The following is a 115,343-nucleotide window of genomic DNA, read 5'->3' as shown; positions in this document are numbered from 1 at the left end:
CGGCGGCAAGCACGAAGCCGCCCGCCGTCGCCACGTGGGTTTTCGACATGTAGGCGTCACGCTCGACCACGTGGTGCAGATCGACCAGATAGCGCCGCGGCATGTTCAGCAGGCCGCCGAGCCAGTCGACCTGGGCGGGTCGGCCACGGCGCCACATGAAGAAGCGTTTCGCGGCGCCGAGTACGGCCAGGCCGAGGGCGGCGAAGAGCAGGATGGGGAGAAGGGTGCCAAGCATGGTGAAGCTCCCGCAAGGGTCTTGTAGGAGCTGGCTTGCCAGCGATTCGGGCTCCGCGGTTGTCGCTTGGGCCGCGTTATCGTTCATCGCCGGCAAGCCGGCTCCTACAGGGAGGCTGCTTAAAAATCTTTACAAAGCCGCAGCGCGTCATAGATCGCCGCATGGGTGTTGCGCTGGGCCACGCAGTCGCCGATGCGGAACAGCAGGTAACCCTCACCGGCCTGGCTCAGCGCGGGCTGTGGCTGGATGGCGAACAGCGCGTCGATGTCCATCTGGCCCTTGTTGCGCGAGCCTTCCTTCAGCGCGTAGTACAGGCCCTCGTCCGGGCGCACGCCGTTCTCGACCACCACCTGATCGACCACGCGCTCTTCCCTGGCGCCGGTGTACTCGTTCTCCAGCACGGCGATCTTCTTGTCGCCCTCGGCGTAGACCTTCTCCAGCATCATGTCGCCGGTCATGATCACTTCCTTGGGGTACATGCTGCGGTAGTAGGTCGGGAAACTGGTGCCGCCGATGGCCACGCCCGGCTTGATGTCGTCGGTGACGATCTCGACCTGGGCACCCTTGTCGGCGAGGAAGTCCGCCACCGACATACCGGTGAATTCACAGATGGTGTCGTACACCAGTACGGTCTTGCCCGGCGCCACCTTGCCGCTGAGGATGTCCCAGCTGCTGACCACCAGGCCTTCGGCCGCGCCCCAGTGCTCGACCTGTTCGAGGAACGGGTGGCCGCCATTGGCGAGCACGACGATATCGGCACGCAGGTCGTTGATGGTGTCCACGTCGGCCGCGGTACCCAGGCGCAGGTCTATGCCCAGGCGTGCCAGCTCCAACTGATACCAGCGGGTGATGCCAGCGATCTGGTCACGTTGCGGGGCTTTCGAGGCCAGGGTGATCTGCCCGCCAAGCTGCTCCTGTTTCTCGAACAGGGTCACGTCATGACCGCGTTCGGCGGCCACGCGGGCGGCCTCCATCCCGGCCGGGCCGCCGCCGACGACGACCACTTTGCGTTTCGGCCCGGTGGATTTCTCGATGATGTGCGGCAGGCCCATGTACTCGCGGCTGGTCGCGGCGTTCTGGATGCACAGCACGTCCAGGCCCTGGTACTGGCGGTCGATGCAGTAGTTGGCGCCGACGCACTGTTTGATCTGGTCGATCTGGCCCATCTTGATCTTGGCGATCAGGTGCGGATCGGCGATGTGCGCGCGGGTCATGCCGACCATGTCCACGTAGCCGCCTTCGAGAATGCGCGTGGCCTGGTTCGGGTCCTTGATGTTCTGCGCGTGCAGCACCGGCACGTTGACCACTTCCTTGATGCCAGCCGCCAGGTGCAGGAACGGCTCCGGCGGGTAGCTCATGTTGGGGATGACGTTGGCCAGGGTGTTGTGGGTATCGCAGCCCGAGCCGACCACGCCGAGGAAGTCGAGCATGCCGGTGTCAGTGTAGTACTTGGCGATCTGCTTCATGTCGTCATGGGACAGACCGTCCGGGTGGAACTCGTCGCCGCAGATGCGCATGCCCACGCAGAAATCGTCGCCCACTTCGGCGCGCACGGCCTTGAGCACTTCCATGCCGAACTTCATGCGGCCTTCGAAGCTGCCGCCCCATTCGTCGGTGCGTTTGTTGACCCGTGGCGACCAGAACTGGTCGATCATGTGCTGGTGCACGGCGGACAGTTCGACGCCATCCAGGCCGCCTTCCTTGGCCCGGCGTGCGGCCTGGGCGTAGTTGCCGATCACCCGCCAGATTTCCTCCGGCTCGATGGTCTTGCAGGTGGCGCGGTGCACCGGCTCGCGGATGCCGGACGGCGACATCAGGGTCGGCCAGTGGCCGCCATCCCAGCGCGAGCGACGGCCCATGTGGGTAATCTGGATCATGATCTTGGCGCCATGCTTGTGCATGGCGTCGGCCAGGTTCTGGAAGTGCGGGATGATCCGGTCGGTCGCCAGGTTCACCGATGCCCACCAGTGCTGCGGGCTGTCGATGGCCACCACCGAGGAACCACCGCAGATGGCCAGGCCGATGCCGCCCTTGGCCTTCTCCTCGTAGTACTTCACGTAGCGCTCGGTGGTCATGCCGCCGTCGGTGGCATACACCTCCGCGTGCGCGGTGGAGAGCACGCGGTTACGGATGGTCAGTTTGCCGATCTGGATCGGCTGGAACATTGCTTCGAAGGCCATGACCTTCTCCTCGATTCGGCGGCTAAGCGTTCACGGTTCTGTTTTTATGGGTGGGAGCGGGCGGGGACGCTCCCACTCTGGTGACCGTTAGAGCGGACGGGTAACGAACAGGCCATCTTCGTGGCCTTCTTCGGAGCCGCCATATTCCTGCACGGTGACGGTACGCAGGGCGCTGCCCCTGGCCGCAAGGATCTGGTCGAGGGCACCGGAAAACCAGCCGGTGAACATGTAATCGACCTTGCGGCCGACCTTGCCGTACACGTACACGAAGGCCGAGTGCTTGAGCTTCACTTCCGCGTAGCCGGCATCGATATCCAGCTTCTGGATCTCGAACAGCCCCCAGCCGCGCTGCGACAGGCGCTTCATGTAGTGCTCGAACACCGCTGCGCCTTCGATGCCGTGGCACTCGGCTTCCTTCTCGCACCAGTGCCAGGCGGACTTGTAGCCAGCCTTGTAGAGAATCTCGGCGTACTTGTCGGCGCCGAGTACCTCCTCGATACCCATGTGATTGTTGACGAAGAAATGCCGCGGTACGTAAAGCATCGGCAGGGCGTCGGTGGTCCAGACGCCGGTTTCGTCGTCGACCTGGATGGGCATTTCGGGGGCGTGGGTGGCCATATGTTGTTAACTCCAGAATTCGTTGTCTTGCATGTTTGAACGGTGCGGATGAATGCCTGTGGAGCCGTAGCGAGCACGCCGCGAGGACGCGCCGCAGCTATCGGTGGGCGCAGTAGGCTGCGCAGGTATTCATCATTCGCCCCAGACGTCGGCGAGTACCCTCACCCAGTTCTCGCCCATGACCTTGCGCACGGTGCGTTCGCTCATGCCGCGCTTGAGGAGGGTTTCGGTGAGGTTGGGGAATTCGCCTACGGTGCGGATGCCAAGCGGGTTGACGATCTTGCCGAAGTTGGTAAGGCGGCGGGCGTAGCCCTTGTCGTGGGTCAGGTACTCGAAGAAGTCCTGGCCGTGGCCCTGGGTGAAGTCGGTGCCGATGCCGATGGCGTCTTCGCCGACGATGTTCATCACGTACTCGATGGCTTCGGCGTAGTCGTCGATGGTCGAGTCGATGCCTTTGGCCAGGAAGGGCGCGAACATGGTCACGCCAACGAAGCCGCCGTGGTCGGCGATGAACTTCAGCTCGGCGTCGGACTTGTTGCGCGGGTGTTCTTTCAGGCCGGACGGCAGGCAGTGGGAGTAGGTGACGGGCTTGGTGGATTCGAGGATGACTTCCTCGCTGGTCTTGCTGCCGACGTGGGACAGGTCGCACATCACGCCGACGCGGTTCATCTCGGCGACGATCTCGCGACCGAAGCCGGACAGCCCGCCGTCACGCTCGTAACAGCCGGTGCCGACCAGATTCTGGGTGTTGTAGCACATCTGCACGATGCCCACGCCGAGCTGCTTGAAGATCTCCACGTAGCCGATCTGGTCCTCGAACGCATGGGCATTCTGGAAGCCGAAGAGGATGCCGGTCTTGCCCAGTTCCTTGGCGCGGCGGATGTCGGCGGTGCTGCGCACCTGCATCACCAGGTCGCTGTTCTCGCGGATCAGTTTCTGGCTGGAGGCGATGGCATCGATGGTTTCCTGAAAATCCTCCCAGACCGACACCGTGCAGTTGGCCATCGTCAGGCCGCCCTTGCGCATGTCTTCGAACAGTTCACGGTTCCACTTGGCGATGATCAGACCGTCGATGACGATGCTGTCGGCGTGCAATTCGGCTGGGCTCATCAGGCTGCTCCCCTTGATTGGTGGCACCAGATTCGTTGCTGGCGCTTTGTGGGGAGCATATGCCTCGACGCCCGATCGACCGGGTGCAAAAACGACTGGGGGATTGCCGAAAGCGTCAAGGCGAAGTCGTGAATGGATAAGCCTCTCTGGGCAGGCCTGTTCCAGAGCAGGGGATGACCGGCATGCAACTACAAGGCGATAGCCGCCGTTCGCCGATCCAATGTGGGAGCGCGCCATGCGCGCGAAAAATCGCGGGCATGGCCCGCTCCCACAGATACTGCACCGATGACCGCTTACGCCACTTTGCAGCCCGTAGGCTGCTTGCGCCTTTTCACGGTCGTAGGGTGGGTGGGGCCGTTTCGTGTCGATCCTGGCGCGGGCTGACGGCGAAGCGGGTGCGGTAGCGGCGGGCGAAGTAGGAGGCCGACTCGAAGCCGCAGGCCAGCGCCACCTCCAGCACGCTGAGGTCGCTCTGGCGCAACAGATGGCGTGCCTTGTCGAGCCGCAGGCCGAGGTAGAAGGTGATGGGCGTGGTGTTCAGGTGCTGACGGAACAGCCGCTCCAGTTGTCGGGTGGTGATGCCCACCGTGTCGGCCAGTTGCCCGGGAGAACGAGGCTCCTCGGTGCAGCGCTCCATCTCGGCGATCACCAGAGCCAGCTTCTTGTCGTGGATGCCATAGCGGCTGCTGACCTGCATGCGCTGGTGATCCAGCCGCGTACGGATGCGGCCGAGCACGAACTGCTCGGATACCTGAATCGACAGCGGCTCGCCATGGTCGCGGCCGATCAGCCCGAGCATCAGGTCGAGGCTGCTGGTGCCGCCTGCACTGGTGATGCGCCGGCCATCGATTTCGAACAGTTCCTGGGTCGGCTGCAACTGTGGATAACGTTCGCGAAAGGCATCCAGCGCCTCCCAGTGCAGGGTGAAGCGCTGCCGTGTTTCCAGCAGCCCGGCCTCGGCCAGCACGAAGCTGCCGGTGTCGATGCCGCCCAGCACCCGGCACTCCCGATCCGCTCGGCGCAGGCGGCTCGCCAACTGCGGGCTGAACGTCGCCAGCGGATCGAAACCGGCCACCACGAACAGGCTGGCATCCGCCAACTCGTCATCCAGAGCGTCGTCGACATTCAGCGACATGCCGTTGCTGGCCGGTACGGCCTGGCCATCGTCGCTGAGCAGGCGCCAGCTGTAGTGTGCGTGAAAGCGATTGGCAACCCGCAACGGCTCGATGGCGGACATCAGCCCCATCATCGAAAACCCAGGCAGCAGGAAGAAACAGAAGTGGTGCGACATGGCGGAGCCCCGCGTGTGGAATCCGCATCTAACGGCAGGAGCGCTCTCCGATCAAGTCGGTATGGTCTGGATTTGTGTCGATATAGTGCGAATCGCTTGCCGGGTATCTGCGTAAGGTGCATGCATCGGAATCACGCTTTTCCGGTCACGGTACTAAAAACCAGATCAAACCGTTGAGAGGAGCCTATCGATGAAAGCGCTTACCGCATTCGCAGCGTGCTGCACGCTTACCCTGTTGAGTACGCCCTTGCTGGCCGCCGACGAGGAGAGTTGCAAGACCGTTCGCCTTGGCGCCGTCGGCTGGACGGACGTCGTCGCCACCACCGCCGTGGCCAGCGAACTGCTGCAGGGCCTCGGCTATGAAACGACCCAGACCCAGGCGTCGCAGCAGATCATCTTCGCCGGCATTCAGAAGGGTCAGGTCGACGCCTTTCTCGGCTACTGGAAGCCGATCATGGACGACAACATCAAGCCCTTCCTCGATTCCGGCGCGGTGAAGGTGGCCGAGCAGCCGTCGTTGAACGACGCCGTTGCGGTGCTCGCCGTGCCCAGTTACGCCGCCGAGCAGGGCCTCAGGACCCTGGCCGATATCCCGCGCTTCAAGAGCCAGCTGGACGGCAAGATCTACGGTATCGAGGCCGGTTCCGGCGCCAATATGGCGATCCAGAAGATGATCGACCAGAACCGCTTCGGTCTCGGTGAGTTCAAGCTGGTGGAATCCAGCGAGGCCGGCATGCTCGCCGCCGTGGGCCGTGCGGTGCGCAGCGAGAAACCGGTGGTGTTCTTCGGCTGGAAGCCGCATCCGATGAACCTGCAGATGCCGATCACCTACCTGAGCGGCACCGAAGGGGTGTTCGGCCCCAACGACGGGGCTGCGACGGTTTCCACGGTGACGTCGCCGGACTACGCCCAGCGCTGCCCCAACGCCAATCGCCTGCTGACCAGCCTGCGTTTCACCAGTGAGCAGGAGGCCGAGCTGATGCAGCCGATCATGGATCGCCAGGCACCGGACAAGGTGGCGCGTGAGTGGATTGCCGCCAACCCCGAGGCCGTCGCCGGCTGGCTGGAAGGCGTCACTACCCGTGACGGCAAGCCTGCCGCCGAAGCCCTGAACGCCAACCGCTAATCCCATCCCGTGTCGTTACCGTGCTTGCGCGGTGGCGGCGTTCGCCCCGAAGAAGAGGAGATCGAACATGAACAATGAAGTCATCATCACCTGTGCGGTCACCGGCGCTGGCGATACCGTTGGCCGTCATCCGGCCATTCCGGTCACCCCGAAGCAGATCGCCGCCGCTGCCATCGAGGCCGCCAAGGCCGGTGCCACTGTCGCCCACTGTCATGTTCGTGATCCGCAGACCGGCAAGCCGAGCCGCGACGGGGCGTTGTACCGCGAGCTGGTCGAGCGCATCCGCGAGAGCGACACCGACGTGATCATCAACCTCACTGCCGGCATGGGGGGCGACCTGGAGATCGGCCGGGGCGAACAGCCGCTGGAATTTGGCACCGGTACCGATCTGGTCGGCCCGCTGACCCGCCTGGCCCATATCGAGGAGCTGCTGCCGGAGATCTGCACCCTGGATTGCGGCACCCTGAATTTCGGCGACGGCGACTTCATCTACGTCTCCACCCCGGCGCAGCTGCGCGCTGGTGCCAAGCGCATCACCGAGCTGGGCGTGAAGGCCGAGCTGGAAATCTTCGACACCGGCCACCTGTGGTTCGCCAGGCAAATGATCAAGGAAGGCCTGCTGGACGACCCGCTGATCCAGCTGTGCCTGGGGATTCCCTGGGGCGCACCGGCGGACACCACGACCATGAAGGCCATGGTCGACAACCTGCCACCGGGCCTGACCTGGGCCGGCTTCGGCATTGGCCGCATGCAGATGCCCATGCTCGCTCAGGCCATGCTGCTGGGCGGCAACGTGCGCGTCGGCCTGGAAGACAACATCTGGCTGGACAAGGGCGTGCCGGCCAGCAACGGCTCGCTGGTCGAGCGTGCGGCCGAGATCATCGAGCGTCTTGGCGGGCGGGTGCTGAGCCCGGCCGAAGGGCGCGAAAAGATGAACCTGAAAAAACGCTGAGCCTTTAGCCTGGAGCTTGGAAATGTCCTTCATTACCGATATCAAAATCTTCGCCGCCCTCGGCACCGGCGTGATCGGTGCGGGCTGGGTCGCCCGTGCCCTGGCCCATGGCCTCGACGTGCATGCCTGGGACCCGGCGCCGGGCGCCGAAGCGGCGCTGCGCACACGCATCGCCAATGCCTGGCCGGCCCTGCAGAAGCAGGGGCTGGCGCCAGGAGCAACGCTGGATCGACTGCGCTTTTTCGATGACCTCGATGCCTGTGTTGCCGATGCCGACTTCATCCAGGAGAGCGCACCCGAACGCCTCGAGCTCAAGCTCGACCTGCACGCCCGGATCAGCGCCGCCGCGCGCCCCGATGTGATCATCGGCTCCAGCACCTCCGGCCTGCTGCCCAGCGAGTTCTATGCCGGGGCGCATCACCCGGAACGCTGTGTGGTCGGCCATCCGTTCAACCCGGTGTACCTGTTGCCGCTGGTGGAGGTGGTCGGTGGCCAGCGCACCGCGCCTGAGGCCGTGCAGGCCGCCAGCGCCATCTACCGCGCGCTGGGTATGCGCCCGCTGCACGTGCGCAAGGAAGTCCCGGGTTTCATCGCCGACCGCCTGCTCGAGGCGCTGTGGCGCGAGGCGCTGCACCTGGTCAACGATGGTGTGGCCACCACCGGTGAGATCGACGACGCGATCCGCTTCGGTGCCGGGCTGCGCTGGTCGTTCATGGGCACCTTCATGACCTACACCCTGGCGGGCGGCGACGCCGGCATGCGCCACTTCATGGCCCAGTTCGGGCCGGCGCTGAAGCTGCCTTGGACCTATCTGCAAGCTCCTGAGCTGACCGAAGCGCTGATCGACGATGTGGTCACCGGTACCGGCGTGCAGCAGGGCCAGCGCAGCATCGCCGAGCTGGAGCGCTACCGCGACGACTGCCTGCTGGCGGTACTCGATGCCGTGCGCCAGACCAAGGCGCGCCATGGTTTCACCTTCGAGGAATGAGCATGCTGCCCGTTACTTACCGAACCGCGGTGCAGGCCGACTGGGTCGACTACAACGGCCACCTGCGCGATGCCTACTACCTGCTGATCTGCAGCTTCGCCACCGATGGGCTGATGGAGCTCCTCGGTCTCGACGAGGCAGGCAGGGCGCGTACCGCGCATACGCTCTACACGCTGGAGTGCCACCTCAATTTTCTCGCCGAGGTGAAACTTGGTGTGGGCGTTCAGGTGCGCAGCCAACTGCTCGGCCATGACCGCAAGCGCCTGCACATCCATCACCTGATCGAGCGCTGCGACGACGGGCAGACAGTGGCCGAAAGCGAACAGATGCTGATGAACATCGACACCGCCAGCGGCCGCTCGGCGCCCTTCGATGAACAGGTCGCCAGGCGCGTCGCCGAACTGGCCGATTCGCAGCGAGACATGCCGCGCTCCGCGTATGTCGGCCGGGTGATCGGGTTGCCGGTTGGATAGCGCTGCCGGCCCGGGCCTCAGCGGGGCCCTTGAAGCCAAACCGCGCGCCGTAGGGTGGGCTTCAGCCCACCACCGACAACGCCCGCGGCCCGAAACTCCGAGCCGCATGCTCTGAATAGCCAGCCAACATCGGCGTTGAATGGCTTTGGTGGGCTAAAGCGCCACCCTACGGTTGATGCCCCTGGGGGTAGGGTGGGCTTCAGCCCACCATCGACAACGTCCACAGCCCGAAGCTCCGAGCCGCATGCTCTGAATAGCCAGCCACCATCGGCGTTGAATGGCTTTGGTGGGCTAAAGCGCCACCCTACGGTTGATGCCCCTGTGGAGTAGGGTGGGCTTCAGCCCACCACCGACAACGCCCACCGCCCGAAGCTCCGAGCCGCATGCTGAATAGCCAGCCACCATCGGTATTGATGGCTTTGGTGGGCTAAAGCGCCACCCTACGGTTGATGCCCCTGGGGAGTAGGGTGGGCTTCAGCCCACCAGAGGAGTCCATTGCCAATCGAACCGTTCTGGCCAATCAACCGCGCATCACCCGCCAGGCCGGTGTGTTTTCGTTGGGGTTGTAGGTCAGGTCGCTCTTGTCGGTTTTCTCCACGCCGATGGCTTTCAACCAGGTTTCCAGGTCGCCGGTACTGATCTTGCCGTCACGTTTGTCGTTCTTGGCCAGGTTGTCGAGCTGGTCGAAGAAGCCCTGATTGTCGAGCAGGAAGCGCGCCGCCTCCTTCTCGGCGTCGCTGCCATCGCCGTTGGCGATCTTCTCCAGGTCTTTCTTGCTGACGATGGCGTCCTTGCCGTTCCAGTCGTCCCAGCGATCACGGATGGTGTCGATGATGCCCTTGTGCTCGTCGAAGAAGGCTCGGTCGTACTGGTCCTCATGGGCGCCGACCATCTTCAGCCAGGTATTGAGATCGTTGGTGCTTACCTTGCCATCCTGGCCGCCCTTGCCCCACTGGGTATCGAGCTGGTCGAAGAACTCGCTGTTGTCGAGCAGGAAGCGTGCGGCCGCCTTCTCTTCGTCGCTGCCGTCGCCGTTGGCGATCTTTTCCAGGTCCTTCTTGCTGACGATGGCGTCCTTGCCGTTCCAGTCGTCCCAGCGCTCGCGGATGGTGTGCATGACTTCGCGATTGTCCTGATAGAAGTCCTTGTCGAACTTGGCCAGGTGCATGTCGTCATCCAGACGGTTGATGGATGAGCCACCTTCCTGGGGCGTTTCCTTGAAGTGCTCCCATTCATCCTTCTGGTAGTCGTAGATGCTCTGCCCTGCCGGGGCGTCGCGGCCTTCGTACTCGTAGAAGCTGTAGCGCGCGTACTCGAGCTTGTCGCCCCAGTCTTCCTGGGTCAGGCCGAGTTCGGCGAGATCCTTGAACCACTGGCCTTCCTTGTCGGTGGCTTTCTGTTTTTTCTCGTGGTCGACGAAGATGCCGATAATGCCGGCGATCAGCCCGAGGCCCGCGGTGATCAGAAACAGCGGGCCGGTCGCTCCAGCCAGCGCGCCGATGCTGGCGAACAGGCCGGCGGTGCCGATCACGCCGGCCGTTGTGCCCGCCACGCCGCTGATGATCTGCAGGGCACCAGCCGCCTTGCCCATATCGCTGTTGTTGGCGATGGCGTCCTTGATCGCGTAGCCGCCCATGACGATATCCGCAACGCTGAGAATGTCCGGTGCCACGCCCAACACCTTGGTCAGCGTGCCGCCAATCTTTGCCGCCAGGCCGGGCTTGATGGACGGCACGTCTACCGCGCCGTTGGGGCTCAGGGCGTCGCGAACGGTCGCGTTGTCGACGACGCTCTGCGCCGGAGGATTGTTGCGGATGGCATCGTTGATCGGTTCGATGGCGTCATCGAGCACGTCCGCTGCGGGTGGTGGGCGGTTGTCCTGCTCGTACATCTGTTCGATGGCCTGACGATCCAGCTCCACGTCTGCACCGGGTGCCGCCGAGGCACGCTCACTCATCACCCGCTCGAAGGATTCGACACTGGGTGGAGCGATATTGCGCTCTTCGAAGAACTCCACCGCATCTTCGTAGACCGAATAGCCTGAGGATGTCGTGGAGGGCGGCAGCGGACGACTGGCTGCGTTTTCCAGGTGATCGGCGAACTCGAGAATCGAAGCATCGTCGGGCACCTGCCCCAGACCCGCCGCGGCCTGTCTTTCGGCGATGCTCTGATTGATGGTGTCCTCGGTTATCACGAGGTTCTGCTCGTTGGCGAGCTGATTGAGGCTGTTGTAGCGCGAGTAGTCTGCGGGTGGATTGCCGCCGGCACGCTGGACGACGTCGTCCAGCAGGGCGCGAATGCCGTCGTCGTCCAGGGGGCCGATGCCTGCGGCTTCAGCCGAAAGCCTGACCTGATCGAGTACGTTGCCGCCGCCACCACCATTCAGCGAGCCGAGCTCGATGACGCTGTTGGCGCGGCTCTCTACCGCGTCGGGGATACCGGAGATGCCGCGTTCGCGCAGGAAGCCTTCGATCGTCTTGCCGATCGTGCCATTTTCCTTGCCCCAGATTTCCGGCAGCGTTTTGCTCAGGCCCAGCAGTTCGGCGGTATTGGTCTTGGTGAACTTGTCGAAGATCTTGGTCTTTTCGAACTGCGCACCGCCACTGAGGAAGGTGATGAAATCCTTGGCGATGGCCAGGCGTTCCAATGGCTCGTCGGACAGTTGACCGTTCTTGGCCGAAAGCATGTAAATCGCGCCGCCCAGCGAGCCGAACGCGGAGATGGTACCAAGTACGCCGTACTGGTTGAGCGTGCCTATGGCCCTGGTGAAGTCATCCTTGCTGACTTCCGCCGGGATGTATTTGGTTTGTAGCTGCTGGTCGAAATCAGCCTGGCTGATGGTGCCGTTGTTGAGCTGATTGCTGAGCTCGACGAAGTCGGCCATCTTGGTCTTGTCGTTGAGCAGTTCGTTGTAGAACTTCTCGATGCTGTCCTGGACGCGGCGAGGGATGTCGGCGGACTTGAGCACGGTCTTTATCAGCGCCCCCATGTCCTTGTAGGCCATCTCCTTGTATTCGTCGGGGATCGCTCCAGGGTCGCCGACCAGGGTATCGATCTCGACCAGGATACTGTTCTGCTTGAGCTCCGACTCGGCCTTGCGGGCGCGCTCCGGGTCGAGCAGTTCGAGGCTCGAAGCGAGGCGGGCGACTTCCGATTGGCCCTCGCTGTCGAGCCCCTGTTTCTTCATGTCCGCGAGGTATTCGACGAAGTCCAGACTGGTCAGGGTTTCGTAGATCTCGTCGGCCAGCTTGGTCTTGTCCTCGCCGCTGATTTTCTCGATGGCACTGTCCAGCTCGGCCTGGAATTCCTTGCCGATCTTGTCCTTCTCGCCGTCGCCGCTGGTGAACATTTCGCTGAGCAGCTTATCCACCGAGTTGCCGTTGAGGATGTCCTGCATATCCTCTTCGCTCAGCGTCTCGCCATCGGTGTCGAACTTCCGCCAGGTGGTGTCGCCACCGCGTGGGTCTTCGATGTAGGGGGTGATGCGGTGCCCGCTTTCCATGGCTGCCTTGGCCTCGATGGCCTTGACCAGCTTGTAGACGTCGCTGTCCTTGTCGACCTTGCCGTCGTCGATGAGCTTCTTGTACTTGTCGAGCAGGTTCTTGGTGGCCAGCTCGACCACCGTCATCTCTTCCTTGTCGTCCTTGTTGGCCTTCTCGCCGCTGCTCTGGCCGAGCAGATCCAGTGCATCGAGGTCGGGCAGGTCGTACTTGTCACGAAGGTCCTGGATCGAGTCGCCGCCTTTGACGTGGTCACTCCACATCCCGGCGACCCGGTCGTACATTTCCTTGTTTTCGTGTTCGGATACGACGTACTTCTTGCCGTCCTTGGTCTCGAACTGGATGACCCCGTTGCCGAACTCGTCCGGGCTACCCCAGACGGCAATGTCGTGCTCGGCCACATAGGTGTCGGCACCGGCGACTTCACGGCCATCGGCCACGCGCTGCTCGAGGGTATAGCGTGACAGGCCGATCTGCTGCACCGAAGCGAACAGCTCTGGGGTCAGTGCTTTGGAGACGCTGACGGTTTCGCCGTTGGTGGTGATGTAGGTGATCACCTCGGTGTCTTCGAGATTGCCCTGCCACTTGAACTGGGTGTAGTCGCCCGCCTTCTGCACCTCGGTATTGCGGTCGGCGATAGCGTGGTCGTCGCCCATCGCCGCGACCACCTGGGCCTTCTGCTCGGGGGACTGGTTGAGGGCATGCAGGTTGAGCAGGAACTTGTACAGCTCGGGGTTGACCGAGCGGTCCACCACCACGCCCTGACCATCCAACTGGTAACGGATCTTTCCATCCTTGGGCGCTTCGACCTGGGTCTTGTCCACTGGCGGCCACGTCTCGTTGTCGGTAGCGACGCGGTCTTCCTTGGGCTTGGGATTACCTTCGGCCTTCAGGCTCAGACGCATGACGTTGTCGAAACGCAGGCCGTCACCGCCTGCCTGATCGTTGGGGCCTTTGCTCAGTGGTTTCACGCTCACGGTGGTTTCCTCGCGAAAGTGGAAGCGCGTGGCCGGGCTGCTTCGCAGAGAAAACCGCGTGTGTGCCGATGGCCGGGACTGCCTCGATTGTTTCGCTTACGGGCGTGAAATGCTGTGAAACATTCCGTTCATAAACCGAACGGGCAGGGAGAGGCCCCGCGGAGCATTGGTAGGTTAAAGGCGAAAGCCGCCGTTCGTAGTCGGGCACCAATTGGTGGGCTGAAGCCCACCCTACTGTTAGATGCGCGGCTGTAGGGTGGGCTTTAGCCCACCAAATCGAAGGTCCGCTTTCGCCTTCTTGCAGCCCTTGTTTTTACTGCGCCTTGACGTCGCGCAGGTAGGGCGCAGGCGCGGCGCCCAGGTTGTTGAGCATGCGGCCGCTGTACCAGTCGATGAAATTGACCACGCCGAACTCGTAGGTCTTCGAGTAGGGGCCGGGCTGGTAGGCGGTGGAGTTGATGCCGCGCTGGTTCTCTTCGGCCAGGCGGCGATCCTGGTCGTTGGTGGCATCCCATACCTGGCGCAGGCGGGCTACGTCGTAGTCGACGCCTTCGACGGCATCCTTGTGCACCAGCCATTTGGTGGTGACCATGGTCTCCTGGGCACTGATCGGCCACACGGTGAAGACGATCATGTGATCGCCCATGCAGTGGTTCCACGAGTGCGGCAGGTGGAGGATGCGCATCGAGCCCAGGTCGGGGTTCTGGATGCGGCCCATCAGCTTCTGGCTGCCCTGCTTGCCGTCCATGGTCATGGACACGGTGCCTTTGAGCAGGGGCATGCGCACGATGCGGTTACGCAGGCCGAAACCCGCGTGCAGGTAAGGGATCTTCTCGGCTTCCCACTTGGCCGCGGACTCGGCAACGTGATCCTTGAAGGCCTGGCTGGCACGCGGGTCGTTGGTGTCGTCCCATTCCAGCAGGGTGTTGAGCAGCTCCGGGTGCGAACCGTTGCAGTGGTAGCACTCGCGGTTGTTTTCCAGCACCAGTTTCCAGTTGGCCTTCTCGTACAGGTTGGTCTGCACCGCCACCTTGGCGTTCTCCATGTCGTACGGTTCCATGTAGTGCGACAGGGTGGCGAGGAATTCGTCGATGGCCGGTGGGTTCTCGGCCAGGGAGATGAAGATGTAGCCGCCAGCGGTCTTGCAGCTCACCGGCTTGAGGTTGTAGTCCTTGAGGTCGAAGTCGGCGCCCATTTCGGTGCCGGCGAACAGCAGGCGGCCATCCAGCTCGTAGGTCCACTGATGGTAGGGGCAGACCAGCTTGGCCACCTTGCCCTTGTCGCTGGTGCACAGGCGCGAGCCGCGATGCCTGCAGACGTTGTGGAAAGCATGCACGCTGCCCTCGGCACCGCGGATGACGATGATCGGGTTGTTGCCGATCTGCAGCGTCAGGTAATTACCCTTGGTGGGGATCTCGCAGGTCATGCCGGCGATCAGCCATTCCTTGTGGAAGATCTCCTGCATGTCGAGCTGGAACATGCGTTCGTCGTTATAGAACGGCTGTGGCAGGGAAAAGGTGCGCTCGCGGTTCTGCAGCATGTCGGCGGCTGCGGCGCGTGCCGGTTCCAGCGGGTCGCCAAGGCTCAGTGTGGAGGTGACGGTCATCGGAGAACTCCTCGTGGCGAGCGCGCTGCGCTGGCCGTGAAAGTGGCTATTGCGGTGGTACGCAAGGTGGCGCATCGCACCCCTGGGCGCCTGCCGATTGGCGCTTTTCAGAGGGGGCTGCGGCTGGCGCTCTTATCCTGTTCGGCTGGGGGCGAGTGTGGAGCCGGGCGCGGCGTGAACCTTATCCATGGGCGACATGCCCGAATCATTTCCCGACTCGGTAGGCCAGTGTCTACGGGGCAGGTCGCCGTTAGCATGCCGATGTCGCTGGCAGGTAAATGAACGACAGGTGCGTTGCGCACAATCGCGGCAGAGACAGGGCCGGTGAGCGGCCTGCGTGCGCGAGAGAAACGACCATGTCGAACGAATTCCTCTATCCCGTCACTACCCAGACCTGGAGCAATGGCCGCCACGTGGTGCGCTGCGTCAAGGTCATCCAGGAAACATGGGATGTGCGCACCTTCTGCTTCATGGCCGACCAGCCGGTGCTGTTCTTCTTCAAGCCGGGTCAGTTCGTCACCCTGGAGCTGGAGATCGAAGGCCGGCCGGTGATGCGCTCCTACACCATCTCCAGCTCACCCTCGGTGCCCTACAGCTTCTCCATCACCATCAAGCGGGTACCGGGCGGCAAGGTGTCCAACTGGTTGCACGACAACCTGTCCGAAGGCCAGGAGCTGGCGGTGCATGGTCCGGTCGGGCTGTTCAATGCCATCGATTTTCCGGCGGACAAGGTGCTGTTTCTCAGTGGCGGGGTGGGCATCACCCCGGTGATGTCGATGGCCCGCTGGTTCTACGACACCAATGCCAACGTCGACATGGTCTTCGTGCACAGCGCGCGCTCGCCCAAGGACATCATCTACCACCGTGAGCTGGAGCACATGGCGGCGCGGATCAACAACTTCAATCTGCACGTGATCTGCGAGAAGCATGGTCTGGGCGAAGCCTGGTCGGGCTATCGCGGCTACCTCAACGAGCCCATGTTGCAGCTGATGGCGCCGGACTATCTGCAGCGGGAGATCTTCTGCTGCGGGCCTACGCCCTACATGGCGGCGGTCAAGCGGCTGCTCGAGGCCAAGGGCTTCGATATGAGCCGCTACCACGAGGAGGCCTTCGGCCCGGTACCGGCAGACGTGCGCGAGGAGGTCAAGGAACTGGCCGAGCAGGCTGCCGATGCGCCGGACGTGCCGGCTGCCGATCTCAATCAGGTGGCATTCACCAGCACCGGCAAGAGCATTCAGGTCGGCCCTGGCGAGACGGTGCACGCGGCGGCGGCGAAGCTCGGGCTGCATATCCCCAAGGCATGCGGGATGGGGATTTGCGGAACCTGCAAGGTACTGAAGACGGCCGGCGATGTGGATATGGAGCACAACGGCGGGATCACCGACGAGGACGTGGCCGAGGGATACATCCTGTCCTGCTGCAGCGTGCCACGTAACGACGTGAGCATCGATTACTGACCGCTCCAGTCATTGGTCATAAAGTAGACAGCTTTGCCTGGGCCACGCAGCGCCTGGGCTGCAGGCGGTGTCGAACAGCTTATCCACAGCCGGGCACACAGTAATTGTGCGCAAGCTTGCTGGTTGATCGCTGCCCTGCTTCTGCAGATCACCTGGCGGTGTCAACTGCCAGGCCTCACCTGGCGTGGCGACGCGGGAGGCGATCGAAAATGCGCCAATTACCGACAGGCTTCGCAGGCGTTGACGCCTGGCCATCGCTGGACAGGTTATCCACAAGTGTATGCACAACTATTATGAATAACTTGCAGCCCTGCTCAGGTTGGCGGCGGCCTTGGTGGATACGTCAACCTCATGAAATCGTTCGTTTTTTGATCGCTGGCCTGCAAGCAGCGTGGATACTGGCCTGTAGGCGAGTGGCGACAGGTTATTCACAGCTTGATCCACGGACTTTGGGGGAAAGCGGGTCGCTGGATCAGTCATCTGTACACAGCCCCGCTCTTTATCGGGCGTCATCGGCAGCGCCGTCGCCCTGGCTCGGGCCCCTGTTCAGAAAATGATCATTGCGCTGAGGGCGCCGTATTCGGTGGCGTGCAGCCCGGTCTGAACACCTTATGCACAGGTAAGCGCACAGCTTCTGTGTGTAGATAACTTTCCAACCTGTTGAAATCGAACGTTTTTCAACCGAATCGCTGCAGCCCTCTGGTAGCGGGGTGTGTAGCGGTTTACCTACAGTTTATCCCCGTCATCATCCACGGATTGTGGGGACGGCTGTCCACAATGTGCCGGCAACGCTGCAAAAGTGCTGTGGATGAATCGATCGTCAAGTGGGCTGATCAAAAAAAGATCAGCTCTCTGTAGGCGCCGTGGTATGCGAGCTGCAGCTACATATGCACAGCTTGTGAAAGGGTTGCTGCACAGTGAATGTGCGTAACCCGCAGGGCAACTCATTGAAATAGAACGTTTTTTGTACGAATCGCCAGAGGCGCCGAGCTGCCTGGCGTGTAGCCTGTTGCCGACAGCTTATCCACACCATCGTCCACGTGATCTGGGGATGGTGTCGATGTTTATCCCCAGTTGCCTGAAATGGCTGCTTTCAGCAGACGTTACGCCGCCGAGTATGCTGTCGCCCGCAAACTACAGCGCAGCCGTGCTGATTCCCGCGCAGCGACAGGCCGTGGCTTTTATCCACAGAGTGCCTGAGATGTGTTGGAGGCTTTGCGAGGAGGGTGGGTGGATGAGGCGAGCGCCTCGATCCACCTTGCGTATCAAGCCGACGCTCAGCCGGCCATCACTTCGCGGATATCCGCGGCCAGTTGACGGACGCGGGCTTGTTCGGTGTCCCAGGAACACATGAAGCGTGCGCCACCGGCACCGATGAAGGTGTAGAAGCGCCAGCCGCGGGCGGTCAGGGCGGCGAGGGCCGGTTCGGACATCTGCAGGAACACGCCGTTGGCCTGCACCGGGAACATCAGGCTCACGCCGGGCACGTCTTCCACCAGACTGGCGAGCAGTTGTGCACAGTGGTTGGCGTGCTTGGCATAACGCAGCCAGGCATCGTTCTGCAGGATGCCGACCCAGGGTGCTGACAGGTAGCGCATCTTCGAGGCGAGTTGCCCGGCCTGTTTGCAGCGGTAGTCGAAGTCTTCGGCCAGCTCGCGGTTGAAGAACAGGATCGCTTCGCCGACTGCCATGCCGTTCTTGGTGCCGCCGAAGCAGAGCACGTCGACACCGGCTTTCCAGGTCAGGTCCGCCGGGCTGCAGCCGAGGAAGGCGCAAGCATTGGAGAAGCGCGCGCCGTCCATGTGCAGGTGCAGGCCGAGTTCCTCGCAGGTCTGGCTGATCGCGCGGATTTCTTCGGGGCTGTAAACGGTGCCGACTTCGGTGGCCTGGGTGAGGGTCACCACGCGGGGTTTGGGGTAGTGGATGTCCTTGCGCTTTAGCGCGATCTCGCGGATCGACGCGGGCGTCAGTTTGCCCTGCTCGGTATGGGCGGTAAGCAGCTTGGAGCCGTTGGAGAAGAATTCCGGCGCGCCGCACTCGTCGGTCTCGACGTGGGCGGTCTCCGAGCAGATCACGCTGTGGTAGCTCTGGCACAGCGCGGAGAGCGCCAGGGAGTTGGCGGCGGTGCCGTTGAAGGCGAAGAACACGTCGCAGTCGGTTTCGAACAGGCTGCGGAAGTGGTCGGCGGCGCGGGCCGTCCATTCGTCGTCGCCATAGGCGCGCTGGTGGCCCTGATTGGCTTCTGCCATGGCTTCCCAGGCCTCGGGGCAGATGCCCGAGTAGTTGTCGCTGGCGAATTGCTGGGAGTTGTCGGGCATTGGAAAATCCTTGTCTGCTTCGCCCCAACCGGGCGTATGCCGCTACTTTAGCCCGCCTTGGCCAGCCTTAGAACTCGCTGGCGCGACATATTGTTCAGGGCTCGTCGAGGGCAATCATTCTGAACTCACGGCAGTCTGTGGGCTCACAAAGCAGAGAGTCGTAATCAAGGACTCGCCGATTCCAAGCTACAGGAGCCCACCATGAGCTACCGTCATCTGATCGCACTTTTCGCACCGCTCGCCTTCGCCTTGCCGGCCGTGGCAGCCGAACCCTGGTCCCCCGAAGCCAAGTCGACCTTCGTGCAGGAGTGCGTGAAAGGCGCCCAGTCCGGCCACTCGCAAGAGAAGCTGACGGCGTTCTGCGACTGCGCTGCGACCAAGGTCAGCGAGGAGTTCAGTGAGGCCGAAATGGCCGAAATGAGCAAGCAGGTGCCGCCGGATGCCGCGCTGCAGCAGCGCTTGGTCACGGCCTCGAGCAGCTGCAACACCAAACTGCAGTAAGCCTCGAACCGGCGGCGCAGGGTTTAGCCCTGCGCCGCCTTCTGATTTGCGTCGAGGCAGCCAGAGCCTCTACCGTGCAGCCTCATATCCCAGCGTGACGCGTGCACATGCCTCCAGCATCACTTGCTCAGCCAATGCCTTTCGGCCGTGACGCGGCCCTCGATCTGATCAAATGGCTGGCGCTGCTGACCATGCTGATCGATCACCTTCGCCATGTCTGGCCCTCCCTGTATTTCCTCTACGTACCTGGTCGTCTGGCCTTTCCATTGTTCTGTCTGGCCATTGCTGCCAACGTTGCGCGACCGAGAGTGGGTGATTCCGGCGCCGTATCGCTGAGTTATCTCGGCTGGTTGCTGCTGTTCTCGCTGCTATCGGAGTGGCCCTACCGGCTGCTGGTGCCCTCGGCGGAATCGCTCAACGTGCTGCCGACCCTGGTGCTCGGCCTGCTGATCGCCAATGCGGTGCAGCGCCCGCAGCCCCAGGCCTGCTGGCTGGGTGGGGCGGCGCTGTTGATCGCCGTGTTCGGCCATGAGTGGCTGATGTTCGGCGCTTTCGGCGCGGTATTGCCGGCGGCGTTCCTGCTGGCGCTGCGCAAGCCTTATGGCGCCTGGCTGCTGCCGATGGTCTGCTGCCTGGCGGCCAACTACTGGGCGCCTTTCTATCGCGACGCCGCCCGGGGCGACCCGTTCGCCTGGAGCGTGCTCGCCATCTGCCTGTTCGCCCCGCTGGTCGGTCTGCTGCTGTTGCGCATCCGTCCGCCATTCCCGGTACCACCGGTACGACGCTGGGCCTATCTGTTCTATCCCGGGCACTTTCTCGCGCTGGTCGCACTGCGCTTCATCTGAGTGTGCGGCATGTGCAATTGCGACACTCGGTCATGTCGCAAACGCAATCTCCCGTGGCGTGCATAGGCATCTGGTTCTCGAGGGCGAGTCATACCATCGCTGCAACAAGACTCATATCGAGCAACCGAGCCAGATGCGGCGCCTTCAGGCGCCTCGGGGAGATACGTGATGTTCAGCAAGCAAGATCAGATCCAGGGCTACGATGACGCACTGCTCAGCGCGATGAATGCCGAGGAGCGTCGTCAGGAACATCACATCGAACTGATCGCCTCGGAAAACTACACCAGCAAGCGGGTGATGGAGGCGCAGGGCAGCGGGCTGACCAACAAGTACGCCGAAGGCTATCCGGGCAAGCGCTACTACGGCGGTTGCGAGCACGTGGACAAGGTCGAGGCGCTGGCCATCGAGCGCGCCAAGCAGCTGTTCGGCGCCGATTACGCCAACGTGCAGCCGCACTCCGGTTCTTCCGCCAACTCTGCTGTGTACCTGGCGCTGTTGCAGCCCGGCGACACCATTCTCGGCATGAGCCTGGCCCATGGCGGCCACCTGACCCACGGGGCCAAGGTCAGCTCGTCCGGCAAGCTGTACAACGCCGTGCAGTACGGTATCGATACCGACACCGGGCTGATCGACTACGACGAAGTCGAGCGCCTGGCCATCGAGCACAAGCCGAAGATGGTGGTTGCCGGCTTCTCCGCTTACTCCAAGACCCTGGATTTCCCGCGTTTTCGTGCCATCGCCGACAAGGTCGGCGCCTACCTGTTCGTCGACATGGCCCACGTTGCCGGTCTCGTTGCGGCTGGTCTGTATCCGAACCCGATTCCCCTTGCGGACGTGGTCACCACCACCACCCACAAGACCCTGCGCGGGCCCCGTGGCGGCCTGATCCTCGCCAAGGCCAACGAAGAGATCGAGAAGAAACTCAACGCTGCGGTATTCCCCGGTGCCCAGGGCGGCCCGTTGATGCATGTGATCGCCGGCAAGGCGGTGTGCTTCAAGGAGGCGCTGGAGCCTGGCTTCAAGGATTACCAGGCGCAGGTCATCAAGAACGCCCAGGCCATGGCCGAGGTGTTCATCGAGCGCGGTTTCGATGTGGTGTCCGGTGGTACCGACAACCACCTGTTCCTGCTCTCGCTGATCAAGCAGGGCATCACCGGCAAGGATGCCGACGCAGCCCTCGGGCGCGCTGGCATCACGGTGAACAAGAACGCCGTGCCCAACGATCCGCAGTCACCGTTCGTGACCTCCGGCCTGCGTATCGGTACGCCAGCGGTCACCACCCGTGGTTTCAAGGAAGCCCAGTGCCGTGAACTGGCAGGCTGGATCGCCGACATCCTCGAGCATCTCGGCGATGCCGATGTCGAGGCTCAGGTAGCCGGCCTGGCTGCCGGGCTGTGTGCCGACTACCCGGTGTATCGCTAATTCGTAGGGTGGGAGGCGCTGTTTCCTTCCACCGCGCATCGGTGGATCGGTAAAGCGTGATCCACCCTACGGGCCGCCAGCCAGACGGCAACACCCAGAATTCAGGAGTCTCCCATGCAGCGCTATTCCGGCTTCGGCCTGTTCAAGCATTCCTTCAGTCACCACGAAAACTGGCAACGCATGTGGCGCAATCCGACTCCCAAACCGGTGTATGACGTGATCATCGTCGGCGGTGGCGGGCATGGCCTGGCCACAGCCTACTACCTGGCCAAGGAGTTCGGCGTGAAGAACGTCGCCGTGGTCGAGAAGGGCTGGCTGGGCGGTGGCAACACCGCACGTAACACCACCATCGTGCGTTCCAACTATTTGTGGGACGAGTCCGCGCACCTCTACGAGCACGCGATGAAGTTGTGGGAAGGTCTATCGCAAGACCTGAACTACAACGTCATGTTTTCCCAGCGCGGTGTGTTCAATCTCGGCCACACCTTGCAGGACATGCGTGACATCGAGCGCCGCGTCAGCGCCAACCGCCTCAATGGGATCGATGGCGAGGTGGTCGATGCCAAGCAGGTGGCGGAGATGATTCCCTACCTCGATTGCTCGAAGAACACCCGTTACCCGGTCCTCGGTGCCTCGTTGCAGCGCCGCGGTGGCGTCGCCCGTCACGACGCCGTGGCCTGGGGTTTCGCCCGCGCCGCCGACGCCCTGGGCGTCGACCTGATCCAGCAGACCGAAGTCATTGGCTTTCGCAAGCAGGACGGCGCGGTGATCGGCGTGGAAACCAGCAAGGGCTTCATCGGCGCCAAGCGCGTCGGCGTGGTCGCCGCCGGTAACTCCGGTCACCTGGCCAAGCTCGCCGGCTTCCGCCTGCCGCTGGAATCGCACCCGCTGCAGGCGCTGGTCTCCGAGCCGATCAAACCCATCATCGACACGGTGATCATGTCCAACGCCGTGCACGGTTACATCAGCCAGTCGGACAAGGGCGACTTGGTCATCGGCGCCGGGATTGACGGCTACAACGGCTACGGCCAGCGCGGTTCCTATCCGACCATCGAACACACCCTGCAGGCCATCGTCGAGATGTTCCCGGTGCTCTCGCGGGTGCGCATGAACCGTCAGTGGGGCGGCATCGTCGACACCACGCCGGACGCCTGCCCGATCATCGCCAAGACCCCGGTGAAGAACCTGTTCTTCAACTGCGGCTGGGGCACCGGTGGCTTCAAGGCCACGCCAGGCTCGGGCAACGTGTTCGCGGCCAGCCTGGCCAAGGGCGAGATGCATCCGCTGGCCAAGGCCTTCTCCATCGAGCGCTTCCACAACGGTGCGCTGATCGACGAGCACGGCGCAGCCGGTGTGGCGCACTGATTTTGGCGCCCTCTCTCGCTGAGAGAGGGACGATGGTTTTCTGGAGGTACCGAACATGCTGCACATCTTCTGCCCTCACTGTGGCGAACTGCGTTCCGAAGAAGAATTCCACGCTGGCGGCCAGGCGCACATTCCCCGCCCGCTGGATCCGAATGCCTGCACCGATGCGCAGTGGGGCGAGTACCTGTTCTTCCGCGACAACCCGCGTGGCATCCACCACGAGCTGTGGATTCACGCAGCAGGCTGCCGTCAGTACTTCAACGTCACCCGCCACACGGTGAGCTACGAGATTCTCGAAACCTACAAGATTGGCGAGCGCCCCAGCGTCACTGAGGCTTCGCTCGCCGAGAAGAAGGCCGTCGACCAAGGAGTAACGGCATGAGCCAGGTCAATCGTCTTTCCCAGGGTGGCCGCATCGATCGCAGCCAGCCGCTGACCTTCAGCTTCAACGGCCAGACCTATCAGGGTTATGCCGGCGACACCCTGGCCGCCGCGTTGCTGGCCAACGGCGTCGACGTGATCGGCCGCAGCTTCAAGTACTCGCGCCCGCGCGGCATCGTTGCCGCCGGCGCCGAAGAGCCCAATGCCGTGCTGCAGATCGGTTCCGCCGAAGCGGCGCAGATCCCCAACGTGCGGGCAACTCAGCAGGCGCTGTACGCGAACCTGACGGCCACCAGCACCAATGGCTGGCCGAGCGTCAACACCGACCTGATGGGGATTCTCGGCAAGGTCGGCGGCGGCATGATGCCGCCCGGTTTCTACTACAAGACCTTCATGTACCCGCAGAACCTCTGGCTGACGTACGAGAAGTACATCCGCAAGGCTGCAGGCCTCGGCCGCGCGCCAAAAGAGAACGACCCGGATATCTACGACTACCTGAACCAGCACTGCGACGTGCTGGTGGTCGGTGCCGGCCCTGCCGGGCTGGCTGCAGCCCTGGCCGCCGGCCGCAGTGGCGCCCGGGTCATTCTCGCCGATGAACAGGAAGAGCTCGGTGGCAGCCTGCTCTCTACCCGCGAGATGCTCGACGACAAGCCGGCTGCCGAGTGGGCCGCCAAGGCCATCGCCGAGCTGCAGGCCATGCCGGAAGTGACCCTGTTGGCGCGTGCCACGGTCAACGGTTACCACGACCACAACTTCCTCACCATTCACCAGCGCCTCACCGACCACCTCGGCGAAGTCGCGCCAATCGGCCAACCGCGCCAGCGCCTGCACCGTGTGCGTGCTGGCCGCGTGGTGCTGGCCACCGGCGCCCACGAGCGCCCGCTGGTGTATGCCAACAACGACGTGCCCGGCAACATGCTGGCCGATGCCGTGTCGACCTACGTGCGCCGTTATGGCGTGGCGCCCGGGCAGAAGCTGGTGCTGTCGACCAACAACGATTACGCCTACCGCGTGGTGCTGGACTGGCTCGACGCCGGTCGCCAGGTGGTGGCCGTGGCGGACGCGCGCAGCAACCCGCGCGGCAGCTGGGTCGAGGAAGCGCGCCGACGTGGCGTGCGCGTGCTCACCGGCAGCGCTGTGGTCGAGGCGCGTGGCAGCAAGCGTGTCACCGGTGCGCGCATCTGCGCCATCGACGCTGCCAGGCACAAGGTCACCAGCCCGGGCGAGACCCTCGACTGCGACCTGATCGTCAGCTCCGGCGGCTACAGCCCGGTGGTGCACCTGGCGTCGCACCTTGGCGGTCGTCCGGTCTGGCGTGAAGACATCCTCGCTTTCGTGCCGGGTGACGGTTTCCAGAAACGTCATTGCGCCGGTGCCGTGAACGGTGTGTTCGGCATGGGCGACAGCCTCGCCGATGGTTTCGAAGCCGGTGCCAAGGCGGCCGCCGAGGTGGGCTTCCAGCCGGTGAGCGGCACGCTGCCGAAGGCCGAGAAGCGCATCGAGGAAGCGTCGATTGCGCTGTTCCAGGTGCCGCACGACAAGAACACCGCGCGTGCACCGAAGCAGTTCGTCGATCAGCAGAACGACGTCACCGCCGCCGGTATCGAGCTGGCCACGCGGGAGGGCTTCGAGTCGGTCGAGCACGTCAAACGCTACACCGCGCTGGGCTTCGGTACCGACCAGGGCAAGCTGGGCAACATCAACGGCCTGGCCATCGCCGCCCGTTCGCTGGGCATCAGCGTCAGTGAGATGGGCACCACCATGTTCCGCCCGAACTACACCCCGGTGACCTTCGGCGCCATCGCCGGCCGTCATTGTGGCGATCTGTTCGAGCCCAAGCGCTACACCGCCATGCAGAAATGGCACCTGGAAAACGGCGCCGAGTTCGAGGACGTCGGCCAGTGGAAGCGCCCCTGGTACTTCCCGAAAAAAGGTGAAGACCTGCACGCCGCCGTGGCCCGCGAGTGCCTGGCCGTGCGTAACGCGGTGGGCATTCTCGACGCCTCGACCCTGGGCAAGATCGACATTCAGGGCCCGGATGCGCGCGAGTTCCTCAACCGCGTGTACACCAACGCCTGGACCAAGCTGGACGTGGGCAAGGCCCGCTACGGCCTGATGTGCAAGGAAGACGGCATGGTCTTCGACGACGGCGTGACGGCCTGCCTGGCCGACAACCATTTCGTCATGACCACCACCACTGGCGGCGCTGCCCGCGTGATGGAATGGCTGGAGATCTATCATCAGACCGAATGGCCGGAGCTGAAGGTGTACTTCACCTCGGTCACTGACCACTGGGCGACCATGACCCTGTCCGGCCCCAGCAGCCGCAAGCTGCTGGCCGAAGTCACCGATATCGACCTGGACAAGGACGCCTTCCCGTTCATGACCTGGAAGGAAGGCAACGTCGGCGGCGTGCCGGCGCGCGTATTCCGGATCTCCTTCACCGGTGAGCTGAGCTACGAAGTCAACGTCCAGGCCAACTATGCCCTGGGGGTGTGGGAGAAGATCATCGCCGCCGGCCAGAAGCACGGCCTGACTCCATACGGCACCGAGACCATGCACGTGCTGCGTGCCGAGAAGGGCTTCATCATCGTCGGCCAGGATACCGATGGCTCGGTCACCCCGGACGACCTGAACATGGGCTGGTGCGTCGGGCGTACCAAGCCGTTCTCCTGGATCGGCTGGCGCGGCATGAATCGCGAAGACACCCTCAAGGAAGACCGCAAGCAACTGGTCGGCCTCAAGCCGGTGGATCCGAACAAGGTGCTGCCAGAAGGCGCGCAACTGGTGTTCGACCCCAAGCAGCAGATTCCGATGACCATGGTTGGCCACGTCACCTCCAGCTACATGAGCGCCGCGATGGGCCATTCCTTCGCCATGGCCCTGGTCAGGGGCGGCCTCAAGCGCATCGGCGAGCGGGTCTTCGCGCCGCTGGTCGATGGCAGCGTGATCGAGGCCGAAATCGTCAGCTCCGTGTTCTATGACCCGAAAGGGGATCGCCAGAATGTCTAACGCCAATCTTTATCAGCAACGCCCTGCCGACATCGCCGGGCAGTCGTCCCTGCACCATGCCGGGTTGCACGAATTGGCCGGCAAGGGCCGCCAGGGCGCTGGCGTCAGCCTGCGCGAGAAGAGCCTGCTCGGCCATCTGGTCCTGCGTGGCGACGCCGACGATGCCAATTTTGCCGGTGGTGTACACAAGGCCCTCGGCCTGGAGCTGCCGGGCGCACTGACCCTGGTAGCCAACGGCGATACCTCGCTGCAGTGGCTGGGCCCGGATGAATGGCTGCTGATCGTGCCTGGCGGCAGCGAGTTCGAGGTCGAGCGCACGCTGCGCGAGACCCTGGATGGTCAGCATATTTCGGTGGTCAACGTCAGCGGTGGGCAAACCCTGCTGGAGCTGCGTGGGCCCAAGGTGCGCGAGCTGCTGATGAAGTCCAGCAGCTACGACGTTCACCCGAAAAACTTTCCGGTGGGCAAGGCGGTCGGCACGGTGTTCGCCAAGTCCCAACTGGTGATTCGCCGCACTGGCGAGGAGACCTGGGAACTGCTGATCCGCCGCAGCTTCTCCGACTACTTCTGGCTGTGGCTGCAGGATGCCAGCGCCGAGTACGGGCTGGCCGTGGAGGCCTGAGGTCTCTTTGCTGTAACCCACTGTGGGAGCGGGCCATGCCCGCGAAAAATCGCGGGCATGGCCCGCTCCCACAGAATAAATGCTGACCGTCGCTCCTGCTTTAGCTTCACCACTCCCAAAGGCCGCGCACTAGCGCAGCCAATGACGCTCCCCGTCGTGCACTGCCGGCCGGCGCATGGGAGCGATCACCACAAGGAATCGCTTTCATGAGCCGCACCCCCGACACCTGGATTCTCACCGCTCACTGCCCGAGCCTGCTGGGCACCGTGGATGTGGTGACCCGCTACCTGTTCGAGCAGGGCTGCTATGTCACCGAGCACCACAGCTTCGATGACCGGCTGGCCAGCCGCTTCTTCATCCGCGTCGAATTCCGCGTCCAGGCCGATTTCGACGAGGCGGCGTTTCTCGCCGGCCTCGATGAGCGCACCGCGCCCTTCGAGATGCGCACCGAGCTGACGCCGCCAGGCTATCGCGCCAAGGTGGTGATCATGGTCTCCAAGGCCGATCATTGCCTCAACGATCTGCTCTACCGTCAGCGCACCGGCCAGTTGCCGATGGACATCACCGCGATCGTCTCCAACCACCCGGACCTCAAGCCCCTGGCCGATTGGCACGGCATCCCGTATCACCACTTCGCCCTCGACCCCAACGACAAGCCGGCGCAGGAACGCAGGGTGCTGCAGGTGGTCGAGGACACCGGCGCCGAACTGGTGGTGCTCGCTCGCTACATGCAGGTGCTGTCCGCCGAGCTGTGCCGCAGGCTCGACGGCCGGGCGATCAACATCCACCACTCGCTGCTGCCCGGCTTCAAGGGCGCGAAACCCTATCACCAGGCCTATCAGAAGGGGGTGAAGCTGGTCGGCGCCACGGCTCACTTCATCAACAATGACCTCGACGAAGGGCCGATCATCACCCAGGGGGTGGAAAGCGTCGATCATGCGCACTACCCCGAGGATCTGGTGGCAAAAGGCCGGGATATCGAGTGCCTGACGCTGGCCCGGGCCGTGGGCTACTTCCTCGAGCGGCGCGTGTTCCTCAACGCCAACCGCACCGTCGTGCTCTGACTGGCGCGGGTGCCGCGCACAGAACGCTCGCTGTCGGTTTTGTCCCCATGGCAGCGCCAAGCGCTCGCTAGTCTGCCTAGACCGTTTGCGCCACCAGTCGGCGCGACCACTCGGTAGCCGTCCTGCCCTTACCGGCGGGTGCCGAGACAGACGCTTCAATACTCCATTGCAGGGCCTGCGTGCCTTGTATCCACAACAAGAAGGAGATTCATATGTCTGGTAATCGCGGTGTCGTCTATCTCGGCACGGGCAAGGTCGAAGTTCAGAAGATCGATTATCCGAAGATGCAGGATCCGCGTGGTCGCAAGATCGAGCACGGGGTCATCCTCAAGGTGGTTTCCACCAATATCTGCGGCTCCGACCAGCACATGGTGCGCGGTCGCACCACCGCCCAGGTCGGCCTGGTACTGGGCCACGAGATCACTGGTGAGGTGATCGAAAAGGGCAGCGATGTCGAGAACCTGAAGATCGGTGATCTGGTGTCCGTGCCCTTCAACGTCGCCTGTGGCCGCTGCCGCTCCTGCAAGGAACAGCACACCGGCGTGTGCCTGACCGTCAACCCGGCGCGTGCCGGTGGCGCCTATGGCTACGTCGACATGGGCGACTGGACCGGTGGCCAGGCCGAATACGTGCTGGTGCCCTACGCCGACTTCAACCTGTTGAAACTGCCTGATCGCGACAAGGCGATGGAGAAAATCCGCGACCTGACCTGCCTGTCCGACATTCTGCCCACCGGTTATCACGGCGCGGTCACCGCAGGCGTGGGGCCGGGCAGCACCGTGTATATCGCCGGTGCCGGCCCGGTCGGCCTTGCCGCAGCGGCTTCGGCACGGCTGCTTGGCGCCGCGGTGGTGATCGTCGGCGACGTCAACCCGGTGCGCCTGGCCCACGCCAAGGCCCAGGGCTTCGAGATCGCCGACCTGTCCAAGGACACGCCGCTGCACGAACAGATCGCCGACCTGCTCGGTGAGCCGGAAGTGGATTGCGCCGTCGACGCGGTGGGCTTCGAGGCCCGTGGCCACGGCCATGCCGGTGCCCAGCACGAAGCACCGGCCACGGTACTCAACTCGTTGATGGGCGTGGTTCGGGTGGCCGGCAAGATCGGTATTCCCGGCCTCTACGTCACCGAGGACCCGGGCGCGGTGGATGCGGCGGCGAAGATCGGCAGCCTGAGCATCCGCTTCGGCCTCGGCTGGGCCAAGTCGCACAGCTTCCACACCGGGCAGACCCCAGTGATGAAGTACAACCGTGCTCTGATGCAGGCCATCATGTGGGACCGCATCAACATCGCCGAAGTGGTTGGCGTGCAGGTCATCAGCCTGGAAGACGCCCCCCGTGGCTACGGCGAGTTCGATGCTGGCGTGCCGAAGAAATTCGTCATCGACCCGCACAAGACCTTCAGCGCGGCGTGATCGATGCCGGCGGGGCTCGCTGAGCCTCGCCGCTTCCACTGCCCAGCAATCAGCGTATTTCCCGCCTCAGTTGCGCGATCAGCGCATCCTTCTCTTCCCACAGGCCACTGACCCAGTTCTGCACGTACAGGCGGAATTCGTCGTCGTTCTGGTAGTCGCCCTGCCACAGCGCAGGCTCGAGCGGCCGTGTGCGGATATCCATGATGACCTGGGGTACCTGGCCGCTGATCAGCTTCCAGAAACCGGGCGGTGTGCCTTCCGGGTAGACGATGGTGACGTCGAGGATGGCGTCCAGTTGTTCGCCCAACGCCGCCAGCACGAAGGCCACACCGCCCGCCTTGGGCTTGAGCAGATGGCGGTAGGGCGAGCCCTGCTGCGCCTGTTTGGCCGGGGTGAAGCGCGTACCTTCCAGGTAGTTGACGACCGTGACCGGCAGATCGCGAAATTTCTCGCAGGCACGACGGGTGATGTCCAGATCCTGCCCTTTGAGGTGCGGGTGCTTCTCCAGCTTGGCCTTCGAATAGCGCTTCATGAATGGATAGTCCAGCGCCCAGAACGCCAAGCCGAGAAAGGGCACCCAGATCAGCTGCTGCTTGAGGAAGAACTTGAAGTAGGGCGTCTTGCGGTTGAACGCCTGCACCAGTGCCGGGATGTCGACCCAGGATTGGTGATTGCTGATGATCAGGTAGGAGGTGTCCTGCCGCAGCTCACCGCCGCCGCGAATATCCCAGTGGGTCGGAGTGAGCGCTGCGAAGATGCGTTTGCAGTTCTCCGCCCAGAACTCGGCGACCCACATGACCTGGCGTGAGCAGGCAGCCTTCAGTGGCTTGCCCGGCAGCAAGAACTTGCCGAGGGCGATGAGCAGCATCGGCCCGATCAGAATCAGGGTGTTGAACAGCAGCAGGACGATAACGGTGAGGCCGGTGAGCAGGCGGCGCATGGCAGCTCCTTGGGGGGCGCGAGGTGTTCATCATAGGCAGACAGGATGCTGGCGCCAAATCGGTACGGTGAGCAAGGCGTTACTCGCTGTGCATAGTGCCGATCAGTCACGGGCATCTATCCAGTGGGAGCGGGCCATGCCCGCGAAATCACGGGCATGGACTAGGCGTCCCCGCGTGTTCCCACCGATCATGCGCTGATGTCCGCTTCTGCTAATGGCTCGCTCAGAACAACCTGGCCAGCAGGGCGGTGACCGCCGTTTCCACGCGCAGAATACGCTCGCCGAGCTGCACGGGCTGCAGGCCGGCCTCGGCCAGTTTGTCCACCTCGTAGGGGATCCAGCCGCCCTCGGGGCCGATGGCCAGGGTAACCGGCTGCTCGACGGCGCGGGGGCACGCCGGATAGAGGCCGGGGTGGCCGACCAGACCGAGGGTGCCAGCTGCCAGTTGCGGCAGGCGATCCTCGACGAAGGGCTTGAAGCGCTTCTCGACGATCACCTCGGGCAGCACCGTATCGCGGGCCTGTTCCAGGCCGAGAATCAACTGCTCGCGAATCGCCGCTGGCTCGAGAAAGGGCGTCTGCCAGAAGCTCTTTTCCACCCGGTAGCTGTTGAGCAGGATCAGCCGTGGCACGCCCATGGCGGCCACGCTTTGCAACACGCGCTTGAGCATCTTCGGTCGCGGCAGGGCGAGCAGCAGGGTCAGCGGCAGCTTGGCTGGTGGTGGCTGGTCGAAGCTGACCTGCAGCTCGGCGCTATTGGCGTCCAGCTGCAGCAACTGGCCGCCGCCCATCTCACCGCCGAGGCGGCCGACCCGCAGGGTGTCGCCGCTTTCGGCGCGGTGCACTTCATGCAGGTGGGTCAGGCGTCGTCCATCGAGGCGCACGCGGTCGGCGGCGATGAAGTCGCCGTCCTCGAGGAGCAGCAGGTTCATGCTTGCGTGCTGGGCGGCTGATCGGCCGGGGCTTCCTCGTCCTCGTCGGGCTCGCCGCGACGCGTACGAATCAGGCTGCCGGCAATGATGCCCAGCTCGAACAGCAGCCACATCGGCACGGCCAGCAGGGTCTGCGAGAAGATGTCCGGTGGCGTCAGGATCATGCCGACCACGAAGCAGCCGATGATCACGTAGGGACGAATCTTGCGCAGGTACTCGACATCGACCACGCCGATCCAGATCAGCAGCACCACGGCCACGGGTATCTCGAAGGCCACGCCAAAGGCGAAGAACAGCGTCATCACGAAGTCGAGGTAGCTGGCGATGTCGGTCATCATCGACACACCTTCGGGCGTCACGCTGGCGAAGAAGTGGAAGATGATCGGAAAGACCAGGAAGTAGGCGAAGGCCATGCCGCTGTAGAACAGAATGATGCTGGAGACCAGCAGCGGGATGGCGATGCGCTTCTCGTGCTTGTACAGGCCCGGCGCGATGAAGCCCCAGACCTGATGCAGGATCACCGGCATGGCCAGGAACACCGCGACGATCATGGTCAGTTTGAACGGGGTGAGGAACGGCGAGGCCACATCGGTGGCGATCATCGTCGCGCCTTCCGGCAGGTACTGGCGCAGCGGGGCGGAAACCAGGGTGTAGATCTTCTGTGCGAAGTAGAACAGGCCTGCGAAGATCAGGAAGATCGCCGCGACGCAGCGCAGCAGGCGCGTACGCAACTCGGCGAGATGGGAAACCAGCGGCATTTCCTGGTCGTTGTCGGAGAGTCGACTCATGGTTGCGGCGTCTTGTCCTGGCTGGCGACGGGCGCCGGGGCTGGCGGTGTGACAGAAGCTGGAGCAGGCTCAGCCGGAGCTACCGGAGCTACCGGAGCTACCGGAGCTGACTCGGCGACGGGCGCCGATTGCTGCGCGGGCGGTGGCACTGCCGCTTGGGGGGCTGGCGGCAGGATATCGTTCTTGACCGCCTGCATTTCCCGCTCGAGCTCGAGGATATGTTCGTTATGCAACTGGCGACGGATTTCGTCAGCGCCGATTTCGCGCTCGACCTCCGACTTGATCGCATTGAAGCTGCGTTTTATGCGGCCGATCCACAAGCCTGCGGTGCGCGCAGCGCCGGGCAGGCGTTCGGGGCCGAGCACCAGCAGGGCAATCAGCCCGACCAGCAGCAGCTCGCTGAAACTGATACCGAACATGCTCTGGCCTCAGTCCTTGCGCAGCGGTTCTTCGACCTTGCTGGCCTGGCCTTCCACGGTATGCGGCTGGTTCAGCGGCGCTTGCTGCTGATAAGGCTGCTGCGGCTGCTGAGCCTGAGGTTCGGCCGGCTTGCCCTCGTCTTCGTTCATCGCCTTGCGGAAACCCTTGATGGTCTCACCGACGTCGGAGCCGAGGTTCTTGAGTTTCTTGGTGCCGAACACCAGCACGACGACGATAAGGATGACTACCCAGTGTTTCCAATCGAAAATGCCCATGCTGCATTGTCCTCGTCAGAGTCTTTATTGAGTGTCGCTGTCGCTGTCGCTGTCGCTGTCGCTTCGTGCGGCTTTTTCCGCATGCCCGGACAGGCCGAAACGGCGATCCAGTTCATCCAGCACCGCCTGCGGGTGCTGATCCAGTGCGGCCAGCATGACCATGCTGTGGAACCACAGGTCGGCGGTTTCGTAGATCAGGTCGCTGCAGTCACCGCTGGTGGCAGCGTCCTTGGCGGCAAGAATGGTTTCCACCGACTCTTCGCCGACCTTCTCCAGAATCTTGTTCAGGCCCTTGTGGTACAGGCTGGCCACGTAAGAGCTGTCTGGCGCCGCGCCCTTGCGCGATTCCAGCACTTCGGCCAAGCGCTTGAGGGTATCAGTCATGGCGGTGTTCCGGTGCATATATGGTGTGCGGATCTTTCAAGACGGCATCGACGGTCTTCCACGCGCCATTCTCGAATACCCGATAGAAGCAACTTTCGCGCCCGGTATGGCAGGCGATGCCGCCGAGCTGCTCGACCATCAGCACGATCACGTCGGCATCACAGTCCAGGCGCAGTTCATGAAGCTTCTGCACGTGACCGGACTCCTCGCCCTTGCGCCACAGCTTGCCACGCGAGCGTGACCAGTAGATGGCGCGCTGCTCGCTGGCGGTCAGGGCCAGTGCCTCGCGGTTCATCCAGGCCATCATGAGGATGCGCCCGGTCAGGTGATCCTGGGCGATGGCCGGCACCAGGCCGTCGTCGTTCCAGTTGATTTCATCTAGCCAGTCGTTCATTGCTTTTCCGTCTTCATATCTGGAGCCAAGTGTGCCAGCCAGGGCGCTGGCTGGCTATCGGCGCAGGATCAGGTACAGACCGCTTGCGGTCATCAGCCAGGCCGGCCAGGCAAGGCTCGGCTCGCTCAGGTTGGCGACGCCCAGGGCCAGTACCACGCCGCCGCCGATCAGCGCTGCACCGATCAGGCGCAGGGTCCAGCTGTCGCGTTCACGCCATGGTGGTGGCGGATCGTTGGCGTGGGGCTGGGCCATGCGTTCGAGCAGGCTGCGGGTCATGTTGGCCAGGTGCGGCACCTGCTCGACCTGGCTCTGCAGGTTGTGCAAGAGGTTGCGCGGGCTGACGCGCTGGCGCATCCAGCGCTCGAGGAACGGCTGGGCGGTCGTCCACAGATCCAGGTCCGGGTACAACTGGCGGCCCAGGCCTTCGATGTTGAGCAGGGTCTTCTGCAGCAGCACCAGTTGCGGCTGGATCTCCATGTTGAAGCGCCGCGCGGTCTGGAACAGGCGCATCAGCAGCAGGCCGAAGGAGATGTCCTTGAGCGGGCGCTCGAAGATCGGTTCGCACACGGTGCGGATCGCCGCTTCGAAATCGTTGACCTGAGTCTCCTGGGGCACCCAGCCGGAATCGATGTGCAGCTGCGCTACCTTGCGGTAGTCGCGCTTGAAGAAGGCCACCAGATTGCGCGCCAGGTAGTCCTGATCCTCGGATGTGAGGCTCCCGATGATGCCGCAGTCGATGGCGATGTACTGCGGGTTCCATGGCGTTCGCGTGCTGACGAAGATGTTGCCCGGGTGCATGTCGGCATGGAAGAAACTGTGGGTGAACACCTGGGTGAAGAAGATCTCCACGCCGCGTTCGGCCAGCAGTTTCATGTCGGTGCGCTGGTCGGCCAGGGTTGCCAGATCGGTGACCTGAATGCCGTAGATGCGCTCCATGACCAGCACCTTGGGGCGGCACCAGTCCCAGTAGACCTGAGGCACGTAGAGCAGGTCCGAGCCCTCGAAGTTGCGCCGCAGCTGGCTGGCGTTGGCCGCCTCGCGCAGCAGGTCGAGTTCGTCGTAGATGGTCTTTTCGTAGTCGCTGACCACGTCCACCGGGTGCAGGCGGCGGGCTTCGGCGGAGGCGCGTTCGGCCAGCTTGGCGAGCAGGAACAGCCAGGCCATGTCGGCGCGGATGATCGGCTTGAGGCCGGGGCGCACCACCTTGACCACCACTTCCTCGCCACTTTTCAGCCGTGCCGCGTGCACCTGGGCGACGGAGGCCGACGCCAGGGGCTCGGTGTCGAAGCGGGCGAACGCCTGGCTGACCGGCACGCCCAGTTGCTCCTCGATCAGGGCAATGGACTTGGTCGGGTCGAACGGCGGCACGCGATCCTGCAGGTGGGTCAGCTCATCGGCGATATCCGGCGGCAGCAGGTCACGGCGAGTGGACAGCAACTGGCCGAACTTGATGAAGATCGGCCCCAGTTCCTCGAGGGCCAGGCGCAGGCTCTCGCCACGGCTCAGCGACGCCTTGCCGCGCGGCACCCAGCGCCAGGGCAGCAGGAAGCGCGGTGCACGCAGCCAGAAGGGCAGCGGCAGAGCGAACAGCAGGTCATCCAGGCGGTAGCGGATGACCACGTAGAGAATGCGCAACAGACGACGAACGGCAAGCAGCTTCATGCGATGGGCTTATGGCGTTGGGCGAGGCGCTCGATGCGCGCGTCGAGACGGTCGAGGGAAAGTTTCAGGTCATCCAGTTCGGCGAAGCGCGCCTCGGCCTCGCGGCGGCCGACCAGCGTGCGCGATTCTTCGCTGAGGTAATCGGCCAGGCTCAGTTGCAGGCTGTGCAGATTGTCTCGCGTCCAGCCCGTGCGGCTGCGCAGGTGACCGGCCAGCAATGGCGTGGCGATCGGGCCGAGCCAGCGCGACAGCTCGTATTCCCAGTCCAGCTCGAGATCCTGCAGCACGCCGGCCAGCTCCATCAGCACGCCGCTGTCGCCATCGAGGTCGACCTCCGGCGCGTGCAGCACGGCCTGCTTGTCCCTGGCCAGCGCCAGGCGCAGCAGAGCGCTGGCCGGCGCGCGCAGGGTGCAGTCGATCTGCCCCGCCCACTGGCTGGCCAGGCGCAGGCCTTCGCCATCGGCGAGGATGAACAGTTGGAATGCCGGTGCGCGCGATTCGACCGCAATCACCCGGCCATTGAGCCGGGCCAGGCGTGGCAGGGCGGTGCTGTCCAGCGCCAGTACGCGGTTGAGACCGCGCTCGACGCCGGCGAGCAGGGCCAGGGTCAGCATCAGGGCTTGATACCGCGGTGTAGGGCGACGATGCCGCCGGTCATGTTGTGGTAGGTCACGCGGTCGAAACCGGCATCGAGCATCATCGCCTTGAGGGTGTCCTGATCCGGGTGCATGCGGATCGACTCGGCCAGGTAGCGATAGCTCTCGGCGTCGTTGGTCACCAGCTTGCCCACCAGCGGCATGAAGTTGAACGAGTAGGTGTCGTAGACCTTGGACAACAGGCTGCTCTTGGGCTTGGAGAACTCCAGCACCAGCAGGCGACCGCCGGGCTTGAGCACGCGCAGCATGGAGGCGATGGCGGCGTCCTTGTGGGTGACGTTGCGCAGGCCGAAGGCGATGGTCACGCAGTCGAAATGGTTGTCCGGGAAGGGCAGCTTTTCGGCGTCGGCCTGGACGAATGCGATGTTGCCCGACACGCCGCGGTCGAGCAGGCGGTCACGGCCGACCTTGAGCATCGAGGCGTTGATATCGGCCAGCACCACTTCGCCGGTCTCGCCGACGATGCGCGAGAACTGGCGGGCCAGGTCACCGGTGCCGCCAGCGATGTCCAGTACGCGGTTGCCGCTGCGCACGCCGGACAGCTCGATGGTGAAGCGCTTCCACAGACGGTGCATGCCGCCGGAAAGCAGGTCGTTCATCAGGTCGTACTTGGCAGCCACCGAATGGAACACTTCGGCGACCTTCTCCGCTTTTCTGCTTTCCGGAACATCCTGGAAGCCGAAGTGGGTGGTGGGTTCGCTGCCGTCGTTCTTGCGCGGATCGTTCATGTCGCCCTTTCCTGAAATCCGAGGCTCTATAAAGCCGAGTGGGGGCATTCTAAACCTAAAACCCCGGGCCAGGCTGCAAGCGCGGTAGTGGGTCACAGGTGCTTCTTGTATATTCCCCCGCCAGCGATTTCAGTCAGGAGAGCCTTGATGGCCAAAATTACCGTCGACCGTCCCCACAATCTGGGGATAGAGGCCGCCCGGGGCAAGGCCGAAAAGCTCGCCGAGCGCCTGGCGCGCGAATACGACGTGCGTTACCAGTGGAACGGCGACACCCTCGAATTCAAGCGCAGTGGCGCCGACGGACGGATCGAGGTCAGCGAGGACCGCGTTAACCTGCACCTCAATCTCGGCCTCCTGCTTTCGGTGATGAGCGGCAAGATCAAGAGCGAAATCGAAGAAGTGCTGGATCGGGAGTTGCAAGCCTGACCCCGACAGGGCCTCTGTGCTTTCGTGGGTTCATGCGTCACCGGTTCACCGTGGGGCTATCGGGCAGGCTGTGTGAAAACTACGGCGCTCGCCATGCTGGGTTACAAACCCGCTGGAATTGCAGCCCAGTCAAAATGCTCATTTACAACGCCTAAACTGCGCTTGCGACTCACTACGTTCGCCCTGCGGGCCAGTCTTCGGCTGTTACTGCGCTGCGCTACGTTTCGCCGGCGGGGGCGCCCAGCCCTTGCCTGCCCTTCGCTCGCTACGTTTTCACACGGCCTGCGGGATGGTCCTTCTCATAGCCGAGCCTGATCCAGGCCATGGCTGAGGCTCGCACCATACAGGTGCTCCCGGGCCTGTACGGCTGGCACAGCCAGAGCCTCCAGCCAGAGGCGTTGCTGGCTGCCCGGCTGCCGGACTCTGTCCTGAGCCAATGTCTCCAGGCGCTTCAGTTGTTCCCGCTCCGCATCCAATTCCAGTCGTTTGACTTGCTGCCGCAGCGCGGCGAGCGCCGTATCTTGTTGCGCTGGTGTGCGCCACGCCTGGCGCAGGCTTCTGAGCGGTTTGACGACATCGTGCTGCCATTGCGTTGAAACTCGCCGCAATTGCCCTTCGAGAGCGTCGTCATATGGCGTGCCGCGGCGATCCAGCCACAGCCCGCAGAGCAGCAGGCAGACATCCGCACCGGCGGCCTGCAGTTCCAGGCACGCGGCTTCGACGCCTGGGCGCGCGTAGAGGGTGGTGGCGAAGCTCCATAGGTCAGCGGTCATGCGTGCTCCGAGTATGCGGCGGGGGACTCTGATAGAATCCGCCGCCATTATGATCCGACTCCTGAACCTTACCTTACAGCGTGGCCCGCAGCGTCTGCTAGAAGACGCCGAGCTGACCCTGCACGCCGGCCACAAAGCCGGTCTGATCGGTGCCAATGGCGCCGGCAAATCCAGCCTGTTCGCCCTGCTGCGGGGCGAGTTGACCCCGGACGCCGGCGATTGCCTGTTGCCTGGCGACTGGCGCATCGCCCACATGCGCCAGGAGGTCGACAACCTCGAGCGCCTGGCTGTGGACTACGTGCTCGACGGCGACCACAACCTGCGCCGCGTGCAGGCTGAGCTGGCGACTGCTGAACAGCGCCAGGATGGCAGCGCCATCGCTCGCCTGCACAGTGAGCTGGACAGCGCCGACGGCTATACCGCCGACGCTCGCGCACGCAAGCTGCTGGCCGGTCTGGGCTTCGACAACGCGCAGATGGATCGCCGGGTCGGCGACTTCTCCGGTGGCTGGCGGATGCGCCTGAACCTGGCCCAGGCGCTGATGTGCCCATCCGATCTGCTGCTGCTCGACGAACCGACCAACCACCTGGATCTGGATGCCATTCTCTGGCTCGAAGGCTGGTTGCAGAGCTATCCCGGCACCTTGCTGCTGATCTCCCATGACCGGGATTTTCTCGATGCCGTGGTAGACCACGTCGCCCATGTCGATCAGCGCAAGCTGACCCTCTATCGCGGAGGCTACAGTGCCTTCGAGCGCACCCGCGCAGAGCGTCTGGCTCAACAGCAGCAAGCGTACGAGAAACAGCAAGCGCAGCGCGCGCACATGGAAAAGTACATCGCCCGCTTCAAGGCCCAGGCGACCAAGGCCCGCCAGGCGCAGAGCCGCATCAAGGCACTTGAGCGCATGGAGGAGCTGAGCGCCGCCCACGTCGACTCGCCCTTCGATTTCGTGTTTCGCGAGGCCGACAAGATTTCCACGCCGCTGCTCAGCCTCAGCGAAGGTCGCCTCGGTTATGGCGACAAGACCATTCTGCAACAGGTCAAGCTGAGCCTGGTGCCGGGTGCCCGCATTGGGCTGCTCGGCCCCAACGGTGCGGGCAAATCGACGCTGATCAAGAACCTCTCCGCTGAGCTGCAGCCGTTGAGTGGCAGCCTGCAGCGTGGCGAGAATCTGGTGATCGGCTACTTCGCCCAGCATCAGCTCGATGCGCTGGACGACAAGGCCAGCCCCTTGCTGCACCTGCAGCGCATCGCGCCGACCGAGCGCGAGCAGACGCTGCGCGATTTCCTGGGGGGCTTCGACTTCCGCGGGCCGCGCTGCGATGAGCCGGTGCTGAATTTCTCGGGTGGCGAAAAGGCCCGTCTGGCCCTGGCGCTGATCGCCTGGGGCAAACCCAACCTGCTGCTGCTCGATGAACCGACCAACCACCTGGATCTGGAGATGCGCCTGGCACTGACCATGGCGCTGCAGGAGTTCGCCGGTGCAGTGGTGGTGGTGTCTCACGATCGGCACCTGCTCAAGAGCACCACCGACGAGTTCCTGCTGGTCGCCGACGGCCGCGTGGCGCCGTTCGACGGTGATCTGGAAGATTACGCGCGTTGGCTGGTGGATTATCGTCAGCGGCAGGCCGCTCCGGCGGTCGCCACTTCGGCCGGCAGCGGCAACGACAAGCGGGGGCAGCGCCAGGCCGCGGCTGCCCTGCGTCAGCAGTTGGCACCGCACAAGAAAGCGGCGGACAAGCTCGAAGCCGAACTTGGCCAGGTGCAGGGCAAGCTTGCGGAACTGGAGGAGCGGCTGGGCGATAGCGGGATTTACGAGGCCGCCCGCAAGGACGAGTTGCGCCAGGCGCTGGCCGACCAGGCCGGGCTCAAGAGCCGTGAAGCCGAGCTGGAAGAGCAGTGGCTGGAAGCGCTGGAGACCCTGGAAACCCTGCAACAGGAACTGGAGGCAATAGGTTGAATTTCGACGTTATCGATCTGGCCTGGTTGACGGCCTGGAGTCAGCCGCTGATGCGCACCGGTCAGGTCATCCTGATTCTGGCGCTGGCCTGGCTGGCGCAGCGCATCCTTACCCGTGGCATCACCCGCCTGGGCCACCGCTATCCGCAACTGCCAGCGGAGTTGCTGGTGCCGTTGCGCGGCCTGACCCGCTGGCTGATCCTGGGCAGCGCCTTCATGCTGGTACTCGAGCGACTGGGAGTCTCGGCGCAGGTGTTGTGGGGCGCGCTGACCGGTTTCGTCGCGGTTGCCGCTATCGCTTTCTTCGCCATTTGGAGCGTATTGTCGAACCTGTTCTGCGCGCTGCTGATCTTCGCCCTCGGGCCGTTCCGTATCGGCGACTGCGTCGAGGTGCTGGAAAGCGCCGACAAGCCGGGCGTTCGGGGCCGGGTACTGGATATCAACCTGTTCTACACCACCCTGGAAGACCTGACCGGTGACGCGCCGGGCACCTGGGTGCAGATTCCCAACAGCCTGTTCTTCCAGAAAGCCGTCAGGCGCTGGCGCAACGGCGATGTACCGGCACCGCGCAAGATCGAACCCTGATCGTTACTAATACGAGGTCGTCATTATGGCTCTGGAAACCTGGCTCGCTTTTCTCGTTGCCTGCTGGCTGATCAGCCTGTCGCCGGGTGCTGGTGCCATCGCATCGATGTCCGCGGGGCTGCAGTACGGTTTCTGGCGCGGCTACTGGAACGCCCTGGGCCTGCAGCTTGGCCTGGCGCTGCAGATCGCCATCGTCGCAGCTGGCGTTGGGGCGATCCTGGCGACTTCGGCGCTGGCCTTCACCCTGATCAAATGGTTTGGCGTGGTGTACCTGTTGTACCTCGGCTGGTGCCAGTGGCGCGCACTGCCGGCTGATATGAACGTCAGCGGCGAACGCCCCATCGGTCGACCACTGAGCCTGGTGCTGCGCGGCTTTCTGGTTAATTTCGGCAACCCCAAGGCGATCATCTTCATGCTCGCCGTGCTGCCGCAGTTCATCAACCCCCATGCGCCGCTGACCGAGCAGTACCTGATCATTGGCGTGACCATGGTGACTGTCGACCTGATCGTCATGGCGGGTTATACCGGCCTGGCCGTGCGTGTTCTGCGCCTGCTGCGCACGCCGCGTCAGCAGCGCATCATGAACCGCAGCTTTGGTGCGCTGTTTGTGGGCGCCGCGGCGTTGCTGGCCACTGTGCGTCGCGCACCGGTCTGAGCATGCGTGTATGGATCGACGCCGACGCCTGCCCACGGCTGGCCCGCGATCAGGTGGTCAAGTTCGCCCTCAAGCGTAACTTCGAGGTCGTCATGGTCGCCGGACAAGCGCAGCCCAAACCGGCTTTCGCCTGTGTGCGTTTGATCGTCGTGCCGAGCGGGCCCGATGCGGCCGATGATTATCTGGTGGAGCACGCCGTACCCGGCGAGTTGGTGATCTGCAGCGATGTGCCGCTGGCCGATCGGCTGGTGAAGAAAGGCGTCTTGGCGCTGGATCCGCGGGGCAAGGAGTTCGACGAGCGCAATATGGGCGAGCGTCTGGCGGTGCGTAACCTGTTCACCGACCTGCGTGAGCAGGGGCAGGTCGGTGGTGGTCAGGCCGCCTATGGCGACAGAGATCGGCAGGCTTTCGCCAACGCGCTGGATCGTCTGCTGACGCGTCTTTCGCGCGGTTGAAGGGTTCCCTACTTGCTGACGAGCTAGCGAGCTAGAGCTCTGCAAGGGCTAGGCGCCCGCACAAGAACAGGCGAGGAAGCGGAGTGTGCTCTTGTACATGAGCATGACTCGCTTCGCTCGCCCCTTCGGGGCCGCACTGAAGTGCGTTAGCCGCAAGCGCCTTTTTGAGCCTGTTTCTAACGCCGCAGAGCCGCCGCGCAGCTGGTCGTCACTCGTGTGTCAGTTCAAGCACCCGATCCACCAGTTTGTTGATCCCCGACGCGGCCTGAGAGATCGAGTTGGCCAGCATGTAGGCCGGCGTGGTCACCAGCTTGCGCTGGGTATCCTCGACGATATCTTCGACGTTGCACTCGACATGCTCGGCGCCCATCTTGCTCAGGGCCGCTGCGGTATCGGCATCATGGCCGATGGTGCAGGTCACGCCAGCGCCGAAGATGCGCGCCGCCATTGCCGGAGCGATGCAGATCAGGCCGACGGGTTTGGATGCGCTGACGAACGACTGCGCAGCGGTCAGTACGTCGGCCTGCACGGTGCAGTCGGCGCCGGCGCTGGCGAAGTCGGAAAGATTCTTGGCGGCACCGAAGCCGCCCGGCAGGATCAGCGCATCGAAGTCGTCGGCGCGCAGTTCGCGTACGTCCTTGATGTTGCCGCGGGCGATACGTGCGGACTCCACCAGCACGTTACGCGCTGGCTGCATTTCTTCGCCGCTGAGGTGGTTGAGTACGTGTGCCTGATCGATGTCCGGCGCGAAGCACTGCACTTCGGCGCCGCGTTGGTCGAGGCGCAGCAGGGTGATCACGCTTTCGTGGATCTCCGAGCCGTCATAGACGCCACAACCGGAAAGAATCACTGCGACTTTCTTGTTCATCGACCAACTCCTGATGAGGTACGAGCCGAGCCCGGATCTTGCGTCCGGCGGTCTCGCTTGGGGTAACGTGTCTTCTGTTATGACTGGTCAGTCAGCCAATTGTTACAGGCTTTTGAACGCTTGTGAGGCCGACGTCAAGTACGGTGCATCAACCGCGGCGCTGTCTACGACGGTACAGCCAGATGCCCAGGCCGATGATCAGCAGACCCGCGAAGACGTACAACTGAACCTGATGCAGCTCACCAAGCAGGCCTTCGAGTGCACGGCCGAGTTTGTAGGCGAGGGTGCCGAGCACGATGGCCCAGATCGCTGCGCCGATGGCATCGAGAATTACGTAACGGCGACGCGGGTAGCCGGACAGGCCAATGGCCAGCGGCATCACCGTGCGCATGCCGTAAAAGAAGCGAAAGCCCAGCACCCAGAGGTCCGGGTGGCGACGCAGATACACCAGTGCCTTGTCGCTGAGCGCCTGCCACTGGGGGCGATTGTCGAGAATGCGGCGGCCGTGGCGACGCCCGAGGTGGAACCACAGCTGGTCACTGGCGTAGGTGCCGAGAAAGGCGAAGAACATCACCAGCTCGATGTCGAGGATGCCGCGCAACGCCAGGTAGGCAGCCAGCAACAACGACATTTCGCCCTCGAGAAAGGTACCCAGCGCCAGTGCCGGGTAACCGAAGTGCTGCAGCAGATTTTCCAGCATTAAAGGTGACCGTAGAGGAGAGGATTCAAGGCTACGCGGTTCGACACCGTAAAACAGCAATTGTCGAGAGACTGTGAAATGGCACCGTTGCGCTTGTACGTCGATTCCCGGGGCTTTTGCAGTATCCGATGTGCCTTATCGGCTGCGACGCGCCGTCGCAGTATTCGTTATTGCCGTCATCATTTGGTCATAATGGCAGCTTATAACTGTCACACTTCGCCTGCTCGAGCGGGCCCAGGAGTCTGCCGTGAGCTTTACCCCCGCCAACCGCCTGTTCCCAGCCACCCGCCTGCGTCGCAATCGTCGCGACGATTTTTCCCGGCGTCTGGTGCGTGAGAACGTGCTGACCACCAACGACCTGATTCTGCCGGTATTCGTACTGGACGGCGAGAATCTGCGCGAGGAGGTGGCCTCCATGCCGGGCGTCGAGCGGCTGTCCATCGATCTCCTGCTGCAGGAAGCGGAGAAATGGGTGGCATTGGGGATTCCGGCTGTAGCCCTGTTCCCGGTCACGCCGGCGGAAAAGAAAACCCTCGATGGCTGCGAAGCCTGGAACCCGGATGGCATCGCCCAGCGCGCCACCCGTGCGTTGCGTGCGCGCTTCCCCGAGCTCGGGGTGATCACCGATGTGGCCCTCGATCCGTTCACCACCCATGGTCAGGACGGTATTCTCGACGAACAAGGCTACGTGCAGAACGACATCACCGTCGATGCGCTGGTCAAGCAGGCGCTGTCCCACGCCGATGCCGGTGCTCAGGTGGTGGCGCCTTCGGACATGATGGACGGACGCATCCAGGCGATCCGCGAAGCGCTGGAGCTGGCCGATCACGTCAACGTACGGATCATGGCCTACTCTGCCAAATACGCCAGCGCCTACTACGGCCCGTTCCGCGATGCGGTAGGTTCTTCGCTGAACCTGGGCAAGGCCAACAAGGCTTCCTACCAGATGGACCCGGCCAACAGTGACGAGGCGCTGCACGAAGTCGCCGCCGACCTGGCCGAAGGCGCCGACATGGTGATGGTCAAGCCGGGCATGCCCTATCTGGACATCGTTTCTCGGGTCAAAAGCGAATTCAAGGTGCCGACCTTTGTCTATCAGGTCAGTGGCGAATATGCGATGCACATGGCTGCCATCCAGAACGGCTGGCTCAGCGAGGCGGTCATTCTCGAATCGCTGACCGCCTGCAAACGAGCGGGTGCCGATGGCATCCTCACTTATTTCGCCGTGCGTGCGGCCGAACTCATACGACAGGGGCAATAGCCTCTCCAGGGTAATTCAATGAGCAACGAAGGACTCAGTGAGAACGAACAGCTCGATGTACCGGCAATCAGCCTGCCGGTGATCGACGAAGCGCCGGTGGAAGCGATAGTGGAAACGCCCGTAGTCGAAACCACGGCGGTCGCCGTGCCAGTGCCCAGCCTGGATGACAGCAGCCTGTACATCCATCGTGAGCTGTCGCAGCTGCAGTTCAACATCCGCGTGCTGGAACAGGCGCTGGACGAGTCCTACCCGCTGCTCGAACGCCTGAAGTTCCTGCTGATCTTCTCCAGCAACCTCGACGAGTTCTTCGAAATCCGTGTTGCCGGGCTGAAGAAGCAGATCAATTTTGCCCGTGAACAGGCCGGTGCCGATGGCTTGCAGCCTCATCAGGCGCTGTCGCGTATTGCCGAACTGGTCCACGAGCAGGTCGGCCGTCAGTACGCCATCCTCAACGATGTGCTGTTTCCGGCGCTGGCCAAGCACGGCATCAACTTCATCCGCCGCCGCTACTGGACGACCAAGCACAAGGCGTGGGTACGCCGCTATTTCCGCGACGAGATCGCGCCGATCATCACGCCGATCGGTCTCGACCCGACTCACCCGTTCCCACTGCTGGTCAACAAGAGCCTGAACTTCATCGTCGAGCTGGAAGGTGTCGATGCGTTCGGTCGCGACTCCGGTCTGGCGGTCATCCCGGCGCCACGCCTGCTGCCACGCATCATCAAGGTGCCGGAAGATGTCGGCGGCCCAGGCGCCAACTACGTGTTCCTGTCGTCGATGATCCACGCCCACGCCGACGACCTGTTCCCCGGCATGAAGGTCAAGGGTTGCTACCAGTTCCGCCTGACCCGTAACGCCGACCTGTCGGTGGATACCGAGGATGTGGAAGACCTGGCGCGTGCCCTGCGCGGCGAGCTGTTCAGCCGCCGCTACGGTGATGCGGTGCGCCTGGAGGTGGTCGACAGCTGCCCGAAACACCTCACCGACCAGTTGCTCAAGCAGTTCGGCCTGTCGGAGCACGAGCTTTACCAGGTCAACGGCCCGGTCAACCTGACCCGTCTGTTCAGCATCACCGGTCTGGAAAGCCATCAGGATCTGCAGTACGCGCCGTTCACTCCGGTGATCCCCAAGCTGCTGCAGAACAGCGAGAACATCTTCAGCGTGGTCAGCAAGCAGGACATCCTCCTGCTGCATCCCTTCGAGTCCTTCACCCCGGTGGTGGACCTGTTGCGCCAGGCGGCCAAGGATCCCCACGTACTGGCGATCAAGCAGACCTTGTACCGTTCCGGGGCCAACTCGGAAATCGTCGATGCGCTGGTGGAAGCCGCGCGCAACGGCAAGGAAGTCACCGCGGTCATCGAGCTGCGCGCGCGCTTCGACGAGGAGTCCAACCTGGCGTTGGCCAGCCGCCTGCAGGCTGCCGGCGCGGTGGTGATCTACGGTGTGGTGGGCTTCAAGACCCACGCCAAGATGATGCTCATCCTGCGTCGTGAGAACGGCGAGATCGTCCGTTACGCACACCTGGGTACCGGCAACTACCACGCCGGCAACGCCCGCCTGTACACCGACTACAGCCTGCTCACCGCCGACGTGGCGCTGGGCGAGGACGTATCGAAGATGTTCAGCCAGCTGATCGGCATGGGCAAGACCCTGCGCATGAAGAAGCTCCTGCATGCGCCCTTCACCCTGAAGAAGACCCTGCTCGACATGATCACCAGGGAAACTCAGCTGGCCAGCGAGGGCAAGCCGGCGCACATCATCGCCAAGTTCAACTCGCTGACCGATGCGAAGATCATTCGCGCGCTGTACAAGGCCAGCCAGACCGGCGTGCGAATCGACCTGGTGGTGCGTGGCATGTGCTGCCTGCGTCCGGGCGTGCCCGGGGTGTCGCACAACATTCACGTGCGCTCGATCATCGGTCGCTTCCTGGAACACACCCGGGTGTTCTATTTCCTCAATGGCGGCGAAGAGAAGATCTACCTCTCCAGCGCCGACTGGATGGAACGCAACCTCGACAAGCGTGTGGAGACCTGTTTCCCCGTCGAAGGGAAGAAGCTCATCACCCGGGTCAAGAAGGAGCTGGAAGCCTATCTCACCGACAACACCCATGCCTGGGTGCTGCAGCCTGACGGCCGCTACCTGCGCCTGTCGCCAACCGGCAACCAGAACTCGCGCAGCGCACAGGCCAGCCTGCTGGAAAAACTCAGCGCACCGCTGATTACCGCGCGTTGATTGAGTGAATAAAAAGCAACGGGCCCATTGGGCCCGTTTCTCGTTGTGGATAACTCAACCCCACGGCTTGCGTGATCACCGCAGATCAAGCTTGGTCGTCCCTGCAGGCCCCAGTGTCGTAGGGCGGGTTAGCGGCGCCATGGCCGCGTGCTCCAGGCGCCGCCATCTCGGCGCGTCGCGTAACCCACCAAGCGGTGTCAGATATCGCGCGAGGGAGGGTTACTCGATCGCCGTCGCTCAAAACCACGCCTCGTTCATTGCCAGGCAGGTGTCGTCACGTTGCTCCAGCAGGTCCAGGTCGTGATGGCAGCCCGGCACCTCGCGTAGCAGGAAGTAGCGGGCTGCCTGCAGTTTGCCGCTATAGAAGTCGGCGTCGGCCGCATTGCCAGCGAGGCGCCCCTGCTCGGCGTGAACGGCCTGCTCCAGCCAGCGCCAGCCGATCACCAGATGGCCGAACACCTTCAGGTACAGCGCCGAGTCCGCCAGGGTGCCGTTCACGCGGCCCTGCTGGAGGTCGCCGAGCAGGCCGAGAGTTACCTGGGACAAGCGTGCCAGCAGCTTTTCCAGCGGCTGACGCAGGGCGTCCAGTTCGATGAAGGGCTCGGCACGCTGACAGGTTGCGATGATCTGCTGGCTCAATGCCTTGAGTGCCGCGCCGCCGTGCTGGCCAACCTTGCGCCCCAGCAGGTCCAGGGACTGGATGCCGTGGGTGCCTTCATGGATCGGATTGAGGCGGTTGTCGCGGTAGTACTGTTCCACCGGATGATCCCGGGTATAGCCGTGGCCGCCGAGGATCTGGATTGCCAGGGCGTTGGCCTGCAGGCAATGCTCGGACGGCCAGGACTTGGCCACCGGAGTCAGCAGGTCGAGCAGTTGCCCGGCTTGCTCACGTTGTGCCGCGTCCTCCAGTGTCTGGCTATCGTCGAACAGGCGAGCGCAGTACAGCGCGAGATCGAAAGCGCCTTCCACGTAGGCCTTCTGGGTCAGCAGCATGCGGCGCACATCGGCGTGCTCGATGATCGCCACCTGAGCGCTAGCCGGGCTCTTGCCGTCGGGCAAGCGGCCCTGGGTGCGTTGGCGTGCGTATTCCAGCGAGTACAGATAGCCGGCGTAACCGAGCATCACCGCGCCCATGCCCACGCCAATGCGGGCTTCGTTCATCATCTGGAACATGTAGGACAGGCCGGCATGGGGTTTGCCCACCAGATAGCCGACACAATTGCCCTGATCGCCGAAGTTCAGCGCCGTGGAGGTGGTGCCTCGCCAGCCCATCTTGTGGAACAGCCCTGCCAGGACCACGTCGTTGCGCGGGCTCAGGCTGCCGTCTTCGCCGATCAGGAACTTCGGCACGATGAACAGCGAAATGCCCTTCACGCCTGCCGGTGCGTCGGGCAGGCGGGCCAGCACCAGATGGATGATGTTCTCGCTCAGGCCATGATCGCCCCCGGAGATGAAGATCTTGTTGCCCTTGAGCCGGTAGCTGCCATCGGCCACCGGTTCAGCGCGCGTGCGGATATCGGCGAGGGATGAGCCTGCGTGGGGTTCGGTCAGGGCCATGGTGCCAAAGAAGCGGCCTTCGATCATCGGCTGCAGGAAGCGGCGCTTCTGCAGCTCGTCGCCGAAGGCTTCGATCAGGTTGGCGGCAGCCATGGTCAGCAGCGGGTAGGACGCCGTGGCGATGTTGGCCGCCTGGAAATGCGCGAAACAGGCCTGGGACAGCAGGTTCGGCAACTGCATGCCGCCTGCCTCGAAGTCTCTGGTCGCGTTGAGGAAGCCGGCGTCGACAAAGGCCTGCAACGCTGGCTTGACCTCGTCGATCAACTGCGCAGCGCCGTCGACATACTGCGGCTCGTGCTCGTCGCCCTTGCGGTTGTGCGTGGCGAACAACTCCTCGGCGATGCTGCGCGCGGTGTCCAGCGCGGCCTCGAAGGTTTCCCGGCTGTGCTCGCTGAATCGCGGGCGGCTGGTGAGCGCCTCGGCATTCAGTACTTCGTAGAGTTCGAACGCCAGGTTGCGGGCGCTGAGCAAGGTCTCGGGCATGATGGCTCTCCGGTTGAATGCAGCCAGTCTAGGGGGCTGCACGTGACCCGCCAGCATCATCGACCGCCGTGATGGCGCAGAACAAGCCGGACACTGTCGGGCCAATCCATTGCAGGCGCTGCAGCGCACGCGCAGGACGGCTACAATTCGCCTCCTGCTCAGGAGCCGACGATGAATTACCGCCACGCCTTCCATGCCGGCAACCACGCCGATGTGCTGAAACACTTGGTGCTCTGCCGCCTGTTCGCCCTGTTGGCGCGCAAGGAGGCCCCTTACGCGTATCTGGACAGTCATGCCGGTGTTGGCCTGTACGACCTGACCGGCGACCAGGCCAGCCGCACCGGTGAGTGGCGCGAGGGGGTAGGCCGGCTGTGGGACGCCACGGATATACCGGAGCCGTTGCTCGATTACCTGGAAGTGATCCGCGCGATGAATCCCGATGGCGTGCTGCGCCATTACCCGGGCTCGCCCGAGCTGGCGCGCCTGCAGACCCGCGAGCAGGATCGCCTGCACCTCAACGAGAAACACCCGGAGGACGGGCAGTTGCTCAAGGAAAACATGGCCGGTGATCGGCGTGTGGCCGTGCACCTGGGGGAGGGCTGGCACCTGCCGCGCGCCCTGTTGCCAACGCGTGAGAAGCGGGCGGTCATGCTGATCGATCCGCCGTTCGAGAAGGCCGACGAGCTGGAACGCTGCGTCACCTCCCTCAACGAGGCCATCGGGCGCATGCGCCAGACCATCGTGGCGATCTGGTACCCGATCAAGGATGAGCGTCAGCTCAAGCGCTTCTACCGCGACATGGAAAAGAGCGCGGCGCCGAAGCTGCTGCGGGCCGAGCTGTTCGTGCACCCCGCCGATGACGCGCAGCGCCTTAACGGCTCCGGCCTGCTGATCAGCAATCCACCATGGGGCCTGGAGGACGAGTTGCGTGAGCTGCTGCCCTGGCTGGCCGAGCGCCTGGCGCAGAGCAAGGGAAGCTGGCGCCTGGACTGGCTGATCGCTGAACAGGGCTGACAGCGCTGCTGTTCATCGATCGCCGCTTCGTTCTTGGCTGCTCGTGAGCGCATCCACGAACCGCGCCGGATCTTCCACCATCATCAGGTGCCCACCGGGCACACAGGTAAAGCTGGCTGCCTTTTCCAGCGCCCACTGTGGAACGTTCCAGCCATCCCTCGAGCGTTCACCGGCGATCAGGTGAACGGGGACCTGTCCTGCGAATATTTTCCTGACTGCATCCAGGTAATCGGCGTGGCCGGTGACTGCAACGACCGAGCGTGCAGTGGCCTGGATGGTCGATGCCGGTTGGTTGCCCAGGAAACTCGATGCGGTGGCGCGATGGCTCGCAGAGGCCGCTATCCCCGACTTGGCCAACCAGCCATCCGGGTTTTCCCTGAGCTGCGCGAGCATCGTGTCGGCCTCATGGGCCGTCATCCGGGCCACGCTGGCTGACCAGAAGGCATCGGCCAGCGAGAAGTTTCCTTCGACATTATGAATCGACGCTACGCTTGTCGGATGAGCCGTGGCGAACAGCATCGCGATCGCGCCTCCAACGGAGTGACCGACCAGATGAACGCGCTCGATATCCCTTTCCGCGAGCCACCGTGCGAGGTGTTCCACCTGCCCGGGTAGCGTGATGGCGCAGGGATCCACATGCTGCATGGCGCCGTAGCCGAGCAGATCCGGCGCATGTGCCTGCATGCCCCGTGAGTGAAATACCGGTGCCAGGTCACGCAGGCTGCCGATCAGACCATGGACGAGAAGGTAAGGGTGTTCGGACATCTAGGCACATCCATGGATGAGTAGTCTTTTATCTACCTTCGCCGTGGATCGACGTAGTAGCTCAGTTGCTGGCGCGGATTCAGGTATTCGAGGGCTTCCGGTGGAAGCTGCGAGGCGCGTACGCTGGCGGCGATGGTCAGTGACGGCTCTGCTTCCAGATTGACGATCAGGGCCTCTTCCTTGGGAATCTGGGGGTCGTAGACGATCAGCGTCGGCTTCATCGGCAGGGTCGGGTGCATGCCCAGCACCAGGGCGTAACGCTCGTCTTCCAGCTGCACCAGGCTGCCTGGCGGGTAGACGCCCATGCAACGGATGAAGGCCTTCAGTGCGACCTCGTCGAAATGTACTCGCTGTTGTGGCAAGTACATGCGCGCCAGCGCCTCATGGGGGCTGAGTGCGGTGCGCGGATCGAGCGGGTTGCACAGGTTGTCGAAGTGGTTGGCGATGCACACGATGCGGCTCAGGCGGCCTATCGACGCCTCGCGCAGTTGCTGTGGATAGCCGCTGCCGTCGCAGTATTCGTGGTGCTCGTGGATGATGCGCAGCACGTCGTCATCGAGCATCAGCTTCTCGCCCATGCGGCGCCCGAATACGGTGTGCATTTCCCGCAATTGCTGTTCGGCACGGGTCAGGGGTGGTGGTTTGAGCAACACCTTGCTGGGTATTTCCAGCTTGCCTATGTCATGCAGCAGGGCGCCCATGCCGAGCATATGGCTGGCCTCGCTATCCAGGCCCAGTTGACGGCCCAGCATCATCGACAGCACGGTGACGTTCAGCGAGTGTACGTAGGCGTCTTCGGCTGCCTTGCCGGTGATGCTGTGCAGCGCGACGCCGTCTTCGCCAAGCATGGTCTCGACCAGCTCGTTGACCAGCGCCCCGGCCTGTTTGACCGATTCTTCCGGCTGGTTGCGCAGGCTCTGGTTGAGCGTCTTGACCCGCTGGCTGGCCTGGGTGAACGCCCGGTCGACCTCGGACAGTCTCTTGCGCAGCACGCTGAGTGTCTTGACCCGCACCTGGCGGGCCTGCTCCTGCGGATCGGGCGGTGCCAGCGGCGCCTGTTCTACAACCTTGGCCGGCAATGCCAGTGGCCCACAGTCGCTGCGCGCGGGGTCGTAGCGCAGGCGCTTGAGACCCAGTGCACGCAGTTGCTTGAGCTGACTTTCGTCCTTGATCTTGAAATTACTGAAGGCGAACGAATGTTCCCACCAGCTCAGATCGAGTTGGACATAAAGCCCGACGCAAAGCTGGTCGGGCGAAATGTACTGATTGGTATCCGGCATTCCGTGCTTGATCTGATAGTGGCTGTTCGACAAGTCTAGCGGCCTGTGCGCATTCTGGCAGACAGTCGCATGTGGCTATTTCGCTATTTCAGGCTGGCAGGCACACGCCGGTTCCGCCCAGGCCGCAATAACCCTCCGGGTTTTTCGCCAGATATTGCTGGTGGTAGGCCTCTGCGTAATAAAACGTCGGCGCCAGGGTGATCTCGGTGGTGATCTCACCAAAGCCGGATTTCTCCAATTCGCTCTGGAACTGCGCCTGGCTGCGGCGTGCGGCCTCGAGCTGCTGCTCGTCGGTACAGTAGATGGTCGAGCGATACTGGCTGCCGATGTCGTTGCCCTGACGCATGCCCTGGGTTGGGTTATGCACTTCCCAGAACACCTTGAGCAGTTCTTCGTAGCTGGTCTGCTGAGGGTCGAATACCACCAGCACCACTTCGGCATGGCCGGTCAGGCCCGAGCAGGTTTCTTCATAAGTGGGGTTGGGGGTATGACCGCCAGCGTAGCCCACCGCGGTGGTCCATACACCGGGCTGCTGCCAGAAGCGCCGCTCGGCACCCCAGAAGCATCCCAGGCCGAACACGGCGGTCTGCAGGCCGGCCGGGAACGGCCCCTGCAGCGGGTTGCCATTCACGTAATGGGCCTCAGGCACCGAGATCGCGGTTTCGCGGCCGGGCAACGCCTGCTCGGCGCTGGGCAGTTCGAGTTTATGGGCGAGAATTTGCGAGCGTAAGACCATGAGCCATGTTCTCCGAGTCGTTGTTTGGGGTAGACCGCGGCAGCTGACAGACGTTAGGTGCCGTTCAGCGAGTAGGGCGCCGCGGATAGCGCTTGAGGCTTTCTACCAGATCGCGGCCCGCAATGGGACGGTCGAACAGGTAGCCCTGGCCGATATCGCAGTGCTGACGGCGCAGGAAGTTCAGCTGGGCCGGGGTTTCGATGCCCTCGGCGACCACCTTGAGCTTGAGGTTGTGGGCCATGGCGATCACCGCGGAGGTGATTTCCATGTCGTCCTGGTTCTCGGGAATATCCTTGATGAAGCTGCGGTCGATCTTGATCACATCGATCGGGAATTTCTTCAGGTAGCTGAGCGACGAGTAACCGGTGCCGAAGTCGTCCATGGCCAGGGTCAGGCCCAGTTGCTTGAGGCGGCTGAGCTGGCTGCGCGTGTCTTCGGTGGCCTCCAGCAGCAACCCTTCGGTGAGCTCAAGCTCGAGCATCTCCGGCGGCAGCTGTTCCTCTTCGAGGATGGCGGCGATCGAGCCGACCAGGTCCGGGTCACTGAACTGCTTGGGCGACAGGTTGATCGCCACCTGCAGGTTGCCCAGCCCGACTGCGGTGAGCTGTTTGCTCATGCGGCAGGCCTGCCGTACCACCCACTTGCCGATCGGGACGATCAGGCCGGTTTCTTCGGCCACGCTGATGAACTGATCCGGGCGAATCATGCCTTTTTCGGGGTGCTGCCAGCGTAGCAACGCTTCCATGCCCAGTAACTGCCCGGTCTTCAGGCAGAGCTTGGGCTGGTAGAACACCTCCAGCTCGTTCTGCGTCAGGGCACGGCGCAGGTTGTTTTCCACGAACAGCTTGTAGTTGGCTTCGGCATTGAGAACGTCGGTGAACACCTGCAACTGATGCTTGCCGTTGGCCTTGGCCTTGTGCAGCGCAAGACCCGCGTGCTTCATCAGGGTTTGCGGGTCTTCGCCATGTTCGGGTGAACAGGCCAGGCCTACCGAGCCGGTAACGTTGATCAGCTGGTTGTCGACGAACAGGGGTTTGTCGAGGGTTTCCAGCACCTGCTGGGCAATCAGCTGGCCGCGCTCGCTCTGGCAGTTGTCGAGCAGAATGGCGAACTCGTTGCTGGCGAAGCGCGCCAGGGTGCCTTCGGTGCCAAAACTGTTGCGCAGGCGCTTGGCCAGACTCACCAGCAGCTTGTCGCCGGTCTGGTGGCCGAGGGTATCGTTGATACGTTTGAAGTTGTCGATGTCGACCAGCAGCAGGCTGACCGGTGCGCTGCCGCTGCTGGTGAAGCGTCTTTCCAGGGCGCGGATGAAGGCGTAGCGGTTGCCCAGCCCTGTCAGGTTGTCGCTGTAGGCCAGGCGTTCGATGCGCTGCTGGGACTGCTTGGTTTCGGTGATGTCTTCGTAAATGCCGATGTAGTGGGTCAGGGTGCCGTCGTCGGCATGTACCTTGGAGATCGAGAACTGGCCCCAATAGGGCTCGAGGTTCTTGCGCCGGCTCTTGAACTCGCCCTGCCAGCTGTTCTGTTCGGCCAGGCCGGATGTGCTGTCGAACAGCAGGTCGCTGAGGTTCTCCAGGGCCGGCAGTTCGGCGAGTTGACGGCCCTGCACCTCGTCGGCGCTGTACTGGGTGATCGCGGTGAAGCTGGGGTTGACGTACTCCACCATGCCATCGCGATTGAGCAGGATGAAAGCGCTGGCACTCTGCTCGACGGCGCGCTGGAACAGGTACAGGGCACTGGTGGCGTTGCGCCGCTCCTGATTGCTCAGCACGTTGGCGTATTGATCCGCCAGCTCGCTCGCGAAGGTGACTTCGTCCGCTTGCCAGATGCGTGGCCCACCGGTGTGTTCCAGGCAAAGCACGGCGACCAGCTCGCCGCCAACGCGGATGCTGGCATCGAGCAGGGCGGTGATCGCCTCGGGGCGCAGGTAGTCGTCACGTAGCTCGCAGGTGCGTGGGTCGTTCTCGGCGTCATGGGCGCTCAGCGAGCGGCTTTCCTTGAGCGCACGGAGGTAGCTGGGGTAGCGACGGCCGTCGATCGACAGGGGGATTTCATAGTTGTCCTGATCGGCCAGGCACAGGGCAACGGGGTCGAGTGTGTCGCCGTTGATGTGCCAGATACCTGCTCGGGCCACGCCGTAGATCTCACAGGCGCTACGGGTGATCAGTTCGGCTGCTTCGCGTGTCGGGTCGCTGCTCTGATAGCGCTGGCTGGCCAGGCGTACGATGAGTTGTTGCTGGGCCAGGGAGCGCAATTGATGTTGCTGCAGCTCGGCCTGGCTGCGCTGGAACTGGTCCAGCGTGTCCAACCCCAGGGCGGGCGCGGGTGGCTCGGGTGTCGGCAGGCTGGAGTTATCCGCAGTAGCGTCTTCGATCACCATCAGGTAACCACGCAGCAGGTGCCGTCCGCGTTGCCTGAAGGGCTCGCCAAGCTCCATCAGCTTCAAGGGGCCGCGAGGCGTGTGCAGGGTGTAGTGCACCAGATAGTGGCTGCTTTCGGACAGCTGTAGCTGGATGGCATCGTGCAGCCGGTAGCGCGTTTCCGGCTCCATCAGGCTGGCGTAGGGCGTTTCGACCAGGGTACAGAGATCACCGGCGGGGATGCCGAACTGCTTTTCACAGGATGCATCGAGAAACAGCAGCAACCAGTTCGCCTCGTTCATCCGCTCGAAACGCATCATGCCGAGCCGAGAAGGCACGGGTAGCTGCGTCACGACCTCGGCCGCTGCACGGCTCGCGGCATCGGGATGGCTTTTCATCGAATGGCTGTATCCATCTGCTGGCGTAGGCAAACGCCCGGCATTTTCACTATAGCGCTAACAAGGGGTGTTGCCGTATCTCCCTGGCCGCCGTGAGGCGGTAATGACGCCTAGGTTGCACCATGGTTTGACGGCTGACAAGAAATCTAATGGCATTGTGACGTCTTTCTTTTAACTGGCTGATTTGGAAAGAATAATTATTTCAATTTGAGGTCTTTCCGGGCCTCGCGAGTGCCTGTGAAAGCGGCGCGCATCGTAACGGCGGGCAAAAAAAACCCCGCCTGATCGGGCGGGGTCGAGGTTACGAGCGTGGCGCTCGAAAAAAGGTTCGCTTACAGCAGCATGGTGCGGATGTCGTTCAGCACATCGCCCAGGCGCTTGGTGAAGCGTGCAGCGGCTGCGCCATTGATCACACGGTGATCGTAGGACAGCGACAGCGGCAGCATCAGCTTGGGCTGGAAGGCCTTGCCATCCCAGACCGGCTGGATGGTTGCCTTGCTGACACCGAGGATCGCCACTTCCGGCGCGTTGACGATCGGCGTGAAACCGGTGCCGCCAATGTGACCGAGGCTGGAGATGGTGAAGCAGGCGCCTTGCATGTCGTCAGCCGAAAGCTTCTTGTTGCGCGCTTTCTCTGCCAGTGCAGCGGCTTCAGCAGCCAGTTGCAGCAGGCTCTTCTGATCGACGTTCTTGATCACCGGCACCAGCAGGCCATCCGGGGTATCGACGGCGAAGCCAACGTTCACGTACTTCTTGCGGATGATCGCTTTACCACTTGGCGCCAGCGAACTGTTGAAGTCCGGCAGTTCCTTGAGCAGGTAGGCGCATGCCTTGAGCAGCAGTGGCAGAACGGTCAGCTTCACGCCGGCTTTCTCGGCGACGGCCTTCTGGGCGACGCGGAAGGCTTCCAGCTCGGTGATGTCAGCCGAATCGAACTGAGTCACGTGTGGCACGTTGAGCCAGCTGCGATGCAGGTTGGCGGCGCCGACCTGCATCAGGCGGGTCATCGGCACTTCTTCGATTTCACCGAACTTGCTGAAATCGACGGTCGGGATCGGCGGAATGCCAGCACCACCGGTTGCACCGGCAGCCGCTGCGGCAGGAGCCGACTTGGCCTTCTGCAGCTCGGCCTTGACGTAAACCTGCACGTCTTCCTTGAGGATGCGACCTTTCGGGCCGGTGCCTGGCACGGCGCTCAGCTCGACGCCGAACTCGCGGGCCAGTTGGCGTACGGCGGGGCCGGCGTGCACTTTGCTGCCATCACGGCTTGGCGTGGCTGCCGGAGCGGCTTGCGGTGCGGCCTTGGCAGGTGCCGAACCCTGAACGTTGGCCGCTTTGGCCTGTTCCGGGGCAGCCGCTGGCGCCTGAGCGGCGGCTGCAGGTTTGGCGGCGGCCTTGCCCTGGACTTTCAGAACCAGGATCAGATCACCGGTCTTGGCCTGATCGCCGACCTTGATGGAGATGCTTTCGATGACGCCAGCCTTGGGGGCAGGGATCTCCATGCTGGCCTTGGCCGACTCCAGCACGATCAGCGACTGTTCGGTTTCGACGCTGTCGCCAACCTTGACCAGTACCTCGATCACGCCAGCAGCGTCTTCGCCGATATCCGGAATACGCACTTCTTCACTGCTTTCGCCTGCCGGCTCTTCAGCTGCCGCAGGAGCGGCGGCTTTGGCTTCGGCAGGTGCAGCGGCGCTCGGCGCGGCAGCAGGGGCGCTGGCCGCCTGCTTGGGCTGTGCACCAGCGGCGCCTTTGAGGACCAGGATCAGATCGCCGGTACCCACCTCATCACCGACCTTGACCGACACGCTCTCCACCACGCCTGCAGCGGGCGATGGAATTTCCATGCTCGCCTTGTCGGACTCGAGGGTGATCAGCGACTGGTCGACGTCGATGGTATCGCCCGGCTTGACCGCTACTTCGATGATGCTGGCCTTGGCGCTGGAACCGATGTCCGGCACTTTGACTTCCTGAGGCTCGGCACTGCCGGCAGGCTCAGCCTGCGGCTCGGCGGCTGGTTGCGCTGCCGCGGCAGGCTCTGCCTGGGCAGGTGCCGGCTCTTGCTCGGCCGGCGCGGCTTCGGCATCGCCTTCCACGTCCAGTTCGAGCAGCTCGTCGCCTTCTTTCAGGTTGTCGCCCAGCTTCACTTTCAGGCTCTTGACGACGCCGGCCTTGGGGGCCGGAATCTCCATGCTGGCCTTGTCCGACTCGAGGGTCAGCAGGCTTTGGTCGGCCTCGATGCGGTCGCCAACCTTGACGAACAACTCGATGACTTCACCCTCACCACCGCCGATGTCGGGTACGCGAATCAATTCACTCACAATGCGTCTCCTCAGCAGTCCAGTGGGTTGCGTTTTTCGGGGTCGATACCGAACTTGACGATGGCTTCGGCCACTGCCTTGCGTTCGATCTGACCACGATCGGCCAGCGCTTCGAGCGCAGCCAGAACGACCCAACGGCGATCCACTTCGAAGAAGTCACGCAGTTTGCGGCGGCTGTCGCTGCGGCCGTAACCGTCGGTACCCAGTACCTTGTATTCCTTGACCGGAACCCACTGGCGAACCTGTTCGGCGAACAGCTTCATGTAGTCGGTGCTGGCAATGACCGGGCCCTGACGGCCGCTCAGGCATTGCTCGATATAGCTCTTCTTGGGTTCCTGTTCCGGGTGCAGGCGATTGCTGCGCTCCACGGCCAGGCCATCGCGACGCAGTTCGTTGAAGCTGGTAACGCTCCATACATCGGCGCCGATGTTGTAGTCGTTGCGCAGGATTTTCGCCGCTTCGCGAACTTCGTTGAGGATGGTGCCGCAGCCCAGCAGTTGCACGTGATGGGCGGCTTCCTTCTTGTCCTCTTCGAGCAGGTACATACCCTTGATGATGCCTTCTTCGACACCTTCGGGCATGGCTGGCTGCTGGTAGTTCTCGTTCATCACGGTGATGTAGTAATAAACGTTTTCCTGCAGGGTCATCATCCGGTGCGTGCCTTCGCGCATGATCACCGCCAGCTCGTAAGCGTAGGTGGGGTCATAGCTGCGCACGTTGGGGATGGTGCTGGCGAGGATGTGGCTGTGGCCGTCCTCGTGCTGCAGACCTTCGCCGTTCAGCGTGGTACGGCCGGAGGTGCCGCCCAGCAGGAAACCGCGGGTCTGGCCGTCGCCGGCAGCCCAGGCCAGGTCACCGATACGCTGGAAGCCGAACATCGAATAGAAGATGTAGACCGGCAGCATCGGCGTGTTGTAGTTGCTGTAGGCGGTACCGGCAGCGATGAAGGAGGAGAACGCACCGGCCTCGTTGAGACCTTCCTGGAGGATCTGGCCGTCCTTCTCTTCGCGGTAGTACATCACCTGGTCGCGGTCGACCGGCTCGTACAGCTGGCCGACTGGCGAGTAGATACCCAGCTGGCGGAACATGCCTTCCATACCGAAGGTACGGGCCTCGTCAGCGAGGATCGGCACGATGCGGCTGCCCAGCTCCTTGTCCTTGACCAGCGACGCGAGGATGCGACCGAAGGCCATGGTGGTGGAGATTTCGCGGTCGCCCGAGCCATCCAGAACGGCCTTGAGGGTTTCCAGCGGCGGCGTCGGGATGCTGATGTTGCCGCGGTTACGCTGCGGCAGGTGGCCACCGAGCTTCTCGCGGCACTTGCGCAGGTATTTCATTTCCGCGCTGTCTTCGGCTGGGCGGTAGAACGGCAGTTCTTCCAGCTGCGAATCGTTCAGCGGGATGTCGAAGCGATCGCGGAATTTCTTCAGCGACTCGATATCGACCTTCTTGGTGTTGTGCGCTGTGTTCTTGGCTTCGCCGGCACCGGTGCCATAACCCTTGATGGTCTTGGCCAGGATGACGGTCGGCTGACCTTTGTGGTTGACCGCCTGGTGGTAGGCCGCATAGACCTTGTACGGATCGTGGCCACCGCGGTTGAGGTTGAAGATTTCCTCGTCCGACAGTTTCTCGACACGCTTGAGCAGTTCCGGGTCGTGGCCGAAGAAATGCTTGCGCACGTAGGCGCCGTCTTTGGCCTTGTAGTTCTGGTACTCGCCGTCGATCGCCTGATCCATACGACGCTGCATGCGGCCGTCTTCGTCCTGGGCGAACAGCGGATCCCACATGCGGCCCCAGATGACCTTGTTGACGTTCCAGTTGGCGCCGCGGAACACGCCTTCGAGTTCCTGGATGATCTTGCTGTTACCGCGAACCGGGCCGTCGAGGCGCTGCAGGTTGCAGTTGATGACGAAGATCAGGTTGTCGAGGTTCTCGCGGCCGGCCAGGGAGATGGCGCCCAGGGTTTCCGGCTCGTCGGTCTCACCGTCACCGATGAAGCACCAGACCTTCTGTTTGCCGGCCGGGATGAACCCGCGGTTTTCCAGATACTTCATGAAGCGTGCCTGGTAGATCGCGGTGATCGGGCCCAGGCCCATGGATACGGTCGGGAACTGCCAGAAGTCCGGCATCAGGTGCGGGTGCGGGTACGACGACAGGCCGCCACCGTCCACTTCCTGACGGAACTTGAGCATCTGCTCTTCGCTCAGGCGGCCTTCCAGGAAGGCGCGTGCGTAGATGCCGGGAGAAGCGTGGCCCTGATAGTAGATCAGGTCGCCGCCATGCTCGTCGGTCGGCGCCTGGAAGAAGTAGTTGAAGCCGATGTCGTAGAGGGTCGCACTGGAGGCGAAGGTGGAGATGTGACCACCCAGATCCGGATCCTGCATGTTGGCGCGCATGACCATGGCCAGAGCGTTCCAGCGAACGATCGAGCGGATGCGGCGTTCCATGAACAGGTCGCCCGGCATACGCGCTTCGCGGGTTACCGGGATGGTGTTGCGATAGGGGGTGGTGATCGAATAGGGCAACTGCGTGCCGCTACGAGTGGCCAACTCACCCAGGCGCGTCATCAGATAGTGGGCACGGTCTTCGCCTTCCTTGTCGAGGACGGATTCCAGTGCGTCCAGCCATTCCTGGGTTTCGATTGGATCGAGGTCTTGCATGGCTTGCTCCAGAGCGGAAAGGCTTCCAGAATCGGAAGCCAGGATGCGTGGCCGGCTTTTTGAGCGGGCACATTAATTCTTGGATATACCGGTTGGGTAGATCCGGCTTTGTGTAGTTTTACTACATTTCGCTGGCGATTTCAGCTCTTCCGAACGATTGAGTAATACCAAAACTACAATCAAATCAGGCGTGAGCCAGACGCGGCGAGCCTTCGCAGGGGCTTCGCCGGTTTTCCAACAGGCCCGTAGCCCGCCGAAAAGGATAGACCATGAGCTTGCCCGCGCTGGTTTCTTTACCCGCCATCCTCCAGCCGCTGGCTCAGCGCGCCGAACAGTCCCTGACCCAGGCCTTCGGTCAATTGTCTGCCGAGGCGGCCGCCAGCTTCGCTGCCTGGCCGCCGTTGCGCAGGGAGCAACTGCAGCGGGTGGCGGCTGCCAGTGACTTCGTTACCCAGCAGGGGCTGCGTGATCCGCAGATGCTTCTCGACCTGGCCGATAGTGGCGAGCTGGAGCGTCGGCTGGCAGTTGGTGAGTTGCGCGGGCAGTTGGCAGAGCAACTGACCGAGTGTGCTGACGAAAACGCGCTGGCACGCAGCCTGCGGCGCTTCCGTAACCGTCAGCAGGTGCGCATCATCTGGCGAGATGTCAGCCGTCAGGCGGACCTGGTGGAAACCTGTCGCGATCTTTCCGATCTGGCCGATGCCTGCATCGACCTGGCCTATCAATGGCTCTACCCCAGGCATTGCGAGCAGTTCGGCACGCCGGTCGGGCGCCGCACTGGCGAGCCCCAGCACATGGTCATTCTCGGCATGGGCAAGCTCGGGGCTTTCGAGTTGAACCTGTCGTCGGACATCGATCTGATCTTCGGCTATCCGGAAGGTGGTGAAACCCAGTGGGTCAAGCGGCCGCTGGACAATCAGGAGTTCTTCATTCGCCTGGGCCAGAAGCTGATCAAGGCGCTGGATGCCATTACCGTCGATGGTTTCGTGTTCCGCACCGACATGCGCCTGCGCCCCTATGGCTCTTCCGGTGCGCTGGTCTTCAGCTTCAACGCGCTGGAGCAGTATTACCAGGACCAGGGGCGAGACTGGGAGCGCTACGCGATGATCAAGGCGCGGGTGGTCGGCGGTGATCAGGAGGCCGGCGCGCAGCTGCTGGAGATGCTGCGCCCGTTCGTCTATCGGCGTTATCTGGACTTTTCGGCGATCGACGCGCTGCGCACCATGAAGCAGCTGATTCAGCAGGAAGTGCGCCGCAAGGGCATGGCCGAGAACATCAAGCTCGGCTCCGGCGGCATCCGCGAGGTGGAGTTCATCGCCCAGGCCTTCCAGCTGATTCACGGCGGGCGTGATCTGAGCCTGCAGCAGCGCTCGCTGCTCAAGGTGCTCGATACCCTCAAGGGGCAAGGCTATCTGCCGTCGCAGGCGGTCGACGAACTGCTCGCCGGTTATGCCTTCCTGCGTTACACCGAACACGCCCTGCAGGCCATCGATGATCGGCAGACGCAAATGCTGCCGGACAACGATGAGGACCGTGCACGGGTAGCGTTCATGCTCGGTTTCGCAGGCTGGGAAGCCTTCCACGAACGGCTGATGCACTGGCGTGGGCGAGTCGACTGGCACTTCCGTCAGGTCATCGCCGACCCGGACGAAGATCAGGACATCGGCGAGGAACCCATGGTCGGTGCCGCCTGGCTGCCACTATGGAATGACGATCAGGATGAGGAAGCCGCCTGCCGGCAGTTGGGCGAAGCCGGCTTCGCCGACGCCCAGGGCGCCTGGCAGCGCCTGGTGGGGCTGCGCAACGGCAATCAGGTGCGCGCCATGCAGCGCATCGGCCGTGAGCGCCTGGATGCCTTCATCCCGCGACTGTTGGCTGCGACGGTCGAGCAGGAGAAGCCGGACCTGGTGCTCGAGCGCGTACTGCCGCTGATCGAAGCGGTGGCGCGGCGCTCCGCCTATCTGGTGCTGCTCACGGAAAACCCCAATGCACTGCTGCGCCTGCTTACCCTGTGCGCAGCCAGCCCGTGGATCGCCGAGCAGATCACCCGTTTTCCGCTGTTGCTCGACGAACTGCTCAACGAAGGGCGGCTGTTCAGCCCGCCCCAGGCCCCGGAACTGGCTGCCGAGCTGCAGGAGCGGCTGACGCGCATTCCCGAGGAAGACCTGGAACAGCAGATGGAAGCCCTGCGCCATTTCAAGCTGGCCCACGGCCTGCGTGTGGCTGCATCGGAAATTGCCGGTACCTTGCCGCTGATGAAGGTCAGCGATTACCTGACCTGGCTGGCCGAAGCCATTCTCGATCAGGTGCTGGCCCTGGCCTGGCGGCAGATGGTTGCCCGGCACGGTACGCCGCAGCGGCCCGACGGCAGCCTGTGTGCGCCGGACTTCATCATCGTCGGCTACGGCAAGGTCGGCGGTATCGAGCTGGGCCATGGCTCCGATCTGGATCTGGTGTTCATCCACGATGGTGACCCCCAGGCCGAGACCGATGGCGCCAAACCCATCGATGGCGCGCAGTTCTTCACCCGCCTGGGACAGCGCATCATCCATCTGCTGACCGCGCAGACCAACTCCGGCCAGCTCTACGACGTCGACATGCGCCTGCGGCCTTCCGGCGCCGCTGGCTTGCTGGTCAGTTCCTTGGGCGCCTTCCGGCGTTATCAGGAAAGCGAAGCCTGGACCTGGGAGCACCAGGCGCTGGTGCGAGCGCGGGTGCTGGTGGGCTGCCAGCGGGTGGCCGCGGCATTCGCCGAGGTGCGCATCGCCGTGCTGGCCCGTGAACGCGACCAGGCCAGGCTGCAGGCCGAGGTCAGTGAGATGCGCGCGAAGATGCGCGACAATCTCGGTACTCGGGCCACCGCCGCCGGCACTGCGCCGATGGCCTTCGACGCAGCGGCGGCGTTCGATCTCAAGCAGGACGCCGGAGGTATCGTCGATATCGAATTTATGGTGCAATACGCGGCTCTGGCGTGGTCGAAGCAGCACCCGGTACTGCTCGAATTCACCGATAACATTCGCATTCTGGAAGGCCTGGATCGGCTCGGTCTGCTCCGCGATGGCGAGGCGACCCTGCTGCAGGACGCTTACAAAGTCTACCGCTCTGCAGCCCACCGTCAGGCGTTGCAGAAACAGCCCGGGGTAGTGGGTGGCGACCAGTTTCACGAGCACCGACGCAATGTGATGCGTATCTGGCGTGAACTGGGCCTGAATTGATGGCCGCCGCTCGCCGTCGGGCTTCTCTATCGATACTGAGCTTATGAATATTCTGATCATCGGCCCTTCGTGGGTAGGCGACATGGTGATGGCGCAGACATTGTTTCAATGTCTTAAAGTTCGCCATCCCGATTGCGCCATCGACGTGCTGGCGCCGGAATGGAGTCGGCCGATACTCGAACGCATGCCCGAAGTGCGCGAAGCCCTGAGCTTCCCCCTCGGCCATGGCGTACTGGAGCTGGCTACGCGCCGGCGCATCGGCAAGTCGCTGGTCGGCCGCTACGACCAGGCAATACTCCTGCCCAACTCGCTGAAGTCGGCGCTGGTACCGTTCTTCGCGGGTATCCCCGTGCGTACCGGCTGGAAAGGCGAGATGCGCTACGGCCTGCTCAATGACGTGCGCCGCCTGGACAAGGCCCGCTACCCGCTGATGATCGAACGCTTCATGGCGCTGGCCTATGCGCCTGGTGCGGAGCTGCCGCAGCCTTATCCCCGGCCTTCGCTGAGTATCGATCCGGCTACTCGGGATGCGGCGCTGGCCAGCTTCGGCCTGACCCTGGACCGTCCGGTTCTGGCCCTGTGCCCAGGCGCCGAGTTCGGTGAGGCCAAACGCTGGCCAAGCGAGCATTACGCACGTGTCGCCGAGCACAAGATCCGTGAGGGCTGGCAGGTCTGGCTGTTCGGCTCGAAGAAGGATCACCCGGTCGGTGAAGACATCCGTTCACGGCTGATCCCGGGGCTGCGCGAGGAAGTGGTCAACCTGTCCGGCGAAACCAGCCTGGCTCAGGCCATCGACCTGCTGTCCTGCGCGGCTTCGGTGGTCTCCAACGATTCCGGGCTCATGCACGTGGCGGCGGCGCTCAATCGCCCGCTGGTGGCGGTGTACGGCTCGACTTCGCCGCAGTTCACGCCGCCACTGGCCGATCAGGTGGAGGTCATCCGCCTTGGTCTGGAGTGCAGCCCCTGTTTCGAACGCACCTGCCGCTTTGGCCATTACAATTGCCTGGTGCAGCTCGAACCACGCGTCGCCAATGAGGCGCTGGATCGGCTCGTCACTCATCCGGTCGAGGTATAGCGCCGGATGCGAGTGCTGTTGATCAAGACTTCGTCGCTGGGCGACGTGATCCATACCCTGCCGGCGCTGACCGACGCGGCCCGAGCCATTCCCGGTATCCGTTTCGACTGGGTGGTGGAAGAGGGTTTCGCCGAGATTCCAGCCTGGCACCCGGCCGTCTCCCAGGTGATTCCGGTCGCCATCCGCCGCTGGCGCAAGCATCCGCTGCAGACCCTGCGTAGCGGTGAGTGGTCGCGTTTCAAGCAGCGCTTGCGCGACACCCGCTACGATCTGGTGATCGATGCCCAGGGCCTGCTCAAGAGCGCCTGGCTGACCCGCTACGTCAAGGCACCGGTGGCCGGCCTGGACCGCAATTCCGCCCGTGAGCCGATCGCCACGCGTTTCTATGATCGCCGCTACAGTGTGCCGCGTGCCCAGCATGCGCTGGAGCGTACACGCCAATTGTTCGGCCAGGCATTGGGCTACAGCGTGCCGGCCGGTCTGGGTGATTACGGTTTGGATCGCGGCCAGCTTGCAGATCCGTCACCTCGCCCTTATCTGGTATTCCTGCACGGCACGACCTGGGCGAGCAAGCACTGGCCGGAAGCCTACTGGCGTGAGCTGGCCGAGCAGGTCAGCGAACAGGGTTGGTCGATTCGCCTGCCCTGGGGCAACGAGGTGGAAAAGGCGCGAGCCGAGCGTATCGCTGCAGGCATCGAGGGGGCAGCCGTGCTGCCGAAACTCAACCTGGCCGGCGTTGCCAAGGTGATCGCTGGTGCCCAGGCCTGCGTCGCCGTGGACACCGGGCTCGGTCACCTGGCTGCCGCGCTGGATGTGCCTTGCGTGTCGCTGTACGGGCCGACGTTGCCCGGCCGCGTGGGCGCCTACGGCCGTTCGCAGATCCATCTGTGTGCCAGTGGCCCGGATGCCGGCAAGGGCGATCGCGACAAGCCGTGTTTCGATGATTTGCTGCCGCAGCGGGTGTTCACCGAGTTGCACGCGCTGCTGCTGGATATGGGGATAGACTGATGCCACAGAGCGAAGGGCCGATGCGCCTGGCTTTCATCCTCTACAAATACTTTCCTTTTGGCGGCTTGCAGCGCGATTTCATGCGCATCGCGCTGGAGTGCCAGGCCCGCGGTCACAGCATCCGCGTGTACACGCCGATCTGGGAAGGCGAAGTGCCGGAGGGCTTCGAAGTGGTCGTCGTGCCGGTCAAGGCGCTGTTCAACCATCACCGCAACGAAAAGCTCACCGCCTGGGTCCAGGCGGATCTGCGCCAGCGCCCGGTCGATCGCGTGGTCGGTTTCAACAAGATGCCGGGGCTGGACGTGTATTACGCCGCCGACGGCTGTTTCGAAGACAAGGCGCAGACCTTGCGCAACCCGCTGTATCGCCGCTGGGGCCGCTACAAGCACTTCGCCGAGTACGAACGGGCGGTATTCGCCCCCGAGTCGCGCACCGAAATTCTGATGATCTCCGAGGTGCAGCAGCCGCTGTTCGTCAAGCATTACGCCACGCCGGCCGAACGCTTCCATCTGCTGCCGCCTGGTATCTCCCTGGATCGCCGCGCGCCGGCCAATGCTGCCGAGATCCGTGCCGAGTTCCGCCGCGAGTTCAAGCTGGCCGATGACGACCTGTTGCTGGTACAGATCGGCTCCGGCTTCAAGACCAAAGGGCTGGACCGCAGCCTCAAGGCGTTGGCCGCTCTGCCCCCGGATTTGAAAAAGCGCACCCGGCTGATCGTCATCGGCCAGGACGACCCCAAACCGTTCCTGCTGCAGATCACCGCACTGGGCATTGGCGATCAGGTGCAGATCCTCAAGGGGCGCAGCGACATCCCGCGCTTCCTGCTGGGCGCAGACCTGTTGATTCACCCGGCGTACAACGAAAATACCGGTACCGTGCTGCTGGAGGCGCTGGTAGCGGGTTTGCCGGTGCTGGTGACCGATGTCTGCGGCTACGCCCACTACATCCGTGATGCCGATGCCGGTTGCGTGGTGCCCAGCCCCTTCGAGCAGAATGTGCTGAACCGTACCCTCGCCGAGATGCTGGCGGATGCCGAAGGTCGCGCAGCCTGGCAGCGCAATGGCCTGGCATTCGCCGATAGCGCCGATCTGTACAGCATGCCTCAGCACGCTGCCGATGTGATTCTGGCGCCGCGTTCGTGAGCGAATCAGCCGATCTGGCAGCCATTGGCCATGCCGCCGCGTCGTTAGGCGCTCGCGGCCGTTTCAACGGGTTATCGTCACCTGCAGCAATCGCCGCGAGCGCGCGGCTCCTACAGGGGGGCTTATGCGCCTGATCCTTGCTGAACCGTTCAAGTCCCTATGGGCCGGCAAGGATGCCTTCGAAGAAGTAGAACGCCTGCAGGGCAAGGTCTATCGAGAGCTGGAGGCACGCCGTACGCTGCGTACCGAGGTCGACGGCAAAGGCTACTTCGTCAAGATTCACCGTGGTGTTGGCTGGGGCGAGATCCTCAAGAACCTCGCCACTGCCCGCCTGCCGGTGCTCGGCGCCGGTCAGGAATGGAAGGCCATCGAGCGCCTGACCGGGGCGGGTGTGCCGACCATGACCGCCGTGGCATATGGCGAGCGCGGCAGCAACCCGGCGCAGCAGCATTCCTTCATCGTTACCGAGGAGCTCGCGCCGACGGTCGACCTCGAGCAGTTGACCCTGGGCTGGGCGCAGCAGCCACCGCAGCCAGGGCTGAAGTGGCCGCTGATCCGTCGCGTCGCCGACATGACCGGGCGCATGCACGCTGCCGGGGTCAATCACCGCGACTGCTACATCTGCCATTTTCTGCTGCATACCGACAAGCCGTTCAGTGCCGCAGATTTCCGGCTGTCGGTGATCGACCTGCACCGTGCCCAGTTGCGTCCTGCGGTGCCGCGGCGCTGGCGCGACAAGGACCTGGCCGGGTTGTACTTTTCGGCGTTGAATATCGGCCTGACGCAACGCGATTTCCTGCGTTTTCTCAAGGGCTATTTCGCGGCTGCCGGCAGTGCCCGCCCGCTGCGCCAGATCCTGCGTGACGAAGCCGCACTGCTGGCCTGGCTGCAGCGCAAGGCCGAGCGCCTGCTTTCGCGTTATGCACGCAAGTATGAAACAGGGGGCAGCAGCCATGAGTGAGTGGCGCGTTACCGCGCTGGCGACCCCAGAGGCTGCCAGGGCCTTTGCCAGCCTGGATGCCGTGTTTGCCCTGCAGGGCGAACCGATCACCCGTGACCCACTGTCGGACGTGATCCGCGTGGAGTTCGACGGGCTGCGCTATTACGTCAAGCGCTACCATGGCGCGGGTAAGGGCGCTCGACGCTTCATCGGCAGGCCGCGGGTCAAGGCCGAGTGGCAGAACCTCAAGCATTTCGCTGCCTGGGGCATTCCCACTGCGCCGATCGCCGCCTATGGCCTGGAGCGCAAGGGCAGCGCATTCGACCGTGGCGCGCTGATCACCCAGGAACTGGTCGACACCATGGATATGTCGCGCCTTGCCGACAGCAACGACGCGCGCCTGCGTGATCGTGCCTGGGTCGAGGATGTCAGCTGCCAGTTGGCCAAGGCCACGCGTACGCTGCACGACCACCACTTCGCGCACAACGATCTGAAGTGGCGCAACCTGCTGGTCGACGAGCACCGTCGCCTATATTTCATCGACTGCCCAACCGGCGCATTCTGGTGGGGGCCGTTCCTGCGCCGGCGTATCGTCAAGGACCTGGCCTGCCTGGACAAGGTCGCCAAATACCACCTGTCGCGCACTCAGCGGCTGCGTTTCTATCTGCAGTACCGGCGCCGCGAGCGTCTCAACGACAGCGACAAGCAGCGCATCGGCCAGATCGTCCGCTATTTCGAGGGAAGAGAATGAAGGACTACATCGACAGCGAGGATCGCTCGCTGCTCGAACGTCACGAACTGGCCAGTTTCGAGGCGCTGTGGGCGCTCGAGCTGCACGCGGTAGACGAGCCCAACAAGGCGCCCCGTGGCGGCTGGAGCTCGGTGTACCGACTCGATCTTGATGGTCGTGGCTATTACCTCAAGCGCCAGAGCAACTACCTGACGCGCAGCTTGGAACGCCCACTGGGTGAGCCGACCCTGTCGCGCGAATTCCGTAGCATTCGCCGCTACAGCCGTCTGGGCATCCCGGCCATGAGTGCGTCGTTCTACGCCGAGCGGCGCATCGCAGGCGAGCGCAGGGCGATTCTGTTGACCCGTGCACTGGATGGCTGGCAGGACCTCGACAGCTGGTTGCCGGGTTGGACGGCGCTCGCTGCCGAGCAGCGCCTGGCCATCGTCAACGCCTGTGGCGTGCTGGCCCGTCAGGTGCATGAAAAAGGGCAGTTGCACGGTTGCTTCTACCCCAAGCATATCTTTCTGCAACCCTGTGGCGATGGCTTCGCTGCGCAACTGATCGATCTGGAGAAAACGCGTCCGCTGTTCTTTGGCGAGCGTGACCGAATCAAGGATCTCGAACCTCTGTTGCGGCGTACCAATCCCTGGAGTGATGAGGATACGGTCGCGTTCCTGGCTGCCTATCTGGGCAGCGAGCAGAACGTGGATCATTGGTTGCAGCGCCTGACGGCGCGTTTCAAGGACAAGGCTCAGCGCCCATGAAACTCGCTTTTCTGACCGACGCGGGCCGTAGCCCCGAACTGCCGCTGCTGATCGAAGCGCCGGCAGGCCAGACTCTCGAACTGCACAGCCTGCTGCGTGTGCTGCCCGGTCAACGCTATGTGGGCCGGGCGCAATGGCAAGGGCGTGCGGTGCTGGCCAAGTTGCTGGTCGGCGGCAAGGCCGAGCGGCATTACGCCCGCGAACTGCAGGGCGTCCAGTTGCTGGCGCAGCAGGGCCTCAGCACGCCCCCCCTGCTCGAGCATGGATCGATCTCCGGGGAGGGCGGCTGGCTGCTGTTCGAGTTCCTCGAGAGCGCTCGCAGCCTGGCTGACGACTGGCAGGCGGTGGCCGATCAGCCCTGGCTGAGTGATGCTCAGCAGCAGGTGTTGGGCGATGCCCTGGCAGTGATCGCCGAGCTGCACGGCAAGGGGCTCTGGCAGGAGGACCTGCATCTGGACAACCTGCTGCGTCAGGATGGCCGCCTGTTTTTGATCGATGGCGGCGGAATCCGCGCCGAAACGCCGGGGCAGCCGCTGTCGCGAGACAAGGTGCTGGCCAATCTCGGGCTGTTCTTCGCGCAGTTTCCCGGGGCCATCGACGGCTTCGTCGAAGAGCTGCTGGTGCATTACCTGCTGGTCAATGGCGAGCATGCCCTGCCGCTGGAGGCACTGCTCAAGGCCGTGAGCAAGGCGCGGGCAACGCGCATGCAGGCGTTCATGGCCAAGATCGAGCGTGATTGCACGGCCTTTCGAGCCTCCAGCAGCGCCTCGCGCCTGCAGGTAGTGCGGCGGGAAGACGATGCGCTGCTGGCGCCGTTGCTGGCCGACCCGGACGCGGCGATTGCCGCAGGGCAGCCGCTCAAGCTGGGCGGCTCGTCCACCGTGGCCCGGGTCGAGCAGGCTGGTCGACAGCTGGTCATCAAACGCTACAACATCAAGGGCTTCGGGCACTGGCTGAGGCGCTTCTGGCGGCCGAGCCGTGCCTGGCACAGCTGGTGCGAGGGCAATCGTCTGGATTTCCTCGGCATTGCCACGCCCAAGCCACTGGCCGTGCTCGAGCGTCGTACCCTGTGGCTGCGCCGTCAGGCTTATCTGATTACCGAACACACGCCGGGTGTGGATATAATTGCCCGTTTCGCGCCCTACCAGGCAGACGAGTTGCCGCCCGAGGCGGATCTGCAGGCGCTGGAGAGCGTGTTCGCCGCATTGTTGCGTGAGCGCATCAGCCACGGCGACTTCAAGGGCAACAACATCCTGTGGCAGGCTGGCCGCTGGGCGCTGATCGATCTGGATGCCATGCAGCACCATGACAGCGCCAGCAGTTTCAAGGCCGCCTATGCTCGGGATCGCGCGCGTCTGCTGCGCAACTGGTCGGCACAGAGCGCCCTTTACCAGGAGCTGGACCGGCGTTTGCCGACTATCACCTGAGCCCGCTCCAGGCAGGCTTGGCGAAACCAAACAATCGCGTTTGTCGACGTTCGGCAAGCGCACTAAGAGGCTTTATCCGTGGCATTGACGATTCTTGGCCTTTCCGGCGCCCTCAGCCATGACCCATCCGCGGCGTTGTATATCGACGGCAAGTTGATCGCGGCTGCCGAAGAAGAGCGCTTCGTGCGCGACAAGCACGCGAAGAATCGCATGCCCTACGAGTCGGCCAAGTTCTGCCTGGAGCAGGCGGGCATCAAGCCGTCGGACGTCGACGTGGTGGCGATTCCCTTCGCTCCGATCAGCCTGTTCGGCAAGGAACGCTGGCACTACGCCAAGCGCTACTGGTATGCGCCGGATCGTGCCCTCGACGCCATTCTCATGGGTAACCGTCGCTACAAGCGCTACCGCAAGAAGATCGTCTGGTGCCTGGAGCAGCTCGGCTTCGACGCCAAGAAGGTCAAGATCGAGCCGGTCGAGCATCACCTGGCTCATGCCGCCAGCGCCTATCACTGCTCGGGGTTCACCGAGAAGACCGCGATCCTCGGTATCGATGGCAAGGGCGAGTACGCCACCACCTTCTTCGGCTATGGCGAGAACGGCCGCATCCACAAGATCAAGGAATTCTACGATCCGGATTCCCTTGGTGGCCTGTATGGCGCGGTCACCGAATTCCTCGGCTTCGAGATGCTCGACGGTGAATTCAAGGTCATGGGCATGGCGCCCTATGGTGATGCCAGCAAGTACGATTTTTCCCGTTTGGCCAAGTTCGAGAACGGCGAGCTGGTGATCAACACCGACTACGCCAACGTCATCGGCCTGCGCCGCTACAAGGAAAAGGGCAAGGGCTTCTACTTCTCGCCCAAGCTGATCGAGTGGTTGGGGCCCAAGCGCGAAGGCGATATCGCCGACGATCCCTACATCCACTATGCCGCCAGCATGCAGGCACTGTTCGAGAAGCTGGCGCTGGAGATGATGGATTACTACCTGGGCGACATCATCCGCGAAACCGGCAAGATCGCCTTCGCCGGTGGCTGTGCGCTGAACGTCAAGCTCAACCAGAAGATCATCGCCCGCCCCGAGGTCAAGGAACTGTTCGTTCAGCCGGCTTCCGGCGACGCCGGTACCTCGGTCGGTGCCGCTGCCTACGTTTCTCACAAGCGCGGCGTGCCGGTCGAGAAGATGGAGCACGTCTACCTCGGCCCGGCCTATTCCAATGAAGACGTCATCGCGGCTTGTGCCCGGCACCCGCATGCGCCGAAATGGCAGCGGATCGACGACACGCCGCAGCGCATCGCGCAGATCATGGTCGACGGCAATCCCGTGGCCTGGTTCCAGGGCCGCATGGAGTTCGGCCCGCGCGCCCTTGGTGGTCGCTCCATCATCGGGTGCCCGAGCATCCCGGGCGTGGCCGACCGCATCAACGAACAGATCAAGTTCCGCGAGCGCTGGAGACCCTTCTGCCCGTCGATGCTCGATACCGTCGCCGAGCAGATGCTCAAGGTCGACCACCCGAGTCCGTTCATGACCTTCACCTTCGAGGTCAACGACGAATGGAAGGAGCGCGTCAGCGAAGTCGTGCACGAAGACGGCACTTCCCGTGCTCAGGTCCTCAAGCGCGAATTCAATCCGCGCTGGTACGACCTGATGCTGGAGCTGGAAAAACTCACTGGCAACGGCGTGTCCCTGAACACCTCGCTGAACCGCCGTGGCGAGCCGATGATCTGCTCGCCCACCGATGCGTTGAACATGTTCTTCGGCTCGGATCTGCAGTACCTGATCATGGAAGATATCTTGGTGGTGAAGGACGGCGTCTTGAGTGGCGATACGGTCAGCGGCGAGGAGCGGTAGGGGTGTCCGTTGCCCAGGTGCGATTGAAGGCGCTGCTGTTCAACGATACTTCTTCTGAAAATCACCACGGCTGCCAACTGGTGATGCGGCAGATTTTCACCTTGGCCGGGCAGGCAGGTATCGATATTCAGCGCTCCTGCCCGATGCACCACGATTGGCAGACGGACGCCGATCTGCAGCGTGACATTCGTGCTGCGGATCTGTGCCTGGTCAATGGTGAGGGCACCATGCACGACGATGCACCGCTGGCGATGCGCTATGGAGCGCTTGCCCGATATTGTCAGGAACATGGCGTTCCCTGCTTCCTGATCAATTCGGTCTGGCAGAACAATGACCGGCTCAATGCCCACGCTCACTGTTTTACCAAGCTGTTCGTGCGCGACACGATGAGCAAGGCCGCGCTGGCCGCTGTCGATGTGTCCGCGGAAGTCGTGCCCGACCTGACGTTGTCTTACCGGCACGCTGCGCCTAGCAGGCCCCGTAGCGGCATGCTGGTCAACGGTAGCGTTATCAATGAGCGGCTTGTCGAGGCATGGCGGATAACAAAGGTCAGGCAACACCTGCGTTATGTGAGCATTCGTACTCTTGCCCCTCTGCAACTGGGCAAGGGGTTCGACTTCTATTTGCGCAAGAACCTGCGCAAGCGCCTGAAGGCTTACCGGCGCATTGCCGCTAGTTATTTCCACTCTTACCCCGCCGATCTGCCTGCTTCTCTGATCGACAGGCTGCGCTGGCGTTATGCGGTGCTGTCGACGCGTCGGTTTCTAGGTCTTCTCGGTCGATCGGAGGGGGTGATTACCGGGCGCTTTCACCTGGTCACACTCTGCCTGGTCACCGGTACGCCCTTTTACGCCTTGCCCTCCAATACCCACAAGATCGAGGCCTTGCTGGCACAGGTCGGCCTGGTTGGGCGCCTTCAGCCTTCGTACGAACAGGCTGTCAATGCCGCCGGCCAGATCGCGTTCAGCGAGTCCGAGCAGGTGAGCATCGGGATCTTCCTGCAGCAAGCCCGTGTGCAGGCCGAGGCGATGTTCGCTGAGATGGCGCAGATCGCCAGAGTCGCTCAGCAACACTGAGATCTTTTCATGTGCAGGTGGACTATCCGCCTGCGCAGTCAGCTCATCGCCCCGATGGGCGCCATCTTGCCACCCCCATAGCCGGGTCAAATCCGCCATCCCCAGGCGTAATTTCGTCATTCATCGAAAACATTGAACCTGACGATCTCGTCAGTTTTCTCAACGACGTCAGTCCAAAAGTTTGACTAGGTATTTCGGGCGCCGTGGCTCGGGAATTCAATGCCTGGTCGAACGCTGACTATCGCGCGCACTGCAACGCAGCGCGCTTCGTTACCATGGACAGAGTCGGAATCGATGGATACTAATAAGACGAGTCAGGTATGGGTGCTGCAGATATGCCATGGCTACGATGGGCCGTTTCTTGATTGCGCCCGACAGTACGGGGTGCTTTTCGCGAACACGCCATACAAGGTTTTGACCGTTTACCTGACCGGGGAATACAGCGCCGAAGTGGAAAGAGGTTCTGCTTCCGATGAGGTGGTGTTTCTTGGTTATTCCAGCAGGGCCCTGAGAGGTCTCAAGCTCGGTGCAGTTCGTGCGATTCGTCGCATTGCCGCTGAGCGTAATTTCGCGCTGTGCATTGCTCATCGCTCGAAGCCTGCTTATGTGGCACTACTGGGCACGAAGCTTCCGGTGGTTGGAATCCATCATGCGTTCGGAGATTACGAGCGCCGTTCGCGCCAGCTCTTCGCCAATCTGTTTCGCAAGCGCTTGTATCTGTTCGGCGTCTCCGACGCGGTGCGCGATGACTTGCGCGCCTGTCTGCCAAGCTGGCCATTGCAGCGAATTCAGACGCTCTACAATCGTATCGATTTGCAGGCCGTTGAGGCGGAGCAATTGTCCCGCTCTTGCGCGCGTGAGGCCCTTGGGTTGCCTGAGGGGGCCTGGGTAATCGGCAACGTCGGGCGGCTGCATCCAGACAAGGATCAGGCGACGCTCATTCGTGCTTTCGCCGACGCGTTGCCGACCTTGCCGGGAAACAGTCTTTTGGTGATTGCTGGTAAAGGTAGGCTGGAGGCCGAGCTCAAGGCTTTGGTCGAGACGCTGGGCATCACCCAGCAGGTTCGCTTCCTGGGGCAGGTTCCACACGCCCGGCGTTACTTCACCGCTTTCGATGCATTCGCGCTGAGCTCGGATCACGAACCGTTCGGCATGGTCCTGCTCGAGGCAATGGCTGCGGGTTTGCCTGTGGTGTGTAGCGATTGTGGTGGTGGGCGTGAGGTGGTTGGCGAAAAAGGCCAATTGTTCGCCTTTGGGGACTGGCACGCGTTGTCCGATAGCCTGCAGAAAGTCGCATCGGTGAGCCAGGGTGAGCTGGATCACCTTCGCGAGGACATGCGTAAGCGGCTGCAAAGTCGATTCGTCGACTCGGCCGTAGCACCGTGTTTCTTCAGCGCGCTCTCTGCGTGGCCTGCGTGTCGGTTGTGAGCGAAACGGTACGCTCCATTCGCCCCCTGGTGAGCGTCATCGTGCCTTGCTACAACTACGGTGCCTACGTCGGCGATGCATTGCGCAGCATTTTGCAGCAGGACTACGAAGCCATAGAGTTGATCGTCGTCGACGATGGTTCTACCGACGACAGTGCCTTGCGGATCGAGGAGGCTTTGCAGGACTGGCGCCGGTACCCGAACATTCGCCGTGCCGAGTTTGTCCGTCAGCATAACCAGGGCGTCAGTGCAGCGCTCAACAAGGGGCTAGAGCTGGCTTGTGGGGAGTTCGTGGCGACCTTCGATGCCGATGATGTGATGGTGCCCGGGCGTCTCGCCCTGCAGGCCGATTATCTCATTGCGCATCCCGAAGTCGGTTGTCTCGGGGGGCGTGCCTTGCGAATCGATCAGCAGGGTCAGGCCTTGCCCAAAAAAGACAAGGCCCGCCAGGTGCGCCGTTATGACTTTGCCCAGGCCCTGGCTGCCGCCTTGGTGGTTGGCGGCAATCTGGTTATGTACCGCCGCGATGCGATGATTGCTGCGGGGGGATATGATCCGGCACTGCGCGTACAGGATTTCCAGATGACCCTGAAAACGGCTCATTCTGGTTACCTCATCGATGTGCTTCCTGCTGCGGTCACGCTGTATCGCAAGCATGGCAATGGCTTGTCGGGCAATTATCTGGCCGAATACCGTTATGGCATGCAGTTGCTGGATCTTTATCGTGAACATCCGGCCTACGAGTCGGGCAAAGCCCGTCTGCTCACCAAGATCCTTGGGCCCGCTGTCACTCATGACAAGCGATTCGCCTGGAGTCTGTTTGCCGAAATTCCCCTTCGTCAGTGGGATCGTCAACTGCTCAAGCGCTTTCGCCACCTTCTGTTCAAGCGTCAGCGTGGTTAGGTGGCTGGTGCTTACTTAACGGTTGTCAGTACGGGATGAAAGAATTCGATATGCCTGTTGCGGTCCCTTACCGCTGCGGGCCACTGCTTTTGGATGGATATTGAATCATGCTGGAGATGCCAAGGGCGGGTGCGCCGGTTGCGAGCGAGCGCAAGTACCTGATTATCGATGGAATAGGTGGTGTGCCACTGGGCCGTGAACTGTTCGATGCGTTTTTGCAGGCCGGCAGCCGAGCTGTCCACTGGGATGCGCTGAAACAGAAACCCAGACAGTGGTACGGGTTGTCTTCGGCGCTCTTCAAGGCCCGTAACAAGGCCCGGGATCGGGAGGGTTTCTCGCACTTGCCGCGTCTGTCTCTGGAACCACTGCGCAGAGTGCTGGAGCAGGAGGCACCTACTCATGTCTTGGTGGTCGGTTTCCTCTACAAGCACTATGACGTCGCTCAAGTGGCCGAAATGGTACGCAGCGCTGGTGCCCGCTTCATCCTCTACGATACCGATAGTTGCAACCTCTATTCGAAACGTCGGGAGTTCCTGTATTTCATCGAGCAAGAGCTACCCCGCTATGACCAGCTATTTTCTTTCTCTGAAACGACTACGCGTTTTTTCCGTGAAACACTGGGCCTGAATGCACTGCATTTGCCGTTTGGAGCGGTGGTGGTTCCAGAGTTGGGAAAAGACAAGGATCGCGACGTCCTGTTTGTCGGTAGTGCCGATTTGCGTCGGGTTTTCCTGCTGGAAAACATCCGTGAAAATCTGGCCATACGCGGCAATCGCTGGCGCCGTAACTACTCGCTCATGTCCTCGTCGCTGCGCGAGTGCGTCGATGATCGCCCTGTCTGGGGAGAAGAGCTTCAGACGCTGTTGCAGAGCTCACGGATAGTGCTGAATATCACTCGATCGGATTTCTATGGCGCCGAGACGGGTGTGAACCTGCGAATATTCGAGGCAGTAGCTGCGGGTTGCTTCCTGTTGACCGATTATTGCGAGGAAATCGCTTCGCTGTTCACCCCAGGGCGGGATATCGAGGTGTTTCGTTCTGGTGCGGAGTTGAGCGAAAAGGTCCGTTATTATCTGGCTCATCCGCAAGAGCGCGAGCGCATTGCGCAAAATGGTCGAGCGCGCTTTCTCGAACACCATACCTGGGCGAATCGCGTCGGACGTATTCTTGCCTGTGATTGACCCATGGCTTTATCAGGCTTGCCCTGTATTTCCTGAGATTATGTTTTCTTATGACTGATTCCGTTGCGGGCTCGCCTGAGTTGCCCGCTTGTTTCGATGTGGTAATTCTCAGCTTCGCCAAGGATGAAGCCTTGCGCCAGGTTACCGAGCATTGCCTGGACTCGCTCGTCGCGTCTGAAGACCCGGCGAAGATCCGTTTCCGGGTTTGGGTGCTCGAGTCGAATGCCGACAGCCCTGTGTATCGGCAGCCTGGAGTAACGACGCTGTATCCCAGCACGCCTTTCAATTATCACGCATACATGAATCTGGGTATCAGAGAGGGCCAGGCCCCCTTCGTTGCCATTTGCAACAACGACCTGTCCTTTCATCCCGGCTGGGCATCCGAGCTGCTTCAGGTGTTCGAAAGTGATCTCGGGGTCAGCAGCGCCAGCCCGGCTTGCTCTCTGCATCATCCGCGCAATGGTTTCGCTCTGCGTAGTGGTGTTTATCCCGGCTATGGAGTGTTGCGCGAAATATCCGGCTGGTGCCTGGTGTTTCGTCGTTCGATTCTGGATGTCATTGGCGAGCTGGATGAGCGTTTCTACTTCTGGTACGCCGACAACGACTATGCGCTGACGCTGCAGTCCCATGGGCTCAGGCACGTTCTCGTTACCTCCTCCGTTGTCGATCACCTCGATAGCCGGACCTTGAGTACGCATACCTCGGCGCGGCAGTGGCTGATGACCAAGCGTTCCAAGTACACCTTCGAAGAGAAATGGCATGGCAAGGGGCTGGGCTACCTGACCCGTAAAAAACTCAAGCTGTACCTCAAGTTCCCGCTCTACTATTTCGGATTGAAGAAAATCAAATGACCGGCCTTCCACTCGTGCGGAGCATCATTTGATCTCCATCGTCATCTGCAGCGCCCAGTCGGCGCGCTTGCAGGCAGTTGCCAGTAATATCGCAGCGACCATCGGGGTCGAGTACGAGCTTATCGCGGTGGACAACAGCGTCGAGGGCCGCGGGCTCTGCGAGGTCTACAACGAAGGTGCGTCCCGAGCCAGTCACGAGTTCATCTGCTTCGTTCACGAAGACGTCGAATTTCTGAGCGCTGGGTGGGGGCAGCTTGCCATCTCTCATTTCGCGGCTGACACCGAGTTGGCAATGATCGGCCTTGCGGGAAGTCGCTATAAGGCGAGAGTCCCATCCGGCTGGCACAGTGGGGACGAGGACGACCTGTGCATCAATGTGCGCCATGGCGTTTCACGTGAGGGTGCGACACTCGCCTTCGCGAAGCCGGATGCATATGCCGCAGCGAGTTGCGTTCCCGTGGTTGCCCTGGATGGTGTCTGGATGTTCGTCAGGCGCTCGGTCTGGGCCGCGGTTCGTTTCGACGAGCGTTTGAGGGGCTTTCATTTTTACGATGTCGACTTCAGTCTCCGCGTTGCCCAGGTTGGCAAGGTTGGCGTGGCTTTCGATATCGATCTGCTGCACTTTTCCCTTGGCAGTTTTCGTGAGGCCTGGGCGTTGCACGCGCTCGCCTATGCCGCAGATCCACCTGTGCAAATGCCGATGCACAGCGTTTCCGATATGAGCGAGGCGCAGATCCGCCGCAAGGAAGCATTGGCGGTGCGTTACTGGTTGCGTTTGCTGAGGCGGGCTCATCTGCCATTGTCGATTCGTTTGCGATGGCTGAGAGGTGTGAGGATTCGACGATATCCCTCGCTCTGGCGTGTGGCGCTAAGATTCCTGCTGCGCTAATGCCCGGCGTGAGTGATTTCGCGATAGCGAAAGAGCGAAGCCCCGAGGAGGTAATCGGCAAGCATGCTGACATCAACCGTCGATCTGAGCAGGGTGATGAGCTCTCCAGCGTTTGTAAATGCGGGCAGAGCCTGAGTCTCGAGATTCAGGCTCGGAGCACGGTAAACAGCGCAGGGAACACCGAACAGAGTGACTTCGAACAGACTGGTGGTGTTGAATCCCACCGCCAGATCATAGCGCTGAGTGGCTAGCGTCTGCGTAAGCGTTGAGCTGTCGTCGAGTGTCGCGCGTGCAGGCAGTGCTTCGATGAGTGCAGCATTGCCTGCAAGTAGCGGATGCAGACGAATGGTCAACTGGTAATTTTCTGGCAGTTCGGCCAATTCGCTGAGCAGTTTCACGCTGTCCGCGACATAGCGTTTGCCCGGCAGCAGGCAAAGGATATGCGGGCCAGCCGAGCTCGATCGCTCGATGGCAACTGGTTGTTGATGTGGCGGGTTGATATAGCCAGCAACCTGTATCTCGAAATCGGCCGCCTGGCCACGATCACGATGAAATGCATCTATTTCCGCTCGGCAGAACTCGCTCCAGACCAGCAGCGTCTGCGCGGTGACATTTTCATAGTTGATGATGTCGATGGGGCTTTCGTTACGGTAGCGATGATACAGACCATGTTGTAGCGAATAGGTCCTGATACCTCGCTGTCGGCAGGCGCTGACCAGAAAGCACTCGGGTATATTGGCGCTGTTGTAGCTTACCAGCGAGGTTATCCGTTCGGTGATTCCATATCTTTCGATGGCTTTCATGTGCTTGATGGTGTAACAGAGCGCGCTGAATATATAGAACCGCTCAACAACGGGTTGCTTGCAGGTGCGCACTATTTTCAATGCCGTATACATGGCCGACCAGTCCAGAGATTTGTAGGCATCTTCCTTGATGGCCGGTATGTAGCAGGTGCTGAGCTTCCTGTCGGATGCCAGCTCGCGACCGATACCCAGAGCCAGTCGTGTCTGGTCGTCGCGGTCGCAATGCCAGATGTAGGTATCTCCCGTCAATTCGTCGCGGCAGCTGTAGCGCGGCGTCAAACGAATCAACTTGATGGCCCTGCGAATTTTCTTCAGCGCAGGTCGATTATCGAAGAACAGATGGGCGAGTACCGCTGAGGCAGGGTTGCATATACTTTGTCCTGCATAAGTGGCGTGCTTGAGATTTTCTTTCGTTTTAGCGTAGAGGCTGTACATGATTCGACCTGTGGGGCAGCGGTGCGCTGTACTCGAAAAAACCGAAGCGAGAAGCAGAGCCTGTTCTTTCCTGCGAGATATGGATGCGTCGCAAGGAGGTGCGGTGTGGGGAAAACAGTAGTTTTTCAGAAGGGCAGTCTCGGGCGCAAACAAATCAATGCATTGCTGGCGCTTTTCGAGGGGCTGGTCGAGTTCGCGCCAGGCCGGGCCGTGGCGAAGATATATCGCGAGGATGATTCGATCTTCGTCAAACGCTACAGGCGCTCGATGAAGCCCTGGTGGAAGCGAATCCTGCGCCGGCCCTATCGTTCTCCGCTGCGAAGCGAGGCGATGCTGCTGTCGAGGCTGCAGGCACTGGCGTTCCCCGCCCCGAAGCCGCTCATGTATGCGGAGTCACGCCATCCCGGGTTTCATGAGAGCCTGCTGCTGACCGGTTTTCTGCCAGGCGTGCCTTTGGCTACCCTCAGCGGAGACCGGCTGCTGACAGGGGCGCGTCAGGCCCTTGCTCTCTTGGGGCGGTTGCATGCCCACGGCATCGTGCACGGCGACTGCAACCCATACAACTTTCTGATTGCAGAACATGCTTATGTTCTGGATTTTGAGCGGGGCGGAGATTACAGCCAGCAAGGCGCCGTGGAGGATTTCAGGAAGATAATGCTACGGTTGGACGATCTTGGGCTCGATGCGTCTGGCTTGTCCGAGGTTGCAGGCGCTTATGGTGACGCAGCCGGTACGCCGTCATTCGATGTGCAGGCATTGCTCGATGAGCTGCGTGGCATGGCCTTTGTGCGTAAGCCGACACGCTGGCGCCCGCCTCAGGAGCTGCATCTCGCTCGATCTGTCGACTGAGCCTGCAAGGCTTTTGTCGCTCGCGGTGCGGTGCTGTTCAGCTCTGGGCTGGACGAGTCGGGTAACCGGCTTCCATGTCGATTTGGTTGCAGGGTCCCTGATGGTACAATCCTGCGCTTCGCCCCAGAGCCTCCATCTCATGCCTGATCCAAGCGCTAATCCATCGTCCATCTCCAGCTTCAAGCTGTATATGCGGCTGTTGAGCTACATGAAGCGTTACTGGTTGATGTTCGGGATCAGTATGGTCGGCTACATCATTTTCGCCTCTACCCAGCCAATGCTGGCAGGCTTGCTCAAGTACTTCGTCGACGGGCTCGCCGCGCCTGAAGCCGGGGCTGTCGAGCTGCCACTGCTGGGTAGCATGCAACTGCTTTATGGCGTGCCGCTGGCGTTGCTGCTGATTACCATATGGCAGGGCATCGGCTCCTTTCTCGGCGGCTATTATCTGGCACGGGTTTCACTGGGGCTCGTTCAGGACCTGCGCATAGCGCTTTTCAACAACCTGTTGACCCTGCCCAATCGCTATTTCGACAATCACTCCACGGGTTATCTGATTTCCCGTATCACCTACAACGTCGGTTCGGTTACAGGGGCGGCCACCGACGCGCTCAAGGTGATGGTGCGTGAAGGTCTCACGGTTGTATTCCTGTTTGGCTACCTGCTGTGGATGAACTGGAAACTGACCATGGTCATGGTGGCCATTCTTCCGCTCATCGCTCTGATGGTGAAAAGCGCCAGCAAGAAGTTTCGCAGCCAGAGTCGAAAGATTCAGAGTGCCATGGGCGAGTTGACACATGTTTCGTCCGAGACGATTCAGAATTATCGCGTGGTACGCAGCTTCGGTGGTGAGCGCTATGAGCGAGAGCGCTTCCATGAGGCGAGCGAGGACAGCACCCGCAAGCAACTGCGCATGACCCGTACCAGCGCCATCTACACCCCCAGCCTGCAGCTCGTGAACTATGCAGCGATGGCGTTTCTGATGTTTCTGGTGCTGTTCCTGCGGGGCGATGCCAGCGTCGGTGACCTGGTGGCCTACATCACCGCGGCGGGGTTGCTGCCCAAGCCGATCCGTCAGCTCTCGGAAGTCAGTTCGACTATCCAGAAAGGTCTGGCTGGTGCTGAAAGCATCTTCGAGCAACTGGATGAACAGCCGGAGCCGGATCAGGGCACGGTCGAGAAAGAGCGGGTTACCGGGGCACTTGAGGTGCGGCAACTGAGCTTCACCTATCCGGGGACCGAAAAGACCGTACTGCAAGACATCAGCTTCACCGTCGAGCCAGGTCAGATGGTCGCTCTGGTCGGCCGCTCGGGGAGTGGCAAGTCGACATTGGCCAATCTGATCCCGCGTTTTTACCAGCATGGAGAGGGGCAAATTCTTCTCGACGGTACACCGGTAGAGGAATACCGCGTGGAAAATCTGAGAAAACATATCGCCCTGGTCACTCAGCAGGTCTCGCTTTTCAATGACACCGTATTGAACAACATCGCTTACGGTGACCTTCGGCACTTGCCCCGTGAGGACGTCGAGCAGGCTGCGAGTGCGGCCTATGCCAGTGAGTTCATTGAGCTGCTTCCGCAGGGGTTCGACACCAAGGTGGGTGAGAACGGTGTCATGCTTTCCGGTGGTCAGCGGCAGCGTCTGGCCATTGCCAGGGCGCTGTTGAAAAGCGCCCCCCTATTGATTCTGGACGAAGCGACTTCTGCTCTCGACACGGAGTCGGAGCGCTATATCCAGGCTGCTTTGGACAAGGTCATGGAGGGGCGTACAACGCTGGTAATTGCCCATCGGCTGTCCACTATCGAGAAAGCCGACCTGATTCTCGTGATGGATCAGGGCCGTATTGTCGAACGAGGCACCCATGAGTCACTGCTGGCGAACAACGGGTACTATTCGCGCCTGCACGCCATGGGACTTGATGACGAAGAAAAGGATGATGCTGAGGTTCCTGAACAGCCAGCGCGTTAACCCGGTGCGCCGGTTGCAGGCGGCGGGTCGTTGGGAGGCTTTCTGAGTGATGCTTTATTAGCGCACCACGATTGCTGCAAATCCTTGCCGACATGTTGAGCCTTTTTGGCCTCCATCTTTGGGATAATGCATTCTTTGTTGTTGGCTACGTACGTACGATAGGCGCCATGCGGCGCGTTGATCTCATCGTGTCGGGCTGAGTTCGCAGACAGATGTCGCGTGCTCCATCTGGAAACGGGAAATTAGGCCCGCCCTCAAATTTCACGTGGAATTCACAATGAGTTACTCACTATCGCCACTGTTTTTGATGAGTACGGTGATTTCTGCGTACAGCCAAGCGTCGATATGGCTTCGTATGGCCCTGTTCCAATCCGAGCCGAGCGGCGGCGCGAGTGTTCAACGGATAACTGATCATGGTTTCTCGCGTGCCTGGCCAAGTGGGAGCGATGCATTGCAATTTTCATGTCCTGAGGCTTTCAGGGCGCTTCACAAGAAAAATGGCAGCGCTGCTGCGCGCAGTTGCAGAACGCTCAGCTACGGCCTGAGCATGTTCTTCTGCGCGCGTGCGCGCCCGATCATGGACGATATTCGGGTTATCAAGGAGTTCTGATGGCTGATGTTATACAAGAGGCCAGTACCCGCTTGGCCGCATTGCCGGCTGACTGCAGGCTTGCCCTGGTCCCGTCGATGGGGCTTGGCGACGGGTGCATTTATCTGGTTCTGGCTGCCAATCTCGCCAGAGCCGGTTATAACGTGACGGTACTGAGCAACCACTTCGGCGCACTCAATGAATGGTTGCCACTCTTCGAGGCGCGCTGTCTGCCCGCTCCTGACGAGACGTTCGCCGTTCTGGACGATTTCGATCTGGTTATTTCCGACCTGGGCAGCATGCTTACGCGTCACGGTGAGGCTGCGAGTGAACTTGCGCGACGCTATGTCTTCGTTGGCACGCTGCGTGTGGACCCTCGTTTCATCGAGCAACCTGCAACTGAGGCGTTAGCGCGGCTGCCCGCGGAAAAGTCGCTTTTGCTAGCGCCCTTGGCTGCGGCTGCGGGCCCGCTGCGTTGCCTGCCTGATGACCATGCCAGCATGGTCGAGCAGGCCGTAGCCTTTTGCCGCTCTCGCTTGGGGCTGGCTCACGCCTGCGACGATATCGGCATGCAGGTGCCTTCGACGCTAGCGCACCGTCGCCACGCGCAGCGCGTGATGCTTCATCCGCTCTCCTATAACGCAAAGAAGAACTGGCCCGCTGAGAAATACCTGGCGTTGGCCCGGCGATTACGTGCTGCTGGCTATCAACCGCAGTTCGTTCTGTCGCCTAAAGAAAGGCACGAATATCTGCATGTATTCGAACCTGAATTCGACGTGCCTGAATTCTCCGACGCCAAAGCCCTTGCCGGTCATCTCTATGAGTCCGGTTATGTAATTGGCAATGACTCCGGGGTGGGGCATCTGGCTTCTGCTCTTGGCATCCCCGTCCTGACGTTGTACCGCAAGCGTAGCGATGGGTTTTGCTGGCGTCCGGGGTGGGGGCGAGGTCGGGTTGTGCGCCCGGCCTTTTCGTTGAGTTTTCTGCGGAATCACTGGGCTTTTTTCATGAGTGTCAATCGCGTCGCTCGCGGCTTTCGAGCATTGAGCCAGCAGGTTAAGGTGGGGCAGAAATGAGTGGCTTTGCAGCGATCACTATCGTCATTCCTGCCTATAACTATGCCTCTACCCTGGCCAGGACAGTTCGCTCCGTCATGTCTCAGCTGGGCGAAGATGATGAGCTATTGATCATCGATGATGGGTCGACGGATAACACGCCACAGGTCGTCGAGGCTTTGGAGGCGGAGTTTCCCGGACGGTTCAGGTCACTACGCAAGAGCAATGGGGGATTGGCATCTGTGCGCAATCTCGGGATCGAGCTGGCGCGTCATGACTGGTTGGTATTTCTCGATGCGGACGACGAGATGGCACCGGATAGCCTGTCGCTGATCCGTGCGCACTTGGCCCTGAATGAGCAGTCTCGCATGGTCATCGGCGGACATTGGTCGGTTGATCAGGAAGGTCGCCGTCGCCGGCATTCTCCCGAGCGTCTTCCTGATACCCCCCTGCTGCGTGTGCGGGCCTACCTGCTGGACAAGACACTGAGCATTTCCAATGGCGCCTGCGTGATGCATCGCTCGATTTTTCAGGCGGGAAATTATCCCGAGCGCTTCCGTAATGCCGAAGATATTCCGGTCTTTGCGCAAACACTGGCGACCTATCCCGTTTCGCTTTTGCCAGAGCCGCTGGCGATGATTCACAAGCACAGCGACAGTCTTCGCCACGACTTCGTGTCGAGCCTCGCGGGAGGCGTTGGGCTGGTCGATGAGGTTTTTGATCGACTGCCGGCGGCGCTGCAGGAGCTACGCGCGCCTTTCTATCAGCAGCGTTGCCTTTCCCTATTTCGTAGTGCCTACCTGGCCGGAGATTTCAGGGCAGCGAAGCAGTTCTACTGCCAGGCCGTGAGCAGTGATTGGAAGGTGCTATTCAAGCTCTCCTACTCCCGAAAGGCGCTTCGCCTCTGGATGGGGCGACCTTATGGCTAAGGTTCTGAAAGTCCTGCAACTGCAGACTCGCTATAACGCTGCGGATACCAACTCCGATCTGGGGGAGCAGATTCTGCAAGGCTTGCCAGCCGAACGTTTCGATGTGGTCAACGCTTATCTCGAGGGACGGCCGGCGGAAGATGCGCAACATTCCGGCCGACGCCAGGTGTTCTTCGAATTCACTGAAAAGGACATGAGCGGGCTGCGTCTCAAGGTACGCAGGCGCTTGCTGGCGTTCTGTCAGGAGGAGGGCTTCGATGTGGTGCTGTTGCATCGCTTCAAGACCGTCAACCTGTTCATGCACCTCAACAAGACATTGCGCATCCCGCGATGCATCGGGGTGTCACACGGTTTTGGTGAATACGATCGCTTCTATCGGCGCTGGCAGGCCAGGCGATCGATCGACGAGTGCTGGCGCTTCGTTGGCGTGTCGCCGGCTGTAGCCGATTATCTGATCGCGTTGCGCTGTGGTTTTACCAGCGCCAATACGGTGGCGATAACCAACGCCCTGGATATCGACCTGGCTGAATCTCTTCAGCTGTCGCGCGACCAGGCACGGCAAGCTTTGGAGCTACCATCCGAAGCCCTGATCATCGGTGCGATAGGTCGGTTGGTGCCCATCAAGGGACACGTGTATCTCATTCGGGCATTTTCCGCCCTGAGTGACGAGTACCCGCACGTGAACCTGGCAATCATCGGTGGCGGCCGCGAAGCTGACAACCTGGCGGCGTTGATTGCCGAGCTTGGGTTGCAAAAGCGCGTGCATCTCTGTGGTACTCGGCCAGATGCCATGCGTTATGTGAAGGCATTCGACGTTTTCGTCATGCCCTCGCTGCAGGAGGGGCTTGGTCTTGCGTTGCTGGAAGGCATGTGCGGTCGATTGCCGGTACTCGGCTCTGACATTCCTGCGATGCGGCCCTTGCTGAGCGGGGCGGGTGGGCGTTCGTTCGCGCCTGGCGATGTCTCTTCCCTGACCGAGCAACTGCGTGCCTGTCTTGCTGACAGCGAGGCTGCGCGTGCCGAGGATGGGGAGCGTGCTTATCAGTACCTGCGGCGTGAGCACGACATCGAAGATTTTCGTAACAAGTACCGTGCGCTCCTCGAGGGTGATCGGCCGGTCGAAGGAGCGTTTACATGACAGAGATTCAGGCCGCGCTGCCGCTGGTTTCAGTACTGATTTCCTCCTACAACCATGCTGACTTCATCGAGGCGAGCATCCGCAGCGTCTATGCGCAGGATTATCCCAATATAGAGTTGCTGGTGGTCGACGATGGCTCGCGCGACGACAGTGTGACGGTGATCAGGCGGCTGCAGGAAGAACTCGGGTTCGATTTCGTGGCCCAGGCGAACAAGGGGCTCTGTAGCACGCTCAATGAGATGATCGCTCGCAGCGCAGGTCGCTATATCGCTCCGCTGGGCTCGGATGACGTCATGCTCCCCGAGCGTCTGTCATTGCAGATCGCATTCATGGAGCAGCATCCAGAAACCGGCATCTGTGCCGGTGGTATCGTTCTGATCGACGGTGACGGAAAGCCGCTGCCTGACAAGAAGCAGCGTCATCGCCCCGCTCGGCGGCTCGATTTCGATGATCTGTTCATGGATCGAAAGCCTGGGCCACCTGCGCCAACCTTGCTATTTCGTCGCGACGCGCTTGAGACGGTTGGTGGTTTCGATCCATCCATTCGCATCGAGGATTACTACGTAGAGCTTCGTATCGCTCACGCCGGGTACTTCATCGACATATTGGCAGAGCCGCTCGCTCTCTATCGCGTGCATGGCAGCAATACTTACAAGAACCGCCGATTGATGATCGAGACCGAGCTCGCAATCTACAAGCGTTTCGAGGAGCATCCGGGCTATGAAGCGACTCGGTTGCGTTATCTGAACGCGATGTTTGCCAAGGTCGCGAATGAAGATAGGGCGTTGGCAGGTGAGTTGTTGGCTCAGATTCCTTGGCGCTCGCGCAATCTCAAGACGCTCAAGGGGCTCTGGCGCTACTGTTTCACACGAACTGCCTGACACCTGCACTTGGCGGCAAGTGCGGCAAGTGCGGCATGTCCGTCATCCTTCACTGCGTCGCCGACAGCCATTTTTTCAGGTCGCGAGAAAAGCGCTCGGCGCTGCGAGTGCTGACGCTCTTTGCGTAGCCTGCTACCCAGTCTTCGCGGTGTTGCTCGGTTAGCCAGCCGATATCTTCCGGGTATCTCAGGATGTGCTGCAAATTGCGGCGGCGCTTCCAGGGGGGCAATGCATTGCGCTCGAGTTTCATGTCCGACAGGTCGATCAGGCCGAAGCTCCCGTCTGGCAGCAGCAGCACATTTCCCAGGTGCAGTGAGCGAAAGTACACGCCGCACTGATGCAGTTCACCGAGAAAGCTTCCGAAGCGCATCACGTCTCGAGAGCGTGTCGCAGCATCTGATTTGCGCAGGTGATTGCGCAGCGTGTCGCCAGGCAATGGCTGATAGCGCACCGCGCTGAGGCGGCGTTCACTGATCATCAGCACCTCGAGAACCTTAGGGGCGGAGATGCCCAGGTTCAGCAGGCCGTTTGCATTGTCTGCGAACCGTTGCGCAGGCAGATCCCACAGATCGGAAGACAGCAGCCGCTTGCGCCGGTACAGTTTGAGGAAGTCGCCCTCCTTGAGTTCGGCGACCTTTATGCCCAGGCCATCCTCTTCAATGGTTCTGGCGTCCTTGAGCAGTCCGTCCAGCTGTGCGGGTTCGATACGCTTCATGCTTGCGACTGCCTATGCCGAATGGAAAGAGCGCATAGCAGCGCCAGTGGTATCCAGATCAGGAACCAGCTCTCGTTGGGACGTGAAAGATAATTGCCACCCTCGGTCAGTCCGGCACACAGTCCGTAGATCAATAGCGCCGATGCGATCTGGAAGTGCGGCTCTGCACGCAGGCGCAGGCAACGCAAAAGCGCGAATGCATACATGGCAGTCCACAAGCCAAGACCGATAAGCCCCAGTTCGAGGAGTACCGCGAGCTCGACATTGTGCGGGTCATGCAGCAGGTAGCCAACCCCGGCAATGTCGAAAACGAATTTGCTCTCATAGCCCGAGCCAAGCCAGAGGTGCTGGCCCGCCTGACGTACCGCGTCGGCCCAGAGCTCGGGTCGATATGACATGCCGCGCTGGAGAAGTATTTCCGGAAATGCCAGGTATGCGGCACTCGCCCCGATCAGCAGGGCGCCTACCAGAAGGATCGCGCGTTTTCCGCTCATCAGCAGCATCCAGACGCTGGTCAAAGCCAGGCCCATCAATGGGGTCCGCGAACCTGTGGCGAGCAGCGCGGCCAGGAGGGGAAGAGCCATGAGAATTGGCAGCCAGTCATGGCGCTCACTGCGTGATAACCAGGCGGCCACCCAGTAGGTGCATAGAAACCCCAGCACATGAGAGGTCAGCAATGGATTGCGCAGAGCCCCGCTACCGATCAGCCGCTCACCTGGGGTTGCGTGCTGCAGGAACCACACGATATTGACGAGAGCCGCCAGTGCGCCCAAGCCGGCGCCGATGCGCAATGTTTTCAAAAGCAGGACTTCGCTCTTGAGAGCGATCAGCGCGCAACCTGCGAATAACATGAACACGTAGAGAGGCCGCTTGGCCAAACTGCCGAGGTCGTCTTCGGCACGGGTCCAGCCCATGCTGATCAGCAACCATGCAGTCAGCGCCAGGAAACTCAGCAGGACTGGCTCGCTCAGAATCGGTTTGATCTGCCTGGGTGCAAGTACGAGTCCTAGCAAAGCTGGGGCTGCGAACATGACGTAGTAGATTTTTTTGTAATGGCTGCCGTCACTGACCCAGAACAGGCCAGTGAGTAAAACTAGATAGCCGAAGACGAGCCAGCGTCCAGCAATGAAATCGTGTATCCGGATGCATATGAGATGCTGCTGCGAGTTCGATACCTGCACTAGGGGTTCCAGCATGTCTACAAAAAGGGCGTTATCTTAATCCATCACCGCACAACTACCAGCGAATGCTGTGCTAGTCTTTCGCGCTTTTTTGACGGTACGCACATGCAGGTGAGTCTCTGGAGAGCCAAACAGCCCTTCTGCTCGGACATCAGCCTGCTGGCCAATGTTTCGGTCGGGCCAGTGCGTGAACCCTATGTTGCGCTATTCAATACCACTACGTCGGAGCAGGATGCCTGATGTTCAATCCCTTTCAGCGCTGGCGCGAACGCGGCTGGCGTTCGATCAGTGCCGAATGTTACAGCGAGATCTGGTCCCGTCTGGGGGGGAGTGTCGCGACCCATCCTGAGGTGGTCTCGCGGCTTTCTGCCATGGCTGGCATTCCCGTACGGTATCTGGGCTGGCCTCTGGAGGGGCAACTGCAGGCCGCTGTTCCCGTATGGGGTGGGCGCTTGGCTTTATCTCGCGATGTGCTCAAGCGCCGCGGTCAGCGTGACCTGTTCGATCTCGGCAATGCCGAAGTGATTCTGCCGATTGCCAAAGGGGCGATGGCGCCTGTGCGGCAACGCATGCGCTACCTTTCGGCTCTCCATCAGGGCAGCATCTCGACGCTCTGCAAGCAGCCCGAAGAGCTGGCTATCGCCCGGGAGCCGGAGGAATACAGCAAGAAGTTTCGTTACAACCAGCGCCGTGAATTGCGGATGCTGGAAGAGGCCGGCGGGCAGGTTTTGCCGGTTTCGCAGCTGTCTGCAGGCGAACTGGCAGCTATCTATACCGAGTTGTTCGAGAGCCGCTGGGGCTTCGCGGTGCCAGGTAAAGGGCATCTCGCCGAGGTCTTCGAAGCGTTGCGGGACTTCCTGTGGGGAAGCTATCTGCAACTCGACGGCAAGCCTGTTGCCGTTCAGGTCTTGTACAGAGTCGAATCGCCAGAATGGATCAGCATCGAATACATCAATGGTGGAGTTGACCCCGCTTCCCGTGATTTCAGTCCGGGCAGCGTGCTCAGCTTCATCAACACGCAGTCTGCGTGGGAAGAGGCTCGCTTGAAGGGAAAGGCTTTACGTTACTCGTTCGGCCGCGCCGATGTTGAATACAAGGATCGTTGGTGCAATCGCCAACCTGTTTTTCGAGTGTAAGTGTATGGAAGCACGCAAGCAGCAGTTGTTACGTCGGCATCGGCGTAACAAGCGCATTCTCATGGTCGTTGCCTTACCGGTTCTGGTCGCCCTCGACTGGTTCGGCTCATGGGGGACGGCGCCGGTCGTTCTCGTTCTGGCATGGATTGCCCACGAAGCCTGGTTTTCCGACCATCTGTTCTATTCGCCCAAAGACGACTATCGCTACGATTTTCCGGCAGACAGCCTGAGCCTGTCGGTACGCATCGGGCGCGATGGTCGTGTTGCGCCCGCTACTGCCGCATTGCCTGACAGTGCCGAAACACTGGTGCTGGCCGTTCACGTTCGCAGCAGTTGGCTGGGACGCTGGCTGGACCCGAATGTGCTGATCGGGGAAGGCGCGCATCTCGATCGACAGGACTTCGAAAGAGGCGTCAACGGGGTACGCTTCGTCAACCTGTCCGGTTGCCTTGCGGCGCTTCGTGATGGGCGACTGAGGGTGCGCGGGCGGTTCTGCAGGCTGTCCAGCGAGGCGACTCTGCATTGCTTCAGCAATCCCGACTATGCCGGTCGTCGGGTGATGGTCATCGCTCCGCATGCCGATGACGCCGAACTGGCCGCATTCGGGCTTTACAGCCGTTGTATCGAAGCCTCCATCGTGACACTGACTCAGGGCGAGATCGAGGCGAAGTTCTATCGGCGTCTGGGCCTGAGTGACACGGCGGCTGCGCGGCTAAAAGGTCGCCTGCGCAGTTGGAGCAGCCATACCGTGCCGCTGTGGGGAGGCGTGCCGCCGAGTCACTGCGTGCAGTTGGGCTACTACTGCATGCAGCTGACGAAAATGGAGGGCGAACCCAGCATGCCCTTCGTGTCATTGGAGTCGGGCGATTCGGATATCCGTAGCGTGCGACGTTTCAATCCGTTCAGGTTGCCTGGGGATACCGATGGGTTGCCTACCTGGAACAATCTGGTGGCCGATATGGCGGCGCTGCTGCAGCATTTTCGGCCCGAGGTCGTGGTCTTGCCTCACCCGCAGCTGGATCCGCATCCCGACCATGTCCAGTCCAGCAGGGCGCTGCACCAGGCAATCGAGCTCGGTGGCTGGCGCCCGGATGTACAGCTGCTTTACGCCAACCATCTCGCCGACAATGATCGCTGGCCCATGGGCCCTGCGGGCAATGGCGTAGCATTGCCGCCCTGTATCGAGCCGTTGCCTGCCGACAAGCTGTGGAGCCCGCTACTCGATGATCAGGAGCTGGTCGACAAGAGCCAGGCGCTGGCGATGCAGCACGATCTGCAAACGCCGCTACCCTTCAAGAAGCGTTTGCGTCGCTTCATTCAATGGTGTCTGGCGGCGCGGCGCTGGCCTCAGGCGGGCGAAGACGAATTCTTCCGCAAGGCGGTACGTCGGCACGAGCTTTTCTGGGTGCGACCGCTGGATCGCTGAACGTCGCTGCCAAGGCCTGACGGCGGAGTGGCCATGGCCAATGTGCTATTCTCCGCGACGATTTTGCATATCCGGAGTTTCCGCATGAAGTTATCCATGCCCCGTTTCGATCAGGCCCCCGTTCTCGTGGTGGGCGATGTCATGCTTGATCGTTATTGGCACGGCGCTACCTCGCGTATTTCGCCAGAGGCTCCGGTGCCCGTGGTCAAGGTCGAGCAGATCGAGGACCGACCAGGCGGCGCGGCCAACGTTGCGCTGAATATCGCCGCGCTCGGTGCGCCTGCTGTGCTGGTGGGTGTCACCGGTGAGGACGAGGCGGCGGAAAGCCTGCGTCAGAGCCTGGAAGCCATTGGTGTGAAAACCTACTTCCAGCGCATCGAGAGTCAGCCGACCATCGTCAAACTGCGGGTCATGAGTCGTCATCAGCAGTTGCTGCGCATGGACTTCGAAGAGCCCTTCCATACCGACGCCGATGCGCTGGCACGGCAGGTCGAGCAGTTGCTGGATGAGGTCAAGGTGCTGGTGCTGTCCGATTATGGCAAGGGCGCCCTGCAGAACCATCAGGTGCTGATTCAGGCCGCACGGGCGCGAGGCATTCCTGTGCTGGCCGACCCGAAAGGCAAGGACTTCTCCATCTATCGCGGCGCCAGCCTGATCACCCCGAACCTCAGCGAGTTCGAGCTCATCGTCGGGCGTTGCGAAGACGAAGCCGAGCTGGTCAGCCGTGGTGCTCGCCTGATGCGTGAGCTTGATCTGGGTGCTTTGCTGGTGACCCGCGGCGAGCATGGCATGACCCTGCTGCGCCCGGACCATGCGCCATTGCACCTGCCCGCCCGCGCGCGGGAAGTGTTCGATGTGACGGGGGCCGGGGATACGGTAATTTCGACACTGGCAGCCTCCATCGCGGCAGGTGAAGAGCTGCCTCAAGCCGTTGCACTGGCCAACCTGGCTGCGGGTATCGTCGTCGGCAAGCTGGGTACGGCGGCGATCAGTACTCCCGAGCTACGTCGTGCGGTACAGCGTGAGGAGGGCTCCGAACGTGGTGTGCTGAGCCTGGAGCAACTGCTGCTGGCCACTGAAGATGCTCGCGCTCATGGCGAGAAGATCGTATTCACCAATGGCTGTTTCGACATCCTGCATGCCGGTCATGTGACCTACCTTGAGCAGGCGCGTGCCCAGGGTGATCGTCTGGTCGTCGCGATCAACGACGATGCTTCGGTCAGTCGCCTGAAGGGGCCCGGCCGTCCGATCAATGCCGTGGATCGGCGCATGGCGGTGCTGGCCGGCCTGGGTGCCGTGGACTGGGTGGTGAGTTTCAGCGAGGACACGCCCGAGCGCCTGCTCAAGCAGGTTCAGCCGGATGTGCTGGTCAAGGGTGGCGACTACGGCATCGATCAGGTGGTTGGCGCCGATATCGTGCTGGCCTGCGGCGGCGAAGTGCGCGTCCTGGGGCTGGTCGAGAACAGCTCGACCACCGCCATCGTCGAGAAGATACGCAGCCGTTGAGCATCAACCCCGCCATTCGGCGGGGTTTTGCTATGCGCTCTGTAATCCTCGATAGTAGGATCCGGGCGGGGCGAGGTGCACATGCCCGCATGTCAGACCGCTGCAGCGGTATCCAGGCGAACTCTCGGTACCTGTGCCGTGCCGGCGCGGTTGGTGCCAGGGCCAGATTTGTGGGCCTTCGGCTTGACGTTCTGCAGCGCCAGCCAGTCCTTCCAGCGAATGCGTTCATCGCGCACCAGCCAGCCATCCTGGGCAGCAAAGCTCTCGGCCAGCCACAGGCCACGGGTGTTGGCAGGCACCAGTTGGCCCTGGCGCAGGGTCATCAGCTCTGCCGTCGGCCGGCCCTGTTCAAGGGGAATCAGATAGAGGTCCGGGCGGCTGTGATCCAGCCGCGCGATCAGCTTGCCGTTCTCCAGATGCTCGTCAACGTGCAGCAGGCTGGGCTGTTTGGCTTCCTTGGGCAGGTCCAGGCGCATGTCGTAGACCAGCTGCAACGAAGCCGTTGGCACGTGCACGTAAGCGCGGGGGCGTTCCAGCAAGGTCAGGTTACCGCACTGCACGGGGCGCGCTGCGCCGGACAGTGGGCTTAGCTGGAAGTGCACGCCATCGCGGTACCTGAGCGTCCCCTCGTAGGGTGCTGGTAGCCAGGTATCGCCGAAGCGTCCGTGCAGCCAGCCTTCGCTGGTTTCCAGCAGGCACTCTTCGGCCACTTCCTGAATTGCGGTCAGCAGCGGCAGGTTGAGTTCATGAGCCGGCACATAGCCTGAGATCAGCTTGAGCACGACGTCGCCACGATCGAGGCGTCGCTGACGCACCAGCAGCCAGTATTCGCGGCCTTGCCAATTCAGGGTCAGGCGCACCGAGACGCCCAGGTTGGCCAGCTCGACGGCGAAGCGCTGACTGTCGTTGAGCTCGACCGGCTTGCGGCGTTCCAGCACTTCGCTGAAGTTCAGCGGGCGGCCAAGGCTCTGATAGACGATACCGTCGGTCGAGGCTTCGACGAACAGCGGCATGGTCTTGAACGTGGCAGGGTCTTTCCGGGAAATGATACGCGGCATGTCGGCTCCTTCTTGCGTCGGGGTCGGCCGCATAAGCGGCGTCAATGGCGTGCCAAACACGCCAGTTCATCACTCTCCTGATTCTTTGTTACCGGTGTTGGTGCCCGCGATCACTTCAGCGGCCATGGCGACGTTGTGAGCCAGGTGCAGCGGGTTGATCGTGCCGACGATGGCACTGCTGACCCCAGGGTGAGCAAAGATCAGCTCGAAGCTTGCCCGCACCGGATCGACACCGCTTTCCAGGCAGACATGCCCGCTGGCCAGGGCTTTCTTGATCAGGATGCCTTTGGCGTGACTGGCAGCATAGTCCAATACCGGGCGCTCATGCTGCTCGCCCAGGTTGTAGGTCACCATCGCGCAGTCACCCCGCTCGAGGGCCAGCAGACCGCCTTCTGCCGTCTTGCCAGAGAAGCCGAAGCCTCGGATCAGCCCGGCCTGCTTGAGTTCGGCAAGGGTGTCGTAGACGGCTTCGTCGCGCAGGATCGACAGATCATCACCGTTGGAATGCACCAGGACCAGGTCGATGTAGTCCGTTTCCAGACGTTTCAGGCTGCGCTCCACCGAGCGGCGGGTATGGGCGCTGGAAAAGTCGAAATGCGACTGACCGTTGTCGAACTCCTCACCGACCTTGCTGACGATCACCCAGTCCTGGCGTTGGCCGCGCAGCAGTGGGCCGAGGCGTTGTTCGCTGATGCCGTAGGCTGGTGCGGTGTCGAGCAGGTTGATGCCCAGCTGGCGGGCGAGATTCAGCAGTTGGCGAGCCTGATGATCGTCAGGAATGGTGAAACCGTTGGGGTATTTGACGCCTTGGTCGCGGCCCAGCTTGACCGTGCCCAGGCCCAGAGGGGAAACGCTCAGGCCGGTCGATCCCAGCGGGCGGTGCAGACCTTGCAGATCACGTATCAAAACGAGGTCTCCCAGGCGGTGCGGCCGATGACCGGGCGCGGCAGCTCGGGCAACGGCGGATGAACGGCGGGGCGGATGCCATCCCGTTCCAGGTGGCTCAGCACACGATCAGCGAAGTCCGGCGCCAGGGCCAGTTTGGTCGGCCAGCCGACCAGCAGTGCACCCTGGTCACTGAGAAAGGCGTTGTCGGGGCGAACCAGGCCGCTTTGCGCGGGTTCGGCGCGCTCCACCCGCAGCGTCGCCCAGCGGGCTGTGGACAAGTCCACCCAGGGCAACAATTGAGAGAGCTCCTTGCGCGCCGCCTCGATCTGCGCCGCTTCGTCGCGCGCCACGCCATCGGCTTCGGCAAGGTCGCCGCCGAGGTACCAGACCCATTCGCCATCGGCCCCTGGATGGCTGGTAACGGTGATCCGCGGCTTGGGGCCGCCGCCCAGGCAGTGGGCGTACAGCGGCTTCAGCGTCGGCCCCTTGACCATCACCATGTGCAACGGGCGCAACTGCTGACTGGGCTGTGCGACGTTCAGGCTGGCCAGCAGCCCGGCATTGCCGCGACCTGCGCTGAGCACGATACGCTGCGCACGGATCTCCCGGCCATCGACGCGCAGGCCAACGAGTTGCCCGCCTTCGTGCAGGGGCTCGATAGCGTCGGCGGCGAGCAGGCTGTCACCGGCGAGATCGGCCAGGCGCGCAATCAGGCTGGGTACGTCCACCACCAGCTCGGCCAGGCGATAGACCTTGCCCTTGAATTTCGGGTTCTGCAGCGCGGGCGGCAACTGCTCGCCCTTGACCTGATCGACTCGGCCGCGCACCGCCTTGCTGGCGAAGAAGCTGGTGAGGTTGCCGGCCAGGGTGCCAGGCGACCACAGATAATGAGCGTCGGAGAGCAGGCGTACGCCAGACAGATCCAGCTCGCCGCTGCCGTCCAGCGCCTCGCGCCAGCGTCGCGGCATGTCTGCGATGGCTTCCGAGGCGCCGCTCAGGGCGCCGTGCAGGGCATATTTGGCGCCGCCGTGGATGATCCCCTGGGACTTGACGCTCTGACCGCCGCCCAGGCTTTCCCGCTCCAGCAGCAGCGTGGCATAGCCGTTGGCACGCAGGCGCGCATTCAGCCATAAGCCGGCGATGCCGCCGCCGACGATCAGGACGTCTGTGCTCAGAGTTAGGGACATGCGGGCGCCTCTAGGGAAAACAGGTGCGCAGTATAACCCTCGTGAGAGCGGCAAGCTTCAAGCGCCTGCCTCAATGCCCAGTGACACGGGAGAACAACTGGATCACCACCACGCCACTGACGATCAGGCCCATGCCCAGGACCGCGGGCAGGTCCGGTTTCTGGTCATAGACGAACATCGCCGCGATGCTGACCAGGACGATGCCCAGGCCGGCCCAGATGGCGTAGGCGATGCCCACCGGAATGGTGCGTACGACCAGGATCAGCATCCAGAACGCGATGCTGTAGCCGGCGATCACCAGCAGCAGCGGCAACGGTTTGTTGAAGCCATCGACGGCCTTCATGGACGTGGTTGCAACCACCTCGGCAGCGATGGCCAGAGCGAGATAGAGATAACCATTCATCGGCAGCACTCCTATTAACAGGGGACCGATTTTACGGGTTCATTCTGTTAGGTAAACTCATTACCTATCTTGATTGGAGATAGGTTGTGCGCTGGACTCTTGAGCAGCTCGAAGTATTCGTAGCCGTTGCCGACGGCAACTCCTTTTCTGCCGTGGCGCGACGTTTCGGCCGGGTGCAATCTGCGGTCAGTACCGCCGTGGCTGCGCTGGAGGATGATCTGGGGGTGCGCTTGTTCGAGCGCAGCAGCGGGCGTCAGCCGCGCCTGACCGAAGCCGGCCAGGCGTTACTCGAAGAGGCCCGCGAGTTGCTGCGTCAGTCCGAACGGCTGGAGGGGCGGGCTTTGGGGTTGTCGCAAGGCGAGGAGGTGTGTTTGCGCCTGGCTCAGGATGAGGCGCTGCCGATGCCGCCGATACTCGACAGCCTGGAGGCCTTGGCCCAGGCGTTCCCGCGGGTCGAGGTGCAGATGACCAGCGGCGGCCAGGGCGTGGTGGCGCGCCAGTTGCTCGAGCGGCGTGCCGACCTGGGCCTGCTGTTTCACCATGAAGGCATGCCCGCCGAGCTGGAGCGTCGCCGCTTGGGCATGGTGGATATGGTCATGGTCTGCGGGGCCGCTCATCCGCTTGCCCAGGGGCGCTCCGTCGACCGTCGTGAGTTGGCCCAGCACCGGCAGTTGCTGATTACCCTGCAGGACAGCCACTACCCGGGTAACGAACGAATCAGCCCGACGGCCTGGCGCACCGACAGCTTTTATGTGATGGCTGAGTTGCTGATGCGTAATCTGGGCTGGGCGTGCCTGCCTAGGCACGTGGCGCAATACCCAACTTATCAAGGGCATTTGATCGAGCTGAGCAGCGACTGGATCGCGCCGCCACTGCCGGTGGAGCTGGTGTTTCGCCGTGATGAAACCTTGGGCCCGGCCGCGCAGTGGCTGGTACGCTATCTCGGTGATCGGCTGCGCATACTGGAGCCTTGATGCGTACGCTTGTGGCCGGCGCTCTGTGCCTGCTTGTGCTGCAACGTCGGCATCCCTAAGCTTCGCCGCCATGAACCGATATCTCTATAGCCTGCTGTTTCACCTCTGCCTGCCGTTGATCGGTCTACGTCTGATCTGGCGAGCCTGGCGCGCGCCTGCTTATACCAAGCGTGTCGGCGAGCGCTTTGCTTTAGGTCTGCCGCCATTGCGTCCAGGCGGTATCTGGGTCCACGCGGTATCGGTCGGTGAAAGCATCGCGGCAGCGCCGCTGGTGCGCGAGCTGCTGGCGCGCTATCCGGATCTGCCGATCACCCTGACCTGCATGACACCGACCGGCTCCGAACGCATTCGCGCGCTGTTTCCCGACGCGCAGTTCGCCGGTCGCGTCCAGCACTGCTATCTGCCCTATGACCTGCCCTGGGCTGCGTCGCGCTTTCTCGAGCGAGTACGTCCGCGCCTGGCGGTGATCATGGAAACCGAGCTGTGGCCCAACTACATCCACCAATGTGCCCGTAGAGGTATTCCGGTGGCCCTGGCCAATGGTCGACTGTCCGAGCGCTCGGCCAGAGGCTACGGGCGCTTTGCCAAGCTCACTGCGCCGATGCTCGCTGAGCTGAACCTGCTCGCGGTGCAGAGCCAGGTCGAGGCGCAGCGCTTCGTCGCCCTCGGAGCACGGCCTGAAACGGTCGAGGTGACCGGCTCGATCAAGTTCGACCAGCAGGTGGATACCGACGTGTTGGCGCGCGCCACGGCGCTGCGTGAGCGGTGGCAGGCGCAGCGACGACCGGTATGGATCGCCGCCAGTACCCGTGAGGGGGAAGATGCGCTGGTCATCCAGGCACACCAGCAACTGCTCGCCACGCAGCCGGATGCGTTATTGATCCTGGTGCCGCGTCATCTCGAGCGTTTCGACAGCGCCGCTGCGCAGTTGCGTGAGGTCGGCCTCACCTTCGTGCGTCGCTCCTCGGGCGAGGCTGTTGACCCTGGTGTGCAGGTACTGCTCGGCGACAGCATGGGCGAACTGATGTTTCTGTATGGCTTGGCCGATGTCGCTTTCGTGGGTGGCAGCCTGGTCGAGACGGGCGGGCACAATCCGCTGGAGCCAGCGGCGCTGGGGCTTCCGGTAATCATGGGGCCACATCGCTTCAACTTCCAGGAGATCACCGCGCAGTTGCTCGAGCGTGGCGCGCTCTGCGAGGTGGCGGATGCCAAGGCGCTCGGCACTCAGGTCGCGGTGCTGTTGCACGAGCCACCACGTGCGGCGGCCATGCGCGAGGCCGGGCTGGCAGTGCTCAAGTCCAACCAGGGCGCGCTGCAGCGTTTGCTGGATGGGTTGGGAAGGCTGATCGTCTAGAGTCTGCCCGTCTGCCCTGAGTTTCGCTGCAACGCTGCGGGCGTGGGCCAATCTCTATTCATTGTGGGCCTGATCCGGTATCCCTGCAGATTGTCCATTCCCCCTGCGCTTACTCGTCGCCTTGCAGGCGTGCTTCGGCGGCCTTGGCCAGATCCGTGGGCAGGAAGTCGCGGTCCGGGTTGTAGTCCGGCTTCAGGTAACGACCCAGAGCGTCCAGATCTGCCGGGCTGAGGGTGCCGGCAGCCTGTTTCAGGCGCAGATTGTTGAGGATGTAGTCGTAGCGCGCGTCGTTGTAGTTGCGCACTGCGCTGTACAACTGGCGCTGGGCGTCCAGTACGTCGACGATGTTGCGCGTGCCTACCTGATAACCGATTTCCGTGGCTTGCAGCGCGCTCTGGTTGGAGATGATCGACTGGCGGCGAGCCTGTACGGTTTCCACGTCGGTGTTCACCGCGCGATAGAGGTTGCGGGTGTTCTGTACCACCTCACGGCGCAGCCCTTCACGTTGTTGCTCGGACTGACTGAGGCGCTGGTAGGCCTCGCGGGCCTGGGAGCTGGTGAGGCCGCCGCTGTACAACGGAATGTTCAGTTCCAGGCCAATGCTGCGTTGCGACACGTCGCTGCCATAGTTCTGCCCGGTGTAGTTGGGGTTGCTCAGGCCCAGTGCGTCGTTGTCTCCGCGCTCATAGCGGGCCACGGCATCCAGGGTCGGCGCGTGCCCGGCCTTGCGCTGACGCAGGGTTTCCTCGGCCGCATCGACGGCAAAGTTGCTGGCCTGCAGGTTGAGATTCTGCGCGGCCGCGGTGTTGACCCAGGCGGTGGCGTCGTTGGGCACGGGGGTAAGAATCGGCAGGCTGTGCTGGATGCCTTCGATGCTCCGGTATTCGCGGTTGGTCAGGGTGATCAGGGCCTGGAAGGCGTCGTCGACCTGACGCTGGGCAATGATGCGATTGGCCCTTGCCGTATCGAAACCGGCCTGGGCCTGAAGCACGTCGGTCTTGTCCGAGAGGCCAACGTCGAAGCGCTCGTTGGCCTGGTCGAGCTGGCGATTGAAGGCCGCTTCTTCGGCTTTGGTGGAGGCCAGGTTGTCCTGGGCGCGCAACACCGAGAAATAGGCCTCGGCGCTCTGCAGGATCAGGTTCTGCTCATTGGCGGAAAGCTCCAGGGCGGCCTGCTCGCTGACCGCTTCGGCCGCCTGCAGCTGGAACCAGCGGTCGGCGCGAAACAGTGGCTGGCTGAGGTTGGCCTGGTACAGCGTACCGCTGCGTGACTGGGTGGCGGAGGGCTGTTGCAGGGCGGTGCGAGTGTCCGTCGTCCGGGCGCCGGCACTGAGGTTCGGCAGCAGGCCTGCGCGGGCCTGCGGTACGCCTTCGCGGCGGGCCTGGTAGTCGGCTCGGGCGGCGGCCAGATCGGCATTGTTGGCGGCGGCCTCCTGATACACCGACATCAGGTCGGTGCGTACCGACAGCGGGGCCGGATCTGCCCAGGCCGTGGCGGTTGAGGCAGCGGTCACGGCGACGGCCAGGGAGAGTCTGCGCAGCATGTCAGCGAATCCTAGAGGGGGCAGTAGTCGGCGAGACTAAGCCCGGCCATCGGGGTGGTCAAGGCGCGCGGTGATGGGCAGGCAGGCGCCACTATCCGACCTGCGGGTCCTGCCGGCGTTGCTGCGGCGGGCAGCTGTCAGTAGACTGGCCGAGTTCTTGTCGGGGTGCCTCGAATCGGAGGCTGAGATCGGATAGTTCCGGATCCCGTTGAACCTGATCAGGTTAAGGCCTGCGTAGGGAACAAGAGGTATCCACCTCTACAGATCGTTTGAAAACGTGTGCGATGGCACGCGGATAGTTTTCAGCGACCTGCATGGTGGAAACCCCCGCACCGCGTTCGCGGTGCGCCCGCGCCCTGGCTGTTCGATCATGCCGGCGCTCTCACGAATCCTGCATGTTCAAACAGCCACGGCGTGGTGTTGCTTCATCACGTCCATCAGGTTCGCTCCGACATCAAGCCGAGGAGCCAACCGATGAGCGTCAAACAACAACAGAACCTCAGTGAGTCCGCCCAGGTCGACGAGCAGTCGATCCAGCCCTTTCCCCGTTCGCAGAAAATCTACGTCCAGGGCTCGCGCCCGGACATTCGCGTGCCGATGCGCGAAATCAGCCTGGACGTGACACCGACAGACTTCGGTGGCGAGATCAATGCCCCGGTCACCGTCTACGACACCTCCGGCCCCTACACCGACCCGAGCGTGACCATTGACGTGCGCAAGGGCCTTGCCGACGTGCGCAGCGCCTGGATCGAGGATCGTGGCGATACCGAACGCCTCGATGGCCTGTCCTCGGAGTTCGGCCAGCGCCGTCTGGCCGATGCCGAGCTGACCAAGATGCGTTTCGCTCATGTGCGCAACCCGCGCCGCGCCAAGCCCGGCAAGAATGTCAGCCAGATGCATTACGCGCGACAGGGCATCATCACGCCGGAGATGGAATACATCGCCATCCGCGAGAACATGAAGCTCGCCGAGCACCGCGCGGCCGGGCTGCTCAAGGAGCAGCATGCCGGCAACAGTTTCGGCGCCAGCATTCCCAAGGAAATCACCGCCGAGTTCGTTCGTGACGAAGTGGCCCGTGGCCGCGCCATCATTCCCGCGAACATCAACCACACCGAACTGGAGCCAATGATCATCGGCCGCAACTTCCTGGTGAAGATCAACGGCAATATCGGTAACTCGGCGCTGGGTTCGAGCATCGAGGAAGAAGTCGCCAAGCTGACCTGGGGCATTCGCTGGGGGTCGGATACGGTGATGGACCTGTCCACCGGCAAGCACATCCACGAAACCCGCGAATGGATCATCCGCAACTCGCCGGTGCCGATCGGTACCGTGCCGATCTACCAGGCGCTGGAGAAGGTGGGCGGCGTGGCCGAAGACCTGACCTGGGAGCTGTTCCGCGACACCCTGATCGAACAGGCCGAGCAGGGTGTCGACTACTTCACCATTCACGCCGGCGTGCTGCTGCGCTACGTGCCGCTGACCGCCAAGCGGGTTACCGGCATCGTCAGTCGCGGCGGTTCGATCATGGCCAAGTGGTGCCTGGCGCACCACAAGGAAAACTTCCTCTACACCCACTTCGAAGACATCTGCGAAATCATGAAGGCCTACGACGTCAGCTTCTCGCTGGGTGACGGCCTGCGCCCGGGCTCCATCGCCGATGCCAATGACGCCGCGCAATTCGGTGAGCTGGAGACCCTTGGCGAGCTGACCAAGATTGCCTGGAAGCACGATGTGCAGTGCATGATCGAAGGCCCGGGCCACGTGCCGATGCAACTGATCAAGGAGAACATGGACAAGCAGCTGGAGTGCTGCGACGAGGCACCGTTCTATACCCTGGGCCCACTGACCACCGATATCGCGCCAGGCTACGACCACATCACCAGCGGCATCGGTGCGGCGATGATCGGCTGGTTCGGCTGCGCGATGCTCTGCTACGTCACCCCCAAGGAGCATCTGGGGCTGCCCAACAAGGATGACGTGAAGACCGGCATCATCACCTACAAGATCGCCGCCCATGCGGCCGACCTGGCGAAGGGGCACCCGGGGGCGCAGATCCGCGACAACGCGCTGAGCAAGGCGCGTTTCGAATTCCGTTGGGAAGATCAGTTCAACCTCGGCCTGGACCCGGATACCGCGCGTGCCTTCCATGACGAAACGCTGCCGAAAGACTCGGCCAAGGTCGCCCACTTCTGCTCCATGTGCGGGCCGAAGTTCTGCTCGATGAAAATCACTCAGGAAGTGCGCGAGTACGCCAAGGTCAACGGTCTGTCCGACGACAGCAAGGCGGTCGAGGCCGGCTTCAAGGAGCAGGCCGAGCGCTTCAAGGAAGAGGGCTCGGTGATCTACCGGCAGGTGTGACGCTCAGCCGGGTGGACGGCAGGGCTGCCGCTCACCCGGCCTTCTCTCAGCGTGCCGCGGCGCCGGGCATGTAGGCCGGGCGCAGGATCCCCTGCAGCTGGCTGTAAGGGATCTTGATCTCGGGGTGGCCGTCGGAGTAGGGCGCCAGGCGGGCGACATCGTACTTGAGCATCACCGCGTCGGGGTTGAGGGCGATATTCGCCGTGCGCTCGAAGGGCCAAGTCTTGCGGAATTCCACATCGTCGCCGTGCCCTTGGGCGATCAGCCAGGCCTGGTGAGCGCGCTGGGCGACCTGCCAGAACGCGGCCTCTTCGCCAGGGACGATGAAGTCCTGCAGGCTCAGCACCTTGTTCAGCTCACGGTCATAGTTCAGGTAGGTACGACCCGGAACGCCATGGGCACCACCGATGAAGTGGTAGCTGGACAGTTCGATCACCACCAGGCGGTCATGCTGGCTGATGACCTTGTCCTGCAGATAGCTGACCCAGCCAGGTTTGCCGTTGGCGAGAAACTCACGTTCATGATCGGCCAGCGATTGCGGTCTGGCGCCGGTGGCGGTGCCCACCAGGCCAAGCAGAGTCGACTCGATCCGTGCATTGAGCTCGGGGTGGTCGGTTACCCGCTGCAGCTCGATGTTGACCAGCGGGCAGTCCTGGGCGGCGCAACCCGGTGCCTTGTGCTCCCAGCGCTCGTTGCTGGTGGCGAGGGCGGCTGGCGTGTCCGGCCCGGACAGGCTCTGGCAGGCGCCGAGCAGCAGGCCCAGGCTGAGGATGGCGCCGAGGCGGGCAATGGAGGATGTTTTCATGCAGGAAAGCCATTGGCGAAGGACGGGTGTTCGACTGCCTGACGGCAGTGGAGTTCGCGATTATTCGTCAATGCGAGCGGATCGGCCAGGGTTTCGATGCGTCGCTTGCGGGAGAGGCTTAACAGCCCCTAGGATGCATTCAATAAGCAGGCAAACGAGAGAAAAGCAGATGACCGAAACCTTTACCCCCGGCCCGGATGCGGTGGAAATCATCGAACGTGAAGAATGCTTCCGCGGTTTCTACCGTCTGGATCGCTTTCACTTGCGCCACCAGCAGTTTTCCGGCGAGATGGGGCCAGTGCTCCGCCGTGAACTGTTCATCCGCCACGATGCCGTGTGCGTGCTGCCCTACGATGCGGTGACCGACAGCGTAGTGCTGGTCGAGCAGTTCCGGGTCGGTGCCATGCACAAGGCCGCCAACCCCTGGCTGGTCGAACTGGTAGCCGGGCTGATCGACAAGAACGAGGAGCCCGACGAAGTCGCGCTGCGTGAAGCCGAGGAAGAGGCCGGGCTGACGCTGACCTCGCTGTGGCCGATAACGCGCTATTTCCCGTCGCCGGGCGGCTCCGACGAATTCGTGCACCTGTTCCTCGGTCGCTGCGACAGCGCCGGTGTGGGCGGCATACACGGCCTCGAGGAAGAGGGCGAGGACATTCGCGTGCAGGTCTGGCCTTTCGAGGATGCCTTGCAGGCGGTCAAGGATGGGCAGATCAACAACGCGGCGAGCATCATCGCCTTGCAATGGCTGGCGCTCAATCGCGCCGAGGTAAGGGGCCTATGGGGGTAAATCTGCTGCGTGAGCGCTACCGGGTCGATCTGATCGAACTGCAGGCTGCTTGCGAGGCCAATTACGCGCGGCTCATGCGTTTGCTGCCCGGCATGCGCGAAGCTCACGCTGCCCGCCGTGTGGCGCTCAGCCAGGGTGAACGGCAGCTTGGCGTGCTGGCGCTGGAAGTGGTGGAGTGCTGCCCGTACACCTCCACCGTCCAGGTACGTCAGGAGCACAGCCTGCCGTGGCTGCCCGTGCCGCAGTTGGAGGTGCGTGTCTATCACGATGCGCGCATGGCAGAGGTCACCGGTGCCCAGAGTGCACGGCGCTTTCGCGGCATCTATCCTTATCCCAATGCCGCCATGCACCAGCCGGACGAGAAAACCCAGCTCAACGTGTTCCTCGGCGAATGGCTGAGTCACTGCCTGGCATGTGGGCACGAAACCGAACCTTTGCTGTGAGATGGCGTCTTGCTATCAAACTGCTTCGGGTTTCTGTGAACTAGTCCCTATTAGTGGGTTTACCGGGCCCACGCCGCGCTTCCATAATTTGCACTTGCCCTCTATGGAGAAGCACCTTGTCGAGTGCGTCCGTGTCCACCCCCGCCGATTCTTCGGTACTGCTCGTGCAGCTTACCGATAGTCACCTGTTTGCCGCCGCGGACGGCAAGCTGCTGGGCATGGATACCGCCGACAGCCTGCGCCTGGTGGTCGATCTGGTGCTTCAGGAACAGTCGAACATCGACATGATCCTGGCGACTGGCGATCTGTCTCAGGACGGCAGCCCTGCCTCTTATGCGCGCTTTGTCGAGCTGAGCGCCGCGCTGAATGCCCCGGCTCGCTGGATCCCCGGCAACCACGACGAGATCCCGGCCATGAAGGCGGCCTGCGTGGGCACCGACCTGCTCGAGCCTGTCGTGGATATCGGCAACTGGCGGTTGGTCATGCTCGACTCCTCGATCCCCGGTGCTGTGCCCGGTTACCTGCAGGATCCGCAACTGGCGCTGCTCGAACGGGCGCTGAGCGAGGCCCCCGATCGCCACCATCTGATCTGCCTGCATCACCATCCGGTGGACATCGGCTGCCAATGGATGGCGCCGATAGGCTTGCGCAATCCCGAGGCGCTGTTCGCTGTGCTGGACCGTTTTCCGCAAACGCGGGCGGTCCTCTGGGGGCACGTCCATCAAACCATCGACGAGATGCGTGGCAAGGTACGCCTGCTTGCCTCGCCATCGACCTGCGTACAGTTCACACCCGGCAGCGAAGAGTTTCAGGTCGACAGCACGGCGCCCGGCTACCGCTGGCTGCGCCTGTACGATGACGGTCGTCTGGAAACCGAGGTGTCGCGGGTCAGCGGGATGGTTTTCGAGCCCGACTACAGTGTCGGCGGTTACTGAGCGATCCGCCTACGCTCCAGCGCAAGCCGCGTTGCCGCATGAAATCCGCTATGGCTGGGGGCGATCCGCCAGCCGCAGGGCTTGCCGCTGATGGGGCGGCGCTAGTAGCCTCCCGTTATGACTACCAGCATTCTTTATATCCATGGGCTCAACAGCTCGCCGGCTTCCACCAAGGCCAGCCAGTTGATCGCTGCCATGACCGCCATGGGGCTGCAGGCGCAACTGCGCGTTCCGGCCCTGCATCATCATCCACGCCAGGCCATCGCCGAGCTCGAGGCGCTGATTGCCGAGCTCGGTCGCCCCGTGCTGGTCGGCAGCTCTTTGGGCGGCTACTATGCGACCCACCTGGCCGAACGGCATGGCCTCAAGGCGCTGTTGATCAACCCTGCGGTGTGCCCGCACCGGCTGTTCGACGGCTACCTCGGCCCGCAACGTAACCATTACAGTGGCGAAACGTGGGATCTGACTGCCGATCACGTGACGGCACTGGCGGAGCTCGAAACGCCCCCGCCCACTGATCCGGCCCGTTATCAGGTATGGCTGCAGACTGCCGATGAAACCCTCGATTACCGGCACGCCCAGGCGTATTACCGGCATTGCGCCCTGCGCATCGAGGCTGGCGGCGACCATGGTTTTCAGGGCTTCGCCGAGCGCCTGCCCATGCTGTTTGCCTTCGCCGGCATCGCGCCCGTGTCCTGACCGGTCGCGCCCGAACCCCGATTAATCAGAGCATTTCAGAGACCTATGGCCCAGCAAAACGCCTACAACGCAGATGCCATCGAAGTCCTTTCCGGCCTTGATCCGGTACGCAAGCGGCCGGGGATGTACACCGACACCAGCCGCCCCAACCACCTGGCCCAGGAAGTCATCGACAACAGCGTCGACGAAGCCCTCGCGGGGCACGCCAAATCCATCCAGGTGATCCTCCACGAGGACAATTCCCTGGAGGTCAGTGACGACGGCCGCGGCATGCCGGTGGACATCCATCCGGAAGAGGGCGTGCCTGGGGTCGAGCTGATCCTCACCAAGCTGCACGCTGGTGGCAAGTTCTCCAACAAGAACTACCAGTTCTCCGGCGGTCTGCATGGCGTGGGTATCTCGGTGGTCAACGCCCTGTCGACCCGGGTCGAAGTACGGGTCAAGCGCGACGGCAACGAGTACTCCATGGCGTTCGCCGATGGTTTCAAGGCCAGCGATCTGGAAGTGATCGGTACGGTCGGCAAGCGCAACACCGGCACCAGTGTGCATTTCTGGCCGGATGGCAAGTATTTCGATTCCCACAAGTTCTCGGTCAGCCGCCTCAAACACGTGCTCAAGGCCAAGGCCGTGCTGTGCCCCGGCCTGGCGGTGAGCTTCCATGACAAGGCCAGCGGCGAGCTGGTCGAGTGGCTCTACGAAGACGGCCTGCGCTCCTACCTGGTCGATGCGGTCAGCGAATACGAACGCCTGCCCAACGAACCCTTCTGCGGCAGCCTGGCCGGCAACAAGGAGGCCGTGGACTGGGCGCTGCTGTGGCTGCCGGAAGGCGGCGATTCGGTGCAGGAAAGCTACGTCAACCTGATTCCCACTGCCCAGGGCGGTACCCACGTCAACGGACTGCGCCAGGGCCTGCTGGACGCCATGCGTGAATTCTGCGAGTTCCGCAACCTGCTGCCCCGTGGAGTCAAGCTGGCCCCGGAAGACGTCTGGGAGCGGATCGCGTTCGTCCTGTCGATGAAGATGCAGGACGCCCAGTTCTCCGGGCAGACCAAGGAGCGCCTGTCTTCCCGTGAGGCGGCCGCATTCGTCTCCGGCGTGGTCAAGGATGCTTTCAGCCTGTGGCTCAACGCCCATCCGGAGTTCGGCCAGCAGTTGGCCGAACTGGCCATCAGCAATGCCAGCCGCCGCCTCAAGGCGGGCAAGAAAGTCGAACGCAAGAAGATCACCCAAGGCCCGGCGCTGCCCGGCAAGCTGGCCGATTGCGCTGGCCAGAATCCGATGCGCTGCGAGCTGTTCCTGGTCGAGGGTGACTCCGCCGGTGGCTCCGCCAAACAGGCGCGGGACAAGGAGTTCCAGGCGATCCTGCCGCTGCGCGGGAAGATCCTCAATACCTGGGAAGTGGACGGCGGTGAAGTGCTGGCCAGCCAGGAAGTGCACAACATCGCCGTGGCCGTCGGCCTCGACCCCGGCTCCAGCGATCTGAGCCAGTTGCGTTACGGCAAGATCTGCATCCTCGCCGACGCCGACTCCGACGGCCTGCACATCGCCACGCTGCTCTGTGCGCTGTTCGTGCAGCATTTCCGCCCGTTGGTGGACGCCGGGCACGTGTACGTGGCCATGCCGCCGCTGTATCGCATCGACCTGGGCAAGGAAATCTACTACGCCCTGGATGAGCCTGAGCGTGACGGCATCCTCGACCGCCTGGTGGCCGAGAAGAAACGCGGCAAGCCGCAGGTGACCCGCTTCAAGGGTCTTGGCGAAATGAACCCGCCGCAACTGCGCGAAACCACCATGGACCCCAACACCCGGCGCCTGGTGCAACTCACCCTCGACGACTACGACGGGACTCGCGAGGTCATGGACATGCTGCTGGCGAAAAAGCGTGCTGGCGACCGCAAATCCTGGCTGGAGTCCAAGGGCAACCTGGCGGAGGTGCTGCTCTGATGCGGCGACTGCTCGGCGTCGTGCTGTTTTCGGCTCTGACGCCGGTGCTGGCGGATACCCCGCCACTCGAGGAACTCAAGCTGCTCAGCGAGCACCCGGTCGCCGGCATGGAGTCGGGCAATCTGTCCGGCCTTGCCTGGTGCGGCGATGCGTTGTGGGCCGTGTCCGATCGTGACGATGATCGCCTCTATCGTCTCGACTCGTCCGCGCGGATCTGGCAGGCCGAGGCCGAGCGTTTCGTGGCGCCGCCGGCACCCGTGATGCCGCTGCCCTGGGGCCTGCGCATGCGCGCCTGGGTGTCCGGCCTGGTGCGCGGTGGTCATCTGGATTTCGAAGGTATCGCCTGCGACGCCAAGGGCAATCGCTACCTGGTCAGCGAAAGTCATGCCGCAGTACTGCAGGTGCCGCCCGCCGCCGATGCGCAGTGGCTGGCATTGCCCGAGGGCATGGTGCGCCAGGCACGGGCCAGCGGCATGCTGCTGCACTTCAACTCGCAGTTCGAGGGCATCGCCGTCGATCCGGCTGGTGAGCGCCTGTGGCTGGCCGCCGAGAAAGAGCGGCGTGGCCTGGTGGTGGTGCATCACCGTCGTGCCACCTGGCGCTGCGAAGGGGGATGCGTGCTGCTCAGCGAGGGCGGCCAGGAGGCTTCGCCCGACGCCCTGGGCGGCGCACCGGCTCCCGTCGACTTCTCCGGCCTGGCCTTTCACGAGGAAAAACTCTTTACCCTGGAGCGACAGGCCCACCGTATCTGCCGCCGCACACCGGCGAGCGGTGACGCCGAGCGCTGCTGGTCGTTCGCCGCGGATGCGCTGACCGACGAACGTCGCTATCCGGTCAGCTACGGCGTTGCCGAGGCGCTGTCGGTGGATGCGGAAGGTGCCTGGATCGGTCTCGACAACGGTGGCCACGCCCGTGCGGACGGCGAGAGTCGGCCGGTGGTCTGGCGTTTCGCGGCGCCTGCCGGTGGCTGGGGTGCGACGCGGTGAGCGAGCAGACCGCCGGCCGTCGTGCCGGCCGGGTGATGCTGGTCCTGGCTTGGGGGGCGGGGCTGCTGCTGGCCACGCATTTCTTCGGCAAATGGGAAGAGGACAAGCGCCATCCCAACCGTCAGCCGCAGTCGGTGCATGGTAGCGACTATGTCGAGGTGCGCCTGGCCAGCAGTCCCGGTGGGCATTATCTGGTCGATGGGCAGATCAACGGTGACTCGGTGACCTTTCTGCTCGACACCGGCGCCACCCAGGTCGCGATCCCCAGCCAGGTTGCCCGCAGCCTGGGCCTGCAGTCGGGGGCACCTGTGCAGATCAGCACCGCCAATGGCCGCGCCACGGCGCATCGCACGCGTCTGGAGCGCTTGCAGCTTGGCGATATCGTGCTGCATGACGTATCCGCGCTCATCGCGCCAGGCATGGATGGCGACGAAATCCTGCTGGGCATGAGCGCCTTGAAACAACTTGAATTCAGTCAGCGCGACGGCACCTTGATGCTGCGCCAATCAACCTTGCAATGAGGCACGCATGAGCGAAACCCTCGATCTGAGCCTGGACGGTGTCGAACGCCGCTCCCTTGCCGACTTTACCGAGCAGGCTTATCTCAATTACTCGATGTACGTGATCATGGATCGCGCGCTGCCGCACATCGGCGACGGCCTCAAGCCCGTGCAGCGGCGCATCGTCTATGCCATGAGCGAACTGGGTCTGGATGCCGACTCCAAGCACAAGAAGTCGGCGCGTACCGTCGGTGACGTGCTCGGCAAGTTCCACCCGCACGGCGACTCGGCCTGCTACGAAGCCATGGTGCTGATGGCGCAGCCGTTCAGCTACCGCTACACCCTGGTCGATGGTCAGGGTAACTGGGGGGCGCCGGACGATCCCAAGTCCTTCGCCGCCATGCGTTACACCGAGGCACGCCTGTCGCGCTATTCCGAGGTGCTGCTGAGCGAGCTCGGCCAGGGCACGGTGGACTGGGTGCCGAACTTCGATGGCACCCTGAACGAGCCGGCGACGCTGCCGGCACGCCTGCCCAACCTGCTGCTCAATGGCACCACCGGCATCGCCGTGGGCATGGCCACCGATGTACCGCCGCATAACCTGCGTGAGGTCGCGGCCGCCTGCGTGCGTCTGCTCGACGAGCCCAAGGCCACGGTGGAGCAACTTTGCGAGCATGTGCTCGGCCCGGATTATCCGACCGAGGCGGAGGTCATCACCCCGCGTGCCGACCTGCTGAAGATCTACCAGACCGGCCGTGGCTCGATACGTATGCGCGCCGTGTACAGCGTCGAGGATGGTGACATCGTGGTCACCTCGCTGCCCCATCAGGTGTCTGGCGCCAAGGTGCTGGAACAGATCGCCGCGATGATGCAGGCCAAGCCCTCGAAGGCACCGCAGATCGCCGATTTGCGCGATGAGTCCGATCATGAGAACCCCTGCCGTATCGTGATCATCCCGACCAACAGCCGCGTCGATCACGAAGCGCTGATGCAGCACCTGTTCGCCAGCACCGACCTGGAGTCCAGCTACCGAGTCAACACCAACGTCATCGGTCTCGACGGCAAGCCGCAGGTCAAGGATCTGCGCACCCTGCTGGTCGAATGGCTGCAGTATCGCGTGGGCACCGTGCGCCGCCGCCTGCAGTTCCGCCTGGACAAGGTCGAGCATCGCATGCATTTGCTGGAAGGCCGTTTGATCGCCTTCCTCAACCTCGACGAAGTGATCCACATCATTCGTACCGAGGATCAGCCCAAGCCGGTGCTGATGGAGCGCTTCGGCCTCACCGAGATACAGGCCGAGTACATCCTCGAAACCCGCCTGCGCCAACTTGCCCGCCTCGAAGAAATGCAGATCCGCGGCGAGCAGGACGCGCTGAGTAAGGAACGCGACAAGCTGCTTGCCCTGCTGGGCAGCGAGACCAAGCTGAAGAAGCTGGTGCGCAAGGAAATCATCGAAGACGCCGAGAAGTACGGTGATGATCGCCGTTCGCCGATCGTCGAGCGTGCCGAGGCCAAGGCGCTGTCCGAGCACGATCTGCTGCCGAACGAAAAGATCACCGTGGTGCTCTCGGAAAAAGGCTGGGTGCGCTCGGCCAAGGGGCACGAAATCGATGCCACCGGCCTGTCCTACAAGGCTGGCGATGGCTTCAAGACCGCAGCACCGGGACGCTCCAACCAGTACGCCGTGTTCATCGACTCCACGGGACGTAGCTATTCGCTTGCCGCCCACACTCTGCCATCGGCCCGTGGCCAGGGCGAGCCGTTGACCGGTCGTCTGACGCCGCCGCCAGGGGCCAGCTTCGAATGCGTGCTGATGCCCGATGACGAGGCGCTGTACGTGATCGCGTCGGACGCCGGCTATGGTTTCGTGGTCAAGGGCGAAGATTTGCAGGCCAAGAACAAGGCCGGCAAGGCCCTGCTCAGCCTGCCCAATGGCGCGCGGGTAGTGGCGCCAAGGCCGCTGGCCAATCGCGAGGAGGACTGGTTGGCGGCCGTCACCACCGAAGGTCGTCTGCTGCTGTTCAAGGTCGCCGACCTGCCGCAACTGGGCAAGGGCAAAGGCAACAAGATCATTGGCATTCCGGGTGAGCGTGTCGCCAGCCGTGAGGAATACCTCACCGACCTGGCCGTGCTGGCCCCGGGCGCGACGCTTGTATTGCAGGCTGGCAAGCGTACCCTGTCTCTCAAGGCCGACGATCTCGAGCACTACAAGGGTGAGCGTGGCCGACGTGGCAACAAATTGCCGCGTGGATTCCAGCGCGTCGACGCCTTGCTGGTCGAGTAGCGAACTGCTGGCAAATGGCCTGCTACTGGAGTTGCAGGCCGGTTTGACGGATGATACAGCCCCTTATGGGCCTGCCTGACGGTGGGCCCTATGCCATCTTTTCGGGTCAAGGCGTTCGGTGGCAGGCGCATTGCATATGGACAGGGATTATTCGACACCTCGCCGGGGTTTGCCGGCGCGGTGATTTACCTATTTTTTGTTTTTGACCCTTTACCTGTAGCCATGGTCGCTGGCGATACTGCCAGCTGGAATACATCGATGATTTTCAAGCGGCTTCCTCTCACGCTACTCCTCGCTGGTCTGCTGACGCTGACTGGCTGTTCGCATTTCATGCCTGTCTCGCTCTATCAGCTCGACGGTGGCCCAAGCGCCGCCAAGACCGCTGACAAGGACGGGATGAGCGTATTGCTGGGCCCCATTACCGTCGCCGATTATCTGCAGCGTGAAGCGCTGCTGCAGCGTCAGGACGATGGCAGCTTGAGCACCGCAGGCGGTGCCCGTTGGGCCGGCAGCCTGGCCACCGACCTGGATCGCCAGGTGCTGCGCCAGCTGTCGAGCCGGATCAACAGTCAGCGCCTGGTGCTCGCTTCGGATAACCCGGGCTTCAAGGCCCAGGTGCAGGTACTGCTGTCCGTAACCCGCCTGGACTCCGGTCCCCGTCAGCCTGCGGTGCTCGAAGCGCAATGGCGGCTGGTCGGTCGGGAAGGGCAATTGCTCGATACCCGGCTGGTGCACCTGGAAGAGAAGCACAAGGGGGCGGTCGCCGATCAGGTGCGTGCCCAGAGCGCGGTGGTGCAGCAACTGGTCGAGCAATTGGCGAGCGCGGTGAAGAACCACGGCAATACGCCGATCGCCGCCGAGGAGCCACGCAAGAAGGCACCGACCCCGGCAGCGCGTCAGGAGCCACCGAAGATGCCGGTGGCCGAGCCGATCCGCATCGATGCGGAAGTCTTCCGCTTCTGATCCTGGCGGGTCAGGCCTTGCCTGACTCGTTCAGCTCGATCCGCTGATACCCTTCCAGCATTCCTGCCGTGCGTATCGCCTCGTCGAGGAATACGGTCACGGCGGGATGCTTGCGCTCGCCCTTGCGGTAGGCGAGGAATATCTTGCGCTGGATGGCCGGTGCGAGTCTTACGGCCGTGACGTTTTCCAGTGGGCGCACCAGGCGCAGGCCCGAAACCACCGAGATCGAATTGCCGGATGCGACCATCGCCGCGACCATTTCGAACCCGGCGCAGTGCGCGTTGATACGCGGCGCGAAGCCGGAGCGGCGGCACAGGTTGCCGATGAATTCACCAAAGGAGCTATTGGTCGAGTCCAGCGCCCATGCCTCGTCCTGCAGGTCGGCGATGGTCAGGGTGCTGCGCGATGCCAGCGCATGGCTCGCTGGCAGCAGCACGTGCAGGCGATCTTCGGTCAGTGGAATCAGCTCGTAGTGTTCCTGGCGCGATTTTGCCGCGCCGGCCAGGTCGTCGATCACGGCGACATCGATCTGCCAGGCACTCAGGGCGCTGAGGCTCTCCTGCGGCTCCAGATCCGCCACCACCACGTCCAGGCGCGGATAGGCCTGGCGCAGATTGCGTACGATGGGCGCGACCAGCGCTACCGCGATCGAAGGGAAGGCTGCCACGCGCAGCTCTCCGGCTATTTCGCTGCGCATCTGCGCCAGCTCCGAGCGGGCCTCGTCGAGAATCACCAGAATCCGCTCGACGTGCGCCACCAGTCGACTACCTGCGGGCGTCAGCACCACGCCGCGGCCACGCCGCTCGATCAATGCCACGTCGGTCTCGCGTTCCAGCTGAGTGATCTGCTGGGAAACCGCTGAGGGCGTCAGGTGCAGAAACTCGGCGGTGGCTGCCATGGTGCCGCAGCGGGCGAGCTCGCGAAGGGTGCGTAAGCGGATGAGGTCCATGGGCGGAATTCTATAGGTAAGATTTTCTAATCAATGGGGTAAGAATAAATCAGTATACATAACGAAAGTGGGGTCTTAGATTTTTCTCACCGACGGGTGCATGACCGGGCGCCTGTCTTCACCTCATAAAAGAAAAATACCGCCATGGCCGTTAGCGTATTCGATCTGTTCAAGGTGGGCATCGGCCCATCGAGCTCGCACACCGTCGGGCCGATGCGTGCCGCGGCGCTGTTCACCCACGCCCTGGAAAATCAGGGGCATATGCCCAATGTCGTGCGGGTGGTGGCCGAACTGTATGGCTCGCTGGGTGCTACCGGCAAAGGCCACGGCAGCGACAAGGCGGTATTGCTCGGCCTGAGTGGGTATGAGCCAGACACTGTCGATGTCGAGCAGGTTGCAGGCTATATCGAGGCCATTCGCAGCGAGAAGCGTATCGTTTTGCCTGGTGGTCATTCGGTCGCATTCAACGAAAAGACCGACCTGAAGATGATTCGCAAGGCGCTGCCGCTGCATGCCAACGGCTTGCGCTTCGCGGCGTTCGACGCGGCGGGGCTGCAGGTGCACGAGGCCACCTATTACTCGGTGGGCGGTGGTTTCGTGGTCAGCGAGGCGATCCTCGCCGACGGCTCCAAGCACAAGGTCATCGCCCCGGATGCCACCGCATTGCCATTGCCGTTTCGCAGCGGCGCCGATCTGCTGCGCCTGACCCGCGAGTACGGGATCGGCATTGCCGAGGTGATGCGCCGCAATGAGCGCCACTGGCGTACCGATGAGGAGATCGACAGCGGTCTGCTGGCGATCTGGCGCGTGATGCAAGCCTGTGTCGAGCGCGGCTGTCGCACCGAAGGCATCCTGCCTGGCGGTTTCAAGGTGCGCCGCCGCGCCGCCATCCTGGCCCGCAAGCTGGGTGGCTTTCAGCGCAGCTACACGGAAGATCCGCTGCGCATGCTCGACTGGGTCAACCTCTGGGCCCTGGCGGTGAACGAGGAGAATGCCGCCGGTGGCCGCGTCGTCACCGCACCCACCAATGGCGCGGCAGGCATCATCCCCGCGGTGCTGCATTACTACGCC

98 protein-coding genes and 1 riboswitch (2 of these 99 only partly in view) are annotated in these 115,343 nt (G+C 62.5%); of the genes, 60 read left to right on the top strand and 38 right to left on the bottom strand.

Annotation, left to right across the window (positions count from 1 at the left end; genetic code table 11):
• The 5 genes from dgcB to FHR27_RS19490 all read right to left on the bottom strand — a co-directional run.
• Positions 1-235, bottom strand: the start of a protein-coding gene (gene dgcB / locus FHR27_RS19510; protein ID WP_179539328.1) for a dimethylglycine demethylation protein DgcB. Its footprint begins 1,724 nt before the window's first position; 235 of the gene's 1,959 nt are visible here — the first part of the coding sequence; it begins with the start codon at positions 233-235; the stop codon falls past the left edge of the window.
• Positions 236-354: 119 nt separating this feature from the next.
• Positions 355-2,415: a dimethylglycine demethylation protein DgcA gene (dgcA, locus tag FHR27_RS19505; RefSeq protein WP_042554230.1), complete on the bottom strand. Its 2,061-nt coding sequence runs from the start codon at positions 2,413-2,415 to the stop codon at positions 355-357.
• An 87-nt stretch (positions 2,416-2,502) separates the two neighbouring features.
• A complete protein-coding gene (locus tag FHR27_RS19500) occupies positions 2,503-3,033 on the bottom strand; it encodes a DUF5943 domain-containing protein (protein WP_179539327.1) in 531 nt (176 codons plus the stop codon).
• Between the two features lie 132 nt (positions 3,034-3,165).
• Positions 3,166-4,143, bottom strand: coding sequence for a dipeptidase (locus tag FHR27_RS19495; protein ID WP_042554232.1), 978 nt, complete (start codon positions 4,141-4,143; stop codon positions 3,166-3,168).
• 331 nt (positions 4,144-4,474) lie between these two features.
• Positions 4,475-5,434, bottom strand: a complete 960-nt coding sequence (locus FHR27_RS19490) for a GlxA family transcriptional regulator (RefSeq protein WP_042554233.1) — start codon at positions 5,432-5,434, stop codon at positions 4,475-4,477.
• Positions 5,435-5,624: 190 nt separating this feature from the next.
• Here FHR27_RS19490 and choX point away from each other — a divergent pair, with 190 nt between their 5' ends.
• The 4 genes from choX to FHR27_RS19470 all read left to right on the top strand — a co-directional run bounded on the left by choX (position 5,625) and on the right by FHR27_RS19470 (position 8,973).
• Positions 5,625-6,560 carry a choline ABC transporter substrate-binding protein gene (choX, locus tag FHR27_RS19485; protein WP_042554234.1) on the top strand — a complete coding sequence of 312 codons (936 nt, stop codon included), beginning with the start codon at positions 5,625-5,627 and terminating at the stop codon, positions 6,558-6,560.
• A gap of 67 nt (positions 6,561-6,627) precedes the next feature.
• Complete coding sequence (locus FHR27_RS19480; protein WP_179539326.1) at positions 6,628-7,512, top strand: 3-keto-5-aminohexanoate cleavage protein; 885 nt, start codon at positions 6,628-6,630, stop codon at positions 7,510-7,512.
• Between the two features lie 22 nt (positions 7,513-7,534).
• Positions 7,535-8,500, top strand: a complete 966-nt coding sequence (locus FHR27_RS19475) for an L-carnitine dehydrogenase (RefSeq protein WP_179539325.1) — start codon at positions 7,535-7,537, stop codon at positions 8,498-8,500.
• Between the two features lie 2 nt (positions 8,501-8,502).
• The gene (locus tag FHR27_RS19470; protein WP_042554237.1) at positions 8,503-8,973 is read left to right on the top strand and encodes a thioesterase family protein; all 471 of its coding nucleotides are present in this window, start codon (positions 8,503-8,505) and stop codon (positions 8,971-8,973) included.
• 520 nt (positions 8,974-9,493) lie between these two features.
• Here the strand turns inward: FHR27_RS19470 and FHR27_RS19465 are convergent.
• Complete coding sequence (locus FHR27_RS19465) at positions 9,494-13,450, bottom strand: hypothetical protein (protein WP_179539324.1); 3,957 nt, start codon at positions 13,448-13,450, stop codon at positions 9,494-9,496.
• A 313-nt stretch (positions 13,451-13,763) separates the two neighbouring features.
• Entirely contained in the window at positions 13,764-15,056 is a 1,293-nt protein-coding gene (gene gbcA / locus FHR27_RS19460) for a glycine-betaine demethylase subunit GbcA (RefSeq protein ID WP_179539323.1), read from the bottom strand.
• A gap of 356 nt (positions 15,057-15,412) precedes the next feature.
• Between gbcA and gbcB the strand changes: the two genes are divergently transcribed.
• Positions 15,413-16,513 carry a glycine-betaine demethylase subunit GbcB gene (gbcB, locus tag FHR27_RS19455; RefSeq protein ID WP_042553858.1) on the top strand — a complete coding sequence of 367 codons (1,101 nt, stop codon included), beginning with the start codon at positions 15,413-15,415 and terminating at the stop codon, positions 16,511-16,513.
• Positions 16,514-17,790: 1,277 nt separating this feature from the next.
• Here the strand turns inward: gbcB and FHR27_RS19450 are convergent.
• Positions 17,791-18,831, bottom strand: coding sequence for a threonine aldolase family protein (locus FHR27_RS19450; protein WP_179539322.1), 1,041 nt, complete (start codon positions 18,829-18,831; stop codon positions 17,791-17,793).
• 201 nt (positions 18,832-19,032) lie between these two features.
• On the opposite strand from FHR27_RS19450, the gene FHR27_RS19445 reads away from it, so the two are divergent.
• The 9 genes from FHR27_RS19445 to fdhA all read left to right on the top strand — a co-directional run bounded on the left by FHR27_RS19445 (position 19,033) and on the right by fdhA (position 29,458).
• Complete coding sequence (locus FHR27_RS19445; protein ID WP_042553860.1) at positions 19,033-19,332, top strand: hypothetical protein; 300 nt, start codon at positions 19,033-19,035, stop codon at positions 19,330-19,332.
• Between the two features lie 134 nt (positions 19,333-19,466).
• Positions 19,467-20,177, top strand: coding sequence for a TraX family protein (locus tag FHR27_RS19440; protein ID WP_179539321.1), 711 nt, complete (start codon positions 19,467-19,469; stop codon positions 20,175-20,177).
• 168 nt (positions 20,178-20,345) lie between these two features.
• Positions 20,346-21,599, top strand: a complete 1,254-nt coding sequence (gene glyA, locus FHR27_RS19435) for a serine hydroxymethyltransferase (RefSeq protein WP_042553862.1) — start codon at positions 20,346-20,348, stop codon at positions 21,597-21,599.
• Positions 21,600-21,713: 114 nt separating this feature from the next.
• Positions 21,714-22,964 (top strand): sarcosine oxidase subunit beta family protein, encoded by a 1,251-nt coding sequence (locus FHR27_RS19430; protein ID WP_042553863.1) that lies wholly within the window; start codon positions 21,714-21,716, stop codon positions 22,962-22,964.
• A gap of 55 nt (positions 22,965-23,019) precedes the next feature.
• Positions 23,020-23,346, top strand: coding sequence for a sarcosine oxidase subunit delta (locus tag FHR27_RS19425; protein WP_042553864.1), 327 nt, complete (start codon positions 23,020-23,022; stop codon positions 23,344-23,346).
• On the top strand, positions 23,343-26,360 hold the full coding sequence (locus FHR27_RS19420; RefSeq protein WP_179539320.1) for a sarcosine oxidase subunit alpha: 3,018 nt from the start codon (positions 23,343-23,345) through the stop codon (positions 26,358-26,360). Before FHR27_RS19425 ends, FHR27_RS19420 begins: the two co-directional genes overlap by 4 nt.
• Entirely contained in the window at positions 26,353-26,982 is a 630-nt protein-coding gene (locus FHR27_RS19415) for a sarcosine oxidase subunit gamma (RefSeq protein WP_042553866.1), read from the top strand. Before FHR27_RS19420 ends, FHR27_RS19415 begins: the two co-directional genes overlap by 8 nt.
• Before the next feature lie 206 nt (positions 26,983-27,188).
• The gene (gene purU / locus FHR27_RS19410; RefSeq protein WP_042553867.1) at positions 27,189-28,046 is read left to right on the top strand and encodes a formyltetrahydrofolate deformylase; all 858 of its coding nucleotides are present in this window, start codon (positions 27,189-27,191) and stop codon (positions 28,044-28,046) included.
• A gap of 212 nt (positions 28,047-28,258) precedes the next feature.
• Positions 28,259-29,458, top strand: coding sequence for a formaldehyde dehydrogenase, glutathione-independent (fdhA, locus tag FHR27_RS19405; protein WP_042553868.1), 1,200 nt, complete (start codon positions 28,259-28,261; stop codon positions 29,456-29,458).
• Between the two features lie 49 nt (positions 29,459-29,507).
• Here the strand turns inward: fdhA and FHR27_RS19400 are convergent, their stop codons facing one another.
• The 10 genes from FHR27_RS19400 to ubiE form a co-directional block, all read right to left on the bottom strand.
• Positions 29,508-30,398 (bottom strand): acyltransferase, encoded by an 891-nt coding sequence (locus tag FHR27_RS19400; RefSeq protein WP_179539319.1) that lies wholly within the window; start codon positions 30,396-30,398, stop codon positions 29,508-29,510.
• Between the two features lie 223 nt (positions 30,399-30,621).
• Positions 30,622-31,329, bottom strand: coding sequence for a 16S rRNA (uracil(1498)-N(3))-methyltransferase (locus FHR27_RS19395; protein ID WP_179539318.1), 708 nt, complete (start codon positions 31,327-31,329; stop codon positions 30,622-30,624).
• On the bottom strand, positions 31,326-32,117 hold the full coding sequence (gene tatC / locus FHR27_RS19390) for a twin-arginine translocase subunit TatC (RefSeq protein WP_042553871.1): 792 nt from the start codon (positions 32,115-32,117) through the stop codon (positions 31,326-31,328). The genes FHR27_RS19395 and tatC overlap by 4 nt, the downstream gene beginning before the upstream one ends.
• Positions 32,114-32,536 carry a Sec-independent protein translocase protein TatB gene (tatB, locus tag FHR27_RS19385; protein WP_179539317.1) on the bottom strand — a complete coding sequence of 141 codons (423 nt, stop codon included), beginning with the start codon at positions 32,534-32,536 and terminating at the stop codon, positions 32,114-32,116. The genes tatC and tatB overlap by 4 nt, the downstream gene beginning before the upstream one ends.
• A 9-nt stretch (positions 32,537-32,545) precedes the next feature.
• Positions 32,546-32,812 (bottom strand): twin-arginine translocase TatA/TatE family subunit, encoded by a 267-nt coding sequence (locus FHR27_RS19380; RefSeq protein ID WP_042553873.1) that lies wholly within the window; start codon positions 32,810-32,812, stop codon positions 32,546-32,548.
• Between the two features lie 24 nt (positions 32,813-32,836).
• The gene (locus FHR27_RS19375; RefSeq protein WP_179539316.1) at positions 32,837-33,196 is read right to left on the bottom strand and encodes a phosphoribosyl-ATP diphosphatase; all 360 of its coding nucleotides are present in this window, start codon (positions 33,194-33,196) and stop codon (positions 32,837-32,839) included.
• The gene (gene hisI, locus FHR27_RS19370; RefSeq protein WP_042553875.1) at positions 33,189-33,590 is read right to left on the bottom strand and encodes a phosphoribosyl-AMP cyclohydrolase; all 402 of its coding nucleotides are present in this window, start codon (positions 33,588-33,590) and stop codon (positions 33,189-33,191) included. Before hisI ends, FHR27_RS19375 begins: the two co-directional genes overlap by 8 nt.
• A 54-nt stretch (positions 33,591-33,644) precedes the next feature.
• Positions 33,645-35,252: a ubiquinone biosynthesis regulatory protein kinase UbiB gene (gene ubiB / locus FHR27_RS19365; protein ID WP_179539315.1), complete on the bottom strand. Its 1,608-nt coding sequence runs from the start codon at positions 35,250-35,252 to the stop codon at positions 33,645-33,647.
• Complete coding sequence (locus FHR27_RS19360) at positions 35,249-35,866, bottom strand: ubiquinone biosynthesis accessory factor UbiJ (protein WP_042553877.1); 618 nt, start codon at positions 35,864-35,866, stop codon at positions 35,249-35,251. Before FHR27_RS19360 ends, ubiB begins: the two co-directional genes overlap by 4 nt.
• Positions 35,866-36,636 carry a bifunctional demethylmenaquinone methyltransferase/2-methoxy-6-polyprenyl-1,4-benzoquinol methylase UbiE gene (gene ubiE / locus FHR27_RS19355; protein ID WP_042553878.1) on the bottom strand — a complete coding sequence of 257 codons (771 nt, stop codon included), beginning with the start codon at positions 36,634-36,636 and terminating at the stop codon, positions 35,866-35,868. Before ubiE ends, FHR27_RS19360 begins: the two co-directional genes overlap by 1 nt.
• Before the next feature lie 147 nt (positions 36,637-36,783).
• Between ubiE and FHR27_RS19350 the strand changes: the two genes are divergently transcribed.
• The gene (locus FHR27_RS19350; RefSeq protein ID WP_179539314.1) at positions 36,784-37,062 is read left to right on the top strand and encodes a polyhydroxyalkanoic acid system family protein; all 279 of its coding nucleotides are present in this window, start codon (positions 36,784-36,786) and stop codon (positions 37,060-37,062) included.
• A 299-nt stretch (positions 37,063-37,361) separates the two neighbouring features.
• Here the strand turns inward: FHR27_RS19350 and FHR27_RS19345 are convergent, their stop codons facing one another.
• Entirely contained in the window at positions 37,362-37,835 is a 474-nt protein-coding gene (locus tag FHR27_RS19345; protein ID WP_179539313.1) for a TIGR02444 family protein, read from the bottom strand.
• A 49-nt stretch (positions 37,836-37,884) separates the two neighbouring features.
• On the opposite strand from FHR27_RS19345, the gene FHR27_RS19340 reads away from it, so the two are divergent.
• The 4 genes from FHR27_RS19340 to FHR27_RS19325 are packed head-to-tail and all read left to right on the top strand — an operon-like array spanning position 37,885 to position 41,489.
• Positions 37,885-39,795, top strand: a complete 1,911-nt coding sequence (locus tag FHR27_RS19340; RefSeq protein ID WP_179539312.1) for an ATP-binding cassette domain-containing protein — start codon at positions 37,885-37,887, stop codon at positions 39,793-39,795.
• A 50-nt stretch (positions 39,796-39,845) separates the two neighbouring features.
• On the top strand, positions 39,846-40,379 hold the full coding sequence (locus tag FHR27_RS19335) for a mechanosensitive ion channel family protein (RefSeq protein WP_042553944.1): 534 nt from the start codon (positions 39,846-39,848) through the stop codon (positions 40,377-40,379).
• Between the two features lie 25 nt (positions 40,380-40,404).
• A complete protein-coding gene (gene rhtB, locus FHR27_RS19330) occupies positions 40,405-41,034 on the top strand; it encodes a homoserine/homoserine lactone efflux protein (protein ID WP_042553883.1) in 630 nt (209 codons plus the stop codon).
• 2 nt (positions 41,035-41,036) lie between these two features.
• Positions 41,037-41,489 carry a YaiI/YqxD family protein gene (locus tag FHR27_RS19325; protein WP_179539311.1) on the top strand — a complete coding sequence of 151 codons (453 nt, stop codon included), beginning with the start codon at positions 41,037-41,039 and terminating at the stop codon, positions 41,487-41,489.
• 208 nt (positions 41,490-41,697) lie between these two features.
• On the opposite strand, the gene elbB is transcribed toward FHR27_RS19325, so the two are convergent.
• Both elbB and FHR27_RS19315 read right to left on the bottom strand, forming a co-directional pair.
• Complete coding sequence (gene elbB, locus FHR27_RS19320; protein WP_042553885.1) at positions 41,698-42,357, bottom strand: isoprenoid biosynthesis glyoxalase ElbB; 660 nt, start codon at positions 42,355-42,357, stop codon at positions 41,698-41,700.
• 148 nt (positions 42,358-42,505) lie between these two features.
• Entirely contained in the window at positions 42,506-43,057 is a 552-nt protein-coding gene (locus FHR27_RS19315) for a DedA family protein (RefSeq protein ID WP_179539310.1), read from the bottom strand.
• A 247-nt stretch (positions 43,058-43,304) separates the two neighbouring features.
• On the opposite strand from FHR27_RS19315, the gene hemB reads away from it, so the two are divergent.
• Together hemB and ppk1 are read left to right on the top strand one after the other, a co-directional pair.
• The gene (gene hemB / locus FHR27_RS19310; protein ID WP_042553887.1) at positions 43,305-44,318 is read left to right on the top strand and encodes a porphobilinogen synthase; all 1,014 of its coding nucleotides are present in this window, start codon (positions 43,305-43,307) and stop codon (positions 44,316-44,318) included.
• 18 nt (positions 44,319-44,336) lie between these two features.
• Complete coding sequence (ppk1, locus tag FHR27_RS19305) at positions 44,337-46,550, top strand: polyphosphate kinase 1 (RefSeq protein ID WP_179539309.1); 2,214 nt, start codon at positions 44,337-44,339, stop codon at positions 46,548-46,550.
• Between the two features lie 237 nt (positions 46,551-46,787).
• Here the strand turns inward: ppk1 and FHR27_RS19300 are convergent, their stop codons facing one another.
• Positions 46,788-48,590 (bottom strand): acyl-CoA dehydrogenase, encoded by a 1,803-nt coding sequence (locus FHR27_RS19300; protein WP_179539308.1) that lies wholly within the window; start codon positions 48,588-48,590, stop codon positions 46,788-46,790.
• 171 nt (positions 48,591-48,761) lie between these two features.
• On the opposite strand from FHR27_RS19300, the gene FHR27_RS19295 reads away from it, so the two are divergent.
• Complete coding sequence (locus tag FHR27_RS19295) at positions 48,762-49,604, top strand: 23S rRNA (adenine(2030)-N(6))-methyltransferase RlmJ (protein ID WP_042553890.1); 843 nt, start codon at positions 48,762-48,764, stop codon at positions 49,602-49,604.
• Between the two features lie 12 nt (positions 49,605-49,616).
• On the opposite strand, the gene FHR27_RS19290 is transcribed toward FHR27_RS19295, so the two are convergent.
• The 6 genes from FHR27_RS19290 to aceE all read right to left on the bottom strand — a co-directional run bounded on the left by FHR27_RS19290 (position 49,617) and on the right by aceE (position 60,124).
• A complete protein-coding gene (locus FHR27_RS19290; protein WP_179539307.1) occupies positions 49,617-50,369 on the bottom strand; it encodes an alpha/beta fold hydrolase in 753 nt (250 codons plus the stop codon).
• A 32-nt stretch (positions 50,370-50,401) separates the two neighbouring features.
• The gene (locus tag FHR27_RS19285) at positions 50,402-51,682 is read right to left on the bottom strand and encodes an HD-GYP domain-containing protein (protein ID WP_257026951.1); all 1,281 of its coding nucleotides are present in this window, start codon (positions 51,680-51,682) and stop codon (positions 50,402-50,404) included.
• A 55-nt stretch (positions 51,683-51,737) separates the two neighbouring features.
• A complete protein-coding gene (gene msrA / locus FHR27_RS19280) occupies positions 51,738-52,385 on the bottom strand; it encodes a peptide-methionine (S)-S-oxide reductase MsrA (RefSeq protein ID WP_042553892.1) in 648 nt (215 codons plus the stop codon).
• A gap of 64 nt (positions 52,386-52,449) precedes the next feature.
• Entirely contained in the window at positions 52,450-55,143 is a 2,694-nt protein-coding gene (locus tag FHR27_RS19275) for a sensor domain-containing phosphodiesterase (protein ID WP_179539306.1), read from the bottom strand.
• A gap of 332 nt (positions 55,144-55,475) precedes the next feature.
• Positions 55,476-57,464, bottom strand: a complete 1,989-nt coding sequence (aceF, locus tag FHR27_RS19270; RefSeq protein ID WP_179539305.1) for a dihydrolipoyllysine-residue acetyltransferase — start codon at positions 57,462-57,464, stop codon at positions 55,476-55,478.
• Positions 57,465-57,475: 11 nt separating this feature from the next.
• Positions 57,476-60,124: a pyruvate dehydrogenase (acetyl-transferring), homodimeric type gene (gene aceE / locus FHR27_RS19265; protein WP_042553895.1), complete on the bottom strand. Its 2,649-nt coding sequence runs from the start codon at positions 60,122-60,124 to the stop codon at positions 57,476-57,478.
• Between the two features lie 269 nt (positions 60,125-60,393).
• Between aceE and glnE the strand changes: the two genes are divergently transcribed.
• From glnE to FHR27_RS19190, 15 genes are all read left to right on the top strand, one after another.
• Positions 60,394-63,339 carry a bifunctional [glutamate--ammonia ligase]-adenylyl-L-tyrosine phosphorylase/[glutamate--ammonia-ligase] adenylyltransferase gene (gene glnE / locus FHR27_RS19260; protein WP_179539304.1) on the top strand — a complete coding sequence of 982 codons (2,946 nt, stop codon included), beginning with the start codon at positions 60,394-60,396 and terminating at the stop codon, positions 63,337-63,339.
• Between the two features lie 43 nt (positions 63,340-63,382).
• Positions 63,383-64,414: a lipopolysaccharide heptosyltransferase II gene (gene waaF / locus FHR27_RS19255; protein ID WP_042553897.1), complete on the top strand. Its 1,032-nt coding sequence runs from the start codon at positions 63,383-63,385 to the stop codon at positions 64,412-64,414.
• A gap of 6 nt (positions 64,415-64,420) precedes the next feature.
• Entirely contained in the window at positions 64,421-65,422 is a 1,002-nt protein-coding gene (gene waaC / locus FHR27_RS19250) for a lipopolysaccharide heptosyltransferase I (RefSeq protein ID WP_042553898.1), read from the top strand.
• 20 nt (positions 65,423-65,442) lie between these two features.
• Entirely contained in the window at positions 65,443-66,564 is a 1,122-nt protein-coding gene (locus tag FHR27_RS19245; RefSeq protein ID WP_042553946.1) for a glycosyltransferase family 4 protein, read from the top strand.
• A 124-nt stretch (positions 66,565-66,688) separates the two neighbouring features.
• Complete coding sequence (gene rfaP / locus FHR27_RS19240) at positions 66,689-67,525, top strand: lipopolysaccharide core heptose(I) kinase RfaP (RefSeq protein WP_179539303.1); 837 nt, start codon at positions 66,689-66,691, stop codon at positions 67,523-67,525.
• A complete protein-coding gene (locus FHR27_RS19235; protein ID WP_042553900.1) occupies positions 67,518-68,255 on the top strand; it encodes a lipopolysaccharide kinase InaA family protein in 738 nt (245 codons plus the stop codon). Before rfaP ends, FHR27_RS19235 begins: the two co-directional genes overlap by 8 nt.
• Complete coding sequence (locus tag FHR27_RS19230) at positions 68,252-69,001, top strand: lipopolysaccharide kinase InaA family protein (protein WP_042553901.1); 750 nt, start codon at positions 68,252-68,254, stop codon at positions 68,999-69,001. The genes FHR27_RS19235 and FHR27_RS19230 overlap by 4 nt, the downstream gene beginning before the upstream one ends.
• A complete protein-coding gene (locus tag FHR27_RS19225; RefSeq protein WP_179539302.1) occupies positions 68,998-70,428 on the top strand; it encodes a lipopolysaccharide kinase InaA family protein in 1,431 nt (476 codons plus the stop codon). Before FHR27_RS19230 ends, FHR27_RS19225 begins: the two co-directional genes overlap by 4 nt.
• Before the next feature lie 78 nt (positions 70,429-70,506).
• A complete protein-coding gene (locus tag FHR27_RS19220) occupies positions 70,507-72,276 on the top strand; it encodes a carbamoyltransferase family protein (RefSeq protein ID WP_042553903.1) in 1,770 nt (589 codons plus the stop codon).
• Positions 72,277-72,278: 2 nt separating this feature from the next.
• On the top strand, positions 72,279-73,352 hold the full coding sequence (locus FHR27_RS19215) for a polysaccharide pyruvyl transferase family protein (protein WP_179539301.1): 1,074 nt from the start codon (positions 72,279-72,281) through the stop codon (positions 73,350-73,352).
• Positions 73,353-73,646: 294 nt separating this feature from the next.
• On the top strand, positions 73,647-74,780 hold the full coding sequence (locus tag FHR27_RS19210; RefSeq protein WP_042553905.1) for a glycosyltransferase: 1,134 nt from the start codon (positions 73,647-73,649) through the stop codon (positions 74,778-74,780).
• Complete coding sequence (locus FHR27_RS19205) at positions 74,735-75,682, top strand: glycosyltransferase family 2 protein (RefSeq protein ID WP_373565124.1); 948 nt, start codon at positions 74,735-74,737, stop codon at positions 75,680-75,682. Before FHR27_RS19210 ends, FHR27_RS19205 begins: the two co-directional genes overlap by 46 nt.
• 107 nt (positions 75,683-75,789) lie before the next feature.
• Positions 75,790-76,863: a CgeB family protein gene (locus FHR27_RS19200; RefSeq protein ID WP_218878505.1), complete on the top strand. Its 1,074-nt coding sequence runs from the start codon at positions 75,790-75,792 to the stop codon at positions 76,861-76,863.
• 50 nt (positions 76,864-76,913) lie between these two features.
• Positions 76,914-77,714 carry a glycosyltransferase family 2 protein gene (locus FHR27_RS19195; RefSeq protein ID WP_179539300.1) on the top strand — a complete coding sequence of 267 codons (801 nt, stop codon included), beginning with the start codon at positions 76,914-76,916 and terminating at the stop codon, positions 77,712-77,714.
• Between the two features lie 28 nt (positions 77,715-77,742).
• On the top strand, positions 77,743-78,603 hold the full coding sequence (locus tag FHR27_RS19190; RefSeq protein WP_179539299.1) for a glycosyltransferase: 861 nt from the start codon (positions 77,743-77,745) through the stop codon (positions 78,601-78,603).
• On the opposite strand, the gene FHR27_RS19185 is transcribed toward FHR27_RS19190, so the two are convergent.
• Positions 78,600-79,841 carry a hypothetical protein gene (locus FHR27_RS19185; RefSeq protein ID WP_179539298.1) on the bottom strand — a complete coding sequence of 414 codons (1,242 nt, stop codon included), beginning with the start codon at positions 79,839-79,841 and terminating at the stop codon, positions 78,600-78,602. The genes FHR27_RS19190 and FHR27_RS19185 overlap by 4 nt on opposite strands.
• 105 nt (positions 79,842-79,946) lie before the next feature.
• Here FHR27_RS19185 and FHR27_RS19180 point away from each other — a divergent pair, with 105 nt between their 5' ends.
• The 7 genes from FHR27_RS19180 (at position 79,947) to FHR27_RS19150 (ending at position 87,248) form a co-directional block, all read left to right on the top strand.
• Positions 79,947-80,690 carry a lipopolysaccharide kinase InaA family protein gene (locus FHR27_RS19180; protein ID WP_042553909.1) on the top strand — a complete coding sequence of 248 codons (744 nt, stop codon included), beginning with the start codon at positions 79,947-79,949 and terminating at the stop codon, positions 80,688-80,690.
• Between the two features lie 139 nt (positions 80,691-80,829).
• Positions 80,830-82,656 carry a lipid A export permease/ATP-binding protein MsbA gene (msbA, locus tag FHR27_RS19175; protein WP_179540122.1) on the top strand — a complete coding sequence of 609 codons (1,827 nt, stop codon included), beginning with the start codon at positions 80,830-80,832 and terminating at the stop codon, positions 82,654-82,656.
• Between the two features lie 277 nt (positions 82,657-82,933).
• Entirely contained in the window at positions 82,934-83,266 is a 333-nt protein-coding gene (locus FHR27_RS19170; protein ID WP_179539297.1) for a hypothetical protein, read from the top strand.
• Entirely contained in the window at positions 83,266-84,321 is a 1,056-nt protein-coding gene (locus tag FHR27_RS19165) for a glycosyltransferase family 9 protein (RefSeq protein WP_042553912.1), read from the top strand. The genes FHR27_RS19170 and FHR27_RS19165 overlap by 1 nt, the downstream gene beginning before the upstream one ends.
• Positions 84,318-85,229: a glycosyltransferase family 2 protein gene (locus tag FHR27_RS19160; protein ID WP_042553913.1), complete on the top strand. Its 912-nt coding sequence runs from the start codon at positions 84,318-84,320 to the stop codon at positions 85,227-85,229. The genes FHR27_RS19165 and FHR27_RS19160 overlap by 4 nt, the downstream gene beginning before the upstream one ends.
• A complete protein-coding gene (locus FHR27_RS19155; RefSeq protein WP_179540121.1) occupies positions 85,222-86,367 on the top strand; it encodes a glycosyltransferase in 1,146 nt (381 codons plus the stop codon). Before FHR27_RS19160 ends, FHR27_RS19155 begins: the two co-directional genes overlap by 8 nt.
• Positions 86,364-87,248 (top strand): glycosyltransferase, encoded by an 885-nt coding sequence (locus FHR27_RS19150; protein WP_042553915.1) that lies wholly within the window; start codon positions 86,364-86,366, stop codon positions 87,246-87,248. Before FHR27_RS19155 ends, FHR27_RS19150 begins: the two co-directional genes overlap by 4 nt.
• A 49-nt stretch (positions 87,249-87,297) precedes the next feature.
• Here FHR27_RS19150 and FHR27_RS19145 read toward each other — a convergent pair whose 3' ends face one another.
• Complete coding sequence (locus FHR27_RS19145) at positions 87,298-87,963, bottom strand: polymerase (protein WP_179539296.1); 666 nt, start codon at positions 87,961-87,963, stop codon at positions 87,298-87,300.
• Entirely contained in the window at positions 87,960-89,144 is a 1,185-nt protein-coding gene (locus FHR27_RS19140; protein ID WP_264650058.1) for an O-antigen ligase family protein, read from the bottom strand. Before FHR27_RS19140 ends, FHR27_RS19145 begins: the two co-directional genes overlap by 4 nt.
• A gap of 239 nt (positions 89,145-89,383) precedes the next feature.
• On the opposite strand from FHR27_RS19140, the gene FHR27_RS19135 reads away from it, so the two are divergent.
• The 3 genes from FHR27_RS19135 to hldE all read left to right on the top strand — a co-directional run bounded on the left by FHR27_RS19135 (position 89,384) and on the right by hldE (position 93,212).
• Entirely contained in the window at positions 89,384-90,280 is an 897-nt protein-coding gene (locus FHR27_RS19135; RefSeq protein ID WP_179539294.1) for a GNAT family N-acetyltransferase, read from the top strand.
• A 4-nt stretch (positions 90,281-90,284) separates the two neighbouring features.
• Positions 90,285-91,706 (top strand): PIG-L deacetylase family protein, encoded by a 1,422-nt coding sequence (locus FHR27_RS19130; RefSeq protein WP_042553919.1) that lies wholly within the window; start codon positions 90,285-90,287, stop codon positions 91,704-91,706.
• An 84-nt stretch (positions 91,707-91,790) separates the two neighbouring features.
• On the top strand, positions 91,791-93,212 hold the full coding sequence (gene hldE, locus FHR27_RS19125; RefSeq protein ID WP_042553920.1) for a bifunctional D-glycero-beta-D-manno-heptose-7-phosphate kinase/D-glycero-beta-D-manno-heptose 1-phosphate adenylyltransferase HldE: 1,422 nt from the start codon (positions 91,791-91,793) through the stop codon (positions 93,210-93,212).
• A gap of 92 nt (positions 93,213-93,304) precedes the next feature.
• Here hldE and FHR27_RS19120 read toward each other — a convergent pair whose 3' ends face one another.
• From FHR27_RS19120 to FHR27_RS19105, 4 genes are all read right to left on the bottom strand, one after another.
• Entirely contained in the window at positions 93,305-94,270 is a 966-nt protein-coding gene (locus FHR27_RS19120; RefSeq protein WP_042553921.1) for a hypothetical protein, read from the bottom strand.
• Positions 94,271-94,339: 69 nt separating this feature from the next.
• The gene (locus FHR27_RS19115) at positions 94,340-95,173 is read right to left on the bottom strand and encodes an aldo/keto reductase (protein WP_444964387.1); all 834 of its coding nucleotides are present in this window, start codon (positions 95,171-95,173) and stop codon (positions 94,340-94,342) included.
• On the bottom strand, positions 95,173-96,345 hold the full coding sequence (locus FHR27_RS19110) for an NAD(P)/FAD-dependent oxidoreductase (RefSeq protein ID WP_179539292.1): 1,173 nt from the start codon (positions 96,343-96,345) through the stop codon (positions 95,173-95,175). The genes FHR27_RS19115 and FHR27_RS19110 overlap by 1 nt, the downstream gene beginning before the upstream one ends.
• Positions 96,346-96,415: 70 nt before the next feature.
• On the bottom strand, positions 96,416-96,748 hold the full coding sequence (locus FHR27_RS19105; protein ID WP_042553924.1) for a DMT family transporter: 333 nt from the start codon (positions 96,746-96,748) through the stop codon (positions 96,416-96,418).
• An 86-nt stretch (positions 96,749-96,834) separates the two neighbouring features.
• Between FHR27_RS19105 and FHR27_RS19100 the strand changes: the two genes are divergently transcribed.
• Together FHR27_RS19100 and waaA are read left to right on the top strand one after the other, a co-directional pair.
• The gene (locus tag FHR27_RS19100; RefSeq protein WP_042553925.1) at positions 96,835-97,722 is read left to right on the top strand and encodes a LysR family transcriptional regulator; all 888 of its coding nucleotides are present in this window, start codon (positions 96,835-96,837) and stop codon (positions 97,720-97,722) included.
• Positions 97,723-97,792: 70 nt separating this feature from the next.
• A complete protein-coding gene (waaA, locus tag FHR27_RS19095) occupies positions 97,793-99,076 on the top strand; it encodes a lipid IV(A) 3-deoxy-D-manno-octulosonic acid transferase (RefSeq protein ID WP_042553926.1) in 1,284 nt (427 codons plus the stop codon).
• A gap of 109 nt (positions 99,077-99,185) precedes the next feature.
• Here the strand turns inward: waaA and FHR27_RS19090 are convergent, their stop codons facing one another.
• Complete coding sequence (locus FHR27_RS19090; protein WP_042553927.1) at positions 99,186-100,619, bottom strand: TolC family outer membrane protein; 1,434 nt, start codon at positions 100,617-100,619, stop codon at positions 99,186-99,188.
• Between the two features lie 151 nt (positions 100,620-100,770).
• Positions 100,771-100,877: riboswitch (TPP riboswitch) on the top strand.
• 216 nt (positions 100,878-101,093) lie between these two features.
• Between FHR27_RS19090 and thiC the strand changes: the two genes are divergently transcribed.
• The gene (gene thiC / locus FHR27_RS19085) at positions 101,094-102,977 is read left to right on the top strand and encodes a phosphomethylpyrimidine synthase ThiC (protein ID WP_042553928.1); all 1,884 of its coding nucleotides are present in this window, start codon (positions 101,094-101,096) and stop codon (positions 102,975-102,977) included.
• A gap of 46 nt (positions 102,978-103,023) precedes the next feature.
• Here thiC and FHR27_RS19080 read toward each other — a convergent pair whose 3' ends face one another.
• Positions 103,024-103,782: an RsiV family protein gene (locus FHR27_RS19080; protein ID WP_179539291.1), complete on the bottom strand. Its 759-nt coding sequence runs from the start codon at positions 103,780-103,782 to the stop codon at positions 103,024-103,026.
• Positions 103,783-103,951: 169 nt separating this feature from the next.
• Here FHR27_RS19080 and FHR27_RS19075 point away from each other — a divergent pair, with 169 nt between their 5' ends.
• The 9 genes from FHR27_RS19075 (at position 103,952) to FHR27_RS19035 (ending at position 113,323) form a co-directional block, all read left to right on the top strand.
• Complete coding sequence (locus FHR27_RS19075; protein ID WP_042553930.1) at positions 103,952-104,569, top strand: NUDIX domain-containing protein; 618 nt, start codon at positions 103,952-103,954, stop codon at positions 104,567-104,569.
• Entirely contained in the window at positions 104,560-105,012 is a 453-nt protein-coding gene (locus FHR27_RS19070; RefSeq protein WP_042553931.1) for a DUF1249 domain-containing protein, read from the top strand. The genes FHR27_RS19075 and FHR27_RS19070 overlap by 10 nt, the downstream gene beginning before the upstream one ends.
• A 116-nt stretch (positions 105,013-105,128) precedes the next feature.
• The gene (gene cpdA, locus FHR27_RS19065; RefSeq protein ID WP_042553932.1) at positions 105,129-105,947 is read left to right on the top strand and encodes a 3',5'-cyclic-AMP phosphodiesterase; all 819 of its coding nucleotides are present in this window, start codon (positions 105,129-105,131) and stop codon (positions 105,945-105,947) included.
• 117 nt (positions 105,948-106,064) lie between these two features.
• Entirely contained in the window at positions 106,065-106,646 is a 582-nt protein-coding gene (locus FHR27_RS19060; RefSeq protein ID WP_042553933.1) for a YqiA/YcfP family alpha/beta fold hydrolase, read from the top strand.
• 45 nt (positions 106,647-106,691) lie between these two features.
• Positions 106,692-108,590 carry a DNA topoisomerase IV subunit B gene (gene parE, locus FHR27_RS19055; RefSeq protein WP_042553934.1) on the top strand — a complete coding sequence of 633 codons (1,899 nt, stop codon included), beginning with the start codon at positions 106,692-106,694 and terminating at the stop codon, positions 108,588-108,590.
• A complete protein-coding gene (locus FHR27_RS19050) occupies positions 108,587-109,576 on the top strand; it encodes an esterase-like activity of phytase family protein (RefSeq protein WP_257027124.1) in 990 nt (329 codons plus the stop codon). The genes parE and FHR27_RS19050 overlap by 4 nt, the downstream gene beginning before the upstream one ends.
• Positions 109,573-110,097 (top strand): retropepsin-like aspartic protease family protein, encoded by a 525-nt coding sequence (locus FHR27_RS19045; protein WP_042553936.1) that lies wholly within the window; start codon positions 109,573-109,575, stop codon positions 110,095-110,097. The genes FHR27_RS19050 and FHR27_RS19045 overlap by 4 nt, the downstream gene beginning before the upstream one ends.
• Before the next feature lie 7 nt (positions 110,098-110,104).
• Positions 110,105-112,360: a DNA topoisomerase IV subunit A gene (gene parC / locus FHR27_RS19040; RefSeq protein WP_179539289.1), complete on the top strand. Its 2,256-nt coding sequence runs from the start codon at positions 110,105-110,107 to the stop codon at positions 112,358-112,360.
• Between the two features lie 258 nt (positions 112,361-112,618).
• A complete protein-coding gene (locus FHR27_RS19035) occupies positions 112,619-113,323 on the top strand; it encodes a PqiC family protein (protein ID WP_042553938.1) in 705 nt (234 codons plus the stop codon).
• Between the two features lie 10 nt (positions 113,324-113,333).
• On the opposite strand, the gene FHR27_RS19030 is transcribed toward FHR27_RS19035, so the two are convergent.
• Positions 113,334-114,272 carry a LysR family transcriptional regulator gene (locus tag FHR27_RS19030; RefSeq protein WP_042554422.1) on the bottom strand — a complete coding sequence of 313 codons (939 nt, stop codon included), beginning with the start codon at positions 114,270-114,272 and terminating at the stop codon, positions 113,334-113,336.
• Between the two features lie 144 nt (positions 114,273-114,416).
• On the opposite strand from FHR27_RS19030, the gene FHR27_RS19025 reads away from it, so the two are divergent.
• On the top strand, positions 114,417-115,343 hold the 5' portion of the coding sequence (locus FHR27_RS19025; RefSeq protein ID WP_042554423.1) for an L-serine ammonia-lyase. The gene runs 462 nt beyond the window's last position; only the first 927 of its 1,389 coding nucleotides appear in the window; its start codon is at positions 114,417-114,419; its stop codon lies off the right edge, out of view.

The sequence above is a fragment of the Pseudomonas flavescens genome (assembly GCF_013408425.1).
Lineage (GTDB): Bacteria > Pseudomonadota > Gammaproteobacteria > Pseudomonadales > Pseudomonadaceae > Aquipseudomonas > Aquipseudomonas fulva_A.
Note: the sequence above shows the minus strand (reverse complement) of the source record. Positions and strands in the feature narration are given on the sequence as shown.

Excerpts from the sequence above, each read along its gene's own strand:
- FHR27_RS19120 (WP_042553921.1), bottom strand. The coding sequence starts at position 94,270 with ATGCCGCGTATCATTTCCCGGAAAGACCCTGCCACGTTCAAGACCATG.
- dgcA (WP_042554230.1), bottom strand. The coding sequence starts at position 2,415 with ATGGCCTTCGAAGCAATGTTCCAGCCGATCCAGATCGGCAAACTGACC.
- FHR27_RS19480 (WP_179539326.1), top strand. The coding sequence starts at position 6,628 with ATGAACAATGAAGTCATCATCACCTGTGCGGTCACCGGCGCTGGCGAT.
- FHR27_RS19295 (WP_042553890.1), top strand. The coding sequence starts at position 48,762 with ATGAATTACCGCCACGCCTTCCATGCCGGCAACCACGCCGATGTGCTG.
- FHR27_RS19415 (WP_042553866.1), top strand. The coding sequence starts at position 26,353 with ATGTCTAACGCCAATCTTTATCAGCAACGCCCTGCCGACATCGCCGGG.
- FHR27_RS19375 (WP_179539316.1), bottom strand. The coding sequence starts at position 33,196 with ATGACTGATACCCTCAAGCGCTTGGCCGAAGTGCTGGAATCGCGCAAG.
- FHR27_RS19345 (WP_179539313.1), bottom strand. The coding sequence starts at position 37,835 with ATGACCGCTGACCTATGGAGCTTCGCCACCACCCTCTACGCGCGCCCA.
- FHR27_RS19425 (WP_042553864.1), top strand. The coding sequence starts at position 23,020 with ATGCTGCACATCTTCTGCCCTCACTGTGGCGAACTGCGTTCCGAAGAA.
- FHR27_RS19315 (WP_179539310.1), bottom strand. The coding sequence starts at position 43,057 with ATGCTGGAAAATCTGCTGCAGCACTTCGGTTACCCGGCACTGGCGCTG.
- FHR27_RS19105 (WP_042553924.1), bottom strand. The coding sequence starts at position 96,748 with ATGAATGGTTATCTCTATCTCGCTCTGGCCATCGCTGCCGAGGTGGTT.
- waaA (WP_042553926.1), top strand. The coding sequence starts at position 97,793 with ATGAACCGATATCTCTATAGCCTGCTGTTTCACCTCTGCCTGCCGTTG.
- FHR27_RS19300 (WP_179539308.1), bottom strand. The coding sequence starts at position 48,590 with ATGCCCGAGACCTTGCTCAGCGCCCGCAACCTGGCGTTCGAACTCTAC.
- FHR27_RS19475 (WP_179539325.1), top strand. The coding sequence starts at position 7,535 with ATGTCCTTCATTACCGATATCAAAATCTTCGCCGCCCTCGGCACCGGC.
- FHR27_RS19245 (WP_042553946.1), top strand. The coding sequence starts at position 65,443 with ATGCGCCTGGCTTTCATCCTCTACAAATACTTTCCTTTTGGCGGCTTG.
- FHR27_RS19290 (WP_179539307.1), bottom strand. The coding sequence starts at position 50,369 with ATGTCCGAACACCCTTACCTTCTCGTCCATGGTCTGATCGGCAGCCTG.
- FHR27_RS19470 (WP_042554237.1), top strand. The coding sequence starts at position 8,503 with ATGCTGCCCGTTACTTACCGAACCGCGGTGCAGGCCGACTGGGTCGAC.
- rfaP (WP_179539303.1), top strand. The coding sequence starts at position 66,689 with ATGCGCCTGATCCTTGCTGAACCGTTCAAGTCCCTATGGGCCGGCAAG.
- aceE (WP_042553895.1), bottom strand. The coding sequence starts at position 60,124 with ATGCAAGACCTCGATCCAATCGAAACCCAGGAATGGCTGGACGCACTG.
- FHR27_RS19360 (WP_042553877.1), bottom strand. The coding sequence starts at position 35,866 with ATGCTGACCCTGGCCCTGCTCGCCGGCGTCGAGCGCGGTCTCAACCGC.
- tatB (WP_179539317.1), bottom strand. The coding sequence starts at position 32,536 with ATGTTCGGTATCAGTTTCAGCGAGCTGCTGCTGGTCGGGCTGATTGCC.
- msbA (WP_179540122.1), top strand. The coding sequence starts at position 80,830 with ATGCCTGATCCAAGCGCTAATCCATCGTCCATCTCCAGCTTCAAGCTG.
- FHR27_RS19160 (WP_042553913.1), top strand. The coding sequence starts at position 84,318 with ATGAGTGGCTTTGCAGCGATCACTATCGTCATTCCTGCCTATAACTAT.
- FHR27_RS19170 (WP_179539297.1), top strand. The coding sequence starts at position 82,934 with ATGAGTTACTCACTATCGCCACTGTTTTTGATGAGTACGGTGATTTCT.
- FHR27_RS19195 (WP_179539300.1), top strand. The coding sequence starts at position 76,914 with ATGACTGATTCCGTTGCGGGCTCGCCTGAGTTGCCCGCTTGTTTCGAT.
- FHR27_RS19185 (WP_179539298.1), bottom strand. The coding sequence starts at position 79,841 with ATGTACAGCCTCTACGCTAAAACGAAAGAAAATCTCAAGCACGCCACT.
- FHR27_RS19380 (WP_042553873.1), bottom strand. The coding sequence starts at position 32,812 with ATGGGCATTTTCGATTGGAAACACTGGGTAGTCATCCTTATCGTCGTC.
- FHR27_RS19440 (WP_179539321.1), top strand. The coding sequence starts at position 19,467 with ATGCCTTTCGGCCGTGACGCGGCCCTCGATCTGATCAAATGGCTGGCG.
- FHR27_RS19135 (WP_179539294.1), top strand. The coding sequence starts at position 89,384 with ATGTTCAATCCCTTTCAGCGCTGGCGCGAACGCGGCTGGCGTTCGATC.
- ubiE (WP_042553878.1), bottom strand. The coding sequence starts at position 36,636 with ATGAACGATCCGCGCAAGAACGACGGCAGCGAACCCACCACCCACTTC.
- FHR27_RS19400 (WP_179539319.1), bottom strand. The coding sequence starts at position 30,398 with ATGCGCCGCCTGCTCACCGGCCTCACCGTTATCGTCCTGCTGCTGTTC.
- waaF (WP_042553897.1), top strand. The coding sequence starts at position 63,383 with ATGAATATTCTGATCATCGGCCCTTCGTGGGTAGGCGACATGGTGATG.
- FHR27_RS19500 (WP_179539327.1), bottom strand. The coding sequence starts at position 3,033 with ATGGCCACCCACGCCCCCGAAATGCCCATCCAGGTCGACGACGAAACC.
- FHR27_RS19350 (WP_179539314.1), top strand. The coding sequence starts at position 36,784 with ATGGCCAAAATTACCGTCGACCGTCCCCACAATCTGGGGATAGAGGCC.
- rhtB (WP_042553883.1), top strand. The coding sequence starts at position 40,405 with ATGGCTCTGGAAACCTGGCTCGCTTTTCTCGTTGCCTGCTGGCTGATC.
- FHR27_RS19325 (WP_179539311.1), top strand. The coding sequence starts at position 41,037 with ATGCGTGTATGGATCGACGCCGACGCCTGCCCACGGCTGGCCCGCGAT.
- FHR27_RS19495 (WP_042554232.1), bottom strand. The coding sequence starts at position 4,143 with ATGAGCCCAGCCGAATTGCACGCCGACAGCATCGTCATCGACGGTCTG.
- thiC (WP_042553928.1), top strand. The coding sequence starts at position 101,094 with ATGAGCGTCAAACAACAACAGAACCTCAGTGAGTCCGCCCAGGTCGAC.
- waaC (WP_042553898.1), top strand. The coding sequence starts at position 64,421 with ATGCGAGTGCTGTTGATCAAGACTTCGTCGCTGGGCGACGTGATCCAT.
- hisI (WP_042553875.1), bottom strand. The coding sequence starts at position 33,590 with ATGAACGACTGGCTAGATGAAATCAACTGGAACGACGACGGCCTGGTG.
- FHR27_RS19145 (WP_179539296.1), bottom strand. The coding sequence starts at position 87,963 with ATGAAGCGTATCGAACCCGCACAGCTGGACGGACTGCTCAAGGACGCC.
- FHR27_RS19445 (WP_042553860.1), top strand. The coding sequence starts at position 19,033 with ATGAGCTACCGTCATCTGATCGCACTTTTCGCACCGCTCGCCTTCGCC.
- FHR27_RS19430 (WP_042553863.1), top strand. The coding sequence starts at position 21,714 with ATGCAGCGCTATTCCGGCTTCGGCCTGTTCAAGCATTCCTTCAGTCAC.
- FHR27_RS19340 (WP_179539312.1), top strand. The coding sequence starts at position 37,885 with ATGATCCGACTCCTGAACCTTACCTTACAGCGTGGCCCGCAGCGTCTG.
- glyA (WP_042553862.1), top strand. The coding sequence starts at position 20,346 with ATGTTCAGCAAGCAAGATCAGATCCAGGGCTACGATGACGCACTGCTC.
- FHR27_RS19030 (WP_042554422.1), bottom strand. The coding sequence starts at position 114,272 with ATGGACCTCATCCGCTTACGCACCCTTCGCGAGCTCGCCCGCTGCGGC.
- glnE (WP_179539304.1), top strand. The coding sequence starts at position 60,394 with ATGAGCTTGCCCGCGCTGGTTTCTTTACCCGCCATCCTCCAGCCGCTG.
- FHR27_RS19060 (WP_042553933.1), top strand. The coding sequence starts at position 106,065 with ATGACTACCAGCATTCTTTATATCCATGGGCTCAACAGCTCGCCGGCT.
- FHR27_RS19090 (WP_042553927.1), bottom strand. The coding sequence starts at position 100,619 with ATGCTGCGCAGACTCTCCCTGGCCGTCGCCGTGACCGCTGCCTCAACC.
- hldE (WP_042553920.1), top strand. The coding sequence starts at position 91,791 with ATGAAGTTATCCATGCCCCGTTTCGATCAGGCCCCCGTTCTCGTGGTG.
- FHR27_RS19235 (WP_042553900.1), top strand. The coding sequence starts at position 67,518 with ATGAGTGAGTGGCGCGTTACCGCGCTGGCGACCCCAGAGGCTGCCAGG.
- elbB (WP_042553885.1), bottom strand. The coding sequence starts at position 42,357 with ATGAACAAGAAAGTCGCAGTGATTCTTTCCGGTTGTGGCGTCTATGAC.
- FHR27_RS19080 (WP_179539291.1), bottom strand. The coding sequence starts at position 103,782 with ATGAAAACATCCTCCATTGCCCGCCTCGGCGCCATCCTCAGCCTGGGC.
- FHR27_RS19420 (WP_179539320.1), top strand. The coding sequence starts at position 23,343 with ATGAGCCAGGTCAATCGTCTTTCCCAGGGTGGCCGCATCGATCGCAGC.
- FHR27_RS19035 (WP_042553938.1), top strand. The coding sequence starts at position 112,619 with ATGATTTTCAAGCGGCTTCCTCTCACGCTACTCCTCGCTGGTCTGCTG.
- FHR27_RS19070 (WP_042553931.1), top strand. The coding sequence starts at position 104,560 with ATGGGGGTAAATCTGCTGCGTGAGCGCTACCGGGTCGATCTGATCGAA.
- FHR27_RS19335 (WP_042553944.1), top strand. The coding sequence starts at position 39,846 with ATGCGCACCGGTCAGGTCATCCTGATTCTGGCGCTGGCCTGGCTGGCG.
- gbcB (WP_042553858.1), top strand. The coding sequence starts at position 15,413 with ATGTCGAACGAATTCCTCTATCCCGTCACTACCCAGACCTGGAGCAAT.
- FHR27_RS19075 (WP_042553930.1), top strand. The coding sequence starts at position 103,952 with ATGACCGAAACCTTTACCCCCGGCCCGGATGCGGTGGAAATCATCGAA.
- FHR27_RS19490 (WP_042554233.1), bottom strand. The coding sequence starts at position 5,434 with ATGTCGCACCACTTCTGTTTCTTCCTGCTGCCTGGGTTTTCGATGATG.
- FHR27_RS19130 (WP_042553919.1), top strand. The coding sequence starts at position 90,285 with ATGGAAGCACGCAAGCAGCAGTTGTTACGTCGGCATCGGCGTAACAAG.
- gbcA (WP_179539323.1), bottom strand. The coding sequence starts at position 15,056 with ATGACCGTCACCTCCACACTGAGCCTTGGCGACCCGCTGGAACCGGCA.
- FHR27_RS19150 (WP_042553915.1), top strand. The coding sequence starts at position 86,364 with ATGACAGAGATTCAGGCCGCGCTGCCGCTGGTTTCAGTACTGATTTCC.
- tatC (WP_042553871.1), bottom strand. The coding sequence starts at position 32,117 with ATGAGTCGACTCTCCGACAACGACCAGGAAATGCCGCTGGTTTCCCAT.
- purU (WP_042553867.1), top strand. The coding sequence starts at position 27,189 with ATGAGCCGCACCCCCGACACCTGGATTCTCACCGCTCACTGCCCGAGC.
- choX (WP_042554234.1), top strand. The coding sequence starts at position 5,625 with ATGAAAGCGCTTACCGCATTCGCAGCGTGCTGCACGCTTACCCTGTTG.
- FHR27_RS19165 (WP_042553912.1), top strand. The coding sequence starts at position 83,266 with ATGGCTGATGTTATACAAGAGGCCAGTACCCGCTTGGCCGCATTGCCG.
- parC (WP_179539289.1), top strand. The coding sequence starts at position 110,105 with ATGAGCGAAACCCTCGATCTGAGCCTGGACGGTGTCGAACGCCGCTCC.
- fdhA (WP_042553868.1), top strand. The coding sequence starts at position 28,259 with ATGTCTGGTAATCGCGGTGTCGTCTATCTCGGCACGGGCAAGGTCGAA.
- ppk1 (WP_179539309.1), top strand. The coding sequence starts at position 44,337 with ATGAGCAACGAAGGACTCAGTGAGAACGAACAGCTCGATGTACCGGCA.
- msrA (WP_042553892.1), bottom strand. The coding sequence starts at position 52,385 with ATGGTCTTACGCTCGCAAATTCTCGCCCATAAACTCGAACTGCCCAGC.
- FHR27_RS19450 (WP_179539322.1), bottom strand. The coding sequence starts at position 18,831 with ATGCCCGACAACTCCCAGCAATTCGCCAGCGACAACTACTCGGGCATC.
- FHR27_RS19155 (WP_179540121.1), top strand. The coding sequence starts at position 85,222 with ATGGCTAAGGTTCTGAAAGTCCTGCAACTGCAGACTCGCTATAACGCT.
- FHR27_RS19110 (WP_179539292.1), bottom strand. The coding sequence starts at position 96,345 with ATGTCCCTAACTCTGAGCACAGACGTCCTGATCGTCGGCGGCGGCATC.
- FHR27_RS19210 (WP_042553905.1), top strand. The coding sequence starts at position 73,647 with ATGGATACTAATAAGACGAGTCAGGTATGGGTGCTGCAGATATGCCAT.
- FHR27_RS19230 (WP_042553901.1), top strand. The coding sequence starts at position 68,252 with ATGAAGGACTACATCGACAGCGAGGATCGCTCGCTGCTCGAACGTCAC.
- FHR27_RS19275 (WP_179539306.1), bottom strand. The coding sequence starts at position 55,143 with ATGAAAAGCCATCCCGATGCCGCGAGCCGTGCAGCGGCCGAGGTCGTG.
- FHR27_RS19200 (WP_218878505.1), top strand. The coding sequence starts at position 75,790 with ATGCTGGAGATGCCAAGGGCGGGTGCGCCGGTTGCGAGCGAGCGCAAG.
- parE (WP_042553934.1), top strand. The coding sequence starts at position 106,692 with ATGGCCCAGCAAAACGCCTACAACGCAGATGCCATCGAAGTCCTTTCC.
- FHR27_RS19395 (WP_179539318.1), bottom strand. The coding sequence starts at position 31,329 with ATGAACCTGCTGCTCCTCGAGGACGGCGACTTCATCGCCGCCGACCGC.
- FHR27_RS19225 (WP_179539302.1), top strand. The coding sequence starts at position 68,998 with ATGAAACTCGCTTTTCTGACCGACGCGGGCCGTAGCCCCGAACTGCCG.
- ubiB (WP_179539315.1), bottom strand. The coding sequence starts at position 35,252 with ATGAAGCTGCTTGCCGTTCGTCGTCTGTTGCGCATTCTCTACGTGGTC.